We start from the raw sequence: 115,343 nt of genomic DNA on the forward strand, positions 1-115,343 counted from the left end.
ATATGAATTGTTGAAAAGCATGGTAATTTAAGTCAGGAAGATTCTGTATTATGTAAATGATAAAATACTGGCAAAAGCTGGTGTTAAAAATTCAGCTAAACGGTTCAATTCATGAAAGTAGTAAATCAATATTTCCCATGAGACAAATATTCTTTCATTTATTAATCTGGCTGGCTTTAAAATAGGTGAATTTATAAATTGAATATTTCTCCATTATTATCAGTTATAAATGTGAAATCAGAGCAATTATGATGGTTATATTGGAGTCTGGATTATTTATATAACTCAGATAATGACAGAATATTTAAATCTTGAGATTTATCAATTTATTTTACATCAAGGTATTCTGTCTTAGTTCTGATAACAATTCTGGTTGCAGTTCAATATATATCTTTGTTTATTTCAATATTCTTTGATTTACAATGATTTTTTAATAGATTTTATATTTTTGTTATTTTCAGTAGTCTGAATTTGTACTTTGCGGATAAAAAATTGAGATGCGAAGAGAAATAACTTTATCTGGCTGAGCAGAATTTATTGCTAGTATTATTGGTTTAACTACAAATACAGACTGTAAGATTATTTGATAAATGTTAAGAGATTATGATTAAGTATGGATAATTCTAGTCAAAATTACTGGCAGTGCGGGCGTTTTCAAATTGATTTGGCGCAGCCGAAAATTATGGGAATCGTCAATTTAACGCCGGATTCATTTTCAGATGGCGGAAGTTACAGTACTTCTCTGACTCTGGCATTAAAGCATGCGGAACAGTTATTAAAGGATGGGGCGGATATTCTGGATATTGGCGGAGAGAGCTCCCGTCCCGGATCTGATTTTGTTTCACCCCAGGATGAGTGGAAGCGTATTGAGCCGGTATTAACAGAGTTGGTTACCTGGAATGTACCATTAACTGTTGATACACGCCGCACATGGGTAATGCGTCAGTTACTCGAGCAGCAACTGGTTGACGGAATAAATGATATTCAGGCACTGGAAGATGCCGGTGCAGTGGATTTACTAGCGCAGCAGCAGAATATTGGTGTGTGTCTGATGCATATGCAGGGACAGCCTGAAAATATGCAGCATAATCCTGAATATCAGGATGTGGTTACTGAAGTTGGTCAGTATTTGCAGCAACGGGTATCTGTGTGTGAACAGGCTGGGATTGACCGTTTGCGTCTGACAATAGATCCGGGTTTTGGTTTTGGTAAGAGTCTTCAGCATAATATCGCATTAATGCAGCATTTTGCAGACTGGCATGCGGCCGCCGGTTGTCCGGTACTAATTGGGGTATCACGTAAAACGATGATTGGTTTACTGACTGATGAAACTGAACCAAGACAACGGGTTGCCGGAAGTGTGGTGGCTGCAGTAGCAGCAGTGGCACGTGGTGCAGCAATTATACGGGTACATGATGTACGTGAAACACGTCAGGGTTTACAGGTATGGGCGGCCTTGGGCGGAAGTATTTAACAAGATAGGTTGCAGATTGTCAGCAGACGCGGGCTGCGTTTTTATTATTGTAATCTGAGTAGAGTTTAATCGGGTTCAGATTTATTGTGAACCGGATAGTTTTCAAATAACATTTTATTTACTGACTGAACAGCTATGCCTGTTCTACAATAATAGTCTTGAATTAATCGGTCGGAGCAGGTGATGGCAAAAAAATATTTTGGTACTGACGGGGTGCGTGGTGAAGTTGGTAAGTTTCCGGTAACCCCCGAATTTGTACTGAAATTAGCGTATGCTGCCGGACATGTACTGGTACAACATGGAACTGATCATCAGCCTACTGTGCTGATTGGTAAAGATACAAGAATTTCCGGTTATATGCTGGAAGCAGCAATGGAAGCCGGCTTTACAGCAGCAGGGGTAAATGTACTGCTTACCGGACCATTACCTACACCGGGTGTGGCTTATTTAACCCGTGCACTGCGTTTGGATTGCGGGGTGATGATATCTGCTTCACATAATGCTTATCATGATAATGGTATTAAATTTTTTGCAGAGGGCGGAGTCAAGTTAAGTGATATTCTGGAGCTGGAAATTGAAGCAGAGCTGGAAAAGCCGGTAAAAACTGTCCCCTCCAGCGAGCTTGGTCGTGCACGGCGCATAAATGGTGCTGTTGACCGTTATATTGAGTTTTGTAAATCTACTTTTCCGAATCATTTGAATTTGCGCGGTTTGAAGCTGGTAGTAGATACGGCAAATGGTGCGGCCTATGCTGTGGCTCCTAAGGTATTTCATGAGCTGGGTGCAGATGTGGTCTGCATCGGCGATCAGCCGGATGGTTATAATATCAATCAGAAAATCGGGGCAACATATACTAAGTCACTACAGGCAGCAGTATTACAGAATGAAGCCGATTATGGTATTGCGCTGGACGGTGACGGCGACAGGCTGATGATGGTAGATAAATTCGGCAAAGTCTATGATGGGGATGCGCTGATTTATGTAATTTCCAAAGCTCGTGCTACAGCAGGTTGTCTGGATGGCGGTGTAGTGGGGACGGTTATGACCAATCTTGCTATGGAGCTGGCGTTTAAGCGGCTGGGCATTGATTTTGTCCGCGCTAAAGTAGGCGACCGTTATGTTCTGGAACAGCTGCATCAGCATCAGTGGTCACTGGGGGGAGAAGCTTCCGGTCATATAGTTTGTCTGGATAAGCATAATACTGGTGACGGAATTATTGCAGCTTTACAGGTCTTTGCAGCCTTACAGGTTTTACAGCAGGATTTAGCCAGTATACTTACTGACTGGCAGCCTTTTCCGCAAACTATGATTAATGTTCATATTGAGCCTGATCAGGACTGGCAGAGTATTGCGGCGCCGGTAGCCGATGAGGTGATAAAACAGCTCGGAGATAACGGACGTGTGGTACTTCGCCCGTCAGGAACAGAACCGGTGGTGCGGGTTATGGTAGAAGCTCGTCAGACTGAAGTTGCGCGTCAGGCAGCTGAAAAAATTGCCAATGCAATTAAGTCGGGTTTGGCAGAGTAAATCTGTCTGACAGGAATAAAAAAAGAACGGGCATTTTATGTTTGCATTGCTGGAAGCTTTTTTTACTGAGTATGGCTATGCAGCGGTATTTCTGGTATTGGTCGCCTGCGGCTTTGGTGTGCCGATACCAGAAGATGTAACGCTGGTTGCCGGTGGTGTTATTGCCGGACTGGGACATGCGCATATTCATACCATGTTTATGGTAGGTATGGCCGGTGTTCTGGTAGGTGATGGTATGATGTTTAGTGCCGGACGCGTATTTGGGCATCGTATTCTGAAATTTCGTTTTGTTCAGCGGGTAATGACGCCCAGGCGCTATGCTCAGGTACAGGATAAATTTGACAAATATGGTAGCTGGGTATTATTTATTGCCCGTTTTCTGCCGGGTTTACGTACCCCGATTTATATTACCGCCGGTATCAGCGGGAAAGTTTCTATACCGAAATTTTTGCTGATGGATGGTCTGGCTGCAATGATTTCAGTACCCGTGTGGGTGTATCTGGGTGAATATGGTGCGGAAAATATTGACTGGCTGATGCATAAGGTGCATCAGTTCCAGGCAGTTGTGTATGTTGTGATTGGCGTTGGTGCACTGGCACTAGTCTATTACTGGTGGAAAAAGCGTCAGCGTATCCAGTTTTTTAAACGTAAAATTGCTGAAATTCGTCAGCGCAGGCGCAATCGTAAGCAGCAAAAACAAAATTTGAAGTAATACGCCTGAAATAAAGAAAAAGACAGTTGAGAAAACTGTCTTTTTTTATTTATGACCGCTATGTTAATTTATTATTTAGTTTCGCCGATTTTACCTTCACGACCGCTGAATAGGTTTTTGATATTGCTTTTATGCCGGTAAAGAACCAGTATATCAATCACTATAACAGCAATTACCCAGCTTAACTGAGGCATAAACCACCAGGCAGCAAACGGGCTGATTAGAGTAGCTATTAATGCGGCCAGTGAAGATACTTTGAAACCAAAGGCCATAATCAGCCATACTGCTGCACAAATAAGTGCAGTAGGCCATGATAAAGCCAGGAGTACACCCAGTGCAGTAGCTACGCCTTTACCACCTTTAAATTTGAAAAATACCGGCCACATGTGGCCAATGAGAACCACTACGGCAATGATGGCAATGGTATTGCTGTCCAGCTGCCAGACCGTCTGATAGTGTTTTGCCAGCCAGACGGCCAGCCAGCCTTTGAGTGCATCGCCTAACAGTGTAAGAGCAGCGGCACTTTTTTTGCCTGTACGCAAAACATTGGTAGCACCGGGATTGCCGGAACCATAGCTGTGCGGATCAGGCATACCCATACAGCGTGAAACAATAACGGCAAAAGACAGAGAGCCCAGTAAATAGGCACCGATAATTGCAAGGTAATTGACCATAAAGCGGTTTCTTTAGTCTACAATCTGAGGGTTTGCATTTTAGCTCAGTAGGTTGGACATGGATACTATCTTTTTACACGGCATGACTGCGCAGACGCTGATTGGGGTATATCAGTGGGAGCGGCAACAACAGCAAACACTGTTGCTGGATGTGGATATTGGTACAGATTTTCAGCAGGCGGCGCAAAGCGATAATATTGACGACACGATTCATTATGCCAGAGTGGCTGATGATTTGCGTGAGGCACTTGCTGAACAGGAATTTTTATTACTGGAAGCACTAGCAGAGTATGTGGCGCAGTTTATATTGAACCGTTACGGGGCATTATGGGTGCGGGTGAAAGTGGTGAAGCCGGGTATTCTTGCTGGTATTAAGGAAGTGGGTGTACAGATTGAACGCCGGAATACCCAAGTATGATAATAATCTGTTTTTCCTGCTAAAGGACAAGATATGAATATGCCGGTGTGGACTGTGGCACAGATGAAAGCATGGGAGGATACACAGAACCGGGAAGGTTTGAGTTATGCCCGAATGATGGAACATGCAGGAAGTCGTGCAGCAAAGGATTTATTATGTCGATTTCATTCCTCGCAGCATACACTGATATTGTGTGGTAAAGGGAATAATGCAGGTGACGGGCTGGTATTAGCCCGTGTGTTGTCTTTACATGACTGGCCGGTAACGATTATGTTTTTACAAGGACAGCAGTTATCAGCTCTTGCAGAAGCCAACCGGAAATATCTGCCAGTTACTGTAGATTGTATTAATGTTCCGCAATTGCATACTGTGCTGCCGTCTGTCCATCTGGTTGTGGATGCTGTTTATGGTACTGGTTTCCATGGTGAGTTGCCTCAGGCTATTGAACGTTGTTTTGCTGCAGTTTCTCAAGCAGATGTGTTTAAGGTGGCGCTGGATATGCCCAGTGGTGTGGCAGGAGATGGCGAAGAAATAGCTGCCGGAAGTTTTCAGGCTCAGCTTACTTATGTTTTTCAGTCTCTGAAACCGGCACATTGTCTGGAGCATGTAAGACAGTTATGCGGAGAAATAGTACGTGTTGATTTACTGGATTAGTGTTGATGGTTTTGCCTGCTCCATACCTGATAGCATTGAGCCAGGTGTAATAGCATGCATGCAGTAGCTCCCCAAATATGTCGGTTTTGATAATGTAAATGATATATCTTAAGCTTAAATTGCTGATGTTGTTTAATACTATGCTGGTATAGCTTGCTATCCAGAACAACAGGTAAGGGTACAGGGAATATTTCGCTGACTTCTGACGGGTTGAGCTGCCAGTATAGAGATGAATTGCTCCAGGCCAGAACAGGAACAACTTTGAAACCGCTGGGCAGATAGCATTGAGGTAAGGTTCCGACCAGCTGCCACTGATTACGAATTAGTCCGGTTTCTTCTTCGCTTTCGCGAAATGCTGCATTGATACTGCTTTCATTATTTTCCAGTTTGCCACCGGGAAAAGCGATTTGTCCGCGGTGCTGGCGTAGTTGCTGACTGCGCTGAGTAAGCCAGATTTGTGCGTTACCATGATTCCAGTCAACAGGCATCAGTACCGCAGCGCAGCGAAAATTAACGGGCAGATGCTGTAATGCATCCTGGCGCTGATTAAGTATAGTAGGCAGTGTACTAGTGCATGCGTAATGTAAAAACTGTTTCAGCTTATCAGGTTTGGTAAACATTTCAATGATGTCAGACTGTTCTTTTTTCAAGATACTGAGTAATTTATATATCGTTCAGGCATAAATGACCAGAATAATTTTAAAGAGGATTAACCAGTAGTTACCAGAGATATAATGAAATTATGGGTAATTGAAGCACTGAAGTGCTTAGGCGGATCTGGCTGGCCTAAGGATGTCAGTAAATAAATATGAGCAGGAGTTGAAAGCATCCGGAAGTATGCTTTAGACCTGGCAATATGATTTACGTTGGGCTGCTCAGCAATTGCGAAATGAGAAAAATTAAAACCAGTTCATAAACGGTGTGATTTACCGTGGGAACTGGTTTAATTTTAAAATAGTAAAATTGGTTTTCAGTTAAGTAAATGGTGATGGCGGACAGTTGCAGTATTTATTAATTTTGGCAACGTTATTTATCTTGCTGATAAAACGATGGTAACTGTTGCGGTTTGATTATTATAATGTACGCGAATACTGGGCTTCGGTGCGCTTCTGGCGCAAATAGTAGTCAAATACCATGGCGATATTGCGAATCAGCAGCCTCCCTTTGGGTGTAACCTGTAAATTCTGATCACTAAGATTGAGCAAGCCAAGCTGTTGCAGATGCTGTAAATCAGTCTGCTCAGCAGCAAAGTATGTTTGAAAAGGTTGCTGCATGGCATGGCTATAATCAGGGTAATTAAGCTGGAAGCGGCACATTAAATCCTGAATTACACGCCGGCGCAGTAAGTCGTCTGCATTAAGCTGGTAGCCGCGCATAACCGGCAGGCGGTTTTCATCCAGAGCCTGATAGTAGGCAGGCAGTTCTTTTTCATTCTGGCTGTAGATATTGTTGATTTTGCCGATGCTGGATACGCCGATGGCGATTAAGTCACAGTCTGCATGGGTTGAATAACCCTGAAAATTGCGTTGCAGGCGGCCTTCAGATAAGGCAATGGCCAGTTCGTCATCAGGTTTGGCAAAATGATCCATGCCGATGAAGATATAGCCCTGCTGTAACAGATATTGAACGGTGTTTTGCAGAATATCCAGTTTAACACTGCTGTTGGGTACGGCTGATGTATCAATACGCCGCTGTGGTTTGAACAGATGTGGCAGATGTGCATAGTGATACATGGCAATGCGATCCGGCTGCAGAGTCAGTACGTGATCCAGTGTGCAGCGCATAGAGGCTTCAGTCTGGTGCGGTAAGCCATAGATTAAGTCGACACTGACAGAGTGAAAACCATTAGCTCTGGCTGCCTCAATAACTGTCCGGGTTTCAGCTTCGCTCTGGATGCGGTTAACGGCCTGTTGTACCGCCGGATTGAAATCCTGAATACCGACGCTCATCCGGTTAAAACCGAGTCTGCCCAGATGAGCTACAGTTTCAGCTGTCACTTTACGCGGGTCGATTTCAATTGAATATTCACCCTGTTCTGACAGGGTAAAGTAGCGGCTGATACTGGCAAAGATATGACTGAGCTGGTCATCATTCAGAAAGGTTGGTGTACCGCCGCCGAAATGTAATTGTGCCAGCAGCGGTTTACTCTGCCAGTTTTTTGCCAGCAGTGCCAGTTCTTTATCCAGATACCGGATATATATATCGGCACGGCTGGTATCTTTGGTAATAATTTTATTACAGCCGCAATAGTAACAGATGGTATTACAGAAAGGCACATGTACGTACAGGGAGACTGGTTTGTCACCAATATTTTGCTGTAAAGCAGTTTGTAACTGAGTTGCGGTGAATGAAGTATTAAAACGGTCTGCTGTAGGGTAGGAAGTATAACGCGGGCCGGAAGACGGTAAGGAAGCAATAAGGGTACGGTCGAATTCTATGTTGATGCGTGGTGTGTTCATTGGATAATGATGGTTATTCTTGTGTTGGTCTGGTGAAATAGATAGGAGTGATAACTATTTATGGTAGAATACATCCGGCAGTAAAGTAAAGCAGTGAAAACATAATAAGCCAATTTTTTTATTAAATCAGGGTCTGAAGGAAATTCAATTCACTTTGTCTATAACAATACTATATTGGATAGTTTTTAAAAAATTGATTTATATCAATATGTTTGTTATATGATGTTCTGGGCAAAGTGTAATCAGTAATTATTAAATATATTATGATTAGATTGTATAAACAGGGTGAAATAGTACAGAAATTATGCGAAAAATGTTCTTTGCATATTCTCTGTATGCCGGTAATGCTTAAAGAGCGGGAACTAACCGATTTAGGAGCGATTATTCGTCAGAGTCGTCGTTTAAAAAAAGGGGAGTATCTGTTTCGTGCCGGTGAACCGTTTGATGCAATATTTGCCATACGAACCGGTTTTTTTAAAACCATGGTTAATAGCCGGGACGGACGAGATCAGGTAACTGGTTTTTTTATGTCAGGTGAATTGTTGGGGCTGGACGGTATTTGTCATAATGTTCATGGCTGTGATGCAGTAGCTCTGGAAGATAGTGAGGTATGTGAGCTACCATTCACTAATATGGAAGATGCCGGTAATATTTTGCCTTCATTACAAATACATTTTTATCGTCTGATGAGTCAGGAAATTCTGCGTACTCAGGAGCTGATGCTGATGCTGGGTAATATGCGTGCAGAAGAGCGTCTGGCTGCGTTTCTGGTGAATTTATCTCATCGTCTGAGTTTTCGTGGTTTTGCTGCAAATGATTTTATTTTGCGTATGTCACGTGAAGAAATTGGCAGCTATCTGGGGCTAAAGCTGGAAACAGTAAGCCGTACTTTGTCTAAATTTCAGCATGAAGGCTGGATAAAAGTTGAGCACAAGCATATTCAGTTATTAGAACCATGGATGTTGCAGAAAATGGTAATGCATTGTCAGCGGGCTGCAAGTTGAATTCAGTTAATGCTTAAAAAAGCTGTAGCATATTATTGTTGCTACAGCTTTTTTACTTGATAAGAAAAATTATTTTATATACCTGAGTTTGCAATATCGATCATGATTGTGTGCTAGCTGGACTGTTTCAGGCGTATCCGGCCATCGCGGCAAGCTTAAGTGTGTCTTTACCATAAAATTTAGCCTTTAGATGACGCATCCAGCGGATTTTATGTAAGCTTTTGTTGACAGTACTACTTACTTCATCAGGTTGATTATGCAGTACGCTATGCCATAATTCTTTAGCCTGAATAGTTACGCCAAATTCCTGCATTAAACGTGCACCTGAGTGCAGATAGCATAGCCAGTCGCGAGAGTGACATTGTGGTAATGTCATCGCAGATAAAGGATCATCTTCGAAATCGATAAAGCCTATGCTGTCCTGATTAATGTAAATCATATTGCGCGCAAAAGTTTCACTCAGGTATTGCTTGCGTTTATGTACATCTTCGATGGCGTTAAGACCAAGCTGCCAGCGTTGCAACAGAAGTTCAGGCTGATGCTTACAGTGTTTCCATTCTTTTTCCAGATTGTGATCGCCAATATGACTAATCATCAGTGCATCCGGTTGTTGCGCCAGAATGGCAGGAACCCGCACTCCTGCTGAGGCCAGAGCCCGCAGACGGGATGCTTCGGTTTGCAGTGCAGGTATTCCGCCCAAATTGGGAACAGGTTGCAGCATGTGAATACCACTTATTTTCTGAGCTATTTTTAATAAATGATAGCGCCAGGCACTGTTGCGTGCACCAGCTTGCCGTACCCATACTTTTTCGCCGTTAGTCAGTATATGGCTTTGCATCAGGCCGGTTTGTATGAGCAGGCACTGTTGTAATGCATGCTGATAAAATGCAGAAGAGTCGGAAGCGGTCATGAAGCCTGTTGCTTGAATTCAAAAACGGGTATTGATTGTACTATAGTTAAGTTTATAACTTTTAAAATTAAGGTAATAAATCTTTTAGACGGTAATAACCTGTTCCTACCCATTGTATGGGCAGGCGCAGTAAACTGCCACCGGGAAAGTTGTGATGTATAATTTTTTCAAACATGTGCAGGCGGCTGTCATCACCACTGATTGCCTCAGCAATAATCTGCCCGCCCATACCGGCAGCAGCCACGCCATGTCCTGAAAATCCTTGTAAAAAATAGAGTTGCGGGTTAAGACGCCCGAAATGGGGCAGGCGGTTCATGCTGATATCAACCAGACCACCCCAGACATAATCAATTTCTGCATCAGCCAGTTGTGGAAATACTTTAAGCATATCACGGCGCATACTCTGAATGAGTTGCAGCCGGCCGGGTTCACGACCGGAATAATTGACTTTACCGCCGAATAACAGGCGTTTGTCTGCACTCAGACGATAATAATCAAGTACAAAACGGGTATCACATACTGCCATGTTATTTTTGATGAGTTGCTGAGCACGCTCCCCAAGCGGCTGGGTTGCAATCATGTATGTACTTACCGGCAGGATTTTGGCTTCGAGCGCCTTTATAGGTGTCTGCCGGAGACTGCGGGTAAAGGCATTGACAGCAATCACGACGTTTTTGGCAATGATATTCCCGTTTGGTGTGGTAATCCGGTATCCGTGCTGCCATGTTTCCAGCGAAAGCATAGGAGAATGTTCAAACAGCAATGCTCCGGCACGGGCAGCTGCACGAGCCAGTCCAAGTAAGTAGTTTAGTGGATGTAAATGTCCGGCCTGATGGTCAAAAATCGCGCCGGTATAACGTTCGCTGGCCAGTTGCTGTTGCAGCTGGTTTGAATTCCATACTTCATAATCATGAAAATGATAGTGTTCGGCAGCTTCTTTCACCCATTCAGTTAAGACACGCAGCTGGCGCGGCCGGATGGCTGCATGAGCGTAACCGCGTTGCCAGTCACAGCTGATTTGATAGATTTGAATCTGTTGTTCAATCAGAGTGACAGCTTCATGGCTCCACTGCCAGAGTGTTTGTGCATTTTTCAGTCCGATCATGCCGGCCAGATTACTCATTTCAGCAGCGTAACCATAAATGACCTGACCGCCGTTACGGCCGGAGGCGCCATAACCGATTCGGGCGGCTTCGATAAGTGCTACGCTATGCTGCTGTTGTGCCAGTGGCAATGCTGTACCGATTCCGCTCAGTCCGCCACCAATGATGCAGGTTTCCACTTCAACAGTACCTTTTAAACTTGGATAGTGGCTGTGGTCATTACAGCTGGCTGTATAGTAGCTGTCAATGCGTTCTGTATCTGGCGGTATGTAGGTAGACATAGTTACATGATTAAACTGATTAGGAAGATGAAAAACTGGCAGCTAACCGAAATCAGATAGCTGCCATGTATGCATTTTTATTTGTTAGCCTCAAGTAACAGACTCTGTCGATAGGCTTCTGCCATTTCCCGTTCACGTCTGGTATTTTGCCGCATCATAAAGTAATTAATACTAATAACCAGTGTACCTACCAGTGCAATGATGATGGTGGCCAGTACATTCATTTGCGGATCCAGACCCAGTTTGATTTTTGAAAATATAATCATTGGCAAAGTAGAAGAACCCGGACCGGACAGGAATGATGTAATGACCAGATCATCCAGCGACAGCGTAATGGACAGCAGAAAGCCGGATGCAATAGCCGGAGCAATTGAAGGCAGTGTAATCAGAAAAAATACCTTTAATGGCCTCGCACCAAGATCCTTGGCTGCTTCTTCCAGTGACTGATTAAGCTCAGACAAACGTGAGCGGATAATAACAGTTACATAGGCCATACACAGGGTGGTATGACCAAGCCAGATAGTAAAAAAGCCGCGTTCAAAATACAGAAAGCTAAAAACACTGTTTTGCAGCAATATCTGTACCTGAATAATTAACAGCAGCATGGACAAACCGGTAATGATGTCCGGCATAACCATTGGTGCAGAAACCATACCGGCAAACAAGGTATTACCACGGAAACGTTTGATGCGGGCTAGTGCATAGCCGGCAAGTGTTCCCAGAATGACTGCGGCTGCCGCCGAGCACAGAGCAATGCGTACTGAAAGCCACGCAGCATCAAGTATCTGTTCATTCTGTAATAATTTACTGTACCACTGAGTGGAAAAACCTCCCCAGACAGTGACCAGTCGCGAATTGTTGAATGAGTAGATAATCAGGACAACCAAGGGTATATACAGAAATGCCAGCCCCAGAAACAGCATTACTCTGAGAAACCAGGATGATATGTTTTTATGCATGGCTGGCTCCTTCTTCAATTTCCCGGTTTTCATAACGATGGAACAAGGTAATCGGAATTACCAGTAACAGCACCATAATGACAGCAACTGCTGACGCCAATGGCCAGTTATTCTGATCGAAGAAAGCCTGCCACAGTACTTTGCCAATCATCAGATTTTTTGGTCCGCCTATCAGTTCGGGTATCACAAACTCACCAACTGCTGGAATAAAGACCAGCATCGAACCGGAGATAATCCCGGCTTTGGATAGTGGCAGAGTAATGGAAACAAACGCTTTAATAGGGCCGGCACCGAGATCGGCAGCGGCTTCCAGCAGGCGGTTGTCCAGTTTTACCAGCTGAGTGTACAGAGGCAGAATCATAAAGGGCAGATAGGTATATACCATAACCAGATTCAGTGAGAATGAGTTGTATAGCATATTCATCGGGTTGTTGATGAGTCCCCATTTGATCAGATAAGTATTAATAATACCGTTATGGCCGAGCAGGCTCATCCATGCATATACACGCAGCAGAAATGATGTCCAGAAAGGCAGCATAATGGTAAGCAGCAGACCGTTACGGATTTTTTCCGGTGCCCGGGCGATAGCATAGGCTATCGGATAACCTGCCAGCAAACAGATAAGTGTCGTAGTGAAAGCGGTTTTAATTGATAACCAGTAAGTCAGCAGATAAATATTATCGCCTAGATTGCCAATAAACATTTGTCCGAGAGAATGCCAGAAATCATTGAAAATATCGGCATAATTCTGGTAGCTGACCAGAATATTTACCCGTCCCATTTCTGCATCTACATGATACAGCGGAGTATAGGGCGGGATGGCAATATCCTGTTCGGCAAAGCTGATTTTAAGTACGATAAAAAACGGGATAAGGAAAAGTACCAGCAGCCAGATATAAGGGATGCCGACAACCAGTCCCTGTGTCGGGCGTAAGCCTTTGAGGCGGTTAAACCAGTTCATGTTTAAGCTCCCGCGCCAATTAATGGGTCAGAGGGCTGGCCTGATTATCCGGCCAGCTGATGTAAACTTTTTCTTCCCAGGTGGGCATCGGAATGTTGTATTGTTCCCAGTATGAGGATAACACCTGACTTTTAATAATTTTGCCGGAAGGCAGCTGGATATGAAAAATACCAAAACTGCCCAGATAAGCAATTTCTTTGACAATTCCGGCTGACCAGTTATATTCCTGTTGAGGTTGCTCGCGATAGATGTTGATATCTTCAGGACGAATAGACAGCCAGATTTTCTGATCTTCCGGTCCGCTGATACCGTGACCAAGATAAACCAGTTGCTGCATTTCTGGGCAGTGAATAATGGTATGGTCGGCACCGTCTTCAGTCACTTTGCCTTCCAGAATATTGGTTTCGCCCATGAATTCAGCTGTAAAGCGGCTATTCGGATAGTCGTAAATATCAGAAGGTGTGCCAACCTGTTGCAACTGTCCGTCCGACATGATGGCAATACGTGAAGCCATTGTCATGGCTTCTTCCTGATCATGGGTAACCATAATACAGGTAGCGCCTACTTTTTCGAGAGTATTCACCAGTTCAAGCTGGGTTTGCTGACGCAGTTTTTTGTCCAAAGCACCCAGAGGCTCATCCAGTAACAGCAATTTAGGGCGTTTTGCCAGACTGCGTGCCAGCGCAACGCGTTGCTGCTGACCACCGGAAAGCTGGTGTGGTTTGCGTTTGGCGTATTTGCTCATTTGTACCAGACGCAGCATTTCTTCCACCCGCGCACTGATTTCATCTTTGGGCAGTTTGTCCTGCTTTAGTCCGAAAGCGATGTTTTGTTCGACCGTCATATGCGGAAACAGGGCATAGCTCTGAAACATCATATTGATAGGGCGGTCGTAGGGTTGTAATTTAGTAATATCTTCACCATCAAGGATAATCTGTCCCTGAGTTGGTGTTTCCATACCGGCAAGCATGCGTAATAAAGTCGATTTACCGCTGCCGGAGCTGCCGAGCAAGGCGAATATTTCGTTTTTTTTGATGGTCAGATTAATATGGTCTACAGCGTAATTATCGCCATAGGTCTTGACGATGTCTTTAATCTGTAAGTAATGTGCTGGATCGGCACCTGGTCTGGTGATTGCGTTTTCGCTCATAATTAAAGGTTACTCCAGAAAAATCGTTCCAGCCAATGCTCGGCATATGGATGTTTACTGTAATGTTTAAAGAACGGTGCAAAAACGATTCTGCTCCTGCTTTAGGGGACGCATTGTATGCAAGCATTTAGTATGGGGCAATGAAATTTAAGTGTTAATACGTTTAAATTCTCCACTTAGAGTATAACTTTGTATGTAAACAGGGATTTAGCGGTACTTTTTAAATTGAATAAAATTTTGTTAGGATTGAGCTAAAGTACGGTCAGACAGAGAACTTGCTGTCTGGCAGGCTGAATATTGCCTAGTGTATCATGTAATTATTGGCTGCTATATTCATTTAAACCTGATCTACAGAGCAGTTGTATCTGATAATGAGATTGTACTGATTTTCAATTATAAAATGTGAATGTGAGTATAAATGGATTATGCAAAAAATTTTCCTTCTAATCAAATAGTTTGTTTTATTTTTTCTGACTGGGTTAAATGAAAATTCGGTAGATATCTGTTAACGGCCGGTCAGGACGATGGATGTAAAAGTAATGAAGAAAAAGGTGTTGTTAGGTATTTGTGGTGGTATTGCTGCATATAAATGTTGTGAACTGGTGCGGCTGCTTAAAAAAGCAGGACATCAGGTTAATGTTGTGATGACACAGGCAGCTACTGATTTTGTCAGTCCCACTACTTTTCAGGCACTGAGCGGAGAACCGGTATTACTTGATACTCATGATGCTGCCGGTGGCAACGGGATGGCTCATATCAATCTGAGTCGTCAGGCAGATGTGATGCTGATTGCACCGGCTTCTGCCAATACGCTGGCGAAAATTGCACATGGCATGGCTGATAATCTGCTGACAACTCTGGTAGCAGCCCGTACCTGTCCGCTGGCTGTTGCGCCGGCAATGAATGTACAAATGTGGAATAATCCGGCTAATCAGCGTAATCTGGCTTTATTACGTCAGGATCAGATAAAAATACTCGGACCGGCAGTCGGTGAGCAGGCTTGTGGCGAAACTGGCAGCGGACGCATGCTGGAAGCGGCTGAGTTGGCGGAATTGCTGGCAGATGTCTGGACACTGCCGGTGCTGGCTGGTAAACGGGTACTGATTACGACAGGGGCAACCTTTGAAGCCATTGATCCGGTACGCGGTATTACCAATATTTCCAGCGGACAGATGGGTATGGCTCTGGCACGTGCCTGCCGTGCGGCCGGAGCAAGTGTATCTTTGGTATACGGACAGATTAATACCTCAATGGCAGCAGGGTTGGCTTACACTGAACAGGCTGTCAGCGCAGATTCTATGCTGAATGCAGTCGAGCGTTTATTGCCACAGCAGGATGTGTTTATTTCTGTAGCAGCAGTGGCTGATTACAAAGTAAAAAACCGCAGTGTACAAAAACTGAAAAAACAGCCGGGGCAGGCTGTTCCTGTAATCGAACTGACTGAAAATGCCGATATACTGGCAACCGTAGCCAGCCAGCCGGATGCTCCTTTCTGTGTCGGCTTTGCCGCAGAAAGTGAGCATGTTCTGGAATATGCGCGTGCTAAACGGCTGAAAAAAGGTGTGCCGTTACTGGTAGCCAATGATGTGAGTCAGGCTATGGGTAAAACGACCAATCAGGTAATTTTACTTGATGACGAGCAGGAAACGGCTTTACCGCAGATGAGTAAAGCGGATACGGCTGCGGCTATTGTTCAACGGCTGGCACAATTATTGCCGTGACAGTAAAAGGCTGTTACTGATGTGTTATAAGGGCGTGCTGTCCTGATATTTTTAATGATCTATTATTTAAAGACTGGTTTTTATGAGTGCTTCTGAGTTATCTGTACAAATTAAAATATTACATCCGTCAATGGCAGAACAATTACCTGAATATGCGACGATTGGTTCGGCCGGGCTGGATTTACGTGCCTGTATTGAAACACCGGTTACTTTGCAGCCGGGAGAAAGCTTTCTGCTACCGACCGGACTGGCCATACATCTGGCTGATCCAGGATACGCGGCTCTGATATTGCCGCGTTCCGGTCTGGGGCATAAACATGGGATTGTACTGGGTAATCTGGTTGGGTTAATTGATTCGGATTATCAGGGAGAATTAAAAGTATCGTTGTGGAATCGCAGTCAGGAAGAGTATGTCATTGAACCTCTGGCACGGATTGCTCAGATGATTATTGTGCCGGTTATGCAGGCAGCTTTTACTGTGGTTGACGAATTTGCGCAAACCAGCCGCGGAGAAGGCGGTTTTGGTAGTACCGGACATCAGTAATTTTTATTTAAGCAAACGAAAAGCAAGGTATCCGGATGGATAACCTTGCTTTTTTTGCCATGGCACTGGCTAAAACTGCTTACTACACAATTAATTCAGCATTCTGACCGGCCATTCGGTAGTTTTAGGTTTGAAACCAGTATTATTACTGGCGATAACGCTCAATAAGCATATTCTGCATATTGGTTATAGACTCTTTCTCTGCTGGTTTAATGCGCTCATACTGACCATCCGGCTGCATCAGCCATGCACACTGATTATCAGCCAGCGCAAGCATCAGAGTTTCCTTGATTATACGTTGTTTTAGCTCAGGTGTTTCAATCGGTGTGCAAATTTCTACACGACGGAACAGATTTCTTCCCATCCAGTCGGCGCTGGATATCCATAGTTTAGAATCACCGCCATTTTCAAAATAAAATACCCGTGCATGTTCCAGCAGCCGGCCGACTATAGAACGTACCCGGATATTTTCTGATAAGCCTTTAACACCCGGACGCAGCACACATATTCCGCGTACTATCAGCTCAATTTGTACACCGGCCTGACTGGCTGCATACAGGGCATCGGCAATAGAAGGCTCAACCAGTGCGTTCATTTTAGCAATAATACGAGCTGTTTTGCCGGCTTTTGCCTGCTCAATTTCGTTATTAATGCTGCTGAGAAGCATTTTGTGCAGAGTAAACGGGCTTTGCGCTATTTTATGCAGATTATTGGGTTGTCCCAGACCGGTGATTTCCATAAATACGGTATTAACATCCACGCTGATATCCTGATTGCAGGTCATCAGACCCAGATCAGTATAAATACGGCTGGTGCCCTGATGATAATTACCCGTACTGACATGAGCGTAGCGTTTCAGCCTGCCGTCTTCACGTCGTACTATCAGTGCCATTTTGGCATGAACTTTATAACCAAAGACTCCATATACGACATGGGCACCGGCAGCTTCAAGCTGACCTGCCCAGTTCAGATTGGTTTCTTCATCAAAACGGGCCATCAGTTCTACTACCACGGTAACCTGTTTGCCTGTCAGTGCTGCTTTCATCAGTGCTTTTACCAGGTCAGAGTTACTACCAGTGCGGTAAATGGTCATTTTTATCGCAATAACCTGAGGGTCATCAGCAGCCTGCTGAATCAGACGAACTGTAGGTTCGAAAGACTGATAGGGATGATAGAGTAAGATATCGCGCTGGCTGATGATGCTGAACATATCGCGATTTTTATTCAGAATGGCCGGTGTGCCGGGAATAAATGGCGGAAATTTTAAATCATTGCGTTCAACCATATCCGGTACGGCCATTAGTCGTACCAGATTTACCGGACCGTTTACCCGGTACAATTCGTCGCGCCCCAGATGAAAATGGCTAAGCAGGAAATCGTAAACGTGTGCCGGACAATTATCGGCTACTTCCAGCCGGACACCATCTCCATATTGTCTTCCCTGTAATTCACCTGCAATTGCCGTGCGCAGATTTTCCAGATCTTCTTCATCAACACTTAAGTCGCTGTCGCGGGTAAGGCGAAACTGATAGCAGCCTTTAACGCTCATTCCGGTGAAGAGTGTATGCACATGAGCATGCAGGATTGACGACAGAAATACAAAACCATCATGTCCGTCACATAATTCCTTAGGCATTTTCAGTACTCTTGGCAAAATACGCGGAGCCTGAACGATGGCCATGCCACCGGTACGCCCAAAAGCATCTTTACCTTCCAGTTCTACTGCAAAATTCAGTGATTTATTCAGTAAACGCGGAAAAGGATGCGAAGGATCCAATCCGATAGGGGTCAGAATGGGTAACAGTTCATTCCGGAAGTAATCAGCCACCCACTGGCGTTGTGCTTCACTCCATTCACTGCGCGGATAAAAAGATATGCCTTCACTGCGCAGTGCCGGAATCAGCTCATCGTTAAATAATCTGTATTGTTCGGCAATAATGGCGTGAGCTTCTTCGGTTACATTGGCAATAACTGTATCCGGTAGTTCGCCATTGGCCAGAGGAATATGTGGTGAGAGTTCACGGGTACGCCGCAGCCATGCCATCCTTACTTCAAAAAATTCATCCAGATTGGAAGAAACGATACATAAAAACCGTAAACGTTCGAGTAAGGGTACCTGTGTATCCTGCGCCTGTGCCAGAACGCGACGATTGAAAGCCAGCAGGCTAAGTTCACGGCAAAGTAGATGTGGCTGAATTTCGGACATTGGCTATACCTGTAACTGTCATTAAGGGTAAGAATTTGTCAGTCTGGTGTTAATGTTACTAACATTGGCACTGTTTTGCTGACAGGTCAAGCTTCAATTGTATTTTCTGGCGGCCAGCGGTTGTGGATATATTGTCCCGGATTTTGGTAATTCAGTACTTTAGCGTAATTGCCGGCAGCTGTGGCATTTGCCGGAATATTTTTAGTCACAACACTGCCGGCGCCAATAGTGGCATTGTCACCAATCTGTACATTTTCAATCAGATTACAATTGGGTCCGATGTAGACGTTATTACCGATACAGGCTGCGGGTCCGTTGTTAGCACCAATTACTGTGTAGGGTGAAAGATTGACATTATTACCCAGTCGGGCACTGCTATTGATAATCAGCGGGCCGCCATGACCAATGTACAAACCATAACCTACTGCTGTGCGCGGGCTGATAATGATACCGCTGCGGCGTTTTTGCCATGCATACATGGGGTAGGCAAGTTTGCGCCATATTCCCGGTACGGAGGCCAGCCTGAGCCAGAAAGTAAAGCGGAACCCCCGGTTAAACAGATAATGACGAATAAAACTAGACCAGTCTGTACGGCCGCTATAACGAAACAAATCACTTTTAATAAGCTGGATAACCATAAAACAGTGCAAAGATGTCGGGAAAATAAAAGGCTGTTCGTCTCTGTGAAATCGAACAGCCATTAGTTTTTATTCCTGAGGCGGTATATAACCACTGATTTGATCGGCACCCTCGCCGAAGAAATAATTTTCCATTTGCTGTGTAATGTACTGACGGGCGCGGGGGTCGGCCAGACTAAGGCGGTTTTCATTAATAATCATGGTTTGATAACGTAACCAGCCATCCCAGGCTTCCTGTGATACGTTATTGTATATGCGTTTACCCAGTTCATTGGGAAATGGCGGAAATTTCAATCCGGGCGCTTCTTTGCCCAGTTTAACGCAATGCACCATATGGCTCATGTGTTTTCCTTTGTGTCATTCAGGGAAAAATACAGATTGTAAAATATTTTGCAGGAGTTGGTTTAAAGCTGGCGGCAAAATATTTTCGACTGGCGTTTGTTACTGGTGTACTGTTGCTGCCGCTCTGATGGTAACTGTTCCAGATGAGCACTGATAAATCCGCGTTCAATAAACCAGTCGCCGGTATGTGTGCTCAGAGCAAACAGTTCTTTTAGCTGTAATTGCTGTGCCTGTTTAATAACATGAGTCAGCAGCAGTTCTCCGTAGCCGCGGGCGCGGGCATTCGGTGAAACAATCAGACAGGCCAGCTCACCGGCATTTGCTTCAGGATAAACATGTAAAGCGACACAGCCATAGACATAACAATCCTGCTCCAGCACAGAAAATTCATGAATATGGTTTTCCATGTACTCACTGTCACGCGGTAATAAAATACCGGCGGCTTCCAGTGGCGCAATCAGTTGCAGGATATCACCGATATCTTTATTAGCAGCCGGCCGGATACGCATAAAGGGTGCTTTAGCCATGGCTGTGCCGCTGCCTTCACGGGTAAATAATTCCTGTAACAGGCTGCCATCCTGCAGACCGGATAGTACATGCACCCGCTGAACACCGTGTTCAAGTACATGTGCTGCTGTCTGTAACAGCTCTGTCTGGCGTCTGCTTCCGGTGTTTTGTGCCAGCAGACTGGCAATTTCAACACAGTTCAGCTCACTGATGGTTTGTTGCTGTTCATCCAGTAAACCTTGCTGCGTGCCCAGAAAGATGAGTTTTTCTGCGCTGATGGCTTCTGCCACAGCTTGTGCAACTTCATTTACCTGCAAACGATATGACTGACCGCTAAGCGAATGACCGATCGGGCTGATTAATACCAGCTGATTGTGAGCCAGACGCTCTTCGATAGCGGCCGAATCTACTTTGCGAACACAGCCGCTATAGCCCATATCTGTTCCGTTAATTACGCCCAGAGGCTTGGCGCGCAGGAAATTGCCGGCAGCAATACGCAGGTTCGGAGTGCTGTGCTCCATAACCTGTGTAGGTATCATAGATAGAGCTGCTTCCAGATTGAAGCGTGCAATTCCGCTGGCCTGTTTGACTAATTCCAGAGCTGCATTATCCGTAACCGGATTTTCATCTATGCTGATTGCAGTATCACTGCCGGCTATGGCCTGAATATACTGGCTGCACCCGTGAATAAGAACCAGCCTCATACCGAGGCTGGTTAATAAAAGTATATCGGCGGCCAGCGCTGCGAGTTTGTCGCTTACCAGAACATGGCTACTGATTGCTAAAACAAGCGTTTTACCATTCAGATGGTGGATATAAGGTGAGGCCTGACGAAAATCGTGAACAAACTGGTTACTTTTAAAAATTTCTTGATTACCTGCATGAATGTTCATTTTACTGCCATTAAATAAAATAACTGCATCATCAGTACAGTTAACGCAACAATGGTTGCCAGAGTCCAGTTAAATTCTTTGGACAGTTTATCCTGCTGATGATGTAAAAATTCGGTTTTGGCATGGATGGCATCGGTTTTTTCGATTGCATCATTAAGCAGTAATGGTACATCTGCCTGATTTGGATTGTCATTAGGCAGTAAGGTAAAAACAAGATTATTCAGGTTATTCACATTACTGTTCATGGAGATGCTGGTAGTGTTTTCTTCAGGCACATGGACTGGTGTATTGACTATTGGCGGAGCTTCTTTTACCGGCTCTGCTACAGGTAGCGGGTTGCGCAGTAATTCACTGCTGGCTAGCTGCGGCTGCGGCGCAGAGGAATGTTCCGGTTCCGGTTCGATTACCGTTGGCACGCGGATTTCAACTTTATTGGCTACTTGATTTAATAAAGTATTCAGATTCGGTCTTTTATCAATAACCGCAGTATTTTTTGGTGTTGGTGCACTGGTAAATATCTGACTCTGGGCATTTCTGCTGTTGGTCTGATTTAAATTCAGAGCATTTTGCAGTAAATCCATTACTTCACTGGCACTGGGTACCTGTTGTCCGGAAGCTGCCGTATTATTTTTGCTTTCGGCCGGCGGGGTGACATTTTTATTCGTACGGATTTTGGATACAACAGTAAATCTGTGCCGGCATTGTTCACACACAACACGTCCTCCGTCACGTGGCGGTGTTGCTACGATATTTTCTGCATGGCATTTAGGACAAATAACAGTAATTGTTTTAGACATGATTTTTCAGCAAACCAAATAGTTAAAAAGGAGGCAATTAAGTACTGTCAGAAGCAGATAGCCGTGTTATCGCATTAGCATGTCATGCCGGTATTTTCAGATAAATAGCAGAACCGGACAATTATGCTCTTTTACGGCCACTAATACATACCCACCCATCCAGTGTTTTAGGTGAGTTCAAATCAAACCACTGACGATATATTCCACTGAGTTCTTCTGTTTGTTCTGCCAGAATACCTGACAGGACAATTTCACCACCGGTACGGGTACGTTCTGCCAGCATTTGAGCCAGCATGCGTAACGGATTAGCCAGAATATTTGCAACAACGATGTCAAATTTCTGACCGGCTGGCAAATTATCCGGAAGATAAAATTCAGCACTGACCTGATTTTGTGCAGCATTATCCTGACTGGCACGGATTGCCTGCGGATCAATGTCTACACCACAGGCACGGCCGACACCCAGTTTCAGTGCGGCAATCGTCAGAATACCTGAACCACAGCCATAATCCAGCAGAGTTTCACCACTGCGCACATGCTTATCCAGCCATTGCAGGCACAGCCGGGTAGTGGGGTGACTCCCGGTACCGAAAGCCAGTCCCGGATCCAGTTGCAGATTGATGACCCCCGGTTGAGTTGGCTGGTTATGCCATGATGGCGTAATCCATAAGCGCGAAGAAATCTGAATCGGGTCAAACTGAGACTGGGTCAGGCGTACCCAGTCTTGCTCAGGAATGGTTTCAAGATAGTACTGTGGTTTGGCAATCGCACATTCCTGTGCCGCTGCAGAGACAACGGAATCAATATCAGTATTTTCATCAAACAGTGCCACAATGTTACTTTGCTGCCACACCTGTTCAGTGGGCATATCAGGTTCGCCGAAAATCGGCTGTTCATTATCATTGCCGGCATTGGCATCTTCAATAGCTGTACTTAATGCGCCGTTTTCAATCAGTGCATCGGAGAGCTTATCCACCTGATCTTGTGTAACTGTAATAACAACTTGTTGGTAGTGCATGGCTTTTTTACCGTAACTGGATGTTTTATAAAACTTCAGGCAGCCACCGCGGCTGCCTGCAAACAAAAGCGCAATGTATGCTTATTGTAAATTATTTTTGTGATTCTTTGTGTTTTTGTAACCATTGTTCAAGATAATGAATACTTTCACCACCATGAATGAAACCCGGATCAGCAAAAATATCACGGTGCAGGTTGGTATTGGTTTTAATACCGGTGATGGCCAGCTCCTGCAGGGCAACACGCATTTTGGCAATAGCTTCATTACGATCACGCCCGTGGGTACACACCTTACCAATCATGCTATCGTAATAAGGAGGCACGGTATAGCCCTGATAAATATGGCTGTCAATGCGCACACCGTTACCACCGGGCTGGTGGCAGCTGGTAATCAGGCCGGGGCTGGGAACAAAAGTATACGGGTCTTCGGCATTAATCCGGCATTCAAAAGCATGTCCTTGTAAACGGATATCTGCCTGAGTGTAGGATAAGGGCAGACCGGAAGCTACACGGATTTGCTCCTGCACAATATCCACACCGGTAATCAGCTCAGTAATAGCATGCTCAACCTGCACACGGGTATTCATTTCAATGAAGAAGAACTCACCATCTTCATACAGAAATTCAAATGTACCTGCACCACGGTAGCCGATGCGCTGACATGCGGCTACACACGCGGTACCAATACGCTCGCGTTCTTCCGCAGTGATAAATGGTGCCGGTGCTTCTTCAATGACTTTCTGATGGCGGCGCTGCATAGAGCAGTCACGCTCACCCAGATAAATGGCATTGCCATGTTCATCACACAGTACCTGAATTTCAATATGGCGCGGTTTCTGCAGATAGCGTTCCATATATACGGCAGGATTACCAAAAGCAGCCCCGGCTTCAGTACGGGTCATTTCTACTGCGGCCAGTAAATCCTCAGCCTTTTCAACTACGCGCATACCGCGACCGCCGCCGCCGCCTGATGCTTTAATAATGACCGGATAGCCTACCGCAGCACCGATTTTTTCAATTTCCTGCGGATCTTCCGGTAATGCACCATCTGAACCGGGTACACAGGGAACACCGGCAGCCTGCATTGCCTTTTTCGCAGAAACTTTGTCGCCCATCTGACGTATGGTTTCCGGACGCGGACCGATAAAAACGAAACCGGACTGCTCCACCTGTTCTGCAAAACCATCATTTTCTGCCAGAAATCCATAACCGGGGTGAATGGCATCAGCATCGGTAACTTCAGCAGCGGAAATCAGAGCAGGGATATTCAGGTAACTTTGGGCGGAACTGGCCGGACCAATACAAACAGATTCATCAGCTAGCTTAACGTGCAGAGCATCACTGTCGGCTTCTGAATGCACAGCCACGGTTGCAATACCCATTTCATGGCAGGCGCGCAGAATGCGCAGCGCAATTTCGCCACGATTGGCAATAAGAACTTTTTTTAACATGAGGCAGTACCTTGTAAAAAAGGGGAGTTATGACTGATATTAAGATTACTCAATAATAAACAGCGGTTCACCAAACTCCACAGGCTGCCCGTTGGATACGAGAATTTCTTTGACCACACCACTGTGATCAGCTTCAATTTCATTCATCAGTTTCATGGCTTCGATGATACACAGAGTATCGCCGGCATTAACGGTTTGCCCCACTTCAACAAATGGTGCAGAAGTCGGACTTGCTGCCCGGTAAAAAGTTCCGACCATCGGTGATTTCATCGCTTTGCTCAGATCAGGACCGGCTGCCGGTACGGCTGCTGCCGGAGCAGCTTCTGCCGGAACTGCTGCTGGTGCGGCCATAACAGCCGGCTGTTGCTGTACTGGTGCAGAATATACTGGCTGAGCAGCAGTAGTGCGGGTAATGCGTACCTTTTCCTCACCTTCGGTCACTTCGATTTCAGCAATGCCTGACTCTTCTACCAGATCAATGAGTTTTTTAAGTTTACGTAAATCCATATTATGAACCCTTGTGTGATTGGACCTGATCGCAATAGGTATTAGTGTTGGCGATCTGTCTCTTGAATGTATTCAATTGCACGGTGTAACGCTGCCTCGTAACCATATACGCCCAGACCACAGATTACCCCCATGGCAATATCGGACAGATAGGAATGGCGCCGGAAAGCTTCGCGTGCATGTACATTTGAAATGTGTATCTCAATAAATGGTTTGCCGGCAGCTGCAAAAGCATCACGAATGGCTACGCTGGTATGGGTAAATGCACCCGGATTAATAATAATAAACCGGGTATCATCAGTTAATGCAGCCTGAATGCGTTCTGTCAGAACATGTTCGGCATTGCTTTGCAGTGTTTCCAGCGTTAGGCCGGCTGCCTGTGCCTGTACAAGCAGTTTCTGATTAATGTCTGCCAGTGTGGTATGACCATATATATGCGGCTCCCGTAACCCTAAAAGATTCAAATTGGGGCCGTTTAAAACCAGAATTGAGGCACTCATAAATTGATTGTTTATCGCAAAATTGCGCCATTTTTGCCGAAAATGCGCGCAAATGTCCAGTATTTTCGTAAAAATTTCACTATATAAACTACAACTGTTTTCCCTATAACAGTCTGGCAGCCTTATTTTGCGTGCTTAATAAACTGATAAGCCGGATATTTAAACTGTGGCTGATAAGGGTAATATGCTACTGCTTCGCAGTCTGTGCAAGCCGGCTTATAATACGTCTTTTGCCTTTTTCGGGCACATATACATGCATATTAATGATTTTGATTTTGATTTGCCACCGGAACTGATTGCTCAGCACCCTCCGGCTGTGCGCGGCAGTAGCCGTCTGCTGGTAGCTTTGCCCGGGCAGCCTCCGACAGACAGTGAATTTATCCGGCTGGCAGATTATGTGGCAGCCGGTGATGTTTTGATATTTAACAATACCCGTGTAATGAAAGCCCGCCTTTTTGGCTGTAAAGCCAGTGGCGGTCAGATTGAAGCATTGATTGAACGAGTGCTGGATAATCATACTGCTCTGGCGCATGTGCGTTCATCTAAATCACCCAAACCGGGTACAGAACTGATTTTCGAAGGCGGATTGCATGCACAGATGCAGGCGCGACAAGGTGAGTTATTTGTACTGCATTTTTCCGGCGACAAAACTGTATGGGAGCTACTTGAAGCTCACGGCCATTTGCCATTACCACCATACATTACCCGTTCGGCTGATCATGACGATGATGAGCGCTATCAGACGATTTATGCTAAATATGAAGGAGCAGTAGCTGCACCTACCGCCGGTTTGCACTTTACCGATACTATTTTGCAACAATTGCGAGATAAGGGCGTACACCTGGCCGAAGTAACTTTACATGTGGGTGCAGGCACCTTTCAGCCGGTGCGGGTAGAAAATATTGCTGAACATCATATGCATAGTGAATGGTATGACGTGAGTGAGGAAGTTGTAGCAGAGATTGAAGCGGCACAGGCGCGAGGAAATAAAATCTGGGCGGTAGGCACAACAGCAGTCCGCGCACTAGAGTCTGCAGCACGCAGCGGAAAATTACAGGCAGGCCAGGGCGATACCAATATTTTTATTACGCCGGGCTATGAGTTTAAGGTAATTGACCGCATGATTACCAATTTTCACCTACCTAAATCAACTTTACTCATGCTGGTGAGCGCATTTAGCGGTTATGATGAAATTCGTGCCATTTACCAGCATGCCATTGGTGCCGGATACCGCTTTTTCAGTTATGGCGATGCCATGCTGCTGGGTAATCTGGCAAAAACAAAAACAGAATAAGATATAAGGAACATAACATGAGAATGTTGCATACTATGCTGCGAGTAGGTGATCTGGATAAATCACTGGCGTTTTATCAGGATGTGCTCGGTATGAAACTGCTGCGGCGGGAGGATTTTCCCGGCGGACGTTTTACTCTGGCTTTTGTCGGCTATGGTGAAGAATCTGACAGTACCGTACTGGAATTAACCTATAACTGGGATACGCATACTTATGATCTAGGTACAGGATACGGACATATTGCTATTGAGGTAGATGATGCTTATGCTGCCTGTGATGCTGTGCGCGCCAAAGGCTGTCGTGTAACCCGTGAGGCCGGACCCATGCAGCATGGCACTACTGTCATCGCATTTGTGGAAGATCCTGATGGCTATAAAATTGAATTCATTCAGAAGAAGAAATAAGTTCACAGCATTATATTGATTGTAACTGTGGCAGACTGAACTGCGATCAGTATCTATATCCTGACAGATGGTTTATAGCCATCTGTTTTTGTTCCAATGGAGTTTTGATTGCTTGACGCTGATTCAGACTGCCTATTATGATGCCATTATTCATATGCTTATTTATGCATCCGTTCGGGACGACCCGGCCGGTAGATTCTCACGCAGGACGGCCTGCATCAGCCTTAACAGGAATCATTATGGCCTGGGTGTCATTATTGCTGGCCGGCATACTTGAAATAGTCTGGGCAATTGGTCTTAAGTATTCACAGAATTTTACTAAATTCACTCCGAGTATCATTACATTGGCTGCTCTGGTTGGCAGCTTTCTTCTGCTGGCACAGTCCATGCGTTCATTACCGGTAGGTACAGCTTATGCAGTCTGGACTGGTATTGGCGCTGTGGGAGCAACCATTGTCGGTATCATTGCTTTTAAAGAACCGGCTGGTGCCATGCGTCTGATTAGCCTGACACTGATTATTGCCGGTATTATTGGTCTGAAACTGGGCGCACACTAAATTCATGCTGTCCGGCAAGTTATAACCTCCGCTTATTAAATTTATATTAAGCCGGATTGTATTGCAAAGCTGGACATTTATATTAAATAATGATAATAATTATCATTATTTAATAATTTAAAATTCAAGGGGTAATTCAGTTATGAAAAAAATAATAACGCTGGCTGTGGCTTCGGCTCTGATGATGGGGATAAGTGCCTGTCAAAGCACTGCACCGTCAATTAACCTTACTCAGGCTGGCGAAGAAATTAAGATACCGGTACAACCGCAAAAAATTGTTGTGATGGATTTCGGTGCTTTAGATACGCTGGATGCACTGGGTGCCGGCAACCGTGTTATTGCTGCTCCGGTAAGTAATATTCCGGCTTATCTGCAACAATATAATAATGCACAGGTGCAGGATTCAGGCAAAATGAAGGAGCCGGATATCGCCGGTATTAAAGCTGCCAGTCCGGATCTGATTATCATGAGCGGAAGGCAGAATAATTTCTATAAAGATTTAAGTGCCATTGCACCTACACTCAATTACTCAGTTAATGCCGGTGAAAATTATTATTCTGCGGTCAAGAATCAGATCAGATTGCTGGGGAAAATTGCCGGCAAAGAAGTACTGGCGCAGGAGCAGTTGAATGCACTGGATTTAAAAATGGATGCGGCCCGTCAGCTCGCGCAGCAATCCGGTAAAAAAGCCATCGTGGTATTACATAATGATGGAAATGTGATGCTGATGAATCAGGGTAGCTATGCTGCGCTGATATTCGATGAATTACATGTAAAACGGGCTGTAAATGCCAATGATCTGCCTGTACCGGATAAAGCTGAAAATGGCCGGCCGGCACGTATAATGGTTGATAATCAGTTTATTGCTCAATATCATCCGGATATTATTTACGTTGTTGACCGCAGTAAAGCAATAGGCAATACACCGATGCGCAGCGATTATTTTGATAATAAAATTATGCAGAATGCAGGTACGCAAATCGTTAATCTTAGTGCTGACTTGTGGTATTTATCCGGCAACGGGCTGGAAAGTCTGAATCGTCAGATTGATGAAGTTATCCGGCCGCTGAACAGCATGAATTAAATTTTGTTCCTGTCACATTACAGCCAGCCGTTATTACTAATGGCTGGCTTTTTTGTTGAAAACAGATAATAGCCTATCCTGATAATAGACATTATTGATAAAGACATATTATATGTAAATGTAATTGTTAAATTTTTTAAATCAGACACAAATAATGACCTGAATAAAGGTTTTATTGCTGTGTTTTCGATAATATAGTGGTTGTAAACAACAGAAAATATTATCTTCTGATAGTTATGAGTTAGGCAGGCAGTCTATACTGATTAACTCAGAGCAAATATATCAGAGCAGACAAATATTTACAGTTAAAACTATTTTACGGCACCTTCCTCGGAAAGGAATAAGAATGAAGATAGGTATTCCACGCGAATCTCTTGCCGGTGAAACCAGAGTAGCGGCTACGCCGAAAACCGTTACCCAGCTAATTAAATTGGGGCATGAAGTTGTTATTGAGCATGATGCTGGTAAGGCCGCCAGCTTGTCTGACGGTTTGTATCAGGAAGCAGGCGCAACAGTGGCCGATGCAGGCACTGTCTGGCAGTGTCCGCTAATATTTAAGGTAAATGCACCGAATAAAGAAGAAATTGCCGCCATGCAGTCCGGCACGATACTGGTCAGCTTTATCATGCCGGCACAGCAGCCAGAGCTGGTACAGCAGTTACAGGCGAAAAATATTACTGTGCTGGCAATGGACATGGTACCGCGGATTTCACGTGCACAGGCAATGGATGCTTTGTCGTCAATGGCTAATATCAGTGGCTATCGGGCGGTAATTGAAGCTGCTGAAAACTTTGGCCGTTTCTTTACCGGCCAGATTACTGCTGCCGGTAAAGTGCCTCCGGCAGAAGTATTGGTGATAGGTGCAGGGGTGGCCGGTCTGGCTGCAATTGGTACTGCCCGTCAGCTTGGTGCCGTGATTAATGCATTCGATACCCGCCCTGAAGTTGCTGACCAGATTGAGTCCATGGGTGGTAACTTTCTGCAACTGGACTATCAGGAAGAAGAAAGCAGTAGTGGCGACGGCTATGCTAAAACCATGAGTGCTGCTTATATTGAAGCAGAAATGAAACTGTTTGCTGAACAGGCCAGACAAGTTGACATTATCATTACAACTGCTGCAATTCCGGGAAAACCTGCTCCCAAACTGATTACCCGGGAGATGGTAGACAGTATGCGTGAAGGCTCGGTAATTGTGGATCTGGCCGCTGCTACCGGCGGTAACTGCGAATATACCGAACCCGGTAAAATTATTACTACAGCCAATGGGGTGAAAATAATTGGTTATACCGATATGGCTAACCGTCTGGCCGGCCAGTCTTCACAGCTTTATGGCACAAATCTGGTTAATCTGGCACGCCTGCTTACACCGAATAAGGATGGTGAACTGGCATTAAACTTCGAAGATGTGATTATCCGTAACATGACTGTTACTCATGAAGGCAACAGCATGTATCCGCCACCACCGATTCAGGTATCCGCCGCGCCAAAAGCAGAACCGAAAGCTGTAGCTCCGGCTCCTGTTGCGACAGCACAGCCGGCATCAGCAAACAAAAAAATCATTTGGTCAGCAGTTGCAGTCATACTGATGTTGTGGATAGGTGCGGTTGCTCCGGTGGCTTTTCTGAATCACTTCATAGTATTTGTACTTGCCTGTGTAGTGGGTTACTTTGTGGTATGGAACGTGAACCACGCCTTGCATACCCCGTTAATGTCAGTAACTAATGCCATATCAGGCATTATTGTAGTAGGTGCATTGCTGCAAATCGGGCAGGGACATGGTTTCGTATCGTTGCTGGCCTTTGTTGCAGTAGCGATAGTCAGCGTTAATATCTTCGGTGGCTTTGCTGTTACCCGCCGTATGCTCAATATGTTTCGTAAATAAGGGGGAAACGGTATGTCTCAAGGTATCGTAACTGCTGCATACATCGTTGCTGCAGTATTGTTTATTCTGAGTCTGGCCGGACTCTCACAGCAGGAAAGTGCCAGACGTGGCTGTTATATGGGCATGGCAGGTATGGCTATTGCGCTGATTGCTACGGTTTTCAGTGAAAATGCGCACGGTCTGGGCTGGGTGATTATTGCCATGGTTATTGGTGGTGCAGTGGGTCTGCAACAGGCTAAGAAAGTGGAAATGACCCAGATGCCGGAGCTGATTGCTATGCTGCACAGCTTTGTCGGATTAGCTGCTGTACTGGTGGGTTTCAACAGCTACATCGACCCTCATGATGTAGACTCAGACATGTTCACCATCCATCTGGTTGAAGTATTTCTGGGAGTATTTATTGGTGCAGTAACCTTTAGTGGTTCATTAGTAGCATGGGGAAAACTGAATGGTAAGATTGCCAGCAGCCCCCTGCAACTGCCACACCGGCACCTGCTCAATCTGGGCGCACTGGTATTGTCATTTTTACTGATGCTGTGGTTCGTAGGTGTTGGCGGTTCCGGTTTTGCTCTGATTGTCATGACTCTGATTGCACTGGTATTCGGTTATCATCTGGTCGCTTCGATTGGCGGAGCTGATATGCCGGTAGTCATTTCCATGCTGAATTCTTATTCAGGCTGGGCTGCCGCCGCTGCCGGTTTTATGCTTGATAACGATTTACTGATTGTTACCGGTGCATTAGTCGGTTCGTCCGGTGCGATTTTGTCATATATCATGTGTCAGGCGATGAATCGCAAATTTCTGTCTGTAATTGGCGGCGGTTTCGGTTCAGCGCCGGTAGCTGCAAACAGTGACAATGTACCAGCCGGCGAAGTTCAGGAAATCAAACCTGAGCAGGTAGCAGATACACTGAAAAATGCACATAGCGTCATTATTACGCCGGGATACGGTATGGCGGTGGCTCATGCACAAAATGCAGTGGCCAGTATTACCACCAAACTGCGCCAGCAAGGTATTAATGTCCGCTTCGGGATTCATCCGGTAGCCGGACGCCTGCCCGGACATATGAATGTATTACTGGCTGAAGCAAAAGTACCTTATGATATTGTACTGGAGATGGACGAAATCAATGATGATTTCAGCGATACTGATGTGGTACTGGTGATTGGTGCCAATGATACGGTCAATCCGGCAGCAGTAACTGACCCGAATAGTCCTATTGCCGGTATGCCGGTATTGCATGTCTGGGAAGCTAAAAACGTGATTGTATTTAAACGTTCAATGCAATCCGGTTATGCAGGCGTAGATAATCCACTGTTTTATGAAGAAAATGTCAGAATGTGTTTTGGTGATGCCAAAGCTACTCTGGATGAAGTGGATAAAAATATTTAACAGAGAAAAAACAGTCTGGTCATTTACCAGACTGTTTTTTATTAAAGCTCGATCAATACAAATCTTAAGAAATTCAAAATAAATCTGGATATTATCCTATCTGCTAAAAATTACAGAATGTTATTTATTGAATAAAGAATCACACCTTCCCATTTTCCGCCAATCAAATCCATTGCCAAATTAACTGGTCTGTGAACATCAGGCATTATTCAATCAGCGCTTGGGTAATACTACCGGACAAAAATCGGAATCTGTACGGATAAGCGGGCCGCCAACGGCATCTACTGCAATAGGTATTGAAGCAAAAATACCCGGTATCAGGGTTTTCCCCTGTTCATCTTTCACGCCCCCCAGTGTTTCTGCAATTGCAGATGGTTTACCGGGTAAATTCAGAATAAGACTATTGCCACGCAGTACCCCTACCTGACGCGATAAAATAGCAGTAGGAGTGAAATGCAGACTAATTTGCCGCATTAATTCACCAAAGCCCGGAATTACCCGGTCGGCTACTGCCAGCGTTGCTTCCGGAGTTACATCGCGTAAATAAGGGCCGGTGCCGCCGGTAGTCAGAATCAGAGGGCAGGCATCTTCATCGGCAAGCTGAGTCAGAATACTTTCAATCAGTGGCTGTTCATCCGGAATCAGGTGCTCAACAAATTCCAGAGGATTCAATACCGCACGCTGTAACCATTTTTTCAGTTCAGGCAAACCCTGATCCGTGTAGACGCCAGTAGAGGCCCGGTCACTGATAGAAACCAGACCAATTTTTAATAAAGACAATGTATCCATTTTCAGAGCTCATCCAGCATTACAAAGACAATTATTGTAATATAGACCCTTTAGCCTGTCAGTGAAGCAAGATGAATTCAGACGAGTTAACACATTTCAATAACCGTGGCGAAGCTCATATGGTAGATGTGGGAGCCAAACCGCATAGTAAGCGCATTGCCATTGCAACTGGTATTATCAGTGTCAATGAAACTGCGTTTAATAAAATACGCAATGGTGACAGTAAAAAAGGGGATGTACTCGGTATTGCACGAATTGCCGCAATACAGGCATCTAAACAAACCAGTAATTTAATACCTTTATGCCATCCAATAGCACTTACCCGGGTTAATGTTGATTTCAGTCTTGATAATGAAAAACGCAGTATCACTATTTGTGTACAAACAGAAAATACGGGGCAGACCGGAGTTGAAATGGAAGCATTAACTGCTGCCAGTGTCGGACTGCTTACTATTTATGATATGCTCAAGGCAGTAGATCGCAGTATGATTATCAGCAATATCTGTCTGCAACACAAAGAGGGTGGCCAGTCCGGTACCTGGCATCGCCAGTCCTGATACTGCTAAAATAAATATAAACGAATAGTCACTGAAAAATAAAATAGTTGCCTGAGCAATTTAGTCTTAGAAATATTCTGTCAGTGACTTTAAATAAGCAAAGTTACTAATAATAAAATAGCTATGGTAATAAACTGTACTCAGACCGTTTATAACATTGAAGATAAATTGTCTTAGATCCTATTCAGCTACAGATGGATTGCATCAGTATTATCATTAAATCCAGCAAAGCCAATCTGTAAGTCACCTAAATTAATTCTCTGCTATTTGAAAGCTTCGCCTGTCTTCTCGTATCTAATTTAATTATTATTAAATACAAAGCGTGTTGATTAAATAGAACGCTGAATAAAAAATTTCCTCTTATCTGAATCTTTAAATTTATACTGATAATGAGTTAATCGTTTGATTTCACTATTATTTATCTATGCATTTGTAGGTTGTAACTTGATTTATAGTTACACATTAAAAAATTAATATAAAAAATGAAGTGTTAACTTTATATATATTTTTTAGTTATAATAAAAAAATTTAATAGTATAATTAAAATCAATGAAAAATAAATGAATTTGCTGTTTTTGTTTACAAATTAATTTTCCAAAAAAATTTTGAAAGTTTTATTTGTATATTAAAGAAAATTTTAGTATTGGAAATATAAAACTATAAATATAAATATAAATTTACTGATTGAAATTTATTTAAAAATTAATCAAAAATTAAGTTTTAAAGGGTTTTTATGGAGGTTTATTTTAAGAGTATTTATTTTGAAATAATAGTAAAATACTATATGTTTAACAAAAAATTCACATATAATGACTTGAAAAATATTGCCTTAGGTTAAACAATTGTTTCAGAAAATGTGATATTTTATTTTATTTGGTCATTTTTTTTATACAAAAAAAGTACAAAGACACGAAGTCACCCATTTTCTGGCATTTCCTTGCGCATGACAAAATGGTATTATCCATTCCGTGCCAAGCAAGCAAAGTGAATGTTTAGCCAATGTGCGTTATTTAATATTAAATGCAATACTGTAAGTAAATAGTATAGCATTAACGTTAAAAAATTAACGTTTACTTTATTTATATTAAAGTAATTAGTTAATGCTCCTAATATATTTACAGACCAAATTATATAGTAAAAGTTATATTTTGCAAGTTTTAATTTAAAAAATGTACCAGAATGTTGCTTTTTTATAATTTTAAAATTGTAAATTATTGTTTGCAAATATATTTTAAATTTGACCTTACATATTTTTTATTTGAAGGTAATTCCCATATGGAAAATTTTAACGTCGGCTTTGCCTCTAGAATGCAGGAAGTAGTAGATATTCTGAAAAGTGTTTCTGAATTAGCAAGAAGAGTAGGGGTTGCTTATCCGACTGCATCTAAATGGGTAAAAGTTGGTGCGGAACCAGGTGCCGAAAATTTAATTAAAATAGCTGATGCTGCACAGGTAAGTCTATTATGGTTAGCAAAAGGTCAAGGACCTAAATTTGAAAAGGACAGAGAAAATAATCATAAAGATTGCTATGCAACGCTGTCCAATCCTTTATCTGTGAATACCGGTGCTCACCTCAGTGAAAGCAGTTGTGATTATGCCGGCCGCTCAAATGAAATATATGCCGGAGATTATGCATTTATTCCAGAGTATTCTTTGCAGAATTCATATGAAGTCAATGCCAGTGAGAGTAATGCTTTATGCACATTTGCATTTAATCGTATCTGGCTGAAAAATAACTTGAATGTAGATCCGCAAAAACTGAGTACCTTTATTATCAAAGATGACAGTATGTCCGGAATACTTAATCACGGAGATCATGTACTGATTAATCATGATAAAAAAGAAGGTGGTGATGGTCTGTATGTATTGCGTATAGGAAATAATATACAGGTTAAGCGTACACAGCTGAAACCGAATAATCAATTACTGGTTACTTCTGCTAATAAAGAATACGAAGCATTTACTATTGATCTGAATAATCCTGAGGAAAATTTTGAAATCATTGGTAAAGTAGAATGGTACTGCAGAAAAATCTGATTGGTACTGATAATTCCGGCATTGAAATGCGGTGCTATTGTCTGACTCAATTTATATGGCGGTATTAATACAGAAACAGATCATCACCGGTAAAAAACTCTGTAAGAGGATTAAAACAGACAAACTGCTTTATTTTTACTTTTAATATCCATTGCTATTTATTTTGTTCAATCAAATATACAAAATTGGCAAATGTATTTTCATTGTGTTATTTATACTGAATTTAGCGTAACTGACTGTCTTTGCTGCCACGCCGGTTATATAAACTGAATGTTTTCTGCATTTCCTTATCCCGTTCGGCCTGACAGTGAACACAAAAACGAACGCCCTGAATAGCCTGACGACGCCCGACAGGAATTGTTTCGCCACATTCTTCACAAAATTCTGCGCTTTCATCTGCGGTATCTATTTGCTGGCGTACATGATTGATGGCATCTTCTATTGTGCTTTCAATCTGCTTATTTACCGCATCATCTGATGCCCAGCCGCTGGCCATAATAAACTCCTTCAAAATAATAGATTATTAATATGGAGTTATATTGTATTATTTCAATATATTACTGATTAATATAGATATTTATTGATAATGTAAAGAGGGGCGAATCTGGATTACTGGATTTTTATGATCAAACATAAAGTTAATCATTGAAAGGGTTTTAATATTTTACTTTGAAAGTAATCAATCTGCTTTATGAATGGCTAATCAGAAAATAAAAATTTATATTCTGAAATTATTTTTCTATTATATTTTGCTTACTTACGTGAATAAACAATTTTCACCTGTTATTTGGCATATGAAATACAGATTCGGATAAAACTTAAATTAATCTATCTAAATCATAATTTTATTTACCTGTAAATGGATTGCAATATGCGCTATGGTTTTATAGACTGATTTTGATTTCTCTTGTTAAATCAAAATATTGCTGAATAGGATATCAACCATGGATGCCCAAAAGTTTAAAGAATGTATAGAAGCCTGTAACCGCTGTATTGCTTTATGCCAATATTGTTCTACTGCCTGTCTGCAGGAAGATGATGTCAAAATGATGGCTAAGTGTATTCATCTGGATATGCAATGTGCGGCAATGTGCACACTTGCTGTTAATTTTATGTGCATGAACAGTGCTTTTATCGTGCAGGTATGTCAGCTCTGTGCTGAAGTATGCCGTGCCTGTGCTCAGGAATGTGGTCGTTTTAAGATGGATCACTGCCAGCGCTGCGCTGAAGCTTGTAATGCCTGCGCGGATAAATGTATGGCTATGGCTGCATAAGTAATGAAGTATGTATTGCAAAATTTTTAAGCCATTGTTTCTGTCAATGGCTTTTTTTATGGTTGTTATGTTATTGAAAATATAATTAATTCTATACCGTTTTTAGTTTTAAAATGTCTAAAATAAACAGGGTTAGCCAGATTAATAGCTAACCCTGTTTACTGTGTTAGTCAGATTGCTTTATTTCAGACCAAGTACATCCTGCATATCAAACAGACCATGTGGGTGCTGACGCAGCCACACTGCCGCCCGGACAGCACCATTAGCGAAAGTAGCACGGCTGGAGGCTTTATGGCTGATTTCAACACGTTCACCATCAGTTGCAAACAATGCCGTGTGTTCGCCGACAATGTCACCGGCGCGGATAGTTGAAAAGCCGATTGTCTGCGGGTCACGCGCTCCGGTATGTCCTTCGCGCCCGTAAACGGCACAGGTTTTTAAATCACGACCTAGTGCATCGGCAATTACTTCTCCCATGCGCAGAGCAGTACCGGAAGGAGCATCAACTTTATGGCGATGATGAGCTTCGATAATTTCAATATCGTAGCCTTCATTTAATACCCGGGCAGCGGTATTAAGCAGAGCAAAGGTCAGGTTGACACCCACACTGAAATTAGGGGCAAATACAATGCCAATTTTTTCAGCGGCTGAGGCAATGCGTTGTTTACCTGTTTCATCGAAACCGGTCGTGCCGATAACATCATTGACACCAAGCCGTTCACAGATAGCCAGATTATTCAGTGTGGATTCCGGTTTGCTGAAATCTATCAATACATCGGTATTATCCAGTACTTTTTCCGGGTCGTGACAAATACTAACGCCCAGCTCAAGACCGATAGCAAACCCGGCATCAAGACCGATAGCAGGGGAAGCATCGTGTTCCAGGGCACCGCTCAGAACACAATCCTGGCGCTGACTGATGCTTTGAATAAGGGCTCTGCCCATACGCCCGTTGGCACCGGCTACAGCAATTCTTAAACGTGATGTAGACATGTTTTACTCCGTTACAGGTACAGGCTGAGCAGTTAAAGCATCACCTTCGGCATGTATCAGTTTTCCGTTGGCATCAAAGTAAAGAGTCAGCTTCTTCTCTTCCTGAATTTCATTGGCACGGGTTATAACAAACAGATAATCCCAGCGGTTGGCATGAAACGGATCACGGAGTAAAGGAGTGCCAAGCAGCATTTGTACTTGTTCACGGCTCATACCGGGCTGTAAAGAGTTCACAACATTCTGGTCCAGCTCGTTACCCTGAATAATTTTCAGTTTGTACGACGGAATTTGTGTCAGTTTTGCTGTGGAGCATGCGCTCAGGCCTAGAACGGCTACTGCCAGCAGGCAGTATATTTTTTTCATACTGATACCTCTGATCCGGGACGAAACAGTTAGCAATGGCGATGGCGACATTGTATGACACCCAGTGGGCAATTGCCTTAAAAGTGCGTATTATAGCGAGTATTATTACTTAGTGGTGAAATAAGCATCATGAATAGCAATGTAGCTCAATTAAAAGATAACGGTTTAAAGGTTACTGGCCCCAGACTGAAGATTCTGGAGCTATTTGAAGCCCAGCCTGAACTGCATATGAGTGCAGAAGATGTATACCGGCGCCTGCTTGATGAAGGCGTGGAAATCGGTGTGGCCACCATTTATCGTGTGCTTACCCAGTTTGAACAGGCCAATATTCTGTTACGCCATCATTTTGAAACCGGTAAAGCCGTATATGAATTAAATCGCGGCGGTCATCATGATCATCTTGTATGCATTAAATGCGGTAAGGTAACTGAATTTTGCAGTGAAGAAATTGAAAAGCTGCAAAAGAAGATTGCTGATGATAACGGTTACCGTATTGTAGACCATGCTTTATATATGTATGGTGTATGCACTGAGTGCCAGCAGTTTGACAATAAATATCTCTGAAACTGAAATAAAGGGCAGGATATTCAAGTATGAATCAGCCTGAATACCGCTTACGTGTTCCGGTTCTGAGCAGGAATAATCTGGATTTTCCAGATATTGAAACTGCACAGCAACAACGTGACGGATTGGTGGCTGTTGGCGGCGATTTATCTCCTGCCCGAATACTGGCTGCATACCGGCAGGGTGTTTTCCCTTGGTATTCACCTGATGAGCCTATTATGTGGTGGTCTTTTGCGCAGCGGATGGTACTATTTCCGGCAGAGCTGAAAGTCAGTCGTTCTCTGGCGAAAAATCTGCGCAATAAGCCTTATGCCGTGACCATGAACTATGCTTTCCAGCAGGTGATTGCCAACTGCGCCCAAACGCCTCGCCCCGGGCAGAACGGTACATGGCTGAGCGCAGAAATGCAGCAGGCTTACTATTCGTTACATCAGCAGCAGTATGCTCGTTCATTTGAATGCTGGTATCGGGATAAAGATGGCAATACGATTTTGGCTGGAGGCTTATACGGCGTGCTGATCGGGCAGATATTCTATGGTGAATCCATGTTTGCTCATGCTTCGGATGCTTCCAAAATAGCTTTTGTGCATGCCGTGCATTATTTGCAGCAACAAGGCGTACCGCTGATAGATTGTCAGGTTTACACTGACTACTTAGCCAGCTTCGGTGCCCGTAAAATTCCTTATGCGGAATTTGCAGCTTGTCTGCATAAGTTTAATCCGCGTTCACTGACACAGCCAGACTCTTTCAAACCACAGATACTGGCAGATAATGGTGTTATACCCTTGATAATCCGGAACTGAATTATTGATTATAGGAATATTGTATGTCTTTACAACAAGTAATTGAAACTGCTTTTGAAAACCGCGCGGAAATTACTCCGGCTTCTGTAACTGCCGAAGTAAAGGAAGCTGTAGCTGAAACTTTACAGCAACTGGACAGCGGACATCTGCGTGTGGCTGAAAAACAGGGTAATCAGTGGCTGGTAAATGAATGGGCCAAAAAAGCAGTATTGCTGTCTTTCCGGATTAGTGACAATGTACTGGCAGATGATGCAGTCAATCGCTATTTTGATAAAGTACCTACTAAATTTGCCAACTGGACTGGCGCAGATTTTCAGCAGGCAGGCTTCCGTGCAGTTCCGGGTGCAGTAGTACGTGCTGGCAGTCATATTGGTAAAAATGTAGTACTGATGCCTTCATTTGTTAATATTGGTGCATTTGTTGATGAAGGTACGATGGTTGATACATGGGCAACGGTAGGTTCCTGTGCTCAGATTGGTAAACATGTTCACCTGAGTGGCGGGGTAGGCATAGGTGGTGTACTGGAACCTTTACAGGCAGCACCAACAATTATTGAAGATAACTGTTTTATCGGCGCCCGTTCTGAAATTGTTGAAGGGGTAATTGTCGAAGAGGGCAGTGTAATTTCGATGGGTGTATTTATTGGTCAGTCTACTAAAATTTATGACCGTGAAAGCGGTGAAATCAGTTATGGCCGGGTACCAGCCGGTTCTGTTGTGGTTTCAGGCAGTCTTCCGGCAAAAGATGGCAGCCATAGCCTGTATTGTGCAGTAATTGTCAAAAAGGTAGATGCCAAAACCCGTGCTAAAACCAGTGTTAATGATTTGCTGCGTGGAATTTAAGTTTATTCAGGTTTTATAAATAAAAGCCTCTTATTTGCTGGTAAGAGGCTTTATCTTTATTATCTGTTGTATTTTAACGTATATTGCGGCTAATTTTATTGGCTATCAGGGTAGCCGCGGTTAATACTGCACCCACCAGCAGCTTATTGCGCCAGCGTTTGGGTTTGTTCGCCAGCTTAAGTGCCAAACCTCCTGCCGGAATTTTATCCACAATATTCAGCGAGCGCTGCCATAAACGTGATTTATGGGTATTATCGCCATTCCTGAGCTGCTCTGCGAGTAATTTTAATCTCGTACCTTGTGCCTGTATGTCCAGCAATTCGCGTTGTTGTGCGATATTCAGCTTATCAGATTTACTCATGGTCGTCTGTGTTCTCCATTGGCTTCATGCTTGCCGGTGTGTCTGAGATAGCTGAGATCTTCACTCATTGCATCCAGTGTTTTTGTCATAAACTGGCTTTGCTTGCGTAACAATTTAATAATTAATATAGTCAGAAGCAGAATCAAAAGTAAAAACAGAATGGCAAGACCAAAAAATACCCATACTTTAGCCTGAGGGGAAAGTACAGTATTCAGACCGAATAATAAACTGATAAATCCCAGAAAAAACATTACTCCGGCAAGTACAACAAGTACCATCAGTACAATAATACTTTGCAGCTGGGCAATCGCATCCAGGCGCAGCATACGTAAGCGAATCCACAATAACTCAGTGCCATAAGTCAGCCAGATTTTCAGCTGACGCAGGTCACGACCAAGATTGCCTATACTCATGGTATATTATCCGTTAAAAAGTAAATTATATTCAGGCAACCGATTGTCAGACCAGATTGCCTGAATGAACTTATGCCGTAAGTTGTTTAGTGTCTGCAACGTCCCAGCAACACACCGGCAAGAAAGCCGACTGCGGCAGCAACACCCATAGCATAGTATGGTTGTTCATGTACCAGCTCATCAGTGCGTTCAGCTGTAGCACGGGCTTTTTCTGCCAGTGTACTTTCGATATCGCACAGTTTGGATTTGGTATTGCTTAGTTTTTTACGAAACTGATCTTTCAATGCTTTGGCCTGATCAGACCCGTTGTCGCCGGCGTTTTCATATAAATCTTCAACTTCATCCAGTACAGAACGTACTTCTTTCATTAAATCTTTTTTTTGTGAATCAAAATCAGCCATGGCAATTCTCCTTCCAATTGGCGTGGAATTTATTTACGATTTAACATCAGCAGCCGGCTTAACCCTTGCAGTACGGCAAACAGGCTGTCTGTTGTATTGCAATATCGGTTAAAATAATCATTGGCTGCTAACATTTGTTGCACAATGATTACCTTAGCACAAGGTTATTGATTTGCACAGGTATATTATATTGGCGATTAACCGCTTGAATAGAGGTAGATGATGACTGAGCTGGCGCTGGAAAAAATATATTCGGGTAAAGTACGCGATTTGTATGCAATTGATGAGAAACGCATGCTGATGGTAGCTACAGACCGCTTATCGGCTTTTGATGTAATTTTACCTGAACCTATAACAGGAAAAGGCGAAATTCTTACCCAGATATCAAATTTCTGGTTTAAAAAACTGCAACATATTATGCCTAACCATTTTACTGGTGAAACAGTTTATGATGTGCTGCCACGCCAGCAGGCTGACAAAATTGCCAAACGGGCAGTTGTGGTAAAAAAATTAAGCCCGTTGAAAATAGAAGCTATTGTTCGCGGTTATCTTTCTGGCAGTGGCTGGCGTGATTACCAGCAAACCGGAGCTGTTTGCGGAATTAAATTGCCAGCGGGATTACGGGAAGCTGAACAATTACCTGAGGTGATTTTTACTCCTTCGAGTAAAGCCGCTGTAGGCGACCATGATGAAAATATCAGTTTGTCACAATGTGCTTCTCTGCTGGGAGAAGAACTGACAGAGCAGGTAAGTGCTAAGGCGATTAAGCTATATTCAGAAGCCGCGGATTATGCTCGCAGTAAAGGCATCATTATTGCCGATACCAAATTTGAATTCGGTTTGGATGAGAATGGTGTTTTGACGCTTATGGATGAAGTGCTTACCCCGGATTCCAGCCGTTTTTGGTCTGTAGACAGCTATCAGGTTGGTAGCAATCCGCCTTCATTCGATAAACAGTTTATCCGTGACTGGCTGGTAGAGTCCGGTTGGAATAAACAACCACCGGCACCACATATACCGACAGACATAATTGCCAAAACACTGGCTAAATATGAAGAAGCCCTGCATCTGATTGCCGGAGCATAAAATATTATGAATGGCAGGCAAGCGGTCCTGCCAGTATCATCCTATGTATATCAGCTCATACTTTTTCCGACAGGAATATTGAGTAGTGGGGATGGTTTGCCTGCTTTTATTGCTGATTTAGAGCACTATTATCGGATTGTGCTTTGCTTGTGATTTTGCTGATAACAGCACTAATCAGTCTATTGACCTTATTCTGTATCTGTACTTGTTAAATCTTACAACACAGATAGTTATTAAATTACCCCTTGGATATTTTACAAATCTCATGATAGATAGTTTGTGATTCAGCAATACAAATGGAAACACCGGATTTATAGGTTGCAGTACCAGAAAATTGATTCAATAAACCATTTGCTATCTAAAGTGACATAATACTTTATAAAACAAAAAATCTGTTATAACTATATAATACACCACCAACTGGCCTCACTATATTTGCTGTTTATTCCAGTCTTATCAGTGAGGCTAATATTATTTTAAACGGTTTATTGCTAATCTGATATTGAATATTATCAGACTGCATATTAGCCATCCGGCCAATTGCTACTTTATTGTTATCTGATGACGGAAATTACTATGCCACAACACCCCTATCGTCGTTTACGTCCTGCGCACTATGAGTTACCCGAAGTAGGCATATCCGAGTCAGGCAATATACGCTCTCTCCATCTGGGTACGTCTACTATACAAAGTTCTATGAATGTCGATGATCCGGCAGAACTGGTGCTATCGTATAGCCGGGCTATGATGGCATGGTTATTATTTGCGGACAGTATGCCCCGGCATATTACCCAAATAGGTTTGGGCGGTGGTTCATTTGCACGCTGGATAGATGCTTACCTGCCTGATACCTGTCAGACTGCTGTCGATATCAACCCTCAGGTTATCAGCATTGCCCGCAGTATGTTTGAGCTGCCATTTGAGGGCGAAAAATTCGAAATTATTGAAGACGATGGTGCCGAATACATCAAGATACTACGGGGTAATACAGATATCATTCTGGTTGATGGCTTTGATGGTGAGCAGATTATTGACAGTCTGGTTGCTGAACCTTTTTTTGAGGATTGCCGCCAGGCACTGAGTGAGCATGGTATCTTTGTTACTAACTGGTGGCAGGGTGATAAACGGTTTCAGACTTTTGTACGTCGGTTGCGTAGTGTATTTGACAACAGAGTACTAATGGTGCCGGCTGAAACTCATGGCAATATTGCCGTACTGGCCTTTCAGCAGCCACCTTCAGTACGTGACTGGGATAAACTGAAAAAACGGGCTGCACAGCGTGCAATTGAATTTAATCTGGATTTGCCCGCTATGCTGGCTTCAATTAAAGCTCAGCAATCACACAGTAATCGTGTGCTGACATTTAATGATTAAATATTTCATACTGGCAAAATGGATATTGCTGGTGTGAACAGAAACAAAGAATAAAGGAAAACCAGTGAGTTATTATGCTAAACATCTTTTTGTCTGCACCAATCGCCGAGATAATCCGTGTCGCCAGAGCTGTGGAGACGATGATGTTGGTGCTGATGCAGTTGATTATCTCAAAGGCCATGCTAAGGCCATGGGGCTGATGGGAGTAGGTAAGCTGCGTATCAGTAGTGCCGGCTGTCTTGGCCGGTGTGATGAAGGGCCGGTTATGGTGCTTTATCCGCAGGGGCGCTGGTATACCTATGTAGACGAAAGTGACCTGCAGGAAATATTGGATGAAGAACTGGCAAACGATCGTGTTGTTACCCGATTGTTAGTGGATAAACCTGAAAGTAATGAGTAAATCTGATGCTGAAGCAACAACCGAACATCTGGATTAACGGGCCGGCAGGGCGGCTTGAAACTATTTATTTACCTGCGCAGGGTACTGCATGTGGTGTGGCTGTAATTAATCATCCCAATCCTTTACAAGGCGGGCTGAATACCAATAAAGTGGTTCAGACAGCAGCAAAAGCACTTACAGGAATGGGTTTTCACTGTTATCTGCCTAATTTGCGTGGTGTGGGTAATAGCGAAGGAGAGCATGATTATGGTCGCGGTGAAGTGGCGGACTGCCTTGCCGTGGTTGACTTTGCCCGTGCTCAGCATCCAGAAGTTAGTAAACTGGTATTATCTGGTTTTTCTTTCGGTGGCTATGTAGCCTTGTTCAGCGCGCTCACTGCAAGACCGGATGCCTTATTGCTGATGGGTCCGGCTATAGGTATGTATACTATTGATGCACCCAGTGCCTATAATCCAGCTACTACATTACTGATTCATGGTGAAAAAGATGAAGTGGTACCGTTGCAGAACAGTCTGAACTGGGCTGAAGGGCAGGATTTACCTGTATTGGTTGTACCCGGTTCCGGCCATTTTTTTCATGGCAAACTGATTTTACTGCGTCAATGGATTGAAAGGCTATTCCCTGCATTATTAACGAAATAAACGATTATATGCCTTTTGCCGGCAATTATCTGATGTTGGCAACAGGCTATATTTAATTATTACAGTTTTTAATAGAAATATAAGCCATTGCCATTGTTTTAATTAGCTTAAATATGTAAATATAACAATAGAGATTGTTTATTATTTTATTTGCTATTAATACCAATTATGGAAAAACTAAAAATTTTAAGAAAATCATGTAATTATACACAAAAAGATTTAGCTGATATTTTGGGAGTAAAATCGAAAGATATAAGTGACTGGGAATCGAATAAATCTCAACCAGAATTAAAAGTACTAAGGGATCTTGCGGTAATTTTTGGTACAAGCGTTCTTGATATTTTAAGTAATGACACAGTTTCAACAACACATTGGCAACCATGGCAAAAAGAAAAAATAATTGATTCTTTTTGGGGGCATATTGGCATTCTTTTATGCAATTCTACTAATATTAAATGGTATCCGATTACCTCTGCTACAGCTCAAAGAATTCAAGAAAGCTTGTGTTATGATCAAGATATACATGACCAATTACTTTCTGTTGATACACTAAATAACCACTTCCTTATTATTAATACTAAATCAATAAAAAAAATTTCACTTCTCGATGATTCATCCGATGCCCCGGAAAATTGGGAAATACCTTGGGATGGATATCAAGGCTTAGGAGCTGAAGAATATTACAATCTTATAGCAGAATATTTTTGGGATGAGGAGTACTTTTATGAGAATACTTCAGAAAAATTACAATTAGTTATTAAGGATTTGATCGAAGAGAATAATTTTACTGATGAAAATGTTGATGAGATAACACACAATATAAATATTTATTTTTCTGATAATACATCCGAATCCATCTCCATAGAATATGATTCTAAATTTGTTGATACTATTATGGATATTGAATTAGGAGTCAGTAGTAGATTTCGTTGCTTTGAAGATTTAAACGGTGAAAAACATTTTATATCTGAAGAAAATATTGGGTTAATTGATATACCTCTTTATTTATATAAAAAACAGCTTCAGCAATTTTTTGATAATGAATAGGTAAATTATTATGTATACACAACAAGAGGGAAAAGATATTTATATTGGGGAAATATTCGAATTTATTCAGCAAATTTTGGATTTAAAAAAATACAAAAAACATATATTTTATCGCGGACACTCAAGTGAGCGGTATCACTTAATACCCTCACTTTTTAGAAAAAATAGTCAAGGTCGTTCTATATATAGTTCGCAAGAACATATTTTATATCGAGAATTGTACATGTCTGAATATAAAGAATTTATTAATGATAGATATACATTAGATAAATTGGTTAGAATGCAGCATTACTCAATGCCGACACGATTGCTTGATTTAACTACTAATCCACTTATAGCCCTTTATTTTGCATGTAAATCAAGTGTAGATATGGATGAAGGTATAGGGGAAGTGATTATATTTTTTATAGATGATAAGCATGTCAAATATTATGATTCTGACACGGCGAGCTGTATTGCAAATTTAGCAAGATTATCCGATCAAGAAAAAGAATCAATTAAGTTTAACTTTGATCGTGAACGTTTTAATCAACAGACCAGTATAAAAAAACTTCTTCATTTTATTCGAGACGAGAAACCTTTTTTTGAACCAAGAATAGATAAATACGATTTACAAAATATTATCTGTATTAAGGGAATTAAAAATAATGAAAGAATAACTTCTCAGTCGGGTGTCTTTCTTTTATTTGGTTTAAATGCTAGTTTAGAAGAAATTGGAAATAATTTTATTCAAATTAAAAGAATTAAAATTAAGAATAGGAAAAAAATATTAAATGAACTAGACTTACTTAATATCAATGAAAGTACAGTTTTTCCAGGTATCGAAAGTTCTGCGAGATATATTTCTTTCAAAAATAAAGTTGACTAAAATTTCTAATCTGAACTTGTTATTTCAATAATAAATTTTAATTGATTGGTAATTATATAATTTATTAATTGTAATGAAAAGCTTAGAATAAATAAATTAATTCTAAGCTTTCATATATTAATATTGCAATTAATTTTTAATTACTATCTAATTTACTTGGGTTTGATGTTCGTCCCCTTGACGAGAACGAATACGACCTATCTGATAAACAGTTTCGCCTTGTTGCTGTAAAAATTTCTGTATCGCATCTGCATCTTCTGCATTCACCACCAAAACCATACCAATACCGCAATTAAAAGTGCGGTACATTTCCTGAATTTCTACATTTCCAGCTTGTTGCAGCCATTGAAAAAGTTTGGGTAATGGCCATGATTGAGAATCAATGGCGGCCACTGTGTTTTCAGGAAGAATGCGGGGTACATTTTCACTGATACCGCCACCGGTAATATGAGCCATACCTTTGATGGTAAATTGTTTTAGTGCCGCCAGAATAGGTTTTACATAAAGCCGGGTTGGGGCAATGATTGCCTGGCGCAATGTTTTACCTTGATTAAATTCAGCGTCAAGCTCAGGCTGGGCACGTTCGATAATTTTACGAACCAGTGAGTAGCCATTGGAGTGAATACCGTTTGAAGCCAGACCTAATACAACGTCACCTGCAACAATGCTGCGTCCGTTAATTACCTGTTCTTTTTCTACAACGCCAACTGCAAAGCCGGCCAGATCATATTCGCCATCGGGATACATGCCCGGCATTTCTGCAGTTTCACCACCAATCAGTGCACATCCGGACTGTTCGCACCCGGCTGCAATGCCTTTAATAACAGCGGCGGCACGTTCAACATCTAGTTTGCCGCAGGCAAAATAATCCAGAAAGAATAATGGTTCTGCCCCTTGCACCAGAATATCATTGACACTCATGGCTACCAGATCAATGCCTACAGTGTCGTGCTGATCCCATTCAAAGGCCAGTTTCAGTTTGGTACCTACACCATCGGTACCAGAAACCAGTACCGGATGGCGATATTTCTGGCTGATTTCAACCAGAGCACCAAATCCGCCCAGATCACCCAATACTTCAGGCCGCATGGTACGCTTAGCAAATGGTTTAATTCTTTCAACCAAAGAATCGCCAGCATTAATATCAACACCGGCATCACGATAACTCAGGGACTGGCTCATTTGGTGTGTTTCCTTTGGGTAAGACAAAGCAAGTTAAATTAGGATGGAGTAAACCAAAAACCGGATAATTTTAACATTTTTCACCTTTTGCCGGTGTGTAAATTATTAGAGTTTGTGAACAAGAGGATAGGCGTGGCTGGCATTCACAGATTTCGATTATTTCTGTCAGAGAAATTAATTTTTAAAAATTCAATTATCTATTCAATATTTTTTATATAACACTATTTCAATAAGTATTTATTGATTATTTCATGCTATTTACAAGCTCTGATATTTTCTGTTTTACCAGTTTGACCGAAAACATAAAGAAAAAGGCCGAATCTGATGATTCGGCCTGAGTATTAGCTCTGCCGCAGGCAGCTAATAGTAATTGTAAATACTGCTTAGGCTTTACGAGCCGGCAGTTTTTCACGGATGCGGGCAGCTTTACCGGTTAAGCCACGCAGGTAGTACAGTTTGGCACGACGTACATCACCACGACGTTTAACTTCGATTTTTTCAACGGCTGGAGAATATAACTGGAATGTACGTTCTACACCTTCACCGCTGGAAATTTTACGAACGATGAAGTTACTGTTCAGACCACGGTTACGACGGGCGATTACAATGCCTTCATAGGCCTGTAAACGGGTACGGCTACCTTCAGTAACACGTACAGAAACAACCACGGTATCACCTGGTGCAAAAGCCGGAATTTCTTTATTCAGGCGAGCGATTTCTTCTTGCTCTAATTGTTGAATTAAGTTCATATTAAGCTTCCTATTATAATGGGATATCCCGTTCCTCTTGTCTGATTGTCTGCAAGAGTCTGGATTCCTCTGGGTTTAATTCACGATCGGCCAGTAAATCTGGTCGGCGTGTCAGTGTGCGCCTGAGCGCCTGAGTTAATCGCCACTGTGCGATTAAAGCATGATTACCACTACGTAAAACGTCGGGAACTGTCTGCTGACGAAATTCTACCGGACGGGTGTAGTGTGGGCAATCAAGTAAACCATTGGCAAATGAGTCTTCTACTGCTGAGCGTGTATCGCCAAGTGTGCCGGGTAACAAACGGATTACTGCATCCATTAACATCATTGCCGGCAATTCACCGCCGGAAACCACAAAGTCACCAATACTGATTTCGGTTACTTCGTTGCTGGTCAGGATGCGTTCATCAATACCTTCATAACGGCCGCACAGTACAATCAAAGCCTTTTCTCTAGCCAGATTTGCTGTCTGTGCATGATTCAGTGGCTTGCCCTGCGGACTCATATAAATCAGCCGTCCTTCGGGACAAGTCTGTCTGGCTGTATCAATGGCTGCCTGTAAGGGCGGAGCCATCATAATCATTCCCGGGCCACCACCAAACGGCCGGTCATCAATATAACCCAATGGGTTATCAGCGAACTGGCGCGGATTAATGGTAGCAAATTCCCATATACCTTTTTGTAATGCACGACCGGTTACGCCACTGCCGGTAAGGGCGGTAAACATTTCCGGAAACAGGGTAATGGCCTGAATGTGCATCAGTAATCACTGCCCCAGTCAACAACAATTTGCTGTTGAGGCAAGTTAACTTCATCAATGTACTGTGAGACAAAGGGAATCAGTTTACGGCCAAAAGCACCATCTACTACCAGTACGTCATGCGCACCGGTTTGCATTAATGAACTGACAGTACCCAGATTTTCCTGTGTACGGTTATGTACCTGCATTCCGATCAGGTCTGTCCAGTAATACTCATTGTCATCGGTTTCGGCAAAGCTGGCGCGGTCTATTTCGATGGTAAAGCCGCGCAGTAATGCTGCGCTGTCACGATCGGTTATGCCGTCAAATCTTACCTGTAACTCATCGCCGCTGATTTTGCTTTCGGCTATGCTTACAGTTTTAATCTGGCCATCTTTACTCAGCTGCCATTGCGGATAGTCGAGCAGGCTATCGGTATATTCAGTATCAGAATGGACTTTCACCCAGCCTTTTACTCCGAACACACCTTTTATATAGCCCATTGCTACCCATTGTGGCTGTGTACTATTCATTTGCTTTACTGCTAAATCAGGCTGCAGCCTTTTGTTCTTTAACCAGCTTGGCAACAGCTTCGCTTAATTGCGCGCCCTGACCAATCCAGTGGTTCAGACGGTCTGCGCTCAGACGTACGCGTTCCTGTTTCTCATTGGCAACAGGATTGTAAAAACCAACGCGTTCGATAAAGCGGCCGTCACGGCGGTTGTGTGAGTCTGCTACGACAATGTTATAGAAAGGACGGTGTTTAGAACCACCGCGAGCCAAACGGATAACTACCATAGTGTATTCCTTAGTGAAAAAATCGAAGTAATTTTATTCTGCCAAGATAACAGAAAATCGCTAATTTTAGTGGGTAATTCCTAGTCTTGGCAAGCTGTTAATGCATATTTGTTGCGTATATAGTGTTTCGGATCTGCTTGTTATTGGATGTTTATTTAATTAGCATTGCTGCTGAGGCGTGTGGTTTAAGTTGTTGCTATATCAGCTTAAATTGATAGAAAACGCTAAAGTGTAATTCGGATGCGCAGGTGGCTGTAGAGATGTTTTTTATAATTATATTTTATAAATCATATTGTTATTATTATAATCTATAATTGTGCTATCAGGTTTTTATTAATAAGGGCTGCATAGCTTCATTTCTTCGCGTATCATAGCTGTTACATGTTTTTGCGGATATCTCAACAATGAAACAGATTTTTTTGGATTTTGAACAACCTATAGCCGAGCTGGTACAGAAAATAGATGAGTTGCGCTTTGTACAGGATGAGTCAGCTGTAGATATATCCGAAGAAATCGCGCGCCTGAAAAAGAAAAGTGACGATTTAACCAAAAATCTTTTTGCCAAACTGACACCGGTGCAAATTTCACAGGTATCCCGTCATGCACAGCGTCCGTATACTTTAGATTATATTGATGCTTTGTGTACTGATTTTGAAGAATTGCACGGTGATCGTGCATTTGCTGATGATGCAGCTATCGTTGGCGGTTTGGCGCGCTTTAATGGTGAAAGCGTAATGGTTATTGGTCATCAGAAAGGCCGTGATACCAAGGAAAAAATTCGCCGTAATTTTGGGATGCCTAAGCCCGAAGGATACCGTAAGGCTCTGCGCCTGATGAAGCTGGCAGAAAAATTTCAAATACCTCTGCTAACCTTTATTGATACACCGGGAGCTTATCCGGGCATCGGAGCGGAAGAAAGAGGGCAGTCTGAAGCCATCGGCCGTAATTTATACGAGCTGGCACGGCTGCGTATACCGGTTATCTGTACGGTAATTGGTGAAGGCGGTTCAGGCGGAGCGCTGGCAATAGCTGTTGGTGATTACATCAATATGCTGCAATTTTCGACTTATTCGGTGATTTCACCTGAAGGGTGTGCATCTATTCTATGGAAAACCGCAGAAAAAGCTCCGGAAGCTGCTCAGGCTCTGGGGATTACTGCTAAACGCCTGCATGATTTAAAATTAATTGATACTGTGATTGAGGAGCCTCTGGGAGGAGCGCATCGTAATTATCCGGAAATTATGCAGCGGGTAAAATCGGTGCTTACCCGTCAGCTGCAAGATGCTAAAGACAAACAGTTGTCGACATTACTAACCCGGCGTTTTGATCGTCTGATGAGTTATGGTCAGTTCAGCGGTAAGTAAACTATGTGACAATATTACACAACAATGGTCAGCCTCTATGGCTGGCCGTTGTATTTTAGCAGTCGGTCTCAGCGGCGGGCTGGATTCGGTGGTATTGTTACATGCGTTAACGAAATTGCGTGATAGTCTTCCGGTGCATATATCAGCAATTCATGTGCATCATGGTTTAAGCAGATATGCAGATGAATGGGCGGTATTTTGTGAGCAGTTATGCGCATCGTGGTCAGTTCCGCTGCAACTGGTCAGAGTAGATGTGCGTGCGGCCGGAGAGGGATTGGAAGCCGCTGCGCGTAAAGCACGTTATCAGGTTTATGCTGATAGTGAAGCTGATGCGGTAGTACTGGCGCATCACAGAAATGACCAAATTGAAACCTTTTTTTTGGGGGCTCTGCGCGGTGGCGGTTTACGTTCGCTTTCAGCTATGCCGGCGATACGTTCATTAACTGAACATACTGTTATCTGGCGTCCGCTATTGCATTTTTCCCGGCAACAGCTCAAGGCATATGCAGATGCCGCAGGACTTGGGCATATTGAAGATGACAGTAATAGTAATTGTGCCTATTTACGCAACTGGCTGCGTCTGGACGGTTTGCCATACTGGCGCACACATCTGCCACACCTGGATACCCAGATAGAAGCGGCAGTAGAACGTTTACAGGATGAACTGTCCTTATTAAATGAAATAGCTGAAGCTGACTGGACTATGCTGCATGCACAGCAAAGGGGGTTTCAGATACCTTTATGGCGTAATTTAAGTGAATCACGCCGTCGGCAGCAATTGCGTTTATTTACGCAAAAGCATTGTTTGGGAATGTCTACGTCTGCGGCTCTAACAGAATTTGCACGACAGTTGATGGAAGGCAAAACCGGTGCACAATGGGCTTTACCGCATGCACGTGTGGTCTATTATGATTCCAGATTATGGATTGATAAGTATGATGTAAGCGGGCAGTGGCACTGGTATGGATTGTTACCGGTATCCAGTCAGAAACTGGTTACTGCCCGTTATCTGCAATGGAACCGGCATCCTTTTGGTTTGGCGGAAACTGATGCTGCGTGGATAGTGCGTCAGGCAGATAATGAAGATACTATTGTTCTGAGAGGAGGAAGAAAAAAAGTTAGAAAATTATTACAAGAAAGGAAGATCCCTCCTTTTATGCGTGCTGTCTGGCCGGTTTTATGTGACTCAGACAATCAGTGTGTCGCTGTTATTAATGTTGCTGTTGATATTGACAGAGGTATAACTGACGGATGGATGCCAATTATGGAGGACTTGCCTCTAAGGCTGTAAAACTTTAAGGCAGATACTAGATTTATCGCAGATTCAGCTGCTGATTGATGCAACAACAATAATGACTAGAGGATAACAAAATGCATGATGATTCTACCCGGCAGGTGGAAGAGCAGGTGTTGGTGCGAAGGGCTCAGCAGGGTGATGCTCAGATTTTTAGTTTGCTGGTCAGAAAGTATCAGCGTCGTTTAAAACACTTTCTGCGTCGTTTTACTCATGATGAGCAAACAACGCTGGATGTGGTACAGGAAACATTTCTTAAAGCTTATAAAGCTATGCCGCAATTTCGTGCCGGAAGTCAGTTTTATACGTGGCTTTGCTGTATCGGTATGAATACGGCTAAGTCTATGGCAGCTGTTTACGGACGTGAACCGCAAATGATTACTGAGATTATGGATGAGGACGGAGATGAAACTGATGTACTGGAACATTTGTCAGATTATCAGACTCCGGAGGATTTATTACTTAATCGTGAGCTGATTGATGCTGTTGATGAAGCAATTAATCAATTGCCGGCCAATCTGCGTCAGCCGATTATTTTATCAGAGATAAATGGTCTGACCTATGAAGAAATCGCTCAGGAATTAGGCTGTCCGGTAGGTACAGTGCGTTCACGTATTGCACGTGCCCGCGAAACGTTATCAGCCCAGATTGATACCAGATTTGAAAGAAAATAAGTCCCTCTGTAAATTGAAATTCTGATTTTCAGAATTTGGTAAAATAATTCTGGTAATTAAGTTAATCAGCATTATTTGGCATTTCACTGCTTATATTTTAATCTGGTATATATACTTAATATTATGCAAAAAACAGTTTATCTGTAATTAGCAGATAAACTATCTTTTTTCTTGATGTGTTACCTGTGTCCGGAATCTGTCCGGCGGGCTGAGGTAATATATTTGCTCTGTCTCAAATTAATTTATCGGGTCGAACTGGGATGCAGGAGATTTGCTTGTAATTGCAGCTATCTGTCTGTAATGACTAAGATAATTTGTCAAATTTGCTAAGTATTTGTAAGAGTAAGGAAAAAAATTATTTCACTTACTCTTGAATTGCGGCGAGCCAGCCATACTTTAAGTAACGAATAAATTTATATTTACGCCCCGCTGAAAATGCGGGTTTGTATTAACCAACTTTGCTGTGCCTCGGGCACTAAAGATGTGGAGAAGATAATATGACTATTCGTCCTTTGAATGACCGCGTTGTCGTAAAACGTCTGGAAGCTGAAGAAAAAACTGCTTCTGGTATTGTGTTACCCGGTTCTGCTGCTGAAAAACCTGATATGGGTGAAATAATTGCCGTAGGTAATGGCAAACTGCTGAAAAACGGTGACCGTCAGAAACTGGATGTTAAAGTTGGCGATAAAGTAATTTTCGGAAAATACAGCGGCCAGACTGTTAAAGTAGACGGTGAAGAGTTGCTGGTAATGCGCGAAGAAGATATTTTCGGTATCGTTGAATAAATTATTTATCCAGAAATTTAATTTTATTGCATAATTAATTATTAAAGATTAGGAGTTGCAAATGGCAGCAAAAGACGTGAAATTCTCTGACGAAGCCCGTCAGAAAATGGTTGCTGGTGTCAATGTATTGGCTGAAGCAGTAAAAGTAACTTTAGGCCCTAAAGGTCGTAACGTGCTGCTGGATCGTGCCTTTGGCGGACCGCACATCACTAAAGACGGTGTGTCTGTTGCTAAAGAAGTAGAATTGAAAGACAAATTCGAAAATATGGGCGCACAGCTGGTTAAAGAAGTTGCTTCTAAAACCAATGACGTGGCTGGTGACGGTACCACTACGGCAACTGTTCTGGCTCAGGCTATTGTTACTGAAGGCATGAAATATGTTACTGCCGGTATGAATCCGATGGATTTGAAACGCGGTATCGATAAAGCTGTTGAAGCTGTTATTGCCGAGCTGAAAAATATTTCTAAACCGGTTCCGGAAAAATCTAAAGAAATTTCTCAGGTTGCTTCTATTTCTGCCAATGCAGATGAATCTATCGGTGAAATCATTGCCAAAGCCATGAATGAAGTGGGTAAAGAAGGCGTGATCACTGTTGAAGACGGCAAATCACTGGAAAATGAAGTAGAAGTTGTTAAAGGTATGCAGTTTGACCGCGGCTACCTGTCTCCTTACTTTGTTACTGATGTAGAAAAACAGATTGCCGGTCTGGACAGCCCGTATATTTTGCTGTTTGATAAAAAAATCTCTAACATCCGCGATTTGCTGCCTGTGCTGGAACAAGTGGCAAAAACCAGCCGTCCTTTGCTGATTATTGCTGAAGATGTTGAAGGTGAAGCTCTGGCTACTCTGGTAGTAAACAATATTCGCGGTATCCTGAAAACCGTTGCTGTTAAAGCTCCGGGCTTTGGTGACCGTCGTAAAGCCATGTTGCAGGATATTGCTATCCTGACCGGTGGTACTGTTATTGCTGAAGAAGTTGGTCTGTCTCTGGAAAAAGCCACTCTGGAAGACTTAGGTCAGGCTAAACGTGTAGAAGTTGGTAAAGAAAATACTACTGTGATTGACGGGCTGGGTGACAAGGCTGCTGTTGAAGCACGTGTTGCTGAAATCCGCAAACAGATCGAAGTGGCTACCAGCGACTACGATAAAGAAAAATTGCAGGAACGCGTGGCTAAACTGGCCGGCGGTGTGGCAGTAATTAAAGTTGGTGCTGCTACTGAAGTTGAAATGAAAGAGAAAAAAGATCGCGTGGATGACGCCCTGCATGCTACCCGTGCTGCAGTAGAAGAAGGTGTGGTAGCCGGTGGTGGTGTTGCCCTGTTGCGTGCCCGTGCTGCGATTAAAGACCTGAAAGGTGCTAATGCTGATCAGGAAGCCGGGGTGAAAATCGTACTGAAAGCAGTTGAAGCACCATTACGCCAGATTGTTGCCAATGCCGGTGATGAACCAAGCGTTGTAGTAAACAATGTGTTGAATGGTTCTGGTAACTATGGCTATAACGCTGGTACTGGTGAGTATGGTGATATGCTGGAAATGGGTGTACTGGATCCGGCTAAAGTTACCCGCACTGCTTTGCAGCATGCTGCTTCTATCGCTGGTCTGATGCTGACTACTGATTGCATGATTACCGAATTACCGGAAGATAAACCTGCTGCTCCTGATATGGGTGGCATGGGCGGTATGGGTGGCATGGGCGGCATGATGTAATAGTCGTGTCTGGCTAACTAGTCAACATATAGCTAATAGTGAGCATAACGGGTGTTATGCTCACTATTTTTATATTGAATGGTTTAACTATAATAATGGCCAGATGCTTCAGATTTTATCACCCACATATCAGACAAAGTAATCATTCTTTTGCTGTTAAATGTGTTGATGATGATATTGTGTAAATGAAAGTACAGTATTAACCACATTTTTTTGTTAGTAATTGCTTATTATTAATTTTTCTATGTGTTAACTATGCTTTAATTCAAAGCAGATTTATAAGCTTTATACCTTTTATTGTAGCTATTAGTTTTTTACGTCTGTGGAAAATATCTTTATTTCGATTAGATTTTTTCAATAAATCTTAGTCAATAAGAACGTTATATAGCTGAAATATTGTTAAATGAAACTTTTATCAATATTTCAGCTCATATCATAAAATGACTAATTATCATAATGTGAAAAATGAAATTTCAAATCTAAAAAACTGTTTGGCTATTTTCAAAATAATCTTCATAAATCAATTCAAAATTTGATAAATTAAATTTATTGGTAAAATCACCAACAAAGAATTCAGTCTGTTTTATGCAGAGTAAAGCAGGGTGATACATTCCTATGAATAAAAAATTATTTTTCAGATGATGGGTTCTCAAATAAGAAATAGCTTATTGCGCAAATAACAGCCATGACTGCCCAAACGCCGACCCAGGAGAATTGATGTAATAGCCATGGAATTATGGCTGGAGTTGCAAACAGAATGAAAAATACTACTGTATTAGCCATGGCTAATACGGTTGCAACACTCTTTTGTCCGGCAACGGTAGCCAGTTCAGTATATCCGATTCCATGCCAGGAAGAAATTGATATACCAGATATAAGAATAATGAAACTAACAAAGTAGGCAAAATGATGTATATTGAATTTATATGAAAAATAAGTAAATACTGTAAGGGCTGCGAATAAGATGAATGACAGGGCTGTAACCGCTTTCAGAAAAAATTTTCTATTTCCCTTTTTATCTGTATAAAAGCCACTACCGATACGTGTTGGTATTGAACTGATTTGTATGAAAAATAGTAGGATACTGATATATCCAATACTTAATCCGGCAAAATCGTGCAAGAAAAGCATTGAAAATGTCATCAATGCAAACTGTGGCGCACATAAAATACCCACAGCTAATACAATGCGCCATACTTTCAATGATTTCATTGGCTGAGTTGATTTATTTTTTAGTGATTGTGTTATATCCGGTGTTTTGCGTTCACTCTTACTATCCGGATCAATAATCCATAGATAGCTGAATAATGCAGCCAGAATACAAATAAATGCCGATATAAATAGTGTGGTCGAGAATCCATAATGAATTGATATATAAGGGTAGAATAATGCTCCCAATGCATAACCAAGTGGTACAGCTGCCTGCCTTACACTCATTGCTAAGCCGCGTTGCTGTGGTTTAAACCATTGTATGATCGCTTTGCCACTGGAACCATTTACACTGCTCCCAAAAAGACCGACGACTAGTAAACCGGCACATAAAATGATACTTATTGAAGTGTGTGATGATATTTTTGCAAAATAAGCTAGGCTGAAAAGAGCTATGGCAGTTGTGGACAATCCTGTAATTAATATCGGCCGATCTCCGAAGCGATCGGTGGCAATTCCCCAGGGTAATTCACTTACAGCAATTCCAAAACCTACAATGCCCATTAAAAGCCCTAATACAGATGTTTGGATATGGTAATCATTACGCAGAATAATGGAGGCTGCAGGTACGCCGCCGATAACAAAGGTAAAGCATGTATTAGCGAATGCACCTGTAAATAAAACTTTCCATTTATGGTTATCAGAAAAAAAAATTTTATTTTTATCCGGCAATTTGTTTGAATTTAAAGACATTGATGAACTCCTGTTGTTTTTCCAGAAAATAATAGCTAGAATTTTTTATATCTGTAAAACAGGATTTTTTGATTTATTTATAACGGAAAATCCGATATATTAAAGAAATCTAATGACACTAACCGATGAAGACTGATTACACTATGGAAAAACTTGATTTAGAAATTCTTCACACATTTGTTGTCATTGTAGAAATGGGCAGCTATACAAAAGCTTCGAATATTTTATTTAAATCTCAATCGGCTATCAGTGAACAAATCCAAAAGCTTGAGGTATTTTGCGATGCACAACTGCTACATCGTGGCAGATACGGAGCGAAACCGACAGCTATCGGTGAAAAAATGTATAAGCATGCAAAAAAGATATTATCTTTAAATGATAATATCATAGCTGATATTAGAAACCATGATTTGGTATATGAGCTGACACTTTCAATTACAGATTATTTTATGCCTGCTACGATAGCATCTGTATTAAAAGGGCTACGTGACCAATGTCAGAATATTCAATTTAATGTCTCAATTCAGAGCAGTTCAAAAATGCTTCTTGAACATACTCTGGAACAATATGATATCGCTTTATTTATTCATTTAAACGGACAGCGATTACCCGATAATGATAATTTTATGGTTGTAGGGCATGAACCGCTCTGCTGGGCTGGCTCGAAAGATCTTAGTATAACCGGATCTGCTCCGCTGCCAATTATAACTTTGCCAAAAGGCTGCTTATTACAAAAATTAGCTATAGATAAATTAGAAAATAATAAAATATCTTATAATTTATCTCATTATGCTTCCAGTGTTATTGGTATGCAGTCTGCTATTGAGGCTCAATTAGGTATAGGCTGTCTGAACAGATCGTCAATGTCTAAGAAATTTATCGATTACACCGATATCCTGAAACTTCCAGCATTACCAGATATTGATTATATTATGTATTATAAATCGGAGAAAAATCCTTTTATAAATACGATAAAAGGATTAGTTGAGCGGGTAACAAGCAATGATAATGCTTTCGAAAAATAAAAATTTTTAAAAATATTATTATGCTTATCAATACTGGTGTTTTCGCTAACTCAGATCTTAGATAATTCATAATATCGATTGATAAGTTGTTTTCTGTCAACTTTGCCAATATGAGTCATGGGTAATTCGTCAATGATATATATTTTTTTTGGCATCTGGTAACGTGCAATTTGTGGTTTTAACCAGTCTATTAAAGTATCTTCGGTTTGTTCAGTATGTGCTGCTAATACCACAAATGCCACTAATCTCTGTCCGAATTCCTCATCATTAACACTAATAACGGCTAAGTCGTTAATGTCAGGATGGTTAACTAAGCATTGTTCGAGTTCGTATGGGTAAACATTTTCACCACCTGAAACTATCATGTCATCAGCCCGGCCATTTAGATAATAATTATTTGTACTGTCTTTTTGAACTATATCACCAGTAGCAGTCCAGTTTTTGCCCTGAGTGGACCACGCACATTTGATATAGAGTTCACCTTTTATCGCATCCTCTTTGCCATTGTTCATTAATTTGGCTGATAATCCTTTAACAGGCTTACCTAGAGTTGATGGGTGAGTGATCAAATCGTCCGGTGTTGCAATCAGGCATATTCCAGCTTCCGATGTGCCATATAAGTTAAATAACACTTTACCAAGTTGATTAATTGTTCGTTGAACCAGCGTGACAGCAATTGGTGCGCCGCCGGTGATGATGCATCTTAAACTACGTAACTGCGTTACAGAATAATTCATCATTCGACTGAGCATTAAGGGAACGAGGGTGATAACTTCAATGTTATGTTTGTTAATAAGTTGACAAATTTTGGCGGCATCAAAGCGTTTATTGATAAATATAGTGGCACCTAATAGTACCGACATACACAATGTCGCAATACCAAAACCATGGTAAATCGGTGTTGCTATATAGATTCTGTTATATTTGCTCAGGTTTAATTTCATCAACAATTGATAAAAAGGACTGATAAAATTTTGTGCTTTACTATTGCGTCCTGCCATTTTAAAACGTCCTGTTGTACCACTGGTTAACACAGTAAGTTTATTAAAATGGATAACTTTAAGATTGCCAGAATAGGGGGGCATCTTATCCTTTAAGAGCGAGTAAATGGAAATTTGCTCCGGATGATCTGTTGGTAATGATTTGACATCAATTAAGATAGGAATTTGAGGATCATGTATGATCCAATCAAATTTTACCGCATCTTGTATATTTTGTAATTGCTTGGCTGATAGTTCTGTATTGAGTAAGTAAATATCTGCACCTAGCCGTGCAATAGCAAAGAGAGTTTGAATCATAATAGTATGATTACTTGCCATTATGGCTATTTTTTGATGCGGTTTTATGTCACAATGCGCTGCTAATTTTTTGGCTAAATGCTGCGACTGCGTATAAAGTGTACGATAATTTATACAATTGTCATTTTCATTAATGGCGATTTGGTCTGGGCTCAGCTTCTGACGTACATAGAGCAACGCCATTAAATTCATTCCAACCGAACGAAAACTCATTAATAAATAAAAAATTCCTTTAAAAGTCAAAAGTTTAATGGTGTATAGCGCTTTGATTGTTTTTATCATCATTTTCTCTTAATGTAATAACAATTTAATTTAAACCAGATGCCATTAAACAGGACGCCGGCCAATTGCACTATCATCGCCCACCATGGTTTATATTGGCGTTTTTGTGTTTGTAATAAATAGCTTATAATTGTAGCAGCTTGCTTTGGCTGTAATGCAGGTAAGTTCTGATAAGCTCTGGTCGGCTCGATCATCCTTGTTTTTACTAAAGGTAAATATGCTGTCGATACTTTGATTTGCCGGTTTTGTAATTCAGGCATTGCTGAACGCAGCCATTGATCGAATGCCGTTTTTGAGGCTTGATATGCTGACCAATTTACCGCTGGCGCAAACAACACATTGACAGCCGAAACGTTAATGATATGTCCTTTACTTTGCTGTAATTTGGGGATAAGTGCAAGGCATAATTGTACCGGAGTCAGGTAGTTTAATTTTATAGTTCGTTCAAAATCATGCTGGCGGTCTAACGATTGCATGACCGGGCGACAAATTGATTTACCGGCATTATTAATAAATATATCAACAGGTAAATTTTGTATATATTTTATGAATCCATCAATTTGTTCCTGATCACGCAAATCAGCTGCATAAATGTCAATTTTAGCTTTGCTCATAGTAAGCCGTTGCTTTAATTCGCGCAGTTTATCAACTGTGCGCGCAACCAATATTAAATTGCAATCAATATCGGCCAAAAGATAACAAAGCGACTCACCAATGCCATAACTGGCGCCTGTTATAATGATAGTTTTATGTTTTAACCGCTGCGTTAAACGGCGGATATTAGGTTTATGTACATAAAACAGCAAAAAGTTAAGCAGTTTAATCAAAGCAACGGATTTCAATTGTTAAATAATATAAACAACAGCATGAAGGTAGCAATTAATAAATCAATAGGTTATTTATTTTTGTTACGTCATCATTTTAATATAATATATTAAATAATTAGTCTGGTTAAACCTTGTCCTTAGCATGGATTAATAAAGCAGGCTATCATCATGACGGAATAAATAGCGGAAATGTAAATCATCCTGGAATATCATATATTCCAAAAAGATAAGCAAACCTTGCCAAAGATAGAATAAAAATTAATGCTACAAGTTTAATTGATAAACTTTATAGATTTAGTAAATGAAAAAGTTATATGCCCATAATATAGAATGAACCATACTTTTGTATAGTTATATCAATCCAGGCTATAAAATCGATAATCATCTGAGAAAGCAAAGGCTTGGATTTAGAAAACTTGTGAGCCGTTTCTTTTAAATAATCGTCTTCCAGCATACAGACAAAACGAAAATTAAATAAATCACTTTTAAGTTCTTTTAAATTCTGGGCTTGATCAACCCTGGTCTTAAGCCTTAATAGTGCCGGTTTTATAAGTAGCCATTGTTCTGTATTAACTTCGGTGATTCCCCAATGCCCATATTCACCGTATTTAGGAACATACTCGTATATAATGCCCTCAATAAAGCTGAACGCTCCTTCTGTCAGGTATTTAGATGTAGTACTGTAGACGGCTTTTTTATTAGGGGGTATGGCGAATTCAAAAATAAGCCCGCCTATGTTCTTATAATATGATTGTAAATTAAAATTAATCATGCACACACCATTATATTTCTCAAATGAGATTAAAACTGTATTAAATATAGGTACACTGAATATATTTTTAATTCAATTAATATATTATTTTAAATGGAAATTTGATTTATTTTAAAAAATTCAACTAGATACTGAGTTATATTTTAGGTGAAAAATTAGGTATTTTATACATGTATTTATAGATTAATTATAAATAATCATTGCAGTTGTGCTATTGTTTTTTCAATAATATTGGAATATTTTAGCATGAAATAAAAAAAAAGGTTTAATTAAATTAATCTGTTTTTCCAGAAAATTTCTTCGAGCCCACATCTGCCGGCTTAGGCTGAGTTTTAAATTCCTCTAAGCCGATACCAAAACTTATCAAACAGTATGCTTCTAGGCATGATAGCACTATTATGGTAGCTGAGAAGTGGGTAGGTGATAATAATTTATAAAGAAATTAAAGCTTTATTCAGCTAGTTCTACCCCACGGTTAGCCAATTCATCAACTTTTCTTTAGTATGCAGCTTTTATTACAGGTCTGATGATGAACTGATTGTTTGATTATCAAATTATCGGAAGATAAACCTGCTGCTCCTGATATGGTTGAAATGAATGGCAAAATGTAATGTTACCTTAAACATTTAAATACAAAAAAATCCAAATAATTATTATTTGGATTTTTTCTTAATAGAAATAATTTTTAACAAATAAGAAAATTGAAATAACTATTTAATTTCTATTACAGTGGAATTTGAATCGGAATTTTCTTTTAGAAAAAAATCTCTGGCAGCATTCCCAATAAGATTTGTTGTAACTCCATCAAATGTTGCACCTACTAATCCACCTACAAAGGGGACAGCTTTTGTCAAATTTATTACTCCTGTCTTTCCAGCTTTAGTAATGAGTCTAAATCCGATAGCTTTATTAATATTATTAATAATATCTCTAGTTATGTATTTTTGTATCATCGTCACAGTACATTTTTCCGCAAATGTTACGCCTGCTTGTTTTAAAACTTCTACAGTATTATTTCCTGCAAGACAAGCAATACATAATGTTCTTACTTGATCGTCCCTTAATTCACGTCCACTTATGCAAGCTATAGCAGCAATCATTCTTAATTGTATATATATACTTGAAATTAAATTGGCTGGTATTGAAACAGGCAGTGTTGTTATACCTCCTAAATTTGTAATAAATCCTCCTGTTGCTGCTTTAGCATTTTGCCATCTTATAAGACTATTAATAGCTTCTAATTTATTTTTGTTGTTTGATTGTAAGTATTCTTCAGCTAAAGCCTCTGCACTTCCTAGACCACCAACTCCATTAACTGCCTTATTATATGCCCATATAAGTATTTCTGGCATTTGTTTTTGTAAATCTTCGTCCTTATTAATAATAGAATTATCCATCAAAATCTCCCTTATTGAAGTAGAAATTTTATTTTAAAATAATATTATTTAAATTTACAAATAAAAAATTTATTTAAATAAATAGATTTGTATACCTTTATTAGCCAGTTCATCAGCTTTTTCATTTCCCGGATGTCCGGCATGACCTTTAACCCAGTGCCAGTGCACCTGATGCTTACTTACTTCGCTGTCCAGTGCCTGCCACAGTTCAGCATTTTTTACCGGCTGTTTTGAGGCAGTTTTCCAGCCGCTTGCTTTCCAGTTATGAATCCATTCCTGCATGCCGTTTTTAACATATTGTGAATCTGTGTAGATGTTAACAATACACGGGCGTTTTAATGCTGCAAGTCCTTGAATTACAGCTGTGAGCTCCATGCGGTTATTGGTGGTATTAGCCTCTCCGCCGAAAAGCTCTTTACTGTGGCTGCCGGATTGTAAAAATGCCCCCCAGCCACCTACGCCGGGATTGCCTTTGCAGGCACCGTCGGTATACAGAGTAACTTCACTCATATTCATAATTGATTTAAAAATGCTTACTATATCACGTATGCACAGGTAAAACTTTTCCGGGATTCAGGATACCTTCAGGGTCGAGGCTGTGTTTTTGTGCCTGCATCCATTTGATTTCTGCATTACTGCGAACACGTGGCAGCCACTGATTTTTTAACTGACCAATGCCATGTTCGGCAGCTATACTGCCATGGTAGTTTAATACCTGTTCATATACGACTTTATTGATGTTTTCTTCATATTGATAAACATCATTATTCATTATATCAGCAATAAAAACGTTGTAATGCAGACTGCCATCACCGAGATGGCCGAATAAAATGGTCTTGGTTTGCGGAAAGGTTTTAATCAGTTGTTGCTGGCAGTTTTCGACAAAGTCGGCAACATGTTCTATCGGAACGACAATATCATGCTTAATACTGGCTCCGAGACTGCGTTGTGCAGCAGATATGTTTTCACGCAAACTCCATAAATGCTGACGTTCTGTTTCAGACTGGGCAATAACTGTATTAAGCCAGTTGCCCTGTTCCAGTACGCTGATTAAGGGATCGGTTAAATTTTGTGCCGGCAGGCTATCGCTCAGTTCTACCAGAATATGCCAGCTCGCATGAGTTGGTTCGCGTAACTGTCTATAGCTGGCTGACAAACTCAGAGCCGCCTGACTGATCAGTTCAAAGCTGGACAGGCGCTCGGCAAAGTGATTTTTCAGTGCGGCTAACAGACTGGTAGCAGAGTGAATATTGTCTACGCCAATCCATGCTGTTAATACACTTTGCGGCGGAGCAAACAGTTTTAGTGTGGCTGCGGTAATAATCGCCAGTGTGCCTTCACTGCCAATGATTTGCTGACGCATTTCATAGCCACTGGTGTTTTTATGCAGTGGATATAGGTGACTGACCAGTTCGCCATCAGACAGGACATATTCCAGACCCAGTACCAGATCACGCATTGTGCCATAACGCACTACATTCAGACCGCCGGCATTACAGGCAATATTTCCGCCTATCTGACAGGAGCCTTCACTGGCCAGACTCAGGGGAAAATAGCGATTGGCAGTTTGAGCGATTTTCTGTACTTCAGCGAGTATCATGCCGGCTTCTACAGTAATGGTGTTGTCAGCCAGATTGAGTTTGCGTATGCGGTTAAGTTTACTTAACGACAGGATAATTCCTTTACCGGCAACAGAAGCATGCGGTGTAGCACCGCCGCACAAGCCGGTATTTCCGCCTTGCGGAGTAACAGGAATATGCTGCTGATGGCAATAGCGCATAATTTCCTGTACAGCGCTGACAGTATGCGGTTGTAATACTGCAAAAGCCTGTCCATGATAACGGCCGCGCTGGTCGGTACAAAATGGTTCGATAAGCTGATTCTCAGTGAGGATTTCATCAGGCGTAAGGATTTGCTGAAACCGGGCTAGATGAATGGTGTGAGGCATGGCTGTTAACCCTGTAGACACAATAAGCTGATTGTACGGTAATTAAAAATTGCGGGGCGGTAAATATACGCTATCGCTGAACGTTTACAGTACAATATGGTTATTCAGTAATATTAGTAAGGATAGGGCATGTATTTTGTTGATCGCAGTGCTGTTGTGCTGAAACCTGCTCAGGCTTTTCTCGACTGGCTGAAAAGTACCAGTGATGATTTGCCTGAGTTAACTTTGTCACAGCTACAGAGTAATTGTACTACATTGCTGGTACCGGAATTTGAAACTCCGGAACAGGTCATTGGTTATATTGGTGAACGCTTTAATCTGATTTTTGAGGCAGAGCTGTCTGCATGGGAGGTTGAGCGTAAGCTGTGGCCGGTATTGGATATTGATCAGTTCTGGAATTTTTTTACAGTAGAAGTACATGATATGGTACTGGATCTGGTAGATACAGATATACATATATCTCCGGTATATGGTGAAGAACAGGTTTAGTATCTGATGATGGCGTGTGTTGTGCGGCTGAAGCCATCCCGATGTGCTTTTTATCTGGCGGTGATTATGCATGTACTGACACTAGTGGCTATTGTGTTCTACAGCACAGGCTGGTTGTGTCTGGTATGGCTGCTGGCATGGTTATTATCTGCATTATGGGCAGGTTATGGCTTGCGGCAAGGCAGAATCAAAAAAATTGAAATCAGCTCACAGGGGCAGGCTTCACTGCTATTTGCACAGGGCAAAGCTGCTGTACCGGCTAAACTGTGTTGCAGAGGTATTGTTATCAGAGCAAATATGATGGCTTTACACTGGCAAACTTCGCGCGGCCGCGTATACCAGCTTTTGCTACCGGATATGACCGATGCGCAGGCATGGCGAAGATTACAAGTATGGGTACGCTGGTGTCAGCCAAACAATACACAATCGGTTTTGAGGCAATCAATCTTGAATAAGGTAATCCGCAGGCTCAGGCTGAAGGATAAGAATTAGAATAATGGCAGAAAAATTTCATGCAACTGGTTTGTCCTCATGGCTGCAACATCTGGAAAATGGTGTGGCCGGCGGCGAAATTGAAATGGGGCTGGCTAGGGTAGGTGCTGTTCGTGACCGGATGGGTTTAAAGCCGGTATGTCCGCTGATTGTTGTTGGCGGAACCAATGGTAAGGGTTCGGTGTGCGCTTATCTGACACAGATTTATCATGAAGCCGGTTATCGGGTTGGTACCTTAACCAGTCCGCATTTGTTACGTTTTAATGAACGTATTGCAATTAATGGTGAAGCTGTTGCTGATGATCTGATTGTCAGTGCGTTTGAGCATATAGAGACAGCACGGGCTGAGATACCGTTAACCTATTTTGAGTTTAATACGCTGGCTGCCGTAGATGTATTTATACGTCAGCAGGTAGACGTAATGATATTGGAAGTAGGGCTGGGCGGGCGGCTGGATGCTGTCAATATATTTGATGCCGATGTGGCAGTGATTACCAGTGTTGATTTGGATCATGAGGCATTTCTTGGTGATACAGTAGAAAAAGTGGCATTTGAAAAAGCAGGCATTATGCGTGCTGGAAAGCCTGTAATTTGTGCTCAGATTCCTGTATCGCACAGTCTGTCATCGCATGCGGCAGAGGTAGGAGCAGATTTACTTTTGTTTGGCCGAGATTTTGATTGCCATAAGATGGAAATGCAGCAGTGGTCGTATCGTTTTCATCCACAAGAAAGTAGTTTATATACAGGTGAACATGCCCGTCATGCTTTACCGATACCAGTATTGCGCGGTAATTTTCAGCTTAGTAACGCGGCTTGTGCATTAACTGTGCTGGAATGTTTGTCTGAACGTTTGCCTCTGGATATTGGTGCAATTAAACGCGGCTTGTTGCGCGTACGCCATCCGGGAAGATTTCAGGTGTTGCCCGGACGACCGGTTACGGTACTGGATGTGGGGCATAACCCTCATGCAGCAAGGGCATTGCGCAGCAGTTTAATTGCTTTACCCTATGCAGAAAAACGCATGGCTGTATTCAGTATGCTGGCTGATAAAGACATTGATGCGGTTTTGGAAATTATTAAAGATCAGTTTGATTGCTGGTTGATAGCTCCGCTTGCTTTGCCGCGCGGTATGACTGTACAGGCTTTACAAGAAAAATTTATTCAGCATAATATTACTGCTGTGACAGCTTATCCTGATGTTAAGAAAGCTTATCAGGCTGCTTTATCAGAGGCCGGTGAGAATGATAGAATTGTTGTATTTGGTTCGTTTCATACAGTAGCAGAAATAATAGATTTATCTTCAAGGTAAATTCTGAAAATAGAAACGATAAGGTCAGAGGAGTTAGTGATTAATGAATGCACAGGAAAATTATGAACAGCTGAAACGGCGCAACAGGCGCCGTTTGGTAGGTGCATTAATTATGGTAGTCATTGCTGCTATATTGCTGGTTATTATGCTGAGCCGTCGCACGCCTCAGTCTGTACCGGCACCGCAGCTTGAAGTCAGAACTGCTTCGTCAGAAACAGCTTCCGGCACAGCAGGTATGGTGTCTCAGGCGAGTGTTGTGGCGCAGGCACAATCTGCTTCAGCTATAGTACTGGAACCGGTAACGGCGGCAAGGTCATCTTCGGTGAATACAACTGTCGGTTCGGGTAATGCATCTGCGGTATCTGAACATAAACAGGAAAACAGTATATCTAGACCTGTAATGCGTGAAGAAACAACACATCCTAAACCTGTCTTGCCAGCTAAAATAAATAATACACCAGTACCGCCAGAGCGGCGGCCAAATGATACTGATTCAGCAGGTATCAAACCGTCTTCTGAAAGAAAGTTTGTTGAAAAAAATAACAGACAACAAGTACATAGTGAAGCAGTACCAGTTGTTAAACCAAAACCGGTTATTAACAGAACTCCGGTAGAAACAACAGAAAAAACTAAACAGGTTCCTGTTAATACGGCAAGCAGTAACCGCCCTAAAACTGAACCTGTAACAGTAAAGCCGGCAAATAAAACACCAGCCAGTACAGTTGATACTACACCTGTAGTAAAAAACAGAAGTGAAGTTGCTAATACAGACAAAAAACCTGTGTCTGCAACACCTAAACCAATAAATAAAAATCCAGTACCCGTAAAACCGGCGGCGACAGCAAAACCGGCAAATAATACGGCAGGCGGTAAACTGACACCGCAGCAGATATTGGAAAATAAAGCAGCCGGTACGGTGTCTAAAAATTCTGCTTCCGGTCAGAATCGAGGCAATGCTACCAGTAGCAATAATAAACCGTCTTTGGAACGGACTGTAATTCAGATTGGTGCCTATACCACTGAGGCGCAGGCTAATCTGGTACAGCAAAGGCTGGCTGTTGCCGGTGTCACTACCAGTATCAGTAAAAGTCAGACTAGTAAAGGCACACTGTATCGGGTACGCAGCCAGGTTTATAATAATCGCAGTCAGGCTTTGCAAAATCTGGATAAAGTGCATGCTGCAGGACTGGACGGACTGGTAATTGGTTTATAGGAAGTTGGTATTGCATGACCCTTTTTGATGTGCTGGCTCTCGGTCTGATATTGTTAACAACCCTGGTTGCTATGATGCGCGGGCTGGTGGGCGAAATAGCTTCACTGTTATGCTGGGTGGTTGCATTTGTCGGAGCCAAGTTGCTGGCCGCACCTGTGGCTGATATGGCTTTTACGACTATGCAGCCACGGGCACTGGCTGTTTCATTATCATATGTGATGGTATTCGGTGTGTTATGGATTATTCAGCGTCTGATGCGCACAGTGATTACTTCAGCATTGAAATCGATCGGGCTTGGCGGAGTTAATCGTATGCTGGGCGCCTGTTTCGGTGCGATTAAAGGAATTATTATTGTCACTTTAGTGGTGCTGATATGTTCTTTTACTGATTTGCCGAAATCTCCTGTGTGGCGGGATTCATTTACAGCAGGCATGTTTGAAAGGCTGGCGATGGTGGCGGTGCCTTATCTGCCGTCTTTTCTTGCTGATAAGCTGAATTCACCATCGGTATAACAGCATGAACATAAGTAACCGAATACAACGCGCGTTTTTAATAACAAAAAACGCGCGTATTTATTTGTCTTGAATGGAGAAAGTAATGTGTGGTGTATTGGGTATTGTGGCACATGAACCGGTAAATCAACTTTTATATGATGGTTTACAGATGCTGCAACATCGCGGACAGGATGCTGCCGGAATTGTTACCGCTGAGGGTAATATGTTTCACATGCATAAAGGTCGCGGTATGGTACGTGATGTATTCCGTACCCGTAATATGCGTGAACTGATAGGTAATGTTGGTATTGCTCATGTCCGTTACCCGACAGCCGGAAATGCCAATTGCAGTGCTGAAGCGCAACCTTTTTATGTAAATTCCCCTTTCGGAATTGTGCTGGCACATAATGGTAATCTGACCAATACCGAGGAGTTATTTAAAAATGTCTGTTTTACTGAATTACGCCATGTAAATACCCGCTCTGATTCTGAAGTGCTACTTAATGTATTGGCACGAGAGCTGGAAAACCAGGTTGGGAATCGTACTGCACTGGCTTTATCGGATATTTTTGCCGCTGTGGCCGCACTGCATAAACGAGTGCATGGTGCGTATGGTGTGGTGGCATTAATTGCCGGTTATGGTTTACTGGCTTTTCGTGATCCACTTGGTATCCGGCCTCTGTGTCTGGGTAAAAGGGAAGAGAACGGTCATACAGATTATGTCGTTGCTTCTGAATCTGTAGTTTTCCCTAGTTTGGATTATGAGCTGGTAAGGGATGTGGCACCCGGTGAAGCTATTTTTATCAGTAATGAAGGCCAGTTATTTTCACAGCAGTGCGCACAGGCCCCTCATCTGATGCCCTGTCTGTTTGAATATGTATACTTTGCCCGCCCGGACTCTGTAATCGACGGAGTATCGGTATATCAGGCTCGTCTGAATATGGGGGTAACACTGGCAGAAAAGGTAAAACGGACACTGGATTTAGCAGACATTGATGTAATTATGCCTGTACCGGACACCAGCCGTCCCAGTGCTATGGAGCTGGCTTTGCATTTGAATAAGCCTTACCGGGAAGGACTATTTAAAAATCGTTATATCGGCCGGACATTTATTATGCCCGGGCAGGCTGTGCGTAAAAAATCTGTGCGGCAAAAGCTTAATCCGATGAATTATGAGTTTAGCGGTAAAAAAGTTCTGTTGGTAGATGATTCTATTGTACGTGGTACAACCAGCCGGGAAATTGTGGATATGGTGCGTGAAGCAGGAGCGATAAAAGTTTACTTTGCTTCCGCCGCACCGGCTGTATTGTTTCCGAATGTTTATGGTATTGATATGCCAACCCGGGAAGAATTGATTTCATACCGGCGTAATGCAGAGCAGGTGGCTGCGGAAATTGGTGCCGATGGTGTTGTATTTCAGGATTTGGATGATTTGAAAGAGGTAGTTTTAAAGCTGAATCCGCAAATTGAAGGTTTTGACAGTTCTTGCTTTGACGGCCGTTATATTACGGGCGATGTTGATGAAGCTTATCTGCAACATCTTTCTGAGAATAAAAATGCATTAGCCACTTCTTTTGTGGTTCCCAGTTTGATTGAACACAGTGTCAGTGTGCAGGAAGATGAGGATGAAGAAGAATAAACTGATATTTTAAATTCTGCGGCGAATCGGATAAATAACAGAATTACTGAATGTTCGATTTTTCAATGGATTTAAAGAGATAATCATTTTGTAAACAGACAGTAATCAATAAAGCAGCCTTAATGGCTGCTTTATTTAGTAGGGCAGATTTAATTAAAGCTTTTATCTGCTCGGCAGTATTTAATAATCAATAATAACTTTCATAGCTTTTTCATCTGCTGCATGCTTAAAGACATCATAAGCTTTTTCCAGTTCATTAAAGTGGAAGTGGTGAGTAGCCAGCTTTTCCATCGGCAGTTTGCCTGAGCAACAGGTTTTCAGCAACATGCCGGTAGTGTTGGCATTAACCAGACCTGTGGTAATGGTAAGATTTTTAATCCAGAGTTTTTCCAGCTCAAAGTTGACTGATTGCCCATGTACACCTACGTTAGCCAAGTGTCCGCCTTCTTTTACCACGCGCTGACAGATATTCCATGTGGCTTCAAGCCCTACAGCTTCCATAGCGCAGTCTACTCCGCGGCCGCCGGTGTACTCCAGAACACGCGCCACCGCGTCTTCACTGGCAGAATTAATGATTTGCGTGGCACCCAGCTCTTTTGCCATATGCAGGCGGTTATCATCCATATCAATCATGATAATCTGGGAGGGAGAATATAATTGTGCGGTTAATAGGCAACTCATTCCTACCGGGCCGGCACCAACAATGGCTACTGTATCGCCGGGTTTAACATCACCATATTGCACGCCGATTTCATGTGCAGTAGGTAAGGCATCTGACAACAAAACGGCCACATCTTCATTTAAATTTGCCGGTAATCGGTAAAGTGAATTATCTGCAAAGGGAGTACGTACGTATTCAGCCTGAGTACCATCAATCATGTAGCCCATAATCCAGCCGCCACCACTCTGGCAATGTGCATAAAGCTGTTTCTGACAGTTTTCACAAGTACCGCAGCGGCTGACACAGGAAATAATGACTTTATCGCCTTTTTTAAAGTTTTTAACCGCACTGCCTGTTTCTTCAATAATACCAATCCCTTCATGCCCGAGAATGCGACCGTTGAATTGACCGTCTTTTTGAATGGCGGTTTGTTCAATTTCCGGATTTTTTCCTTTCCAGATACCCAGATCGGTACCGCAAATAGTTGTCCGGGTTAAACGAATGATTGCATCAGTTGGTTCGATAATAACTGGTTTAGCCCGTTCTTCAAAACGAATATCACCTGCTCCGTAGTACACCATTGCTTTCATGTTGTTTACTCCATAAACTATTGAAAAATAATCCAGATATCTTTCTGGAAACCTCTTGATATGATTGTAGTGCAAAGAGATTCATACCACAATTTACCTGAGTATTTTCTTTAAAAGGTTTGTCGGAATATTAATTTGCCTCAAGTTTGAGCGATTTATTGCTATAAAGATAAATAGAATTATGTCATAATAGATAGTTTGAAATAATAATAAATATAAAGTTCAAACATACACTACTGGCTGGAAAAGCAGTCTGAAAAAATCCGCAGACTAACTACGGATTTTTATGTTAAATCACTAAATTATTAAATTATTTTTTTCGATACGGGTTTGCCATCCAAACCTTCCATCATGTCGGATAATTCGTCTGCATGATCTTCTTCTTCAGCAAGAATATGTTCGAGTATGCGTTTAGTAGTGGTGTCATAATCGCTGACATACATAATGGCCTGCCGGTAAAGATCAATCACAATACGTTCTGCAATCAAATCTGACTCTACCATATCCCGTAAAGTTTCTCCCTCAATATATTCTGTCGGTGAACGCTGAATAAACACATCCGGATTCAAATCCGGTTCACCGCCAAGCTGGGTGATACGTTCAGCCAGCATAGCTGCATGTTTTTGTTCTTGCTCTGCATGTTCCATAAATTCTTCTTTAACGGCATCCATAAACAGGCCGGTTGCCATGTAGTAATGTCGCAGATAACGCAGTACACATACCCATTCTGAAGCCAAAGCTATATTAAGCAGTTCGATTACCCGTTCTACATCCAGCTCATAAGTAGAAGTAATCGGTCCGTCTTCATAATTTTTGCGTGCATTTTCCCTTAATTCTTCAGTGGTGCTGAATTTAATATCTCTTTTTAGCGGTTTGCGTTTGTTCATGCTTATCTCCTTATTTATCTAAACAAGTTACGGTTTGTTGCCTTGTGTTCCTTTTATAACGGTAACTGATTGTATAAGTTGTTGTCTATGAAAGTATTTTTAATATAAGTAATAATTAGCTGAATTTAATCGCATATTGTTTATTTAAATTTTTTCTTCTAAATATTTAATATATCAAGTCAAATATAATTAATTTATAAAGCATATATTTATGTTTTATGAGTAAAAAATTTAAAAAATATTATTCTTTATGCGTAAAAATCCTATTTTTTTTAATGAGATACTGCTTTAATGCCTTTCAGAGCAAGTATTTCGCCGGTTTAAATCAATAATGTAAATTAAGCTATAAATTATTTATTTGGTATATTTATTTATAATTTACCAATCTGAAATTAAATACATAATAGTACGGAATATTAAAATAGATAAAAAAAATCTTATTTAGTTAATAAATATATAGACAAGTAAATCAGTAATTTAGACCATGTATCATGCCTGAATGCTAAACCCGAACTGAATAAGCAAATCAATGTTCATTAAGGTTATCAAGAAATATTAATAAAAATGAAATTTAAATTTTTATATTTATTTTTCAAATTAAGATAAAGGAACAGCCAGTATGAAACATTCAGCTTTAATGCTTAAATCCATAGTGATTGCTGTTTCATTTGCTTTAACGGCATGTGGTGGCGGTGGCAGTGGTGTTCATTCTAATTCTACGGAAACTGGCGGTAAACCGGGCGGAACCGATCCCGGTACCGGAAACCAGACACCGGGAGACGGAGAAAATACACCGAATGTGCCTTCACCCGTTAATCCTCCTCCGGTTACTCCTCCTCCGGTTAATCCTTCACCAGTTAATCCAGATCCAGACAAACATGAGCCGGTTGATCCGACTCCGATAGATCCGGCTGATAATATTCCTGTTCCTTCATCCAATCCGTCGAGAATGGACAGTACCGAATCAGCAATAAAAGTTCCGTTGAGTAAAAACCAGTATCCCCGCAGTGTATACGGTGAGGATAATACACAGGCTAACCTGCTAAATCTGAAAGATGCACGGGATCAGGAGCTGGATGGTAAGGGGGTGAAGGTCGGTATTGTTGATTTGCCAATCGATGTTAATCATCCGGCTTTACCTGACAATGTTGTTGATCTGGGACAGTTCGGGACACCTTATAACGGTAAAGTTTACCCGCATGGTGATGCGGTAGCTTTAAATATTGCCGGTAAAGATGTCAGGGGTAAAAAAATCGGAATTGCTCCGGAGGTGCAAATTTATTCAGCCAGTGCAACAGATAGCCGCGGGCCGGGATTAATCAATTTACTGGCTACCATAAATTCGTTTAATGCGCTTGATAAGGCTGGCGTGAAAATCGTCAATAACAGTTATGGCGCTAATTATTATAGTAATAAGCAATGGTATACTAATATAGCTAAAGCTTATTTAAATGCAGATAATCCTGCTGATAAATCTGCATCCTATATTGGTCGTTTTGTTTCACTGGTTCAGGATGATATGCTGTTTATCTGGGCAGCTGCCAATGACGGGCAAAGTCAGCCCAGTATTGAATCGTTATTTCCTTTAATTGAACCTGAATTGCAGAAAGGCTGGATTGTTGTTGCTGGTGTAGATAGCGACAATACAATTGAAAAGTTTTCCAACAGATGCGGCGATGCTAAAAATTGGTGTATGGTGGCTTATTATCAGTATCAGATTGCTAATTTATACGCAAAGCCCGGCGATGATATTAATGCATTGCCACTAACCAGTATCACAGGCACTTCATTTTCGGCTCCCCAGGTTACTGCCGCTGCGGCACTGGTTAAACAAAAATATCCCTGGATGACCAATAATAATTTGCGAACCACACTACTGACTACGGCCACTGACCTGGGCGCTAAAGGTGTAGATTCGGTATATGGCTGGGGACTGCTGAATATTGGTAAGGCGGTTAACGGACCGGCACAATTTGCCTTCGGTGATTTCTCAGCAAATGTAACCGACGGCAGCTATGTATTCAGTAATGATATCAGCGGGCAAGGCGGGCTAATCAAAGACGGTACCGGAACACTGATATTGCAGGGTAATCATACTTATCAGGGTAAAACGCAGATTAATTCTGGTACGCTGGCCGTAAATGGCAGTAGTCAGTCTGCAACGCAAATTGGTAAAGATGCTGCTTATCTGGTTAAAGGCTTCACTGGTTCAGTAGATAATGCAGGTACTTTTATTAGTCGGGATGCCACTGTTAATGGTAGTTTTAACCAGACGGCAGCGGGTACTTTTCAGACCAGCCTTGGTAGCCGAACTACTGTCAATGGTACTGCCAGTCTGGCTGGCAGATTATATTTCGATGCGCTTAAAGCCGGTTTTGTGCCACAGACAGGGATAAAAGTAGCTGTTATTAATGCACAAAAACGCTTGGGTGAATTTGACTCAACTGAATTTTCCGGCGGAATTCTGCTAGATGGTAAAACGGTTTACGATGATAATAATGTAGATTTTGATATTACCCGTATTCCTGCACAAAAAGCTGTTATGAATAATGGTCTGTTAACTCGCAGTATTGCTGATCCGGCAATAGAGTCTGCTGCCAAAGCTGTGGATACGGCTTTCAGCCAGCTGGATGGTATACCCGCAGCGGACCAATATAGTGAACAGGATAAAGAATTATTCGATGGTGCGGCCAGAATTCAGAATGTACAGTCCGCTCAGAGTTTAAGGCGGTCGTTATATTCTTTATCCGGTGCGGTTTACAGTAACGCTAATATGGTCAGCACTCTAACATTAGGAAAACTGAATAGTGACTTTATGTCATCAATTCAGAATAACTCTGATGAGGTTAATGTGATTATGGAATTTAATCATTCACAGAATCGCTGGAACCCCACTGTTGTTAGAGGAAAACAGAATACTAATAGCGGTATATTCGGTATCAGTAAAAAATTTGGTAACGGATTATCTGCAGCGCTGGCCTATACTTTTCAAAATACCGGCTGGAATGAACAATATGGCAATGCTGATATTAAAACCAATGGTTTAATTGCTGGTTCATTTTATGCGCCAAACCGATGGAACGGTGTCTACATATCCGGCAGCTTTGGATACAACCGTTTTTCCAATGATGTCAACCGGCGAATATGGCTGGGTGAGTCGTCAGAAGCTACAGGAGCGAAAGCTAAAGGTAACGTATGGCAACTGGCTTTTAAAGGAGGTAAAGCATTTTATCTGAATCAATTGATTCTGACACCGCAGCTAGGTCTGAGATATGATTATTTGCAACAGAATCATTTTAGCGAAGAGGGGGCAAGCGGTTATGGTTTATATGCCCGAAAGCTTAATAAAGGCGTTGTAGCTGGTTCGGCCAGTATTCTTACTCAATATCGTTTTGGTATACGGGATACTGTGTTTGATATTTTCGGACTGCTGGGTATTGAGCATGATTTTCGCGACAGAGAATATGCAATGCGCGGAGGTTTTGCCGGAATACACGGAAATGAACGTTCCGGTAAATGGGCTTCAGCAAAAACACGCTGGAATGCTGCTGTAGGTGGAAATGTACAGATCAGCCATAATCTAAAAGCAGGTATTCAGTATCAGTATGAAAATGGCAGCCACTGGCACAGTAATTCAGGAATGGCAAACTTAAAAATCACTTTCTGATTATGATAAGTAGTAAAACGGATAATCAACCGGATTTCAGGCTAACTAAAATTCTTTTTTAAGAAATTAAAATTTTAATTTAACAGAATGCTGTCTGACTTGAGGATTTATTGTCGATGTTAAGTTAACAAATAAATGTATAATGTAATGGCTAAAATGAAAAAATCAGGCGTTAAAAAAAATTTATATAGTGGTAAGTAAAACATCAGTAATTATAAATTTATTTTTACCGGATTAATCCTATGATTATTAAAATAAATACTAAAGCCTTTTATGCTTTTATTATGACACTTCCAATATTGATTATAGTAATTGGTATTGATGCTTATAATATTTATATAAATAGAATAACAGTTTCTCTGATAATTCTGAATATTATAACTATTTTCTATCCGATATTTAAAATCAAGGATGAATTTGAAAAAATAGGAGGATTTGGCAATTATATTATTGAAATTACTTCTGAGTGCCTGACAAAAGAAAAAAAAGGAAATAAGACATGCTTTGAATGGCAGGATTTTTATTCAGTAATTAAATTTCACAATAGAATTTATTTGTATTTAAAGAGAAAAAACTCTATCAGATCATATAGACGTTTAATATATTTGGATAGAAAAGACTTTAGCAGTAAAGATGAGTTTGATGCCTGCTTCGAAAATTGTAATACCTATATAAAAAAGCAAAAGTATAAAAATTTGATTAATTTGTAAAAAAACCACAAATAATTTACTTAAAATTAACAGTTATTTATGAGGAAATTTTTTTATTCTGTTTTTTAATGAAGTGAGAAAAATAGAATAGATAAAAAAGAATAAAATTTTAGTAATGTAAATTGATTTCTGACTATATATAAAAAAAGAACCCGGCATTTAAAAATTTATAAGCCGGAATGTAGGAGAAAAGCTTATAAACAAAATGACCGGGTCAGGGAAATAAATAGCTTAGATATTCAGATATTAATAATATCAGTCAAATTAATTTATGTCTACAAATATTTTCTTATTATTACTGAAATATACAAAATATTTTGAATATAGTTTTGATATATATATAAATATTTTTAAAACTGTGTTATGAATGATGTTAAATCAGAAATTAATGTAATGTCTAATATTGTAAATTACTGATTTTTATTTTAATTTTTTTATATAAGCCGACTTATTAATATGTGCTGGGAAATAGCTTTTAGTGTCAAGAAGCTGGTTGAAGCAGGAAATAAAAACTTTACCAGATATATCATTAGGTATTTATTTGCATAATAAGCTGAATGCCAGACATAAATTTATTCAAATAAGGTTAGCTATGCTTTTTTATTGCTGTTTTAATGAGTATGTAGCTATTTTTTATATTTTTTAATATTTTAGGGTAATTGTAAGATATTGAGTATTTAAATTTATTTTGGCTATACTGATTGGATTATGCAATATTGGTTTATAAGGGAATTTTGCGAATATGGCTATTTTATCTGGAGCCAGAACAGTCCGGAAGGTGGCCTGTGATCATCGTCAGAGTATTCTGGCATTTAGCACAGGTAAGAATGCTGTTGCTGCGTATCTGGCAATCAGGGATAGTTTTACTGAGATTTATCCCTATTATTTGTATCTGGTGCCCGAGCTGGAATTTGTAGAAGAACAGCTTGATCTATATGAACGCCAGTTTAATTTCAAAATTACCCGTTTGCCGCATCCTGCACTGTATCAGATGCTCAGTGCACATGTTTTTCAGCCACCATCTAATATATCTGTGATTGATAAGGCAAATTTGGTGAATTTTGATTTTGCCGATATCCGCCGGATGATGTGCAGAAAATTTAATTTACCGTCCAATACACCGGTAGCGAATGGTACCAGAGTGGAACATAGTTCCAAACAGCGCCTGAGTATGCAGAGACACGGATCGATTGTGAAAAGTCAGAGTCAGTATTATCCAGTATGGGACTGGAAAAAAGGGGATTTGCTCCGCTGTTTTAAGCAGCATAACATCAGGCTGGGAAGTGATTACAGGGTGTTTGGCTGCTCATTTGATAGTCTGGATTTACGTTTTTTGTTACCTGTTAAAGAACTCTATCCGAAGGATTACCGAAAAATTCTGGAGTATTTTCCGCTGTGTGATTTAGAAATTTATCGCTGGGAATGTGCTAATGGAAAAAGATAAAACAATGAAAATTAAAGTATCTGCACAATCTGTTTATAACAGAGGAAGGCAGAGAGGTAAATCCGAACCAGTTTCATGTTCAAAGCATGCTGACAGGAATACAGATGCAGATGCATTAGAACAGATGAGAGAGCTGAAAGAAGAATTTCAACAGGTTAAAAAAAATCCTGCGCAGCTCAGACAAAGGGTGACTGACAGTGAATACTGGTGTGCTGTCTGTTTTCAGACCTATGAACAGTTGATGGTTTTTCTTGGTGAAATAACAGTACCGGTTTTTGAAAATAAGTATATTGACGGGCAGTTACTGGCACAGAAAATGGGTATTGAACTACCCCCTGGCGAAGTGAGATTTCGTTTGCCCGGTTATATTGATAAAGATTTCCAGGAGTTAGCAGAAAAAGAGAAATAGAAATCTGTGCATATAACTGCCGTTGGAACCGGATAACAGCTCTGTTTTTCTGAACAGAGCTGTTTTATTGAGTACATTTATACAATAGCCGTGCGTTTATCCCATTCTTTGCTCAGACGTTTTGCTGAAACCGGATAGGGTGTTTTCAGCTCCTGAGCAAACAGGGAGACGCGAAGTTCTTCCAGCATCCACCGGAATTCGGCAATGGCAGCAGGTACTGGCTGATTTTGTTGCCGGTATTGCTGTACTTTTTTTTGCCAGGTATCAGTAAGTTCCTGAATGTCGTTTTCCCGTGCATTATCACGTGCCGGATTACTGCCGTATTTATCCATACGTCTGAGCATGGCTTGCAGATAAACCGGCAGGCGCGGCCACTGCTGCCATGGTGTGGCACTGGCAAAACCCGGATAAACCAGACTGTTCAGATGCTCACGCAGAAGCGGGGTTAACGGGTGTTTACCCAGATGGCTGCTGACTTCAGTATAAGCCTGCGCTGTTTGCAGGGCATATTGATTAACAGCTTCTTTAACTGCCGGTAAACGGCTGCGGGCACGTTTTATCTGTTCTTTAAAAGCTCTTTCATCACGCGGCAGTTCATCTTCACCTATCAGAGCCCGATCCAGAACGGCATGAGTCAGGTCTTCACGCAAAGTATCAGTACCCAGGTGTTTAAGCAGCATGGCGATTTGAGTGAAGTCGGGCAGACCTTTATTCAGGTCTTTAACCTGTTCTTTCAGTTGCAGACTCATCAGAGCAAGTACGCCGCTGCGGTGTGCCTGTTCGGCAGCCGCCGCTGTATCAAACAGCCTCAGGGAAATACTGCCGTTTTTTTGCAGTTGCAGGCCGAGATAGCCGGTAAGCTGTTGCTGAGCTCGGGCAAATTTGATGCTTTCCGGTAGTTTACCTATATCCCAGCTGGTAATGTTATCTCGCTCAAACTCATTGCTGTTGTCACGGAAAGTAACTGCAGCCGCCTGTCCGAGCTGCTGTTGAAGGCTGATAAGATCACGACCGCTGGCCAGTTCTGTGCCGCTGTCATCAATCACCTGAATATTGAAATAACAATGTGCCGGCAGTTGCTGGGTTTGCCAGTGTTCGACGTCTATCTGGTTAAGCAGACGCATGTCTCCGGCCTGACGGGCAATGGCATGTGCCAGCTGAGGCAGTAAAGGCGCATTGATATCGGGATGATTGCTGAGAAATGTAGTGATGAAATCAGGTACAGGCACGCAGATCCGGCGAATTTGTTTGGGTAAAGCTTTTATCAGTAACTGCAGCTTTTCTCGAATCATGCCGGGAACCAGCCATTCCAGTCTGGATGCATTGATGCGGTTAAGCAGTGGCAGAGGCACAGCTATAGTGACACCGTCAAACGGATGATGGGGTTCGAAACGGTAGCTGAGCGCACAGCGACCGTCTGTAGTATCAAGGTATTCCGGAAACTGGCTTTCAGTAACATTACTGGCTGCATGTTGCATCAGGTCGTCACGGCTCAGATACAATAGTTTCGGATTTTCTGCCTCAGCCTGTTTACGCCACATTTCAAAGGTACGGATATCAGCCAGCGGCAGAATACGACCTTTGTTTTCTACATTTGCCGGCAGACGCTGGTCGTAGAAACTGAACAGTGCTTCTTCATCTACCAGTACATCCTGCCGGCGTGATTTATGTTCCAGTTCGGTGATTTCTTCGATCAGTTGATGGTTATGCCGGAAAAAAGCTGCTTTAAGATCGCATTCCTGCGCTACCAGTGCACTGCGAATAAAGATTTCGCGTGCTTCTTTGGCATTGATGCGCCCATAGGCAACCGGGCGGCGGGGCAAAACAGTGAGACCGTAAAGAGTGATGCGTTCACTGGCCACCACTTCACCGCGTTTCTGTTCCCAGTGGGGTTCAAAATAATGATAGCGCAGAAGATGAGGTACTTCGCTTTCAATCCATTCCGGTTCAATCTTGCCGACATCACGGGCATATAGTCGTGAGGTCTCGGTTAGCTCAGCAGCAATAATCCATTTAGGCTTACTTTTAAACAGAGCGGATGCCGGAAAAAGGTGAAAATGAATTCCTCGTGCACCGGTATAGTCGTGGCCTTCGGGGCTTTTCAGTCCGACATTGGCTATTAGTCCGGTCAGCAGAGCACGGTGAATTTGTTCGTAGCTGGCTTCTTTTACCTGTTGCCGTTGCTGACGCTGCTGCCGGCGGACGATTTGCTGCCGTTTGAGTTTTGCGGATAAATCCTGATCACTATTGTCAGTTATGGCTGGCTGGGAATGATTGTCCGGTAATTGCCGGTAAGCTCCGGCCTTATCGGTAAGTTCCATATCTATGGCAATTTGTGCCAGCTGGTGATGCAGCTCGCGCCATTCGCGCATACGCAGATGAGAAAGAAAATATTGATGACACCACTGCACCATCTGACGATTGGATAACCCTTTGTCACGTTCGCGCTGATAGGAATCCCAGATATTCAGATAGGCGAGAAAATCCGACTGCTTATCGTTAAAACGTTCATGTGCTTTGGCAGCAGCTTCACGAGCTTCCATTGGTCGTTCACGCGGATCCTGAATCGACAGCGCAGCCACAATAACCAGCATTTCGGCAACGCATTGCAAGCGTTTCCCCGCCAGCAGCATGCGGCTAATACGCGGGTCTACTGGCAGACGTGCCATTTGCTCACCAAGTTTGCTTAGCTGATTATGTTCATTTACTGCGCCCAGTTCGAGCAATACCTGATAGCCGTCATTGATATAGCGCTGGTTAGGTGCTTCGAGAAAGGGGAATGCATTAACATCGCCGAGTTTCAGGCTGATCATGCGCAGGATTACAGCCGCCAGATTACTGCGGATAATTTCCGGATCTGTAAAGGCAGGGCGCTGATTAAAATCTTGTTCGCTGTAGAGGCGTATACAGATACCGGCGGCAACGCGACCGCAACGGCCGGCGCGCTGATGAGCCGCAGCCTGACTGATAGGTTCGATATGCAGTTGTTCGACTTTAGCCCGGGCTGAATAGCGCTTTACCCGTGCCAGTCCGGTATCGATAACATAACGGATACCGGGTACGGTGAGTGAGGTCTCGGCAACATTGGTAGCCAGTACGATACGCCGCTGACGACTATTGGGATGAAAGATTTTATGCTGTTCGGCTGCTGACAGGCGTGCAAATAGAGGCAGAATCTCATCATTGCGACGCAAAGGTGATTGCTGTAATGCATGTGCTGCTTCGCGAATTTCTCTTTCACCCGGCAGAAAAATCAGAATATCACCTTCACCTTCTCGTGCCAGCTCATCTGCGGCATCGACAATGGCATCATTGATTTCTATTTCAGCTTCGTCTGCATCTGTGGTGTGCAACGGACGGTAACGTACTTCTACGGGATAGGTACGTCCGGATACTTCAATCACCGGTGCTGCTACACCGTTCTGTGTGAAATGTTTACTAAAACGTTCGGCATCAATCGTAGCTGAGGTAATGATGACTTTCAGGTCCGGGCGCCGTGGCAGCAGTTGTTTGAGATAACCAAGCAGAAAATCAATGTTCAGGCTGCGTTCATGCGCTTCATCAATGATGATGGTATCGTAAGCACTGAGAAAGCGGTCAGTCTGGCTTTCTGCCAGCAAAATGCCGTCAGTCATCAGCTTGATGTAGCTTTCCGGCGCGGTTTTGTCATTGAAGCGCACTTTATAGCCGACATGCTGTCCGATCCGGCTATGCAGTTCTTCAGCAATTCGTTCAGCTACTGAGCGTGCGGCCAGCCGCCTTGGCTGAGTGTGACCAATCAGTCCGGCTACACCTCGGCCTAGCTCAAGACAGATTTTCGGTAACTGGGTGGTTTTACCGGAACCGGTTTCACCACAAACGATTACGACCTGATGCTGACTGATTGCCTGCTTGATTTCTTCGCGTCTTTCATGCACAGGCAAAGTGTTATCGTATTCGGGTACAGGCAGTCCGGCCAGACGTTGCAGATAAGCCTGATGAGAGCGCTGGTAACGGCTGTTTACTTTTTCCTCGCCACCGAAACGGGCAGGATTTTTACAGGCTCGATACAGGTAATAGCGGTCTTTACTCAGGATTTGGTTAAGTTCGTATACAGACATGGCACAGAGATTGCCGGAAAATTAGTAGTGTGTGTATTATACCAAATCTGCCAAAACTGCTTTTTTACAGGCATTCCATGGCAGATTTATATCTCAGAATCAGATAAGGATATAGATGAATAACCAGATAATAAGAATACAGATTTTTGATTGCTATGCGGAATAATTATTAAGTCTGGGCAGGAAAGCAGCAGGAAAATTATTTTAATAAACACGCTGGTACTAAGTTATGCAGAATAGCATAACTTTCAGTTTGGCTTTTGGCTTTGAATCTATGCGTTTTTAGTGATGCGGGTGTTGCCGGCGCCAGATTTTCGCGCCAATCATAATAAATACGCCAAACAGAAAAGTACACACCAGCCCCATAAAAATAAGCATAATCCGTGCCATTGACATCCGTACGGCAGCATCATCTCCCAAAAACAGCCAGATAAACCATGCAGCCAGTACGACAAACAAAGCAATCATGGCAGTAATCAGCCCCGTCATTTTGCGTGAACCGGGGGTATTATTGTTTTGCATAATAAAGCCTGCTAGAAGTGATGGATAACAAGAGGTTTCCCTTTATGGCTGACAACTTCTGTATCCAGATTAAATATTGTTTGAATATGGTCTACAGTAATAATATCTTCTGGTGTACCTTGCATAACAATCTGCCCGTCTTTAAGAGCAACAATATGGTCAGCATAGGCTGCTGCCATGTTGATGTCGTGAACCACCATAATGGTAGCCAGCCCCTGTTCACTGGTCAGCTGGTGTAATAAACGCATCAGCTCACGTGCATGATACATATCCAGATTGTTAAGCGGTTCATCAAGAATAACATGTTTGGTTTGCTGGCAGAAAGTCATGGCTACCAGTGCGCGCTGGCGCTGTCCGCCGGAAAGTGCACTAAGATAACGCTGTTGCAATGGTTCCAGCTCAAAGCGCTGTAAAGCCTGATCAACAATTTGCTGGTCTTCTGCTGTGATGCGTCCTTGATTATGCGGATAGCGGCCAAACAGTAATAAGTCACGTACGGTAATACGGCTCTGTATGTTGTTCTCTTGCGACAATATAGCCAGTTTTCTGGCTATGGCAGTTGATTTGCTGTGGCTGACTTCAAGTTCATCAATATGGATATTGCCTTCCTGTAAAGGTTGCAGGCGGGCAATCAGCGAGAACAATGTAGATTTACCTGCACCATTGGGACCAATCAGCGCAGTAATGCTTTTATCTGGAATATCAAGATTAATATCGCGGAGAATGGGTGTACCGTTGATGTGGTGGTTAACATTTTTTATGGTAATCATAATGCTGTCAGGTTAAATCGGTGCAAAAAATGGTGATGATAAAAAGCTACTGTTGCAGCTTAGCGTTTGCGTTTTAATACCAGCCACAGAAACACAATGCCGCCGCAAAATTCAATAACCGCACTCAGTACGCCCTGCATACCAAGCAGCTGCTCAAATATCAGCTGGCCGCTGACCAGTACCAGTGCCGCAACCAGAAATGCTGCCGGCAGCCGCAGTTGATGTTTCATATCGGGGGTGCAGGTATTAACCAGTGCACATATCAGTAAACCGAAAAAACTGACCGGACCGACCAGTGCAGTGGAAACTGAAACCAGCAGAGCAATCCATAACAAAATGCTGTGGCTCAGCCGTCCATAGTTAATACCCAGTGCTATAGAGGCATTGCGTCCGAGCATTAGAACATCGAGCTGATAGCGCATCCGCCAGATCCAGACTGTACTGAACAGCATGATACTCATGCCGATAATCAGCATGGTGACATTGACGGAGGTAAACTGGGCAAAATAACTGGTTTGAGCAACCGTAAACAGAGTAGGGTCAATCAGGCGTTGCAACAGACTATTGAAACTACGAAACATGACTCCGAAAATCATACCGGTGAGTATCAGTCGAGCCAAGTCACCGTTACTGTTCCGGGTTAAAGTGCGAAACAGCAGGAGCGAGGCAACCATCATTATGGGTGCTTCGATAACAAATTTGCTCAGCACACTCATACTGGTGAATCCCACTGCACCGAATACAAACAAAGTAATGGTTTGCAGTAACAGATAAAGCGAATCGTAGCCAAGTAATCCCGGTGTAAGAATAGGGTTATGGGTCAATGTCTGGAAAAGTAAAGTGGATACACCAACTGCGTAGGCAACAGTAAGCAGCATCAGCAGCTTTTTACCGCGCAGTTGCAACACAAAATCCCAGCTTCCTTTAACGCCATATGTCATAAACAGAATACTGGCAATAATTAACAGAATACCGAGCACACCGAAAAAACGTGCACCGGAGCGGTGTGACGGCATGGTGGAATTAAACTGCATGTACAGAAGGCTTTCTAAACAGCAAATACAGGAAAATCACGGTTCCGACGATACCGAAAATCAGAGACACCGGTATTTCATAAGGCGGGTCGATAGTGCGGCCGATAATGTCACAGATCAGCAGAGCGTTGGCACCCAGTAGTGCAACTGCGGGCAGATTCTGACGTAAACGGTCACCTGCCAGCCGGGAAATAATATTAGGCACTACCAGCCCGATAAAAGGAATCTGTCCGACTGTTACCACGACAATGGCAGTAATCATGGCTACGGTAATCAGGGAAATCCACATCATTTGTGCATAATTGATACCGAGGCTGGTGCTGATATTCTGTCCCAGTCCGGCAATGGTAAGCCGGTCAGCCAGAAAATAAATAACTAATGTCATCAGACCGGTAATCCACAGCAATTCGTAACGTCCGGCGAGTACTGCAGAAAAATCACCGGCAAACCACACCGCCAGCAATTGCAGGGTATTGGTTTCCACGCCGATAAAATTCACCAGTGCTTCAATAATACTGCCATAGATTATGCCGATTAGCGGAATCATCAGTTGCCGGTGTGCAGGCAGACGCCGAAATAAAAATAAAAACAGCGTCATCCCCAGCAAAGCAGCCAGACTGGCGCAGCTCATTTTGGTCAGCTGACTGGCCTGCGGCAACCAGATGGAGACCAGTAATACCCCAAGTGCTGCACTTTGGGTAGCACCAACCATACCCGGTTCCAGAAAACGATTGCGCAATACTATCTGTAACACCATACCCGCTACGGCCAGTGTGGCTCCGGTGAGAATGATCGCCAGAGAACGGGGTAGACGGCTATACAAAAGCAAAGAACGGGTATCACTACTGATAAACAGATCACCCCAATGAAAAGAAGCTGCACCAATACTAATGCTGATAATCAGTAAAATAGGTAACAGCAAAAAATTGATTGCATTAATCTGAGAGGAACGAAGCATATGACAGAAAAAAATACAGACAACAGGTTTACGCTAATACTGCATATTTATGCAGCATAGCGAAACCTGATTATCGTGAATAAAACTCCGGCTTAGTGTGACATTGCCGCTTTAATATTGGTCAGATCAGTTTTCATTTGCTGTACACCGCCTGCGGCCAGATAAGATGCGCTGCTCAGATAAATAATGTGACCTTCTTTCCATGCTTTAGACTGACGTACCAGATCATTATTCAGTACAGCCTGAGCGGTTTTACCTTCTTCGCCGATGGCAGCAGTACGGTCAATAACGAATAACCAGTCCGGATTGATTTTCTGCACGTATTCGAAAGAGACAGACTGACCATGCGGAGAAGCCGGAATGCTGGTATCTGCAGCCGGTACGCCAACCTGAGTATGAATCCAGCCAAAGCGAGAAGAAGAACCAAATGCTGAAAGTTTGCCGGCATTAACCATCAGAATCAGACCAGTGCCTTTTCCTTTGGCTGCCTGCTGAGTTTCATTAAGCAGATTCTGGATATCATCATGCAATTTTTTCGCTTCTGCTTCTTTCTTAAACAGCTTACCGTAGCTATCAAGCATTTTCATGCCATCGCCAATTAAATCCTGTCCGCTGTCAGACATATCGATAGTGGGAGCAAGAGCCGCGAGTTCATCATATTTCGGAGCGGTACGACCGGCGATAATAATAAGCTGTGGTTTCAGTGCATTAAGTGCTTCCATATCCGGTTCAAATAAAGTACCGGTATTGTTTACCGTTTCCAGAGTTTGCTGCAGATACGGTACCAGCACTTTTTTCGGGGCACCGATAACCGGCACCTTCAATGCCTGTAAATCATCCAGTGTAGCCATATCAAATACCACGACTTTAGACGGATTCTCCGGTACGGTTATTTCTCCGCGGGCAGTATTTATTGTCACTGTTGGTCCGTTAACAGCAGTTGCAGCAGCAGACGAAGCATTACTGGCAGTGTGATTCTCATTGTTTTTTTCACCACAGGCAGAAAGCAGAGACAAAGTTAAAACAGACAAAGCAAGAGGTTTCCAGCAAGATTTAATCATTTTTCAGTATTTCCTATCATTATCGTTTGCATTAATTATACCGCCTGAACAAGGCTAAAGTTAATTTTCTTGAGCAGGTATCTATTTATCAATAAATCTGTGTCGTGTTTCATGATAACTATCTTCATTTTCTCCCTGACGCCAGTAGGGGACAGCATAATGGCGCTGAGGCGGTAATTGCCACTGTGTACACAGCAATTCACGCAGTGACTTAATCAGTGCTGCTTCACCGGCAACCCAGGCAAAGTCATCATCATTCAACGGGGCAAAACTGCTTATATGCTCTACTACAGCAGGAATCTGGCTCAAATCACCAAAAAAGGTATGCAGATGCATTTTTTCAGGTAACGGGAGTGATGCTGGCAGATCTTCTGCCTGCGGTAATAACAGCACAACGTCACCGCTCGCATCTGCGGCAATATCTGCCAGCAGAGATTCAATTGCCGGAAGAGCTGTAATATCACCGGCAAATAAATAGCGTGTCGCTGTTTTCAGCATCGGATTCGGCCCGCCGGGGGAAGAGATTCCAAGAATATCTCCAGCCTGAGCATGCTCGGCAAAAGATGAAGCGGGTCCGGTGTCTCCGTGTTTGACAAAATCAATACTTACCGTACACGTCTGTGCATCATAATTGCGAATAGTATAGGTACGCACAATCGGTTTATTATCCGGCTCAGTCCAATTAAAACCATGACCGGAAAACTGGGGTAATTGCGGTGTTATCTGACCATCCGGTGCCAGAAATATTTTGATATGGGCACCATTATACTGATGCGGATAATCGGTCAGCTCCGGACTATGCAAAACCAGCCGGCGTAAATTCGGGCTCAGATCGATAATATCCTGAACGCGTGTCAGATAAGCCTGATGTGGTGAACGTTTATTCATTTTATTGCCTGATTACTGGATAAAATAATGCCTGCTGCAGGCTTTTGCCAAACAGGCTGCCATGATTTTCCTGCGGATAATGCTCATATCTGATAGTTAAATCAGTTTTTTGCTCTAATTCGTTAATGAGTTTGTTAATCAGACCGGCATATCTGGCTGTATGCTCATTGCGTATGCGAATACGTGCGGCCGCCTGAGGATTTTTCGGTAATTTACCGGCTTTGAGTTTGCTGCTTAAAACCCACAGACTGCTGCCGGAAAAAGCCACCTGACGTTTAAGCATGGTTTCAGCTTCCTGCTGTAACAGATCGCCGTGTAACCAGACGGACGGATCGGCAGCAATATAGTGCTGAAAAAGATTAGGCTGAGTAAACAAAGTATGCATAACCATCAGCCCGCCGTAAGAGTGCCCCCACAGAGTTTGTGCATTGGAATTAATCCGAACCTGTTGATTTACTGCCGGCATAATTTCATTCTGAATTAAATCCAGAAATATATCAGCCCCGCCGTTTATTCTGGTTGAATCAAGAGGATCGGTATTGTCATTGTCCGGCGCAATGGTGTAATCGTAGGTCCGTGCCTGCGCATCAAAGCGTTTATCTGTGGCATAGCCGATCAGTACCAGCACCGGAGGCTGAGGTTGTGCAGACAGTGCCCGCATATTTTCCGGCGTAAGAAAATCCAGTGCAGCATTTCCGTCCAGAATATAGAAAGCAGGAAAACCTCCTGCAGGGACTTTACGTTCGGGAGCTGCTATATAAACCCGGTAATGACGCTGTCCGTCTGCAGAAGTAAACGCAAGCGTATTAAACAGATAGCCGCTGTCTGATTGCTTTAATGCAGCAAAATTAGCTGGTTCATTCAGATTAGGCTGAGCTTTGGCTGTGTTGTGCAAGATTAAGGCCGTAAAAAACAATAAAAGAAAAATAATAATCTGGCGCATATTTAATCTTTCCGTCAGTTGATTGGTGTTACAGAACATATGGAGACAACAGAACGGATGTGCGGTAAGATTTTGTTTCTGCATGGTAAAATTAATCGAATACCAGTTAAAAATATTGCCGGATAAAGTGGTTTGGTTAAAGTACAGTTAGATTGAATAACCTATGTCTGTTTACTTAATAAAGTTGCTTATTATACGTAAACAATAATCATTACTATTTATGATAGTAACTGAAATTGATGGATAAGTCACGGTGAAAAATAATTTGTTTATAAAAAACAGGCTGCCCGAATGGCAGCCTGTTCACAGAAAGCATCAGAAAGAAACTTTCATACTGCCCCATACTGCTCTGCCGCGTTCATTGTATGTATACGCAGTGCCGCGCAGTGTAGAGGCGTAGATACGTTTATTGAATATATTTGACATTCCGGCTCTGATATTAATATTTTTATTTACAGCGTAGCCGGCGGAAATACCCCAGATACCATAACTGCCGATTTCTTCTCCGCTCAAACCGGTAGTTCCTTTTCCTCCGTTACCGATACCTGCCTCAACAGGATTTACCGGTACTGTGCGCGGTTTCTGGCGACCATAATAAGTATAGGTAAGTAATGTGTCCCATTTTTCAGCAGGATTCCAGGCCAGAGACGAATTAATCGTATATTTAGGTATGACAGATAAAGGATTGCCGGTTTCCTTATTTTTGGAGTTAAACATATAAGTAAAATTGTTTACCCATTTCCATTTACTTGAAAAAGGCAGGGTTAAATTGCCTTCCAGTCCTTCTACCAGCGCTTTGCGGGTATTGGTCCATTCAAAATAGTCATATCCGCCCGAGCGAGAGTTCGTGCCAGTACTATCCGTGAATATAATCTGCCGGCCGGCTTCAATCTTATTTTTGTAATCATTGCGGAAATAAGCCAGAGAAGCCAGATAACCGTTTTTATTAAATTCAAAACCCAATTCTTTATTAATACTGGTTTCCGGTTTGAGATTACTGTTACCTATCAGATAGCAGCCACGGCCGCTTCCGGAAGAGGTGGCACAACCATTGCCTTTGCTGTACAGCATATAACTGTCTGTACTCTGGTACAGATTCGGAACTTTGTAGGCACGTGCTATTCCGCCTTTAATCAGCCAGTTCGGATGAAGTTGCCATGACAGATTAACTCCGGGGCTGACATTGCCGCCCGTTTTATTATTGTGATCATAGCGCAGCATTGGTACCAGTTTTAAATAGTCGGTCAGGCTGATATTGTCTTCCACATAGCCGGCCCAGCTGCTTAGTGACGGTGTGTGGTTGGCAGGAGCCGGATAAACTGCCCCGGGAAGAGGTATACGGCGCAGACCATCCGGATCATCCAGTTTATCGTGCTGATATTCTGCACCCATAGTCACCACGTGGGACATACCTAATGTAAACGGAAAGTGTATTTCACCCGTCAGACGTTTTGTTGTCAGTGTACTGTCTTTATAAGTAATATCTTTGCTGCCCAAATCCTGACACAAGCCTTCAGGACCACCTGACAGCGCTTCAGAGCAGTGGCTGTTGGTAGTTTTATCGTATTGTGCTACCAGCTTGCTGTCGCCCCAATCCCATATACCTTCATGAGTCAGTGCAAAACTCTGGCGGTATACTCGGCGGGTTTCCTTACCATATAAACTTTGGGTGTAATCAGTCTGTACATTATTGGGACCATCACCGTTATAACGATTGCCCTGCCGGCTGTAGGTAGTATCCAGTGTCAAAGTTTGTGCCGGAGACAGGCGCCATGCCAGCCGTCCGCCAATATCTTTATTAATCAGACCTTCCTGTCCGGCAGCCAGCGATTTGCTGCCTTTATCATTCGAACGCTGATTAATGAATGGTGAATCCGCATCAGTACTGTTCAGATTGCCATATATGCGGAAGCCGAGTACATCTTTAATAACCGGACCGGACAAATCAAAGCCGATACGATGTGTATCGCCTTCTTCTTTATCTGCCGGCAAATTCATAAACGCATTAATAGAACCGTGAAACTCATTACTGACTTTTTTTGTCACAATGTTCACTACACCGCCAGCTGCACCAGAACCATAGCGTGCGGCAGCTGGTCCGCGAATAACTTCAATTGATTGAATTTCTGCTGCCGGTACCCAATTGCTGTCGCCAATGGTGTCACGCTCACCGCGCCAGCTCATGCGTGCACTGTTGCGCGAAGTAACCGGCCGGCCGTCAATCAGTATTAAGGTATTTTCTGGACCCATTCCGCGAATATCAATCTGGCGTTTATTTCCATGCTGACCGGAAGCAGTATTACCAGTCAGATTAACGCCGGGCATCGTACGCACCAGCTCAGAAATATCATTGACCGGTGTTTTGCGTTCAATATCCTGACTATCAAGTTTAGAAACGCCGAGAGACTGTTTAACCTGCTGTTCGGCGGTGACGTAAATATCGTCCAGCTTTGCTGTATTATCCTGAGCATAAACAGTGCTGCCGGTAAAAAGAATGAACGGAATCAATGCCAGTTTAAAAGAAGGAAAAGGGTGATCAGACATACTATTGAGCTACGAAAAGAGAAAAATTGATAAATCTGCGAATAATAATGAATACCATTATTATTTTCAACTAAAACCGTACTGATTAAACAAAAATACAAATTCATACTTAATCAGTATAATAACTATCGGTACTTACATAATTCAGTTTAATGTGACAAAATTTGACACATTTGGCAAATAATCTATTCAGTGAGATGATGAGAAATGTATATTGATAAATTAAGAAATTAATTTATTTAAAAGAAATTGACAGAAAATTTTGTTTTAGGCTGGATATTCAGCAGAAAATGTAATTTGACAGGCATATCTTTATTAAAATAAAAATACATACAAAGAATTGAGATTAAAACAGAAAATAATCAGCCAAATGAGAAAATCAACTTTTTATATTTTTCAGTATATTTTTTTATTGTTATTGATTACAGGTGTGTTACCTGCGCAAGCAGAAGATTCTGTTTCAAATTCCTTTAATACAACCGGACAAGTAAAATTATTGCCGGTGACTCAGACTTGTACAGGTAAACCATGGCAACATATTGTATGGGTGCATGTGCATGATAATGAAGAAACTGCACGTCAGACCGCATTAATGGCATTAAACCAGATTCAGCAGGGCTGTCTGCTGGATTTTCGCCATGGTGGCAGCCGGGAAATCAGAATACAAACAAATGATGTAAATTATCACTTTGATCCAAATAGAATTTTTACTGAAACCGGTCGGAAAAACGCATTAAAATGTCTGCGCGGTAATTGTGCTCAGGCACGAGAAGAGTTAACTCAAGAGGTCGACAGTTTTCTGAATCAGTATATGATTCACGCCAAATTGATTGTTGCTTTGCATAATAATCATCCAAGTGGATTATCCATACGAAACTATGTGCCTGGTGGCTCAATGGCGCAAGGGATGAGCCAGGTAGCGGTCAGCCCCGATAAAGATTCTCATGATTTTTTCTATGTTACCAGCCAGCGAGCTTTTGAGTTTTTGTCCGGCCGGAATTTCAATGTCGTTTTACAGAATAATCAAACTGTTCGTGATGATGGTTCATTATCAGTATGGGCCGCCCGGCAACAGATTGATTATATTAATTCTGAAGCCGGTACCGGAAATCTGGCCAGTCAGATGGTTATGCTTGCAGCAGTATGGGCGTATATGCAGGAATATTACCTGTAATTTTCCAGATTAAGTAAGTCCGGACAAAGTTATCTGATTTACAATTATATCCGTCGGATATAATTGTCTGACTATTAGTAATAAAAAACTTAATTTAAAAATTTTGTCAAAAAATTTATTAAAAATATACAAATAAATCAATTTATTATGAAATAAAGGTACATATTTGATTTTTTAATCAAAATAAATAAATTTTTGTATTGAATAATCAAATATAATAATGAATATTACATTTGCAAATTAGTCGGAAAATCAATCAAATTTAAACATTTAAAAACATCATGAGTTTACATCACCAGGGTTTTACATTAATTGAAATAATGATTGCAATAGCAATAATAGGGATACTGACTGCCATTGCCGTGCCCGCTTATCTGGATTACAGTGCAAAAGCTCAGCTTGCTGAAGCAGCAGATCTGGCAGGAAACCTGAAAGCGCAGGTTTTAGATAGTTTACAGAACCAAAAATGCCGGGCACAAAATCCATCAGAGTATAGCTATAAAGGAAAATACGGAATTGCAGAGATTACGACAGAATTTCCTGTCGTGAATGCTCAGCATTCTGCTACTGCCAGAACAGGCTGTTCTATTCGATATACGGTATATTCGCAGAATGCTTCATTTGTTCTGGTAAATAAATATCTCGAATTGGATGTACTGAGGAACGGAACATTAAAACTCAATAACGGCACTATAGAACAAAAGTATTTGCCTAAAGCTTTGGTTATTTAATCAGCCGCAGCATCATTGTTGAATTTAAATGAGTCTGTATACAAAATTTTGGATAATACAGATTTAATATTCTTTCGAAAATACATGTTATTTTAAGAAAATGGTATGTGTTTTGCTTTCATTTCTTTAAATATCTGATTTCGTCTGACAATGAAAATATATCTATTAGAAAAAGGCTTTACTTTAATTGAGTTAATGATCGTTATTGCTGTAATCGGGGTACTGGCGGCTATAGCGCTTCCTGCTTATAATGATTATATAGCTCGTACGCAAGCTAGTGAGGCTTCGAGTATGGCAGGGGTATTGAAATTACAAATTTTTGAAAACCTGCAAAATAATACATGTTTTGATTCGGGAACCAATTCTGTTGTGAGTCAGACCGGTAAATACGGTACGGCTACTATTGGTGGTAATGCATCAATATCATCAGGGGCTTCGGCTAATTCGGTTACGGGATGTACAATTACTTATAAAGTAAAAAGTACAGAAGTCTCTGCTGCTATTGCAAATAAAATATTGGTAGTGGATGTTTTGAAAAACGGATCCTTACGTAAAAATAGTGCTTCAACCATAAATAATAAATATATTCCAAGAGCATTTCTAAATATTTAAAATTTAAAAATCAAAATATTATCTTACAGATACATTTTTGTATTTAAAAAATAATTAAATTTTAAAACTTGGCATGAAATTTGCTCCAGTATTATATAAATTGATGTATTAATGAATTTTCAACCGTTTTGTAAGATGGAGAATAATATGAAAGCATTCCAAAAAGGTTTTACTTTAATTGAATTGATGATTGTAATTGCAATTATCGGTATTCTTGCTGCAATTGCCGTACCTGCTTACTCTGATTATATTGCCCGTTCTCAGGCTTCAGAGGCTTCCAGCCTTGCTGCTGGTCTGAAAACTCAGATTATCGATAATTTGCAGAATAATAATTGTATGTCAGGTGACAATAATGCACTTGATACCACCATTGATGAGCAGACTGGTAAATACGGTGTAGCAAAAATCGGTGGTTCTGCTAAAACCGGCAGTCTTTCTGCTAACGCTGCAACAGGCTGTACAATTACATATACAGTAAACGCAACCAAAGTATCTGCTTCTATTGCTACTAAGACCTTAGTATTGGATGTATTAAAAAATGGTTCACTGAAGAAAAATACTTCTTCAACTATGCCTGATAAATATATACCTAAAGCATTCACAATCTAAATATTCAGGAAATGTATACATACAAAGCCGCGGTAGCGGCTTTTTTTTCATTAAGCATATATACATATGAAACGAATTAAGTATGAGTTTTGATAAGAATTTTCCAACAATTATTAAAATAGCAAATCTGTTAAAGTGTTATTTTCCATTACGATTTTGGATTTTTTTATTACTTTATTTAATAATAACCAATGGTTTGTTCTGGCTGGCTCATATTTTTGTTTACTCTGAAAGATATATTATTGTTTTAGAGTATATATGGATTTTGCCCTTAATATTTCTGCGCAGGCGCTGGTCACTGATATTGTTTGCTCTGGTATACACGGTAGTATATATATTTGATATTCTGTACTGGATTAAACAATTTTATCATTATGATAATATTGTCGAGTTTATTGAGATTTTACGTTTTATTCCTCATGCCCCGAAATTATACTGGTTATTTATAGCAATATTTGTTCTGTATTTAGCAATAAGTCTGTTTCTCATACTTAAATATATTGTCCGGCTATGTTCTGGCAGAATGATATGGTCATTGGGCATACTGTATCTGATTTTTGCAGTTTTCTTCTTTGATTATCGCGGGGTCAATCTATCCAATCGTTATCAGACAACTGGCTGGTGGGGAAGTTATTATGAAACGATTCAAAATCTGAAATTCAATCATGAATTTTTCTGGCGAGGTACGGTTAAACCGGAATTTTATGACTGGCCGCACGGCGGTGTATTGCAAAAGCAGATTGATATGCAGAATCCGCCTAAAAAAATATTGTTCATTCTAAATGAGTCGTGGGGAACGTTTATACCTGAACACGGAGCTGTTAATCCGTCTGTTGATGCTCCGTTAATGAATATTCCGAATGTGCAGTTAATTGCACAGGGAGAAAATCCCGCACTGCACAGTACTATTATGGGAGAACTGCGTGAGTTATGCGATTTAAAAGCTAAAAGTTCTAATTTTGTTCTGGGTCCGTTTGATAAATTCAAACAATGTGTTCCTGTACACCTGCAAAAAGAAGGTTATCTGGTTCAGGCTTTTCATGGTTCATATTCTAAAATGTATGACCGTAAAGACTGGTATCCGCATATGGGTCTGCAAAACGCCCGTTTTTTCCCGCAATTCAGTAATATTAAACAATGCCATTCATTTCCCGGCGCTTGTGACTATAATATTGTGCATGATGTGTCTGCCGCAAATAAAGCTGCGCAAGGCAAATCATTTATCTATTGGCTGACACTCGACACTCATCATCCGTATTCTGAAAAGGATATACTTGGTAATTATACTTATGATTGTAAACAGCCGATATTTGACGGCCGGCAGGAGGCATGTCGGAACCTGAACTTACAGCATCAGTTTTTTACTGTGCTTGCCAATGAAATTAAGGCCGGAGGTTTTAAAGACACAGACATAGTGATTGTTGGTGATCATAGCCCGCCAATTATCCTGGATAAATATAAGGACAGTTTTAAGGAAGATTCTGTGCCATTTATTCATGTACGTGTACATTAATGTAGCTTAATTAAAAAAGCCGGACGAATTTTTGTTGTCCGGCTTTTTTTATTTGCTTAGAAAATTCAGTATGCAGTTTATCGGTCAAATATAAAAGTTGTTAATTAATATTAATAGAAATCAGTATTTATCTAAGATTTTCTATGCTCTCAGTTCAATTTTAAATCTCTGATTTTTTTTAAATTCAATCAGCTGATGGTTTATTGGTATGTCTGGTCAGACAATCATAAATGATTTGTGCCATGCGCTCACTTGCTCCCTGATGCTGCCGGATAAAGATTTGTGCACTGGCAGACATCTGCTTTCTTTGCTGTGAATCATCCAGCAAAGCCAGCGTTGTGGCTGCCCAGTCTTCTGCAGACTGAATTTGCCTGGCTGCGCCGGCGGCAATTGCTTTGGGCGCGGCGTCGGCAAAATTATAGGTAGAAGGACCAAACAGAGTAGGGAGTTTGCACACAATCGGTTCGATAATATTATGGCAGCCGCTGTCGACCAGACTTCCGCCTACAAAGGCAATATCGGCACATTCATAGTAGGCAAACAGTTCGCCGATACTATCACCTATCAAGACCTGAGTCTGTTCGGCGATATTCTGGTTATCACTGCGTTTTTGGGTAATAAAATTCAGTTTTTCGGCATATTCGTAAGTTGGCTGAAAGCGTTCAGTATGACGCGGAACGATAATCAGCAGGATATTGCCGGTTTTTTGTTTTACCCATGCATCAAGCAGTAACTGAGCTTCGTCTGTGCCGTGGTAAAAGCGGGTACTGCTGCACACAACTACCGGCCTGTTGCCAATACGCTGTCTGAATGTTTGCGCCAGTTCAGCCATTTCTGCCGGCGGAGTAATATCATATTTGGTATTACCACAGACCTGAATATTGGCAGCACCGATTTGTTTAAGCCGCTGAGCATCAGCCTCAGTCTGGGTGTAACAGCCGGTTAACGTGGCCAGTGCCGGTGCAACCAGTGAGCGTACTCTCAGATAACCATGCAGAGACTTTTCGGATAAGCGCGCATTAGCCATAAACAGCGGAATCTGATTGTCGGCGCAGACATTAATCAGATTCGGCCAGATTTCTGTTTCCATTAATACGCCGAATACAGGCTGGTGATCCCGGATAAATTGTTTAACCCAGGATTTTTTATCATAGGGCAGATAACGGCATTGTGCTTCAGGAAAAAAATGCTGTACCGTGGCACGACCGGTAGGCGTGGTTTGCGTCATCAATAATGGTTTATCCGGAAAATGTTTTTGCAGCGCACGGATAAATTGTAATGAAGCACGTGTTTCACCAACAGAAACCACATGAACCCAGATGCCGTGTTTTACCGGATCGGGATAAGGTTTGCCGAAACGTTCAGACCAGTTAAGCGCATATGCCGGTGCCAGCGCAGCACGCCGGCGTAAATACCTGCGTAAAAAAGGGGGTGCTATCTGCCATAAGATTTGGTATAAAAAATTCAGTAGCATAGGTATTGCTTGTAATGGTCTGTTGCAGAGAATTATAAATTAAAAAAAGCTGATTATCAGGAATGCTTCAGCAAGCATGAGTTGAAAAAGCAGAGGCTGTATTGTGCGGTTAGTGCCATTCTGTTATCTGCGCACTTAAGCTTCAGCCATATCCAGTGCCTGGCGGATATTGACTTCAACAATACGCGAAACACCTTTTTCCTGCATGGTTACCCCTACCAGCTGCTCGGCCATTTCCATCGTCAGCCGGTTATGGGAAATATACACGAACTGAGTCTGTGCCGACATTTGCTGAACCAGATTGCAAAAACGGCTGGTATTGGCATCATCCAGCGGGGCATCTACTTCATCCAGCAGACAGAACGGAGCGGGGTTAAGGCTGAACAGGGCAAAGACCAGACTCATGGCAGTTAAGGCTTTTTCTCCGCCGGAAAGCAGATGAATAGTACTGTTTTTCTTGCCCGGCGGGCGTGCCATAATGGATACGCCGGCGCTGAGTAAATCATCACCGACTATATCCAATCTGGCCTCACCACCACCAAATAAGGTAGGAAAGTAGCTTTGTACTTTTTCGTTTACCGCATCAAAAGTAGTTTTAAAGCGGGTTTTGGTTTCTTCATCAATTGTACTGATGGCTTCTTCCAGTAACGCAATAGCCGCCTGTACATCCGCTGTTTGTGTCTGATAATACTCAGCGCGCTCATGTGCTTCTTCCAGCTCCTGTAATGCTGCCAGATTAACCGCACCCAGTGCATTGATTTTCTGTGCCAGTACCGCAATTTCCTGATTTAATTCCGGTACAGCCTGTTGTGATTGATTAAACAGTTCGGCTAATGCCTCCAGATCAGCCTGATTCTGTTGCAGGGTTTCGTGAAAACGTCTGGCATTCAGCAAGGCTTCCTGTTGCTGTAGCAAAGCTGATTGAGTATCGGCCTGTAATTGTGGAAGCTGGCTGTTGAGATTGTGTTGCTGTTGCTGTATGTGCTGTAATTGTTGCTGGAGCTGTGCAAGCACTTGCTGTGCAGTTATACAATGTTCAGTAGCTGCATCGATTTGGGTATTCAGTTCTTCAGTTTGCAGGGTTTGTTCGTCTTCCATTTCCTGCTCGGCAATACCGAGTGCAAGCTCGCTCTGACGTTCCTGCCAGCGTTCCGTTTCGCGTGCAATACGCTGCTGTTCCTGTGTGGCAGTCTGAATCCGCTGTTGCAGGCGTACTATAGCCATTTCTACCAAACCCTGCTGCCGTCGCGCTTCAAGCAACGCCAGCTGGCTCTGTTTCAAAGTTTGCTGCTGGTTTTGCTGGCTGGCAGTATGATTTTGTAATTGCGGACGCAATTGTTCTACCGCGAGTGTAAGATTTTCAGTATCAGCCTGCGTTTGTTGCTGCACATGCTGTTGTTGCGCCAGCTCACTGATGATTTGTGCGCTTTCCTGCTGAATATGTTCCTGCCGCAGTTGCCCCTGACTGGTGCGTGCCAGTAACTCAGTAGCCTGAGCAGAGGCTGTCTGCCAGCGCTGTTGCTGCTGTTTAAGCTGTAGCTGACACTGATTCAACCGTTCTTCCGTATTCTCAAGGTTGCGCTGTGCCAACTGCATGGTTTCTGCAGCCTGCTGCAAAGGTTGTTCCAGTGCAAGCAGTGCCTGTTGCTGTTCGCGCAATTGCTGCTGCTGTTGCAGCAGACCGGTGCCATTATCTTCAGCATATAGTGTCACACTGATGGCATCAATGCAGTGCCCTTCAGGAGTAATAATAAGCTGTTGTGCCTGTAAATCAGTCTGCCCGAGCAAAGCCTCTTCTAGTGTTTCTGCACAAAATACCTGTCCGAGCCAGTATTGTATGGCTTCGGAAAATGGAGCCTGAACTTCTATATGCTGTAAAAGGGCATTTGTTGCCCATTTTTGCCGGTTGGTTTCAGCTGCCTGATTGACCCAGACGGTTGTGTGTTCTGGCAGAGTATCTCCAGGTTGCAGCTGTTCGGTATACTGTGCCTGTAGTCTGTGTCCGAGGACAACGGTTGTCGCATGCTGCCATTTTTTGGCAACCTGCAAATGTTGCCATAATAAGGGAATATTACTATCGGTTTCTTTTTCAGTACTGCTGCGCTCAGGTTGCGGAAGCATGGCTGTTAACGCTTCTACCTGTGCGCTAAGGGTAAGCTGCTGCTTGTCCAGCTGCCGGTATTGTTGCTGAGCCAGAAGCAGTGCTTCCCGTGCGCTTTCACGCTGCTGTTCATATTGCAGCAGGTTCTCTTCCAGCGTAGTTACAATCTGTTCCAGCTCTGCTGCTGTCTCACGGGCGGTTTCCAGTTCTCCGTTTTGCGGTAAGGCCAGTTGCGTCAATTCTTCTTCCAGACGCTGCCGGCGCTGCTGCAATTGAGCAATGGCCGCTGTCGCATGCTGGTACTGCTGCTGTCTGATGGCCAGTTCACGTTCCAGACGTGCCAGCTCATTTTGCTGGTTCTGACGGGTGCGCTCGCCCTGGTGAGCCAGTTCTTCCAGTTCCGGCATGCGCGCTTCATGTTCCGCGGCCTGTAAAGCCCATTCTTCACGCTGTAATTGCTGTTCTTCCAGCTCTGAACTGGCCGATTCCAGTTGCTGCTGTTGCTGAATATTTTCATTGTGCAGGCGTTGCAGCTCAGTTTGTGCCTGAGTCTGTTCACGAGCAATACGCTGCTGCCAGTCGCGCCGGTGGCGAATCTGTTCTTCCAGCCGTGCCCATTGTTCGCGCAGGCCGGCACGCTGCATTTCAGCTTCGCGTACTCGCTGTTGCTGTTGCTGTTCCTGTTCGCGCAGCTGCTGTAATTGCTGTTCCAGTGTTTCCAGTTGCAGCTTCAGTGATTCCTGTGCATTGCCATGCTGCTGGTAAAGTACTGTGGCACTGTCTGCCTGCTGCAGAGCCTGCTGCCACTGGCTGTAATCAAATAAATTCTGTTTATCGGCTATCTGAGTTTTCAGTTCCTGATAGCGTTGTGCGGTATTTGCCTGTCGCCGGAGTTTTTCTACCTGACGATCCAGCTCGCTTTGTAAATCGGCCAGTCGTTGTAAATGTTCACGGGTATCGGCAAGACGATTTTCAGTTTCACGGCGGCGTTCTTTGTATTTAGACACGCCGGCGGCTTCTTCGATATGGGCACGCAGCTCTTCCGGCCGTGCTTCAATGATGCGGGAAATCATTCCCTGCTCAATAACGGCGTAACCGCGGGCACCGACGCCAGTTCCGAGAAACAAATCGGTAATATCACGGCGGCGCACAACCTGATTATTAATGAAATAAGTAGAATCGCCCTGACGGGTCAGCTGGCGTTTTATCGCCACTTCGGCATATTGTCCCCATGCTCCCTGAAGCTGGCCGTCACTATTGTCAAATACCAGCTCCACACTGGCACGCGGTGCCGGCCGGCGAGTATTGGCACCGTTAAAAATCACGTCCTGCATGCTTTCGCCGCGCAACTGCCGGGCGGAAGCCTCTCCCAGCACCCAGCGCACAGCATCAATCACATTGCTTTTGCCACAGCCGTTTGGCCCGATTACCGCTACCAGTCTGCCTGGTACTGCAATCGTGGTGGGATCAACAAAGGATTTAAAGCCGGAAAGCTTAATATGGGTTAGACGCATAGCAACAATAAAGCCCGGGAAAAGTGCCGAAAAGCGATTATTTTAGCCTGTTTTAAGTAAAAAGACAGTTTTAGTTACCATGAATAACAGCCAGTCCCGAACGGATAACACAAACCGGAGCCGGTTTAACTGTGATTACCGGCATACCCATGCTTATCCAGCCCGTCGATAATCGCACAGTGTGGTGAAGCATCACCGCCACAGCGGTTGTACCAGTTTTCCAGAGTCTCTTTCATGCTGGATAAATCATTAATTTTCTGGTTAAGACGCTGTATGTGCTCGCCTGCCAGTGCTTTGACATCAGCACTGGTGCGCTGCGGATTGTTGCGTAATACAAGCAGCTGGGCAATCTGCGCCAGCGAAAAATCTACTTCGCGGGCATGTCTGATAAAGCACAGTGTGGCAATATCGGCTTCACTGTAATCGCGATAGCCGTTACTCTGGCGTACAGGCTGAATCAGTCCGGCAGCCTCATAATCACGAATGGTTTTACTGGATAAACCGGTTAATTTTTCTGCGGCACTGATATTCATAAGATAAAAATCTGAATTTGCATATGTAAAGCTTGACTCTATCACAGTGTTAAGGTTTAAGCTGTACTTTATCTACTTTTTATTAAACCCGAATCCATAAGGAGACAGAAATGCAAATGGTTCAGTTTAAAATTGACGGTATGACCTGCGAAGGTTGTGCCAAAAGTGTGACATCAGCACTACAGGGCAGCCCGGGTGTGGAAACTGTGGCGGTTAATTTTGCAACCGGTATTGCCGATATCGGCTTTGACGACAGCCTTACTAATGTAGATACCCTCAAAGCCGCGGTTGAAGCTGCCGGTTTTGATGTAGTTTAATCCTCAGATATGCGGCTGGACAACAGAAGGACAGAACCATGGAACAAACTCAGCACACTAACGGCAATACAGCCGAAACAGCGCGCTTTGCCATTGAGGGCATGGACTGTCAGGCCTGTGCCAACCGCATAGAAAAAGTATTGCGCCGGCAGCAGGGTATTATTGCTGCCGATGTAAACTTTGCCAGTGATGAATTACAAACCTGTTTTGACAGTAAGCTGCTGAGTACAGACGATATAGTTCAGATAGTGGCAAAAACCGGATTTAAAGCCACAGCCGTAACCAGTGCCAGTATCGAAGCACTGGCTGAAATGCAGAATGAGGAGCATAAAACGACAGCGATACCGTGGCGTCTGGCAGTTATCTGGATCATTGCTCTGCCTTTTGTTATCGGTATGCTGGGCATGCTGCTGGGACAGCACTGGATGCTGCCGCCATGGTGGCAGTTTGTTCTCGCTTCGATTATCCAGCTTGGTCTGGCGTGGCCGTTTTACAATAGTGCGATTAAATCCCTGCAAGGCGGCGTAGCCAATATGGATGTACTCGTGTCTCTGGGCACGGTCGCTATCTGGCTCTATTCCAGTATTATGCTGTTTAATCATCAGCATGATGCGCATCAGTTTATCTATTTCGAAGCCAGCGTGATGGTAATTGCCTTTGTTTCGCTGGGCAAATATCTGGAACAGCGGACTAAAAAGCAAAGCCTCAACAGCATGAGCATGCTGCTGCAACTGACCCCGAAAATGGTGCGCAGACAAACAGACAACGGCTGGCAGGAAGTACCGCTCAGCCAGATACAGAAAGGTGACATCCTGCAAACTAATGCCGGCAACCGCATCGCTGCCGATGGCATTGTGCACAGTGGTGAAGCATGGTGTGATGAAAGCTATCTCACCGGTGAATCTAAACCATTACTGAAACAGGCTGGTGATAAAGTACTTGCCGGTGCATTACTGAGCAACGGCAGTATCACCTATCAGGCACAGACCCTCGGCAGCCAGACTCTGCTGGGTGACATGATGCAGGCACTGGCGCAGGCACAGGGCAGTAAAGCGCCGATTGCACGGCTGGCTGATAAAGTATCCATGGTATTTGTGCCTGCCGTAGTTGCCATAGCCGTATTAACTTTTATTCTAAACTGGTGGTTTGGTGGTGATTTTAACGAAGCAGTGACCCGCGGCGTAGCCGTACTGGTAATTGCCTGTCCGTGTGCGCTGGGTCTGGCCACACCGGCGGCGATGATGGTGGGTATGGGGCGCTCGGCGCGGTACGGAGTATGGTTTAAAGATGCAGCCTCACTTGAGCGTACCAGTCAGGTCAATACGGTTGTACTGGATAAAACCGGCACCCTTACTCAAGGCAAACCCCAGATTGTTGCTCAGTGGCGAAATCCCGCTTGTCAGTATGAGGCGCAAACTATTCTGCAGCTGGCTGCTGCCGCTGAACAGCTCACCACTCATCCGCTGGCGCAAGCAGTGATTCAGGCTGCTGAACAGCAAAACCTGCCGGTACTGACCGCCAGCAATAGCCACAGCGAAATCGGGCAGGGTACACAGGCGCAGGTAGACGGGTATGGCGCGGTAAAAGTTGGCAATCCTGCCTGGTGCAGTTTCAGCATACCCGGGCAATTACAGCAGCAGGAAATCTGGCAGATTGCCAGTATTGTGGTTGTCGCTATTAATAATGAAATAGCAGGTGCATTTGCCATTGCTGATGCCTTAAAAGAAGATACTGCCAGTGCAATTAAACGTTTACAGCAGCAAAATATTGATATTCATATTATGAGTGGTGACCAGCACAGTGTAGTTGAATACATTGCCAAACAACTGGGTATCAGCTATTATCAGGCAGAAATGAATCCGCGTGCCAAGGCCGAAGCGGTGAGAGCGCTGATGCAGCAAGGCAAGGTGGTAGCGATGGTCGGCGATGGTATCAATGATGCGCCGGCACTGGCCGCGGCGGATGTCAGCTTTGCCATGTATGGCGGGGCAGATGTGGCCACCAATACTGCTTCAGCTACGCTGATGCGCCATTCGGTGACTCAGGTAGCCGATGCGCTGGCTCTGGCTCACGCTACTGTACGCGTTGTTAAACAAAACCTGTTTTTTGCTTTTTTCTATAATATTCTCGGTATCCCGCTGGCTGCAATTGGCTGGCTCAGCCCGGTTATCGCCGGAGCGGCAATGGCGATGAGCTCGATTTCAGTATTGCTTAATGCTTTGCGACTGCGAAAAAGCAGGCTGGACTGAATAATAAATTTTCTGTGCAGGCAGATAAATCGCTGCCTGCATAACAATAAAAATAAAAATATCAGTTTCTTAACCCTACCAAAAAATCTGCAACTAAAGTAGTAGTCTACTTTGGCAATGTATTTTTTTATCTGTCTGATTGTAAATAATTTATCAGATGATAATCAATTGCCGAATATATGATTTAAAAGAATCATAACTTAACGAATAATCAGAAAAAAACAGCTTTTTTTCTATTCGGATTTTCTTATTGCATGATAGATATGGGCTAAGGAGAAACTTTATTATGAATCATACGGATATATTTCTGCCAGTAAAGAATAAAGTATCTTATTCTATATTTTTGGCATCAATTGCTCAGGTGCTTAAACTGAGTATCTGGCTAATGTTGATCTGGGTCCTGTACCAATTAATGTTGGATGCCAGTGTCTTCCCAGGACTGCCCATTCTCTCTCTGCTTGTGCTGAGCATTCTTTTTTATACGCTGAGAACTTATGCCCACGATAAATCTCACTATGCGGCATTTGAACTAGAAGAAATATTACGAACCAGGCTTATCAAAAAAATCAATCAATTGCCGATTGAAACGGTTAGAAACATGGGCAGTGGGAATCTTGTTAAAACATTAATTGATGATATTAAAGAATTACATGCTTTTGTGGCTGATGCTCCGCCTTTAAAAGCTGAGGCATTCGTTACCCCAATTTTTACCTTACTCGTTTTATTTATCTTTAATTGGGTCTTTGCAAGCATTGTATTTGCAATCACTTTAGTTACTTTTCTGCTGCTGAGTTTTATCATGAAAAAAGCTAAGCTTTTAAAGGAAAGCTATAACAATGCAACTATTCAAATCAACGGTAAAATCATTGAATATATTCAGGGAATGAGTGCAGTAAGAACATTTGATGCCGGGGAGGGGGCATTCGGTCAATATCAAAAAGCGCTGGAAAATTATAGTCAGGTGGTCTTTCATTGGTTGCAATCTATGCGATTGTCTACAAAAATTGCCCGCAGCCTTTTCTCTGCTATGCCGATGAGTATCATATTAGTTGTTGGATCGAGCATAGCCCAGCTAAATGACCAAATCTCTTTTATCACGACGTTCTGTTTTTTATTGCTGGCGATCGGTATTGCAGAAAGTGTTTATCCTGTGATGAGCCTGTTTCAGATATTACAAAAGTCAAAAGCAGCAATAGAAAGGATATTTGAAGTTGAAAATCTGCCAATTTTAAAGGCTCCCACCAACCCGCTATTACCTGACAATAATGAGATTATTTTTAAAAACGTTGGGTTTTCTTACCAGAATTCTGGCACTGTTTTATCCAATATCAATATCAAAATTCCTGAAAATTCATTTACTGTTCTTATAGGTACATCTGGTTCTGGCAAGACAACGCTGGCTAATCTCATTCCTCGCTTTCTTGATACAACCTCTGGAACGATAACTTTAGGTGGCGTGAATATAAAAGATATTGAATATGCTGAACTTATGTCGAGAATTTCATTTGTCTTTCAGGATAATTTTTTATTCTCGTGTTCGATCGCAGATAACATACGCTATGGGTTAAACGGTATCTCTGACGATGACGTTATTGAAGCCGCCAAAAAAGCTGAAATTCACGACTTCATTCTGACACTTCCTGAACAGTATAACACTCTGGCAGGAGAAAGAGGGCAGCTATTATCAGGTGGTCAGAAACAGAGAATCACCATTGCCCGGGTTTTTCTGCAAAATCGACCAATCGTTATTTTAGATGAACCGACGGCTTTTTCTGATGCCCGAAATGAAGCTTTGTTGTTAAAAGCCTTTAACCGTTTAATTGATAGAAATAAAACTGTCATTATGGTAACTCACCGCTTATCGACGATTGTCAATGCCGACCAAATAATATTATTGGATAAAGGGATGATTAAAACTCATGGGACACATAATGATTTAATCAAAAATTCTAGTGACTATAAATTGTTGTGGCAAGAGTATAACAAAGCAAAAAGTTGGTCGATTCCAGTCAATAATTTGGCTGATGGAGAAAAGTGATGAAAGAGTATCTTAATACACACACACGCACAACAAAATCATTGCTGACAACGTATACTGGCTTAATTAATGCGGCAGGTAAGCAAAAGAAAATATTGATCCGCAGTCTGATTTATACTGTGATTTCCTCTTGTCTGTTTGGCATTTCGCTGGTTTTACTATATCCCTTATTTGCTGCGCTAGAAGCCAAAAATATTACTGCAACACTCACTCATTTAATTATTGTCGTTGTTCTACTGGCGGGTAGTTTTATTTTTAAGGTGCTTTGTGAACGCTATGATGCGGATGGTTATTCGACCTTAGCCGTTACCGAGCTAAGGGAAAAATTAGGCAATAAGTTACGTAATATTTCCTTAGATTATTTAAGTCAGTTTAGATCTGGCGAAATAAATCACCTTATGATGCAAAGCGTAAATGAAGCGGCAGTATTTACATTTATGCTACTCAATATCATCATTACCGGCGTGGTTATACCACTGTCAGCTGCAATTGCCTTGTTATTTTACAGCTGGCAACTTTCTTTGATGATGCTCTTGGTTTTTCCAATGGCAATTCCACTCTATCTGTGGCGCAGGAAGGCCTATCGTAGAGGTTTTAGCATTCTGGCAGAGGCCAATGCAAAATTAAAAGGTGAAGCTGTCGAGTTTGTACAAGGACTTGATGTATTAAAATCGACAGGTCAAACCGAAGAAAAGATGACAGAATTTGTTAAGGTGACAACAGATGTAGCAAATATACTGCGCATTGGCACGAAAAAAGGGGAAAAACCTAATTTAATTATAACCATCGTGATTCAAGCTGGTTTAATCCTTATCATCTCGTTAGGTGCGTATTTGGTGAATGCTGCAACCATTTCTTACCTCTTGCTAGCCTGCGTGTTATTAATCGTTGCCCGTTCCACAGATGTATTAAACTTTTTTGTACAAATGTCATCGATGCTTGAATCATTGGTTATAGGGTATGAAAAATTGCAGGAACTGTTGAATGCACCGTCATTACCTGAAAAAAAGGCAGAGATTATGCCTGAGCACTATAATATTGAATTTGAAAGAGTTAACTTTTCGTACCGGGGTCAGGACAAGTACGTACTTAAGAATATATCCCTTCATATCCCAGAAAAAGCATTAACCGCTCTGGTCGGTGCCAGTGGCTGCGGTAAGACTACAATAACCAAGCTTATTCTCCGGTTTGCTGATGTAATATCAGGCAGTATTAAAATTGGTGGTATCGATATACGAGATATGTCTCAGAGTCAGTTAATGAGTCTAGTCTCTGTCGTATTTCAGGATGTCTATTTGTTTCAGGATACCATTATTAATAACATCAGAATGGCAAAATTATCCGCTAGTGACGAGGAAGTCATCGAAGTTTGTAAACAAGCAAATTGCCACGAATTTATCCAGAATTTCCGCGACGGTTATCAAACACAACTGAATGATATTGGCAAAAGTCTCTCTGGTGGGGAAAGGCAGCGTATCTCTATTGCCAGAGCCATTTTGAAAAATGCACCTATTCTTATCCTCGATGAGCCAACTGCCGCTCTCGATACTGAGAATGAACTGGCAGTGCAAAAGGTGATTAATAAGCTCGTACAAGGGAAAACAGTATTAGTTATTGCCCATCGGCTTTCAACTATCATCGGAGCTAAGCAAATTGTAGTAATTGATAAAGGCGAAATAGTGGAAAGTGGTACTCATCAGCAGTTATTGCAACAAAATGGGATTTATAAGGAGTTTTGGCATCTCCAGCAAAATTAACCTCATCTGCTACCTTCTGCAAATTATGAAGTTATACAACTTAATGTTTTGCAATATTCTTAGTCGTTTGCTTATTGACTTTGAAATTGGGTAGTAAATTTTTAGAAAATTCCTTATTGTAAGTTTGATATGCAAAAGAGGATATTGTCTTTATCGTTTATTTGTTTGTTGATAATGGTTTTTCAGACCAGATTGGTTTATTTCTTATCTATCCGAGTATTCCTTCTTTTATTAACGTCTAGGTAAGAGCTCACAACGATCAAAAAACTATCTACGGTTAAAATTCCATGCGCATATTGAATTGATGATGAGTTTACCTTATCCATTCGCAGAGTAACTGAAGGCACTATGGTAGTGAAGATTTAAATATGACATGCTTTAAGGAAATATCAACGGAATATCGATGCTCTTTTAGTGTCTATATTAGAGAGTTTTAATAGCATATTTTTCTTTTTCGATTAGTGAGTAAAGTACATGCTTAATTTGCTCACCAGGATTGCTGGCATTTTGTAAGATCAGTCCTTCGGTGAGGGCTATAAATATTTGAGCTAAAGATTCATTAGGTAAAGAGGGTTGTACTCCTTCTGATTTGAAAACAGCGCATATGATTTCACCTAGCGATTTATTGTTTTCCCGTTGCAGTTGGTTGTAGTACTGTTTGAAGTTTTGATCTCTGCTGGCAATAAGCTGCATTTCTATGTCTAAAATAACACAAATGGTGTTATTTTTTATTTGATCAACATAGCTGTTTAATCCATTTATCGAGATGGTATTATTTTCATTATCAATAGCAAGCGCTGATTTTAAGCTTAACCTTTCTTCTGATTTAAGTTTTTCTGTGAGTTGTAGTAATAAATCGTATTTATTTTTAAAATTTGAGAAGAAAGCACCTTTTGAAAAACCTGCGCCTTCACTTATCGAGTTAATGCTTGTTTTATCAAAACCAAATTTAATAATTTGTTCTATTGCAGCTGCAAATAACATTTCTTTAGTTTCTTGCTGTTGCTGTGCTCTCGTTTTTCTTTGCATACTTTATATACTTCGCTACTTCATGTATTCCAAATATTTATACACTTTAAAACTGTTTTAAAAACGATAAATTATTTGATTAATAAATATTGCCATTTCTAAAAGATTAGAATAACATATATTTTTTGAGATACCAATTGGTATTTGAATTCTGTCTGGTATTTTACTTGTGCCGAACTAGGGCTATTTAATAAGGATTTTAGAAATGAACGTAGTGTTTGTAACAGGTGCAACAGGATTATTAGGCAGTAGTATTGTAAGAATTTTGATTGATCGCAATATTAAAGTAAAAGTATTGGCAAGGTCGGTAGAAAAAGCTAAAAAGCAATTTCATAGTCCTTTAGTTGAGATAATTGAGGGAGATATGTTAAACATAAAAGGCTTTACTGCGCATTTAAAAGGATGTGATGCTTTATTTCATTGTGCGGCTTTTTTTAGAGATAATTATAAAGGTGGCAAGCATTGGGATGAACTTTTTAATACGAACGTAAAGGGTACAGAACAAATATTAGAAGCAGCCTATGCAGCAGGAATCCGTAAGGCAGTTTATACCTCATCTATTGCAACTTTGTGTGGTAAAGAAGAGGAGTTAATTGATGAAACCATGCAACGCCCTGTAGAGGGTAGTGATAATTATTATAAAAGTAAAATTTTAGCAGAAGAAAAAGTTAAAGAGTTTTTAAGTAATCATCCTGATATGTTTATAACCATTGTATTACCTGGTTGGATGTACGGTCCTTTTGATATGGGACCAACTTCATCTGGGCAATTAGTATTAGATTATGTTGCTGGAAAAATGCCAGGTGTATTACCTGCAAGTTTTTCAGTCGTTGATGCTAGGGATGTTGCAGAACATCATATTGCTTCTTTAGAAAAAGGTAGAAGTGGTGAAAAGTATCTTGCAGCAGGGTGTTATATGGAAATGAAGGATATTTTTAAATTACTTGAAAAAAGCACGGGTGTAAAAATGCCAACTAAGCTTATCCCTTTATGGTTATTAAAGGCTATTGCAATGGGGCAGGAAATTTATCACGTATTTACACGTAAACCTATTTTATTAAGTTATTCGTCCGTGAATTTGATCGGAAATGAATACAAGCGCACACATTTTAGTCATGAAAAGAGCGCTAAGGAATTAGGCTGTCAATTTAGACCTTTAGATGAAACGTTTACAGATGTTGTCACTTGGTACAAAGAAAATAATTACATTTCTTAATAAATTATTAGGTACTATATTATTTCTGTTGGGTTCATCTCTCGTCTATTACCAATTTTGGGGCTGTATTAGGACCAGTTTGTACAAACCGTATGTCTTGCTTCACGGTTAATCAACCCTTACCAAATAGCGATGGTTACCCATTTACTTTTTCAGCAATCCTGGTATTGATATGCTTAATCCCGCTCTCTACAGGATTAAAAATAGCAATCGCTGGACATAATTAATCTTTGTCACGTTGAGGTTTGTAATAAAATGTCCCATAAAGAGATCAAAAACATCCCCAAACAGATTCAGAAATTATTTTTTACTTTTTTTAGTGTTTATTTATAAAATATACGTATAACCATTGGTATGCAACGCAAGTAGAAAAATATTGATAAAGCTTGCATCAGTAGATAACTGAGTTTTCAAACAGTCTGTGCCAAAAGCTGATTTTGTTGCAGTTGGGAAGAGTGTTAGATTTTTGTTACCAGTACTGTATCAGTGAAGCGCCTATCTCTGCTATCTGTTTATTTCGCTCATCCATAGTTGCACTGCTTCCAGTTAAGTAGATAATGACGATACGAGAAGGTTTTCCATCAGGTCCCAATACTGCGACAATACCACGAGAGCCCTGTTCACCTGCTCCCGTTTTATCAGCAATAAACCAACCCTTAGGAAGTACAGAGCGTAAAAGAGGATCGCCTACTTTATCTGCTTCCATCCAATTGATTAATTGCTGTTGAGAGCTTGCCGTAAGCGCCTTTCCTGTTAATAATGTAAATAATGTTTTTGACATCGCTTCAGGAGTGGTCGTATCACGTTCGTCTTCAGGTAAGGATTCATTCAACATTGGTTCCCAGCGATCGAGGCGGGTAGTCTGGTCATTTACTTTGCGCAAAAACTTGGTTAATTCTTTTGGCCCACCAATTGAAGACAATAGTAAGTTAGCAGCGGTATTATCACTCATTGTTATGGTAGCATTGCATAACTCAGCTACGGTCATACCCTCAGAGAGATGTTCTTTAGTAATCGGTGAGTATTCAATCAGGTCACTCTGGCGATAGCGTATGCGGCGATCAAGTTGCTCTAATCCTGAGTCAACACGTGACAACACTGCACTACAGAGTAAAACTTTAAAAGTACTCATCATCGGAAACCGTTCTTGGGATCGATAACCTTCAATGAGTAAACCATTACTGAAATCAAGTTGCGCATAGCCGACACGTGCATTAAGTTGACTCTCAATTTCTTTAATTTTATCTAGGGTCGTTGGTACAGCAAATGCTGGCAAACAAAGTGTAGAAAGTAAAAGAATAAGAAATATACGAAAATGTCGCATATAGACGCCCTGTTAAAGTTTGATTTTTATAGCTATATAATAGCATATTGAATGATGAACAACAAAAAAATAAACTAATAGTGATAACTGATTATTTTTAGCTATACTTGAATTTATAGTTCAATTAATGACATCTTAATTTTTGCTTCAAGTATGAAGGCAGCCTTAGGGCTGCTTTAGTATTTTAATGATATATTGGTGGTAAAATACAATGTATTTATTATTCACAAAATTTTAGCAACTCAACACTGTTTTTGCCTGATTAAGTCCTTTGAGAGATCATTAACAAAAAAAATTATACAAAATATTTTTATTTAAAAAGCAGAGGTTTGTTTAGCTCATGTAAATGATATTTAGTCTAAATAATATAAATTTGATAAGGATATACGAAATTCTTACGACAATGAAAATGTAACATTTACTAATGCGCTTCTGGATCGACTGGTTCATCATTGTGATATGGCTGAAACAGGCAATGATTCTTATCGGTTTAAAAATACTTCATAAATTAAAGATAGATAATATATTTATATGCCATTAAAAGTGGTTTATTTTCGCTCTAGCACTTTGGTATATTTTTACATTAACATTGATAACTACTCAGATTTTGCACACTTTAATCTACGTTTTATTTTGAACCGCACATGTATTTATGCTCAGGCTGGATGAAAACTAATAAATACTTTCGACTTAATGGGTATTTTATATGATCAACCATGTCATGACGTAGCAAGCAAATATGGCTTAATCCTTTGAAAATAAGTGATCGTAGAGCTTTTTAATTATTGTTAGCAATCGTAAAGTATCTATACAGAAAATTAAAAGCACTTTATATTACACGAGGTATATTGGCTCTGGATTTTTGGCTGGTGGTTTGTTTTTAATTTTACGCAATAAAGGTATTGCGCTGGATAAATTAAGCCTTATTCCACTCATGTCTTTGCCACTTAGCTTTAAAGTGTTATGGGCGCCGTTTATTGATAAATATTTAAAAACATCTTCAGGCCATTATCGGAACTGGCTGTTGATTGCGCAATTTTTGATGATATTGGGTTTATTTGCGATTGCTTTTATTGATCCGGTTAATAATTATTTATTAGTTTTGTTGGCCATTTTATTTTTTTCATTTATTATCCTCACGCAAGATTTGGCGTTGGCAAACTTAACCAGCAACATTTCTGAAGAGCATGAGAGAGGTCTTATTGCTAGTCTAGATGTTAGCGGTTTTATGTACGGCAATATTATCGGTGGGGCCATTGTGTTGGTGCTATATTCTTACACAAGCTGGAGTGTCTGTATAATTTTTCTCTCTGGGTTTTTGGCATTTTTATTTCCATGGAGGCAAATATGGTTTTTTAATGAGTATAAGTTCAGTAAAAACAGTCGTATTTCTGAGACTACTGACAAAAATTATTGGAAGAATATTGTTTCAGTCTGGGAGGGAAAGAAAAGCTGGTGTGCTTTGCTGGTTATTATCTCTTTTGGCAGTTCTCCCTCTTATAATCTGATGCCTCTAGCGCTGCTTGATAGCGGCTGGTCGTTAGCTAATACTGCCCTTTTGCTAAAATTATTCGGTACGATGATTTTGGTGATAACTATTTACGTTGGTATTCGTCAGCTTAGAAAATTGACCCGGAAACAAAGCTTGTCGTTTTCTATTATATTCCATGCTTGCTGTTTATTGTCATTTATCCCTATCTCGCTTGGTCATAATAATGCCTTGTTAGTTTATTTTTCATTTTTCCCGTACTTTGTTAGTTTGCAGTTTGTTCGTACCTGCCTATATACCATTATTTTGGATAATGCTGCCAGTAGTGTAGCACCGACTACAGCCGCCAATGCTCAGATGGCAATTTTGGGGGGGTTTGATTTAATCGTTACATCCTTAAGTTTTTATTTTGCTCAAAAGTGGGGATATTTTGTCATAATCACTGGTTCTGTTGCGATTGCTTTTTTTGCCGCATTTTTGGCAACCAGAGTCGTCCAAAATCAGTCCGATTAGCATTAACGCTATAGCTATTAAAACATTAAGTAACACGATGACATTCAATCAACAAAATTTTTCTATCAAAAAAATTATTTGAACCGTCCGTTACTTATTTGCAGCAATAAATTATTTAGCGTATTAGGAAATTTACTGAGCAAAAAGATGTGGCTAACTCTTATAACAAAAAAGAAGAGTCAGATAATATCTTTTCGACTTTAATCATTCCTGAAACGCCCGCAAGTATCGAATCCTATATTGATAATGTAAAAAATACTATCATTCCTATTTGGTCTCATTGAGCAAACCCAACGTATCCAGGGCATATGACCAGCCCCATGCCATCGTTAATTCCAGAAATGGGTCGATTAATTCAGACATTAAATCAAATTATAGTTAAGCTGGAAACCAGCAGAGGATTAACACTGCCAGAGCATCAGTTGCTTAAATTATTGCATAAGGCAGTATTTAACTATAATGATGATTTTTAAGCGGATATTAATCAGGGTTTTAGTATAACACCGAGGATTTTTACTAATAACCAGTTTGATTGCGATGCTTAATTTTTTTAAAACTAAGCTTGTTTATGCAAGCTCGAAATTATTTCTTAGCTTCTGCTAACCCATGTTAAATTCAAGCAGCCGGAATAGGGATATTGACAGCTATAACAGTGTTTTTTAGAGTAAAATTACACTTTATTGATGCTGATTACACTATAGATAAGCCGTGTTTGTTTGATTAAGTCAGTTTTGAAATTTACAGCAG

105 protein-coding genes and 1 pseudogene are annotated in these 115,343 nt (G+C 41.9%); 54 read left to right on the top strand and 52 right to left on the bottom strand.

Features of this window, described 5'->3' with window-relative positions:
- Positions 1-613 precede the first annotated feature (613 nt).
- The 3 genes from folP (at position 614) to H3V00_RS04550 (ending at position 3,713) form a co-directional block, all read left to right on the top strand.
- Entirely contained in the window at positions 614-1,474 is an 861-nt protein-coding gene (gene folP, locus H3V00_RS04540; protein ID WP_084552134.1) for a dihydropteroate synthase, read from the top strand.
- Positions 1,475-1,657: 183 nt separating this feature from the next.
- Positions 1,658-3,001 carry a phosphoglucosamine mutase gene (gene glmM, locus H3V00_RS04545; RefSeq protein ID WP_198206948.1) on the top strand — a complete coding sequence of 448 codons (1,344 nt, stop codon included), beginning with the start codon at positions 1,658-1,660 and terminating at the stop codon, positions 2,999-3,001.
- Positions 3,002-3,038: 37 nt separating this feature from the next.
- Positions 3,039-3,713, top strand: coding sequence for a DedA family protein (locus H3V00_RS04550; RefSeq protein WP_025331204.1), 675 nt, complete (start codon positions 3,039-3,041; stop codon positions 3,711-3,713).
- Between the two features lie 71 nt (positions 3,714-3,784).
- Here the strand turns inward: H3V00_RS04550 and plsY are convergent, their stop codons facing one another.
- Entirely contained in the window at positions 3,785-4,387 is a 603-nt protein-coding gene (gene plsY, locus H3V00_RS04555) for a glycerol-3-phosphate 1-O-acyltransferase PlsY (protein ID WP_078475673.1), read from the bottom strand.
- A gap of 58 nt (positions 4,388-4,445) precedes the next feature.
- On the opposite strand from plsY, the gene folB reads away from it, so the two are divergent.
- The gene (gene folB / locus H3V00_RS04560; protein WP_100115503.1) at positions 4,446-4,805 is read left to right on the top strand and encodes a dihydroneopterin aldolase; all 360 of its coding nucleotides are present in this window, start codon (positions 4,446-4,448) and stop codon (positions 4,803-4,805) included.
- A 33-nt stretch (positions 4,806-4,838) separates the two neighbouring features.
- Complete coding sequence (locus tag H3V00_RS04565) at positions 4,839-5,459, top strand: NAD(P)H-hydrate epimerase (RefSeq protein WP_198206947.1); 621 nt, start codon at positions 4,839-4,841, stop codon at positions 5,457-5,459.
- On the opposite strand, the gene H3V00_RS04570 is transcribed toward H3V00_RS04565, so the two are convergent.
- Positions 5,456-6,109, bottom strand: a complete 654-nt coding sequence (locus tag H3V00_RS04570) for a CoA pyrophosphatase (protein WP_198206946.1) — start codon at positions 6,107-6,109, stop codon at positions 5,456-5,458. The genes H3V00_RS04565 and H3V00_RS04570 overlap by 4 nt on opposite strands.
- Before the next feature lie 423 nt (positions 6,110-6,532).
- Positions 6,533-7,918 (bottom strand): oxygen-independent coproporphyrinogen III oxidase, encoded by a 1,386-nt coding sequence (gene hemN / locus H3V00_RS04575; protein ID WP_198206945.1) that lies wholly within the window; start codon positions 7,916-7,918, stop codon positions 6,533-6,535.
- Between the two features lie 263 nt (positions 7,919-8,181).
- On the opposite strand from hemN, the gene fnr reads away from it, so the two are divergent.
- Entirely contained in the window at positions 8,182-8,922 is a 741-nt protein-coding gene (gene fnr / locus H3V00_RS04580) for a fumarate/nitrate reduction transcriptional regulator Fnr (protein WP_025331198.1), read from the top strand.
- 127 nt (positions 8,923-9,049) lie between these two features.
- Here fnr and H3V00_RS04585 read toward each other — a convergent pair whose 3' ends face one another.
- The 5 genes from H3V00_RS04585 to H3V00_RS04605 form a co-directional block, all read right to left on the bottom strand.
- A complete protein-coding gene (locus H3V00_RS04585; protein WP_198206944.1) occupies positions 9,050-9,832 on the bottom strand; it encodes a hypothetical protein in 783 nt (260 codons plus the stop codon).
- A 67-nt stretch (positions 9,833-9,899) separates the two neighbouring features.
- Complete coding sequence (locus tag H3V00_RS04590; protein WP_198206943.1) at positions 9,900-11,216, bottom strand: FAD-binding oxidoreductase; 1,317 nt, start codon at positions 11,214-11,216, stop codon at positions 9,900-9,902.
- 77 nt (positions 11,217-11,293) lie between these two features.
- Positions 11,294-12,175: an ABC transporter permease subunit gene (locus H3V00_RS04595; protein WP_100126551.1), complete on the bottom strand. Its 882-nt coding sequence runs from the start codon at positions 12,173-12,175 to the stop codon at positions 11,294-11,296.
- Positions 12,168-13,136 (bottom strand): ABC transporter permease subunit, encoded by a 969-nt coding sequence (locus H3V00_RS04600; protein WP_078475665.1) that lies wholly within the window; start codon positions 13,134-13,136, stop codon positions 12,168-12,170. The genes H3V00_RS04595 and H3V00_RS04600 overlap by 8 nt, the downstream gene beginning before the upstream one ends.
- Positions 13,137-13,155: 19 nt before the next feature.
- Positions 13,156-14,286, bottom strand: a complete 1,131-nt coding sequence (locus H3V00_RS04605) for an ABC transporter ATP-binding protein (RefSeq protein ID WP_100125825.1) — start codon at positions 14,284-14,286, stop codon at positions 13,156-13,158.
- Positions 14,287-14,825: 539 nt separating this feature from the next.
- Between H3V00_RS04605 and coaBC the strand changes: the two genes are divergently transcribed.
- Both coaBC and dut read left to right on the top strand, forming a co-directional pair.
- Positions 14,826-16,007: a bifunctional phosphopantothenoylcysteine decarboxylase/phosphopantothenate--cysteine ligase CoaBC gene (coaBC, locus tag H3V00_RS04610; protein WP_198207171.1), complete on the top strand. Its 1,182-nt coding sequence runs from the start codon at positions 14,826-14,828 to the stop codon at positions 16,005-16,007.
- Positions 16,008-16,089: 82 nt separating this feature from the next.
- Positions 16,090-16,551 (top strand): dUTP diphosphatase, encoded by a 462-nt coding sequence (dut, locus tag H3V00_RS04615; RefSeq protein WP_198206942.1) that lies wholly within the window; start codon positions 16,090-16,092, stop codon positions 16,549-16,551.
- A gap of 145 nt (positions 16,552-16,696) precedes the next feature.
- Here the strand turns inward: dut and ppk1 are convergent, their stop codons facing one another.
- The 9 genes from ppk1 to aroQ form a co-directional block, all read right to left on the bottom strand.
- Positions 16,697-18,757, bottom strand: a complete 2,061-nt coding sequence (gene ppk1 / locus H3V00_RS04620; RefSeq protein WP_198206941.1) for a polyphosphate kinase 1 — start codon at positions 18,755-18,757, stop codon at positions 16,697-16,699.
- 86 nt (positions 18,758-18,843) lie between these two features.
- Positions 18,844-19,458, bottom strand: a complete 615-nt coding sequence (locus H3V00_RS04625) for a serine acetyltransferase (RefSeq protein WP_198206940.1) — start codon at positions 19,456-19,458, stop codon at positions 18,844-18,846.
- A 6-nt stretch (positions 19,459-19,464) separates the two neighbouring features.
- Positions 19,465-19,737: an oxidative damage protection protein gene (locus tag H3V00_RS04630; protein WP_198206939.1), complete on the bottom strand. Its 273-nt coding sequence runs from the start codon at positions 19,735-19,737 to the stop codon at positions 19,465-19,467.
- Between the two features lie 62 nt (positions 19,738-19,799).
- A complete protein-coding gene (gene argA / locus H3V00_RS04635) occupies positions 19,800-21,137 on the bottom strand; it encodes an amino-acid N-acetyltransferase (RefSeq protein ID WP_198206938.1) in 1,338 nt (445 codons plus the stop codon).
- Positions 21,134-21,934, bottom strand: coding sequence for a hypothetical protein (locus H3V00_RS04640; RefSeq protein ID WP_198206937.1), 801 nt, complete (start codon positions 21,932-21,934; stop codon positions 21,134-21,136). Before H3V00_RS04640 ends, argA begins: the two co-directional genes overlap by 4 nt.
- A gap of 121 nt (positions 21,935-22,055) precedes the next feature.
- The gene (gene prmA / locus H3V00_RS04645; RefSeq protein ID WP_078475787.1) at positions 22,056-22,952 is read right to left on the bottom strand and encodes a 50S ribosomal protein L11 methyltransferase; all 897 of its coding nucleotides are present in this window, start codon (positions 22,950-22,952) and stop codon (positions 22,056-22,058) included.
- 91 nt (positions 22,953-23,043) lie between these two features.
- On the bottom strand, positions 23,044-24,402 hold the full coding sequence (gene accC / locus H3V00_RS04650) for an acetyl-CoA carboxylase biotin carboxylase subunit (protein ID WP_110414436.1): 1,359 nt from the start codon (positions 24,400-24,402) through the stop codon (positions 23,044-23,046).
- A 45-nt stretch (positions 24,403-24,447) separates the two neighbouring features.
- The gene (accB, locus tag H3V00_RS04655; protein ID WP_025331183.1) at positions 24,448-24,909 is read right to left on the bottom strand and encodes an acetyl-CoA carboxylase biotin carboxyl carrier protein; all 462 of its coding nucleotides are present in this window, start codon (positions 24,907-24,909) and stop codon (positions 24,448-24,450) included.
- Positions 24,910-24,950: 41 nt separating this feature from the next.
- Positions 24,951-25,409, bottom strand: coding sequence for a type II 3-dehydroquinate dehydratase (gene aroQ / locus H3V00_RS04660; RefSeq protein WP_025331182.1), 459 nt, complete (start codon positions 25,407-25,409; stop codon positions 24,951-24,953).
- 253 nt (positions 25,410-25,662) lie between these two features.
- Here aroQ and queA point away from each other — a divergent pair, with 253 nt between their 5' ends.
- From queA to pntB, 6 genes are all read left to right on the top strand, one after another.
- A complete protein-coding gene (gene queA / locus H3V00_RS04665) occupies positions 25,663-26,703 on the top strand; it encodes a tRNA preQ1(34) S-adenosylmethionine ribosyltransferase-isomerase QueA (RefSeq protein WP_198206936.1) in 1,041 nt (346 codons plus the stop codon).
- 17 nt (positions 26,704-26,720) lie between these two features.
- Complete coding sequence (gene gloA / locus H3V00_RS04670; protein ID WP_078475657.1) at positions 26,721-27,107, top strand: lactoylglutathione lyase; 387 nt, start codon at positions 26,721-26,723, stop codon at positions 27,105-27,107.
- A gap of 239 nt (positions 27,108-27,346) precedes the next feature.
- Positions 27,347-27,664: a quaternary ammonium compound efflux SMR transporter SugE gene (gene sugE / locus H3V00_RS04675; protein ID WP_025331179.1), complete on the top strand. Its 318-nt coding sequence runs from the start codon at positions 27,347-27,349 to the stop codon at positions 27,662-27,664.
- Between the two features lie 142 nt (positions 27,665-27,806).
- The gene (locus H3V00_RS04680) at positions 27,807-28,748 is read left to right on the top strand and encodes a siderophore ABC transporter substrate-binding protein (protein WP_198206935.1); all 942 of its coding nucleotides are present in this window, start codon (positions 27,807-27,809) and stop codon (positions 28,746-28,748) included.
- A gap of 346 nt (positions 28,749-29,094) precedes the next feature.
- The gene (locus tag H3V00_RS04685) at positions 29,095-30,630 is read left to right on the top strand and encodes a Re/Si-specific NAD(P)(+) transhydrogenase subunit alpha (RefSeq protein ID WP_198206934.1); all 1,536 of its coding nucleotides are present in this window, start codon (positions 29,095-29,097) and stop codon (positions 30,628-30,630) included.
- A 12-nt stretch (positions 30,631-30,642) separates the two neighbouring features.
- Complete coding sequence (gene pntB, locus H3V00_RS04690; protein WP_198206933.1) at positions 30,643-32,022, top strand: Re/Si-specific NAD(P)(+) transhydrogenase subunit beta; 1,380 nt, start codon at positions 30,643-30,645, stop codon at positions 32,020-32,022.
- A gap of 213 nt (positions 32,023-32,235) precedes the next feature.
- Here pntB and mog read toward each other — a convergent pair whose 3' ends face one another.
- Positions 32,236-32,811: a molybdopterin adenylyltransferase gene (gene mog / locus H3V00_RS04695; RefSeq protein ID WP_025331175.1), complete on the bottom strand. Its 576-nt coding sequence runs from the start codon at positions 32,809-32,811 to the stop codon at positions 32,236-32,238.
- A gap of 71 nt (positions 32,812-32,882) precedes the next feature.
- Here mog and moaC point away from each other — a divergent pair, with 71 nt between their 5' ends.
- Positions 32,883-33,368: a cyclic pyranopterin monophosphate synthase MoaC gene (gene moaC / locus H3V00_RS04700; RefSeq protein WP_198206932.1), complete on the top strand. Its 486-nt coding sequence runs from the start codon at positions 32,883-32,885 to the stop codon at positions 33,366-33,368.
- A gap of 1,275 nt (positions 33,369-34,643) precedes the next feature.
- Positions 34,644-35,405 (top strand): S24 family peptidase, encoded by a 762-nt coding sequence (locus H3V00_RS04705; protein ID WP_198206931.1) that lies wholly within the window; start codon positions 34,644-34,646, stop codon positions 35,403-35,405.
- Between the two features lie 223 nt (positions 35,406-35,628).
- On the opposite strand, the gene H3V00_RS04710 is transcribed toward H3V00_RS04705, so the two are convergent.
- On the bottom strand, positions 35,629-35,901 hold the full coding sequence (locus H3V00_RS04710) for a DksA/TraR family C4-type zinc finger protein (protein ID WP_084565404.1): 273 nt from the start codon (positions 35,899-35,901) through the stop codon (positions 35,629-35,631).
- A gap of 448 nt (positions 35,902-36,349) precedes the next feature.
- On the opposite strand from H3V00_RS04710, the gene H3V00_RS04715 reads away from it, so the two are divergent.
- Positions 36,350-36,679 carry a four-helix bundle copper-binding protein gene (locus H3V00_RS04715; protein ID WP_025331171.1) on the top strand — a complete coding sequence of 110 codons (330 nt, stop codon included), beginning with the start codon at positions 36,350-36,352 and terminating at the stop codon, positions 36,677-36,679.
- A gap of 180 nt (positions 36,680-36,859) precedes the next feature.
- On the opposite strand, the gene dapB is transcribed toward H3V00_RS04715, so the two are convergent.
- Together dapB and H3V00_RS04725 are read right to left on the bottom strand one after the other, a co-directional pair.
- Entirely contained in the window at positions 36,860-37,672 is an 813-nt protein-coding gene (gene dapB / locus H3V00_RS04720; protein ID WP_025331170.1) for a 4-hydroxy-tetrahydrodipicolinate reductase, read from the bottom strand.
- 3 nt (positions 37,673-37,675) lie between these two features.
- A complete protein-coding gene (locus H3V00_RS04725; RefSeq protein WP_025331169.1) occupies positions 37,676-38,035 on the bottom strand; it encodes an outer membrane protein assembly factor BamE in 360 nt (119 codons plus the stop codon).
- A gap of 129 nt (positions 38,036-38,164) precedes the next feature.
- Here H3V00_RS04725 and fur point away from each other — a divergent pair, with 129 nt between their 5' ends.
- From fur to dapD, 3 genes are read left to right on the top strand one after another with little or no spacing between them, the layout of a single operon-like run.
- Complete coding sequence (gene fur / locus H3V00_RS04730; protein WP_025331168.1) at positions 38,165-38,599, top strand: ferric iron uptake transcriptional regulator; 435 nt, start codon at positions 38,165-38,167, stop codon at positions 38,597-38,599.
- A 29-nt stretch (positions 38,600-38,628) separates the two neighbouring features.
- Positions 38,629-39,402 carry a leucyl/phenylalanyl-tRNA--protein transferase gene (aat, locus tag H3V00_RS04735; protein WP_198206930.1) on the top strand — a complete coding sequence of 258 codons (774 nt, stop codon included), beginning with the start codon at positions 38,629-38,631 and terminating at the stop codon, positions 39,400-39,402.
- Positions 39,403-39,425: 23 nt separating this feature from the next.
- A complete protein-coding gene (gene dapD, locus H3V00_RS04740; RefSeq protein ID WP_084547880.1) occupies positions 39,426-40,244 on the top strand; it encodes a 2,3,4,5-tetrahydropyridine-2,6-dicarboxylate N-succinyltransferase in 819 nt (272 codons plus the stop codon).
- Positions 40,245-40,317: 73 nt separating this feature from the next.
- Here the strand turns inward: dapD and H3V00_RS04745 are convergent, their stop codons facing one another.
- From H3V00_RS04745 to H3V00_RS04755, 3 genes are all read right to left on the bottom strand, one after another.
- Positions 40,318-40,605: a hypothetical protein gene (locus tag H3V00_RS04745; protein WP_078475131.1), complete on the bottom strand. Its 288-nt coding sequence runs from the start codon at positions 40,603-40,605 to the stop codon at positions 40,318-40,320.
- Positions 40,602-41,018 carry a phage holin family protein gene (locus H3V00_RS04750; protein WP_025331164.1) on the bottom strand — a complete coding sequence of 139 codons (417 nt, stop codon included), beginning with the start codon at positions 41,016-41,018 and terminating at the stop codon, positions 40,602-40,604. Before H3V00_RS04750 ends, H3V00_RS04745 begins: the two co-directional genes overlap by 4 nt.
- A gap of 86 nt (positions 41,019-41,104) precedes the next feature.
- A complete protein-coding gene (locus H3V00_RS04755; protein WP_025331163.1) occupies positions 41,105-41,419 on the bottom strand; it encodes a YqjD family protein in 315 nt (104 codons plus the stop codon).
- A 222-nt stretch (positions 41,420-41,641) separates the two neighbouring features.
- Here H3V00_RS04755 and H3V00_RS04760 point away from each other — a divergent pair, with 222 nt between their 5' ends.
- The 6 genes from H3V00_RS04760 (at position 41,642) to H3V00_RS04785 (ending at position 46,835) form a co-directional block, all read left to right on the top strand.
- On the top strand, positions 41,642-42,505 hold the full coding sequence (locus H3V00_RS04760; RefSeq protein ID WP_198207169.1) for a phosphoribosylaminoimidazolesuccinocarboxamide synthase: 864 nt from the start codon (positions 41,642-41,644) through the stop codon (positions 42,503-42,505).
- A gap of 576 nt (positions 42,506-43,081) precedes the next feature.
- Positions 43,082-43,879 carry a polyamine aminopropyltransferase gene (locus H3V00_RS04765; RefSeq protein WP_110414425.1) on the top strand — a complete coding sequence of 266 codons (798 nt, stop codon included), beginning with the start codon at positions 43,082-43,084 and terminating at the stop codon, positions 43,877-43,879.
- 64 nt (positions 43,880-43,943) lie between these two features.
- Positions 43,944-44,279, top strand: coding sequence for a ferredoxin (locus H3V00_RS04770; protein WP_110414424.1), 336 nt, complete (start codon positions 43,944-43,946; stop codon positions 44,277-44,279).
- A gap of 5 nt (positions 44,280-44,284) precedes the next feature.
- A complete protein-coding gene (locus H3V00_RS04775; protein ID WP_084585586.1) occupies positions 44,285-44,920 on the top strand; it encodes an alpha/beta hydrolase in 636 nt (211 codons plus the stop codon).
- A 168-nt stretch (positions 44,921-45,088) separates the two neighbouring features.
- A complete protein-coding gene (locus tag H3V00_RS04780) occupies positions 45,089-45,967 on the top strand; it encodes a helix-turn-helix transcriptional regulator (protein WP_198206929.1) in 879 nt (292 codons plus the stop codon).
- A 10-nt stretch (positions 45,968-45,977) separates the two neighbouring features.
- On the top strand, positions 45,978-46,835 hold the full coding sequence (locus H3V00_RS04785) for an FRG domain-containing protein (RefSeq protein ID WP_198206928.1): 858 nt from the start codon (positions 45,978-45,980) through the stop codon (positions 46,833-46,835).
- A gap of 147 nt (positions 46,836-46,982) precedes the next feature.
- Here H3V00_RS04785 and purM read toward each other — a convergent pair whose 3' ends face one another.
- The 5 genes from purM to rpsP all read right to left on the bottom strand — a co-directional run bounded on the left by purM (position 46,983) and on the right by rpsP (position 50,303).
- Positions 46,983-48,017, bottom strand: a complete 1,035-nt coding sequence (gene purM, locus H3V00_RS04790) for a phosphoribosylformylglycinamidine cyclo-ligase (protein WP_198206927.1) — start codon at positions 48,015-48,017, stop codon at positions 46,983-46,985.
- A 383-nt stretch (positions 48,018-48,400) separates the two neighbouring features.
- A complete protein-coding gene (rplS, locus tag H3V00_RS04795) occupies positions 48,401-48,766 on the bottom strand; it encodes a 50S ribosomal protein L19 (RefSeq protein ID WP_025331156.1) in 366 nt (121 codons plus the stop codon).
- A 13-nt stretch (positions 48,767-48,779) separates the two neighbouring features.
- Entirely contained in the window at positions 48,780-49,526 is a 747-nt protein-coding gene (gene trmD / locus H3V00_RS04800; protein WP_198206926.1) for a tRNA (guanosine(37)-N1)-methyltransferase TrmD, read from the bottom strand.
- Positions 49,526-50,038: a ribosome maturation factor RimM gene (gene rimM, locus H3V00_RS04805; RefSeq protein ID WP_078475139.1), complete on the bottom strand. Its 513-nt coding sequence runs from the start codon at positions 50,036-50,038 to the stop codon at positions 49,526-49,528. The genes trmD and rimM overlap by 1 nt, the downstream gene beginning before the upstream one ends.
- A 16-nt stretch (positions 50,039-50,054) precedes the next feature.
- Positions 50,055-50,303, bottom strand: coding sequence for a 30S ribosomal protein S16 (gene rpsP / locus H3V00_RS04810; RefSeq protein ID WP_025331153.1), 249 nt, complete (start codon positions 50,301-50,303; stop codon positions 50,055-50,057).
- A gap of 404 nt (positions 50,304-50,707) precedes the next feature.
- On the opposite strand from rpsP, the gene H3V00_RS04815 reads away from it, so the two are divergent.
- The 5 genes from H3V00_RS04815 to groL all read left to right on the top strand — a co-directional run bounded on the left by H3V00_RS04815 (position 50,708) and on the right by groL (position 56,128).
- The gene (locus H3V00_RS04815) at positions 50,708-51,667 is read left to right on the top strand and encodes an acetyl-CoA carboxylase carboxyltransferase subunit alpha (protein ID WP_198206925.1); all 960 of its coding nucleotides are present in this window, start codon (positions 50,708-50,710) and stop codon (positions 51,665-51,667) included.
- Positions 51,645-52,958 carry a tRNA lysidine(34) synthetase TilS gene (tilS, locus tag H3V00_RS04820; RefSeq protein WP_198206924.1) on the top strand — a complete coding sequence of 438 codons (1,314 nt, stop codon included), beginning with the start codon at positions 51,645-51,647 and terminating at the stop codon, positions 52,956-52,958. Before H3V00_RS04815 ends, tilS begins: the two co-directional genes overlap by 23 nt.
- Before the next feature lie 80 nt (positions 52,959-53,038).
- On the top strand, positions 53,039-53,635 hold the full coding sequence (locus H3V00_RS04825) for a sigma-70 family RNA polymerase sigma factor (protein WP_025331150.1): 597 nt from the start codon (positions 53,039-53,041) through the stop codon (positions 53,633-53,635).
- Between the two features lie 497 nt (positions 53,636-54,132).
- Entirely contained in the window at positions 54,133-54,420 is a 288-nt protein-coding gene (groES, locus tag H3V00_RS04830) for a co-chaperone GroES (protein WP_025331149.1), read from the top strand.
- A 61-nt stretch (positions 54,421-54,481) separates the two neighbouring features.
- Positions 54,482-56,128 (top strand): chaperonin GroEL, encoded by a 1,647-nt coding sequence (gene groL, locus H3V00_RS04835; RefSeq protein WP_078475142.1) that lies wholly within the window; start codon positions 54,482-54,484, stop codon positions 56,126-56,128.
- 627 nt (positions 56,129-56,755) lie between these two features.
- On the opposite strand, the gene H3V00_RS04840 is transcribed toward groL, so the two are convergent.
- Positions 56,756-58,030 carry an MFS transporter gene (locus H3V00_RS04840; protein ID WP_198206923.1) on the bottom strand — a complete coding sequence of 425 codons (1,275 nt, stop codon included), beginning with the start codon at positions 58,028-58,030 and terminating at the stop codon, positions 56,756-56,758.
- A gap of 143 nt (positions 58,031-58,173) precedes the next feature.
- On the opposite strand from H3V00_RS04840, the gene H3V00_RS04845 reads away from it, so the two are divergent.
- The gene (locus tag H3V00_RS04845) at positions 58,174-59,055 is read left to right on the top strand and encodes a LysR family transcriptional regulator (protein ID WP_198206922.1); all 882 of its coding nucleotides are present in this window, start codon (positions 58,174-58,176) and stop codon (positions 59,053-59,055) included.
- A gap of 50 nt (positions 59,056-59,105) precedes the next feature.
- Here the strand turns inward: H3V00_RS04845 and H3V00_RS04850 are convergent, their stop codons facing one another.
- From H3V00_RS04850 to H3V00_RS04875, 6 genes are all read right to left on the bottom strand, one after another.
- Entirely contained in the window at positions 59,106-60,638 is a 1,533-nt protein-coding gene (locus tag H3V00_RS04850; RefSeq protein WP_198206921.1) for a class I adenylate-forming enzyme family protein, read from the bottom strand.
- A complete protein-coding gene (locus tag H3V00_RS04855; RefSeq protein WP_084552979.1) occupies positions 60,635-61,477 on the bottom strand; it encodes an SDR family NAD(P)-dependent oxidoreductase in 843 nt (280 codons plus the stop codon). Before H3V00_RS04855 ends, H3V00_RS04850 begins: the two co-directional genes overlap by 4 nt.
- A gap of 295 nt (positions 61,478-61,772) precedes the next feature.
- The gene (locus tag H3V00_RS04860) at positions 61,773-62,234 is read right to left on the bottom strand and encodes a hypothetical protein (protein WP_198206920.1); all 462 of its coding nucleotides are present in this window, start codon (positions 62,232-62,234) and stop codon (positions 61,773-61,775) included.
- 710 nt (positions 62,235-62,944) lie between these two features.
- Complete coding sequence (locus H3V00_RS04865; protein WP_198206919.1) at positions 62,945-63,631, bottom strand: EcsC family protein; 687 nt, start codon at positions 63,629-63,631, stop codon at positions 62,945-62,947.
- Positions 63,632-63,700: 69 nt separating this feature from the next.
- On the bottom strand, positions 63,701-64,141 hold the full coding sequence (gene rnhA / locus H3V00_RS04870) for a ribonuclease HI (protein ID WP_198206918.1): 441 nt from the start codon (positions 64,139-64,141) through the stop codon (positions 63,701-63,703).
- Positions 64,142-64,172: 31 nt separating this feature from the next.
- The gene (locus H3V00_RS04875) at positions 64,173-65,579 is read right to left on the bottom strand and encodes an FAD-binding oxidoreductase (protein ID WP_198206917.1); all 1,407 of its coding nucleotides are present in this window, start codon (positions 65,577-65,579) and stop codon (positions 64,173-64,175) included.
- Positions 65,580-65,708: 129 nt separating this feature from the next.
- Between H3V00_RS04875 and H3V00_RS04880 the strand changes: the two genes are divergently transcribed.
- The 6 genes from H3V00_RS04880 (at position 65,709) to purF (ending at position 71,215) form a co-directional block, all read left to right on the top strand.
- On the top strand, positions 65,709-66,068 hold the full coding sequence (locus H3V00_RS04880) for a hypothetical protein (RefSeq protein ID WP_078475149.1): 360 nt from the start codon (positions 65,709-65,711) through the stop codon (positions 66,066-66,068).
- A gap of 6 nt (positions 66,069-66,074) precedes the next feature.
- Positions 66,075-66,560 carry a protein YgfX gene (locus H3V00_RS04885; RefSeq protein ID WP_198206916.1) on the top strand — a complete coding sequence of 162 codons (486 nt, stop codon included), beginning with the start codon at positions 66,075-66,077 and terminating at the stop codon, positions 66,558-66,560.
- A 4-nt stretch (positions 66,561-66,564) separates the two neighbouring features.
- Positions 66,565-67,869: a bifunctional tetrahydrofolate synthase/dihydrofolate synthase gene (folC, locus tag H3V00_RS04890; RefSeq protein ID WP_198206915.1), complete on the top strand. Its 1,305-nt coding sequence runs from the start codon at positions 66,565-66,567 to the stop codon at positions 67,867-67,869.
- A 43-nt stretch (positions 67,870-67,912) separates the two neighbouring features.
- A complete protein-coding gene (locus H3V00_RS04895; RefSeq protein WP_198206914.1) occupies positions 67,913-69,082 on the top strand; it encodes an SPOR domain-containing protein in 1,170 nt (389 codons plus the stop codon).
- Between the two features lie 14 nt (positions 69,083-69,096).
- Positions 69,097-69,594, top strand: coding sequence for a CvpA family protein (locus H3V00_RS04900; RefSeq protein ID WP_025331135.1), 498 nt, complete (start codon positions 69,097-69,099; stop codon positions 69,592-69,594).
- 85 nt (positions 69,595-69,679) lie between these two features.
- Entirely contained in the window at positions 69,680-71,215 is a 1,536-nt protein-coding gene (purF, locus tag H3V00_RS04905) for an amidophosphoribosyltransferase (RefSeq protein ID WP_198206913.1), read from the top strand.
- 180 nt (positions 71,216-71,395) lie between these two features.
- Here the strand turns inward: purF and H3V00_RS04910 are convergent, their stop codons facing one another.
- Together H3V00_RS04910 and H3V00_RS04915 are read right to left on the bottom strand one after the other, a co-directional pair.
- The gene (locus H3V00_RS04910; RefSeq protein ID WP_084552987.1) at positions 71,396-72,466 is read right to left on the bottom strand and encodes a zinc-dependent alcohol dehydrogenase family protein; all 1,071 of its coding nucleotides are present in this window, start codon (positions 72,464-72,466) and stop codon (positions 71,396-71,398) included.
- 305 nt (positions 72,467-72,771) lie between these two features.
- On the bottom strand, positions 72,772-73,353 hold the full coding sequence (locus H3V00_RS04915; protein WP_025331132.1) for a bacterioferritin: 582 nt from the start codon (positions 73,351-73,353) through the stop codon (positions 72,772-72,774).
- Positions 73,354-73,972: 619 nt separating this feature from the next.
- On the opposite strand from H3V00_RS04915, the gene H3V00_RS04920 reads away from it, so the two are divergent.
- The 4 genes from H3V00_RS04920 (at position 73,973) to H3V00_RS04935 (ending at position 79,583) form a co-directional block, all read left to right on the top strand.
- Positions 73,973-77,020, top strand: a complete 3,048-nt coding sequence (locus H3V00_RS04920) for a S8 family serine peptidase (protein ID WP_198206912.1) — start codon at positions 73,973-73,975, stop codon at positions 77,018-77,020.
- A 242-nt stretch (positions 77,021-77,262) separates the two neighbouring features.
- Positions 77,263-77,730 (top strand): YcxB family protein, encoded by a 468-nt coding sequence (locus tag H3V00_RS04925; protein WP_198206911.1) that lies wholly within the window; start codon positions 77,263-77,265, stop codon positions 77,728-77,730.
- A 742-nt stretch (positions 77,731-78,472) separates the two neighbouring features.
- A complete protein-coding gene (locus tag H3V00_RS04930; RefSeq protein ID WP_096765590.1) occupies positions 78,473-79,174 on the top strand; it encodes a phosphoadenosine phosphosulfate reductase in 702 nt (233 codons plus the stop codon).
- A complete protein-coding gene (locus H3V00_RS04935; RefSeq protein ID WP_198206910.1) occupies positions 79,161-79,583 on the top strand; it encodes a hypothetical protein in 423 nt (140 codons plus the stop codon). The genes H3V00_RS04930 and H3V00_RS04935 overlap by 14 nt, the downstream gene beginning before the upstream one ends.
- Before the next feature lie 77 nt (positions 79,584-79,660).
- On the opposite strand, the gene hrpA is transcribed toward H3V00_RS04935, so the two are convergent.
- The 9 genes from hrpA to H3V00_RS04980 all read right to left on the bottom strand — a co-directional run bounded on the left by hrpA (position 79,661) and on the right by H3V00_RS04980 (position 92,403).
- Positions 79,661-83,683 carry an ATP-dependent RNA helicase HrpA gene (gene hrpA / locus H3V00_RS04940; protein WP_198206909.1) on the bottom strand — a complete coding sequence of 1,341 codons (4,023 nt, stop codon included), beginning with the start codon at positions 83,681-83,683 and terminating at the stop codon, positions 79,661-79,663.
- Between the two features lie 282 nt (positions 83,684-83,965).
- Complete coding sequence (locus tag H3V00_RS04945; RefSeq protein ID WP_037475112.1) at positions 83,966-84,205, bottom strand: hypothetical protein; 240 nt, start codon at positions 84,203-84,205, stop codon at positions 83,966-83,968.
- A gap of 11 nt (positions 84,206-84,216) precedes the next feature.
- A complete protein-coding gene (locus H3V00_RS04950) occupies positions 84,217-84,975 on the bottom strand; it encodes an ABC transporter ATP-binding protein (RefSeq protein ID WP_096765594.1) in 759 nt (252 codons plus the stop codon).
- A 59-nt stretch (positions 84,976-85,034) separates the two neighbouring features.
- Positions 85,035-85,991: an iron chelate uptake ABC transporter family permease subunit gene (locus tag H3V00_RS04955; RefSeq protein ID WP_198207167.1), complete on the bottom strand. Its 957-nt coding sequence runs from the start codon at positions 85,989-85,991 to the stop codon at positions 85,035-85,037.
- Positions 85,992-85,998: 7 nt separating this feature from the next.
- The gene (locus tag H3V00_RS04960) at positions 85,999-86,967 is read right to left on the bottom strand and encodes an ABC transporter permease (protein WP_198186271.1); all 969 of its coding nucleotides are present in this window, start codon (positions 86,965-86,967) and stop codon (positions 85,999-86,001) included.
- A 92-nt stretch (positions 86,968-87,059) separates the two neighbouring features.
- Positions 87,060-88,028 (bottom strand): siderophore ABC transporter substrate-binding protein, encoded by a 969-nt coding sequence (locus tag H3V00_RS04965; protein WP_198206908.1) that lies wholly within the window; start codon positions 88,026-88,028, stop codon positions 87,060-87,062.
- 81 nt (positions 88,029-88,109) lie between these two features.
- Positions 88,110-88,916: a siderophore-interacting protein gene (locus H3V00_RS04970; RefSeq protein WP_198206907.1), complete on the bottom strand. Its 807-nt coding sequence runs from the start codon at positions 88,914-88,916 to the stop codon at positions 88,110-88,112.
- Position 88,917: 1 nt separating this feature from the next.
- On the bottom strand, positions 88,918-89,859 hold the full coding sequence (locus H3V00_RS04975) for an alpha/beta hydrolase (RefSeq protein WP_198206906.1): 942 nt from the start codon (positions 89,857-89,859) through the stop codon (positions 88,918-88,920).
- 315 nt (positions 89,860-90,174) lie between these two features.
- Positions 90,175-92,403 (bottom strand): FepA family TonB-dependent siderophore receptor, encoded by a 2,229-nt coding sequence (locus H3V00_RS04980; RefSeq protein WP_198206905.1) that lies wholly within the window; start codon positions 92,401-92,403, stop codon positions 90,175-90,177.
- Positions 92,404-92,815: 412 nt separating this feature from the next.
- On the opposite strand from H3V00_RS04980, the gene H3V00_RS04985 reads away from it, so the two are divergent.
- The 5 genes from H3V00_RS04985 (at position 92,816) to H3V00_RS05005 (ending at position 97,042) form a co-directional block, all read left to right on the top strand.
- Complete coding sequence (locus tag H3V00_RS04985; RefSeq protein WP_198206904.1) at positions 92,816-93,577, top strand: hypothetical protein; 762 nt, start codon at positions 92,816-92,818, stop codon at positions 93,575-93,577.
- Between the two features lie 281 nt (positions 93,578-93,858).
- On the top strand, positions 93,859-94,308 hold the full coding sequence (locus tag H3V00_RS04990) for a pilin (RefSeq protein ID WP_096765601.1): 450 nt from the start codon (positions 93,859-93,861) through the stop codon (positions 94,306-94,308).
- A gap of 150 nt (positions 94,309-94,458) precedes the next feature.
- The gene (locus H3V00_RS04995) at positions 94,459-94,920 is read left to right on the top strand and encodes a pilin (protein WP_110414402.1); all 462 of its coding nucleotides are present in this window, start codon (positions 94,459-94,461) and stop codon (positions 94,918-94,920) included.
- A gap of 147 nt (positions 94,921-95,067) precedes the next feature.
- On the top strand, positions 95,068-95,529 hold the full coding sequence (locus tag H3V00_RS05000) for a pilin (protein WP_025331115.1): 462 nt from the start codon (positions 95,068-95,070) through the stop codon (positions 95,527-95,529).
- Between the two features lie 523 nt (positions 95,530-96,052).
- A complete protein-coding gene (locus H3V00_RS05005) occupies positions 96,053-97,042 on the top strand; it encodes a sulfatase-like hydrolase/transferase (RefSeq protein ID WP_198206903.1) in 990 nt (329 codons plus the stop codon).
- 184 nt (positions 97,043-97,226) lie between these two features.
- Here the strand turns inward: H3V00_RS05005 and waaA are convergent, their stop codons facing one another.
- From waaA to H3V00_RS05020, 3 genes are all read right to left on the bottom strand, one after another.
- Complete coding sequence (gene waaA, locus H3V00_RS05010; RefSeq protein ID WP_198206902.1) at positions 97,227-98,516, bottom strand: lipid IV(A) 3-deoxy-D-manno-octulosonic acid transferase; 1,290 nt, start codon at positions 98,514-98,516, stop codon at positions 97,227-97,229.
- Positions 98,517-98,651: 135 nt separating this feature from the next.
- The gene (smc, locus tag H3V00_RS05015) at positions 98,652-102,131 is read right to left on the bottom strand and encodes a chromosome segregation protein SMC (RefSeq protein WP_198206901.1); all 3,480 of its coding nucleotides are present in this window, start codon (positions 102,129-102,131) and stop codon (positions 98,652-98,654) included.
- 125 nt (positions 102,132-102,256) lie between these two features.
- Positions 102,257-102,664: a MerR family DNA-binding protein gene (locus H3V00_RS05020; RefSeq protein ID WP_198206900.1), complete on the bottom strand. Its 408-nt coding sequence runs from the start codon at positions 102,662-102,664 to the stop codon at positions 102,257-102,259.
- A gap of 116 nt (positions 102,665-102,780) precedes the next feature.
- Between H3V00_RS05020 and H3V00_RS05025 the strand changes: the two genes are divergently transcribed.
- The 4 genes from H3V00_RS05025 (at position 102,781) to H3V00_RS05040 (ending at position 109,025) form a co-directional block, all read left to right on the top strand.
- On the top strand, positions 102,781-102,981 hold the full coding sequence (locus tag H3V00_RS05025) for a heavy-metal-associated domain-containing protein (RefSeq protein WP_232335929.1): 201 nt from the start codon (positions 102,781-102,783) through the stop codon (positions 102,979-102,981).
- 38 nt (positions 102,982-103,019) lie between these two features.
- The gene (locus H3V00_RS05030) at positions 103,020-105,230 is read left to right on the top strand and encodes a cation-translocating P-type ATPase (RefSeq protein ID WP_198206899.1); all 2,211 of its coding nucleotides are present in this window, start codon (positions 103,020-103,022) and stop codon (positions 105,228-105,230) included.
- Between the two features lie 286 nt (positions 105,231-105,516).
- Positions 105,517-107,268 carry an ABC transporter ATP-binding protein gene (locus H3V00_RS05035; protein ID WP_198206898.1) on the top strand — a complete coding sequence of 584 codons (1,752 nt, stop codon included), beginning with the start codon at positions 105,517-105,519 and terminating at the stop codon, positions 107,266-107,268.
- On the top strand, positions 107,268-109,025 hold the full coding sequence (locus H3V00_RS05040; RefSeq protein WP_198206897.1) for an ABC transporter ATP-binding protein: 1,758 nt from the start codon (positions 107,268-107,270) through the stop codon (positions 109,023-109,025). Before H3V00_RS05035 ends, H3V00_RS05040 begins: the two co-directional genes overlap by 1 nt.
- Before the next feature lie 423 nt (positions 109,026-109,448).
- Here H3V00_RS05040 and H3V00_RS05045 read toward each other — a convergent pair whose 3' ends face one another.
- Positions 109,449-110,054: a TetR/AcrR family transcriptional regulator gene (locus tag H3V00_RS05045; protein ID WP_025331106.1), complete on the bottom strand. Its 606-nt coding sequence runs from the start codon at positions 110,052-110,054 to the stop codon at positions 109,449-109,451.
- A gap of 205 nt (positions 110,055-110,259) precedes the next feature.
- On the opposite strand from H3V00_RS05045, the gene H3V00_RS05050 reads away from it, so the two are divergent.
- Positions 110,260-111,270: an SDR family oxidoreductase gene (locus H3V00_RS05050; protein ID WP_100126227.1), complete on the top strand. Its 1,011-nt coding sequence runs from the start codon at positions 110,260-110,262 to the stop codon at positions 111,268-111,270.
- 469 nt (positions 111,271-111,739) lie between these two features.
- Here the strand turns inward: H3V00_RS05050 and bla are convergent, their stop codons facing one another.
- A complete protein-coding gene (gene bla / locus H3V00_RS05055; RefSeq protein WP_198186259.1) occupies positions 111,740-112,594 on the bottom strand; it encodes a class A beta-lactamase in 855 nt (284 codons plus the stop codon).
- 420 nt (positions 112,595-113,014) lie between these two features.
- Between bla and H3V00_RS05060 the strand changes: the two are divergent.
- Together H3V00_RS05060 and H3V00_RS05065 are read left to right on the top strand one after the other, a co-directional pair.
- A pseudogene (locus H3V00_RS05060) lies at positions 113,015-113,101 on the top strand (ATP-binding protein); the annotation flags it as partial.
- A gap of 355 nt (positions 113,102-113,456) precedes the next feature.
- Positions 113,457-114,596 carry an MFS transporter gene (locus H3V00_RS05065; RefSeq protein WP_198186258.1) on the top strand — a complete coding sequence of 380 codons (1,140 nt, stop codon included), beginning with the start codon at positions 113,457-113,459 and terminating at the stop codon, positions 114,594-114,596.
- Positions 114,597-115,343: the final 747 nt, after the last annotated feature.

This window comes from Snodgrassella sp. W6238H11 (genome assembly GCF_016100525.1).
GTDB lineage: Bacteria > Pseudomonadota > Gammaproteobacteria > Burkholderiales > Neisseriaceae > Snodgrassella > Snodgrassella alvi.

What these genes read in the sequence shown, in the direction of transcription:
- folP (WP_084552134.1), top strand. Translation starts at nt 614, where the DNA reads ATGGATAATTCTAGTCAAAATTACTGGCAGTGCGGGCGTTTTCAAATT.
- glmM (WP_198206948.1), top strand. Translation starts at nt 1,658, where the DNA reads ATGGCAAAAAAATATTTTGGTACTGACGGGGTGCGTGGTGAAGTTGGT.
- H3V00_RS04550 (WP_025331204.1), top strand. Translation starts at nt 3,039, where the DNA reads ATGTTTGCATTGCTGGAAGCTTTTTTTACTGAGTATGGCTATGCAGCG.
- plsY (WP_078475673.1), bottom strand. Translation starts at nt 4,387, where the DNA reads ATGGTCAATTACCTTGCAATTATCGGTGCCTATTTACTGGGCTCTCTG.
- folB (WP_100115503.1), top strand. Translation starts at nt 4,446, where the DNA reads ATGGATACTATCTTTTTACACGGCATGACTGCGCAGACGCTGATTGGG.
- H3V00_RS04565 (WP_198206947.1), top strand. Translation starts at nt 4,839, where the DNA reads ATGAATATGCCGGTGTGGACTGTGGCACAGATGAAAGCATGGGAGGAT.
- hemN (WP_198206945.1), bottom strand. Translation starts at nt 7,918, where the DNA reads ATGAACACACCACGCATCAACATAGAATTCGACCGTACCCTTATTGCT.
- fnr (WP_025331198.1), top strand. Translation starts at nt 8,182, where the DNA reads ATGATTAGATTGTATAAACAGGGTGAAATAGTACAGAAATTATGCGAA.
- H3V00_RS04585 (WP_198206944.1), bottom strand. Translation starts at nt 9,832, where the DNA reads ATGACCGCTTCCGACTCTTCTGCATTTTATCAGCATGCATTACAACAG.
- H3V00_RS04590 (WP_198206943.1), bottom strand. Translation starts at nt 11,216, where the DNA reads ATGTCTACCTACATACCGCCAGATACAGAACGCATTGACAGCTACTAT.
- H3V00_RS04595 (WP_100126551.1), bottom strand. Translation starts at nt 12,175, where the DNA reads ATGCATAAAAACATATCATCCTGGTTTCTCAGAGTAATGCTGTTTCTG.
- H3V00_RS04600 (WP_078475665.1), bottom strand. Translation starts at nt 13,136, where the DNA reads ATGAACTGGTTTAACCGCCTCAAAGGCTTACGCCCGACACAGGGACTG.
- H3V00_RS04605 (WP_100125825.1), bottom strand. Translation starts at nt 14,286, where the DNA reads ATGAGCGAAAACGCAATCACCAGACCAGGTGCCGATCCAGCACATTAC.
- coaBC (WP_198207171.1), top strand. Translation starts at nt 14,826, where the DNA reads ATGAAGAAAAAGGTGTTGTTAGGTATTTGTGGTGGTATTGCTGCATAT.
- dut (WP_198206942.1), top strand. Translation starts at nt 16,090, where the DNA reads ATGAGTGCTTCTGAGTTATCTGTACAAATTAAAATATTACATCCGTCA.
- ppk1 (WP_198206941.1), bottom strand. Translation starts at nt 18,757, where the DNA reads ATGTCCGAAATTCAGCCACATCTACTTTGCCGTGAACTTAGCCTGCTG.
- H3V00_RS04625 (WP_198206940.1), bottom strand. Translation starts at nt 19,458, where the DNA reads ATGGCTGTTCGATTTCACAGAGACGAACAGCCTTTTATTTTCCCGACA.
- H3V00_RS04630 (WP_198206939.1), bottom strand. Translation starts at nt 19,737, where the DNA reads ATGAGCCATATGGTGCATTGCGTTAAACTGGGCAAAGAAGCGCCCGGA.
- argA (WP_198206938.1), bottom strand. Translation starts at nt 21,137, where the DNA reads ATGAACATTCATGCAGGTAATCAAGAAATTTTTAAAAGTAACCAGTTT.
- H3V00_RS04640 (WP_198206937.1), bottom strand. Translation starts at nt 21,934, where the DNA reads ATGTCTAAAACAATTACTGTTATTTGTCCTAAATGCCATGCAGAAAAT.
- prmA (WP_078475787.1), bottom strand. Translation starts at nt 22,952, where the DNA reads ATGCACTACCAACAAGTTGTTATTACAGTTACACAAGATCAGGTGGAT.
- accC (WP_110414436.1), bottom strand. Translation starts at nt 24,402, where the DNA reads ATGTTAAAAAAAGTTCTTATTGCCAATCGTGGCGAAATTGCGCTGCGC.
- accB (WP_025331183.1), bottom strand. Translation starts at nt 24,909, where the DNA reads ATGGATTTACGTAAACTTAAAAAACTCATTGATCTGGTAGAAGAGTCA.
- aroQ (WP_025331182.1), bottom strand. Translation starts at nt 25,409, where the DNA reads ATGAGTGCCTCAATTCTGGTTTTAAACGGCCCCAATTTGAATCTTTTA.
- queA (WP_198206936.1), top strand. Translation starts at nt 25,663, where the DNA reads ATGCATATTAATGATTTTGATTTTGATTTGCCACCGGAACTGATTGCT.
- gloA (WP_078475657.1), top strand. Translation starts at nt 26,721, where the DNA reads ATGAGAATGTTGCATACTATGCTGCGAGTAGGTGATCTGGATAAATCA.
- sugE (WP_025331179.1), top strand. Translation starts at nt 27,347, where the DNA reads ATGGCCTGGGTGTCATTATTGCTGGCCGGCATACTTGAAATAGTCTGG.
- H3V00_RS04680 (WP_198206935.1), top strand. Translation starts at nt 27,807, where the DNA reads ATGAAAAAAATAATAACGCTGGCTGTGGCTTCGGCTCTGATGATGGGG.
- H3V00_RS04685 (WP_198206934.1), top strand. Translation starts at nt 29,095, where the DNA reads ATGAAGATAGGTATTCCACGCGAATCTCTTGCCGGTGAAACCAGAGTA.
- pntB (WP_198206933.1), top strand. Translation starts at nt 30,643, where the DNA reads ATGTCTCAAGGTATCGTAACTGCTGCATACATCGTTGCTGCAGTATTG.
- mog (WP_025331175.1), bottom strand. Translation starts at nt 32,811, where the DNA reads ATGGATACATTGTCTTTATTAAAAATTGGTCTGGTTTCTATCAGTGAC.
- moaC (WP_198206932.1), top strand. Translation starts at nt 32,883, where the DNA reads ATGAATTCAGACGAGTTAACACATTTCAATAACCGTGGCGAAGCTCAT.
- H3V00_RS04705 (WP_198206931.1), top strand. Translation starts at nt 34,644, where the DNA reads ATGGAAAATTTTAACGTCGGCTTTGCCTCTAGAATGCAGGAAGTAGTA.
- H3V00_RS04710 (WP_084565404.1), bottom strand. Translation starts at nt 35,901, where the DNA reads ATGGCCAGCGGCTGGGCATCAGATGATGCGGTAAATAAGCAGATTGAA.
- H3V00_RS04715 (WP_025331171.1), top strand. Translation starts at nt 36,350, where the DNA reads ATGGATGCCCAAAAGTTTAAAGAATGTATAGAAGCCTGTAACCGCTGT.
- dapB (WP_025331170.1), bottom strand. Translation starts at nt 37,672, where the DNA reads ATGTCTACATCACGTTTAAGAATTGCTGTAGCCGGTGCCAACGGGCGT.
- H3V00_RS04725 (WP_025331169.1), bottom strand. Translation starts at nt 38,035, where the DNA reads ATGAAAAAAATATACTGCCTGCTGGCAGTAGCCGTTCTAGGCCTGAGC.
- fur (WP_025331168.1), top strand. Translation starts at nt 38,165, where the DNA reads ATGAATAGCAATGTAGCTCAATTAAAAGATAACGGTTTAAAGGTTACT.
- aat (WP_198206930.1), top strand. Translation starts at nt 38,629, where the DNA reads ATGAATCAGCCTGAATACCGCTTACGTGTTCCGGTTCTGAGCAGGAAT.
- dapD (WP_084547880.1), top strand. Translation starts at nt 39,426, where the DNA reads ATGTCTTTACAACAAGTAATTGAAACTGCTTTTGAAAACCGCGCGGAA.
- H3V00_RS04745 (WP_078475131.1), bottom strand. Translation starts at nt 40,605, where the DNA reads ATGAGTAAATCTGATAAGCTGAATATCGCACAACAACGCGAATTGCTG.
- H3V00_RS04750 (WP_025331164.1), bottom strand. Translation starts at nt 41,018, where the DNA reads ATGAGTATAGGCAATCTTGGTCGTGACCTGCGTCAGCTGAAAATCTGG.
- H3V00_RS04755 (WP_025331163.1), bottom strand. Translation starts at nt 41,419, where the DNA reads ATGGCTGATTTTGATTCACAAAAAAAAGATTTAATGAAAGAAGTACGT.
- H3V00_RS04760 (WP_198207169.1), top strand. Translation starts at nt 41,642, where the DNA reads ATGACTGAGCTGGCGCTGGAAAAAATATATTCGGGTAAAGTACGCGAT.
- H3V00_RS04765 (WP_110414425.1), top strand. Translation starts at nt 43,082, where the DNA reads ATGCCACAACACCCCTATCGTCGTTTACGTCCTGCGCACTATGAGTTA.
- H3V00_RS04775 (WP_084585586.1), top strand. Translation starts at nt 44,285, where the DNA reads ATGCTGAAGCAACAACCGAACATCTGGATTAACGGGCCGGCAGGGCGG.
- H3V00_RS04780 (WP_198206929.1), top strand. Translation starts at nt 45,089, where the DNA reads ATGGAAAAACTAAAAATTTTAAGAAAATCATGTAATTATACACAAAAA.
- H3V00_RS04785 (WP_198206928.1), top strand. Translation starts at nt 45,978, where the DNA reads ATGTATACACAACAAGAGGGAAAAGATATTTATATTGGGGAAATATTC.
- purM (WP_198206927.1), bottom strand. Translation starts at nt 48,017, where the DNA reads ATGAGCCAGTCCCTGAGTTATCGTGATGCCGGTGTTGATATTAATGCT.
- rplS (WP_025331156.1), bottom strand. Translation starts at nt 48,766, where the DNA reads ATGAACTTAATTCAACAATTAGAGCAAGAAGAAATCGCTCGCCTGAAT.
- trmD (WP_198206926.1), bottom strand. Translation starts at nt 49,526, where the DNA reads ATGCACATTCAGGCCATTACCCTGTTTCCGGAAATGTTTACCGCCCTT.
- rimM (WP_078475139.1), bottom strand. Translation starts at nt 50,038, where the DNA reads ATGAATAGTACACAGCCACAATGGGTAGCAATGGGCTATATAAAAGGT.
- rpsP (WP_025331153.1), bottom strand. Translation starts at nt 50,303, where the DNA reads ATGGTAGTTATCCGTTTGGCTCGCGGTGGTTCTAAACACCGTCCTTTC.
- H3V00_RS04815 (WP_198206925.1), top strand. Translation starts at nt 50,708, where the DNA reads ATGAAACAGATTTTTTTGGATTTTGAACAACCTATAGCCGAGCTGGTA.
- tilS (WP_198206924.1), top strand. Translation starts at nt 51,645, where the DNA reads ATGGTCAGTTCAGCGGTAAGTAAACTATGTGACAATATTACACAACAA.
- H3V00_RS04825 (WP_025331150.1), top strand. Translation starts at nt 53,039, where the DNA reads ATGCATGATGATTCTACCCGGCAGGTGGAAGAGCAGGTGTTGGTGCGA.
- groES (WP_025331149.1), top strand. Translation starts at nt 54,133, where the DNA reads ATGACTATTCGTCCTTTGAATGACCGCGTTGTCGTAAAACGTCTGGAA.
- groL (WP_078475142.1), top strand. Translation starts at nt 54,482, where the DNA reads ATGGCAGCAAAAGACGTGAAATTCTCTGACGAAGCCCGTCAGAAAATG.
- H3V00_RS04840 (WP_198206923.1), bottom strand. Translation starts at nt 58,030, where the DNA reads ATGTCTTTAAATTCAAACAAATTGCCGGATAAAAATAAAATTTTTTTT.
- H3V00_RS04845 (WP_198206922.1), top strand. Translation starts at nt 58,174, where the DNA reads ATGGAAAAACTTGATTTAGAAATTCTTCACACATTTGTTGTCATTGTA.
- H3V00_RS04850 (WP_198206921.1), bottom strand. Translation starts at nt 60,638, where the DNA reads ATGATGATAAAAACAATCAAAGCGCTATACACCATTAAACTTTTGACT.
- H3V00_RS04860 (WP_198206920.1), bottom strand. Translation starts at nt 62,234, where the DNA reads ATGATTAATTTTAATTTACAATCATATTATAAGAACATAGGCGGGCTT.
- H3V00_RS04865 (WP_198206919.1), bottom strand. Translation starts at nt 63,631, where the DNA reads ATGGATAATTCTATTATTAATAAGGACGAAGATTTACAAAAACAAATG.
- rnhA (WP_198206918.1), bottom strand. Translation starts at nt 64,141, where the DNA reads ATGAGTGAAGTTACTCTGTATACCGACGGTGCCTGCAAAGGCAATCCC.
- H3V00_RS04875 (WP_198206917.1), bottom strand. Translation starts at nt 65,579, where the DNA reads ATGCCTCACACCATTCATCTAGCCCGGTTTCAGCAAATCCTTACGCCT.
- H3V00_RS04880 (WP_078475149.1), top strand. Translation starts at nt 65,709, where the DNA reads ATGTATTTTGTTGATCGCAGTGCTGTTGTGCTGAAACCTGCTCAGGCT.
- H3V00_RS04885 (WP_198206916.1), top strand. Translation starts at nt 66,075, where the DNA reads ATGATGGCGTGTGTTGTGCGGCTGAAGCCATCCCGATGTGCTTTTTAT.
- folC (WP_198206915.1), top strand. Translation starts at nt 66,565, where the DNA reads ATGGCAGAAAAATTTCATGCAACTGGTTTGTCCTCATGGCTGCAACAT.
- H3V00_RS04895 (WP_198206914.1), top strand. Translation starts at nt 67,913, where the DNA reads ATGAATGCACAGGAAAATTATGAACAGCTGAAACGGCGCAACAGGCGC.
- H3V00_RS04900 (WP_025331135.1), top strand. Translation starts at nt 69,097, where the DNA reads ATGACCCTTTTTGATGTGCTGGCTCTCGGTCTGATATTGTTAACAACC.
- purF (WP_198206913.1), top strand. Translation starts at nt 69,680, where the DNA reads ATGTGTGGTGTATTGGGTATTGTGGCACATGAACCGGTAAATCAACTT.
- H3V00_RS04910 (WP_084552987.1), bottom strand. Translation starts at nt 72,466, where the DNA reads ATGAAAGCAATGGTGTACTACGGAGCAGGTGATATTCGTTTTGAAGAA.
- H3V00_RS04915 (WP_025331132.1), bottom strand. Translation starts at nt 73,353, where the DNA reads ATGAACAAACGCAAACCGCTAAAAAGAGATATTAAATTCAGCACCACT.
- H3V00_RS04920 (WP_198206912.1), top strand. Translation starts at nt 73,973, where the DNA reads ATGAAACATTCAGCTTTAATGCTTAAATCCATAGTGATTGCTGTTTCA.
- H3V00_RS04925 (WP_198206911.1), top strand. Translation starts at nt 77,263, where the DNA reads ATGATTATTAAAATAAATACTAAAGCCTTTTATGCTTTTATTATGACA.
- H3V00_RS04930 (WP_096765590.1), top strand. Translation starts at nt 78,473, where the DNA reads ATGGCTATTTTATCTGGAGCCAGAACAGTCCGGAAGGTGGCCTGTGAT.
- H3V00_RS04935 (WP_198206910.1), top strand. Translation starts at nt 79,161, where the DNA reads ATGGAAAAAGATAAAACAATGAAAATTAAAGTATCTGCACAATCTGTT.
- hrpA (WP_198206909.1), bottom strand. Translation starts at nt 83,683, where the DNA reads ATGTCTGTATACGAACTTAACCAAATCCTGAGTAAAGACCGCTATTAC.
- H3V00_RS04945 (WP_037475112.1), bottom strand. Translation starts at nt 84,205, where the DNA reads ATGCAAAACAATAATACCCCCGGTTCACGCAAAATGACGGGGCTGATT.
- H3V00_RS04950 (WP_096765594.1), bottom strand. Translation starts at nt 84,975, where the DNA reads ATGATTACCATAAAAAATGTTAACCACCACATCAACGGTACACCCATT.
- H3V00_RS04955 (WP_198207167.1), bottom strand. Translation starts at nt 85,991, where the DNA reads ATGCCGTCACACCGCTCCGGTGCACGTTTTTTCGGTGTGCTCGGTATT.
- H3V00_RS04960 (WP_198186271.1), bottom strand. Translation starts at nt 86,967, where the DNA reads ATGCTTCGTTCCTCTCAGATTAATGCAATCAATTTTTTGCTGTTACCT.
- H3V00_RS04965 (WP_198206908.1), bottom strand. Translation starts at nt 88,028, where the DNA reads ATGATTAAATCTTGCTGGAAACCTCTTGCTTTGTCTGTTTTAACTTTG.
- H3V00_RS04970 (WP_198206907.1), bottom strand. Translation starts at nt 88,916, where the DNA reads ATGAATAAACGTTCACCACATCAGGCTTATCTGACACGCGTTCAGGAT.
- H3V00_RS04975 (WP_198206906.1), bottom strand. Translation starts at nt 89,859, where the DNA reads ATGCGCCAGATTATTATTTTTCTTTTATTGTTTTTTACGGCCTTAATC.
- H3V00_RS04980 (WP_198206905.1), bottom strand. Translation starts at nt 92,403, where the DNA reads ATGTCTGATCACCCTTTTCCTTCTTTTAAACTGGCATTGATTCCGTTC.
- H3V00_RS04990 (WP_096765601.1), top strand. Translation starts at nt 93,859, where the DNA reads ATGAGTTTACATCACCAGGGTTTTACATTAATTGAAATAATGATTGCA.
- H3V00_RS04995 (WP_110414402.1), top strand. Translation starts at nt 94,459, where the DNA reads ATGAAAATATATCTATTAGAAAAAGGCTTTACTTTAATTGAGTTAATG.
- H3V00_RS05000 (WP_025331115.1), top strand. Translation starts at nt 95,068, where the DNA reads ATGAAAGCATTCCAAAAAGGTTTTACTTTAATTGAATTGATGATTGTA.
- H3V00_RS05005 (WP_198206903.1), top strand. Translation starts at nt 96,053, where the DNA reads ATGATATGGTCATTGGGCATACTGTATCTGATTTTTGCAGTTTTCTTC.
- waaA (WP_198206902.1), bottom strand. Translation starts at nt 98,516, where the DNA reads ATGCTACTGAATTTTTTATACCAAATCTTATGGCAGATAGCACCCCCT.
- smc (WP_198206901.1), bottom strand. Translation starts at nt 102,131, where the DNA reads ATGCGTCTAACCCATATTAAGCTTTCCGGCTTTAAATCCTTTGTTGAT.
- H3V00_RS05020 (WP_198206900.1), bottom strand. Translation starts at nt 102,664, where the DNA reads ATGAATATCAGTGCCGCAGAAAAATTAACCGGTTTATCCAGTAAAACC.
- H3V00_RS05025 (WP_232335929.1), top strand. Translation starts at nt 102,781, where the DNA reads ATGGTTCAGTTTAAAATTGACGGTATGACCTGCGAAGGTTGTGCCAAA.
- H3V00_RS05030 (WP_198206899.1), top strand. Translation starts at nt 103,020, where the DNA reads ATGGAACAAACTCAGCACACTAACGGCAATACAGCCGAAACAGCGCGC.
- H3V00_RS05035 (WP_198206898.1), top strand. Translation starts at nt 105,517, where the DNA reads ATGAATCATACGGATATATTTCTGCCAGTAAAGAATAAAGTATCTTAT.
- H3V00_RS05040 (WP_198206897.1), top strand. Translation starts at nt 107,268, where the DNA reads ATGAAAGAGTATCTTAATACACACACACGCACAACAAAATCATTGCTG.
- H3V00_RS05045 (WP_025331106.1), bottom strand. Translation starts at nt 110,054, where the DNA reads ATGCAAAGAAAAACGAGAGCACAGCAACAGCAAGAAACTAAAGAAATG.
- H3V00_RS05050 (WP_100126227.1), top strand. Translation starts at nt 110,260, where the DNA reads ATGAACGTAGTGTTTGTAACAGGTGCAACAGGATTATTAGGCAGTAGT.
- bla (WP_198186259.1), bottom strand. Translation starts at nt 112,594, where the DNA reads ATGCGACATTTTCGTATATTTCTTATTCTTTTACTTTCTACACTTTGT.